Here is a 109095-nt window from a genome sequence, read left to right as displayed (position 1 = left end):
CGACCGTCACCATGCGCCGCAGCTGCGCGCGGGTGGTGCCGGTGCGGTGCAGCAGCGCGAGCTCGGACCGGCGGCCGGCGGTGGTCAGCACCAGGGCGTTCGCGGCGCCGAGCCCGACGAAGACCAGCAGCAGGAGGAGCAGGACCGAGGACAGGTGCTGCTGGGCGGCGCTCGCGCTGGTCGCGCGGTCGACGTACGCACCCGGCGTGGCCACCGTGCGGCCGTCCCCGGCGAGCGCGGCGCGGTCGCTGCCGTCGACCAGCACGGTCGTCGCCTGCGTCTGCGCGCCGACCTCGGCCGCGGTGGCCGGTGCGGTGAGGTAGTCGCCCACCCCGAGGCCACGGTCGTAGACCGCGACGACGCGCAGCTCGTGCGAGACGCCGTCCACGCGGACCTCGAGCGGGTCGCCCAGCCCGAGGCCGGTCCCGAAGGCGGCGTCCTCGCTGACCGCGACCGTGCCCTCGTCCGCGAGCGCCTGGAGCGAGCCCTGCGTGACGCCCGGGTCGAACAGCGAGCGGGGTGCGTCGGCCGGGACGGTCCGCAGCGCGCTGGACTCGTAGACCAGGGCGTCCGGCCCGTCGTCGGGGTCGGTGCGGACCTGCACCGGGGCGTCGCCGATGGCCACCGCGCCGGTCACGCCGTCGGCGGCGGCCGCCGCGGCGGCGTCCGGCCCGGTGACGACGTACTGGCTGCCGATCGCGGCCCGCAGCTGCTGGCTCGCGGCCGCCGCGACCGCCCGGTCCACGCTGGTCTGCACGGTGCCGGTGCCGAGCGCGAGGGCCAGGGGCACGACGACCGTGGTCAGCCGCCGCGAGAAGCCGCGGGCGTTGAGCAGCGCCAGCCGGGTGGCCGGGCCGGTTCCCTGCGGGGCCGCCGCGACCGCCCGGCCGAAGGCCCAGCCCACCAGCCGCGGGCCGGCCAGCGCCGCGGCGCCGATGAGCAGGAACGCCGAGGTGGCCGCCGTCGCGCCGCCGATGGTGCCGGGGACGAACAGGGGCGTCCCGGCCGCGGACAGGCCCGCGACGGCCGTGACGAGGGCGAGGACCCAGCGCACCCGCCCGACCGTCGACGCCTCGACCGTGGCCTGGCGCACCGCCTCGGTCGGCGGGGTGCGCAGCGTCTCGCGGGCCGCGAGCCGTCCGATGAGCAGGGCGCTCGGGACCAGCACGGCCAGGGCGCCCAGCGCGGGCAGTGGCGAGAGGCTCAGCCCCGCGCCGCCCGTGAGCGCGTCGGCGTCCTCGAGGAGCGGCCGGAGCCGGGTGGCGAGGAGGGTGCCGGGGACGGCGCCGAGGGGCACGGCGAGCAGGGACACGAGGAGCACCTCGCGCGAGACCTGCTCGCGGACCTGGCGGCGGGTGGCGCCGACGGTGCGCAGCAACGCGAACTCGCGGCGCCGGCCCCGCAGGGCCAGGGTCACGGTGGCCGCGACGACGAGGACGACGACGACCAGCGCGGTGCCGGCGTACGACGAGGCGAGGGCGACCAGCGTCCCGCCGTCGACGCCCGTGCCGCCGCGCAGGCCGGTCTCGAGGAGCACGCCGACGACGGAGAGGACCGCGCCGGCGGCCGCGAGGGTGATCGCGGTGCCGGCCAGTGCGCCCCGGTGGGCGCGGGCGCCGGCGGTGGCCAGGGTCCAGCTGCTGCTCACGGCGCTCACCGCCCCGTCGCCATCATGCGGGCGCCGACCTGCTCGACCGTGGGCGACGCGAGGTCGCCGACGACCACGCCGTCGGCGAGGAAGACCACGCGCTCGGCGGCGGCCGCCACCCGGCTGTCGTGCGTGACGAGGACGACGGTCTGCCCGAGCCGGCGCGCCGTGTCCCGCAGGAGGTCCAGGACCTGCGCGCCGGTGCGCGAGTCCAGCGCGCCGGTCGGCTCGTCGGCGAAGACCACCGTCGGTCGCGTCACCAGGGCGCGGGCGATGGCCACGCGCTGGGCCTGGCCGCCCGAGAGCTCGCCGGGCAGCCGGCGCTCCATGCCGTCGAGCCCGAGGGTGGCGACCAGCTCGGCGCGCCAGGCGTCGTCCGCCGCGCGCCCGTCCAGCATGAGCGGGAGCTCGATGTTGGTGCGCACGTCGAGGTGGCCGATGAGGTTGTAGGCCTGGAAGACGAAGCCGACGTGCTCGCGGCGCAACCGCGTCAGGTCGTCCGCGCCCAGCGACGAGGTGTCCTGCCCGCCGACCAGCACCTGGCCGCGGCTCGGGACGTCCAGGCCCGCGGCGACGTTCAGCAGCGTCGACTTCCCGCTGCCCGACTGGCCCATGATCGCGGTGAACGACCCCGGCGCCAGGTCGAGGGTGACGCCGCGGAGTGCGGCGACCGGCGTCGCGCCGGCGTACGTCTTGTGCACGTCGACCAGCCGTACGGCGGCCTGCGTGTGCGTCCCGAGCGGGACGGTGTCACTGAGGGTGTCCATGAGGGTGTCCATGGCTTCGACGCTAGGCAGCGCCGACCGTCGCCACGAGCGCCGCCGGAGGGGTCCTGGCGGGTTGCACCTTTGGGTGCAAGCGGCTCAGCGGCCGGGCTGCACCAAGCCGTTCTGGTAGGCCCAGACCGCCGCGTGCAGCCGCGAGCGCACGCCGAGCTTGGGCAGCATCCGGGCCAGGTGCGACTTCACCGTGGAGACTTCGACGACCAGCGTGCGCGCGATCTCCTCGTTGCTCATCCCCTCGGCGAGCAGCAGCAGGATCTCGAGCTCGCGCGGCGTGAGGAGCTCGGTCGCCCGCGCCGCCGTCACCGGCTGGGTCGCGCGGCGGCTGACCAGCTCGGCCAGCACCCGCTTGGTCAGCTCGTCGGCCAGGGTGCCGTTGCCGGCCGCCACCGACCGGACCGCCGCGACCACCTCCTCGGGCTCGGCGTCCTTGAGCAGGAACCCGGACGCGCCGGCCTCGAGGGCCCCGAAGAGGTACTCGTCCACGTCGAACGTGGTCAGGATCAGCACCGGCACCGGCTCCTCGACCCCCGGCCCGCACAGCTGCCGGGTGGCCTCGATCCCGTCCAGCACCGGCATCCGGATGTCGAGGCAGGCCACGTCCGGCCGGAGCTCGTGGGCCGCCTCGACCGCGGCCCGGCCGTCGCTCACCGCCGCCACGACCTCGAGGTCCGGCTCGGCCTGGAGCATCGTGGTCAGGCCGGTGCGCACGAGGGCCTGGTCGTCGGCCACCAGGACGCGGATCACCGGGTGAGCCTAGTCAGCCGCGGGGCAGCCGCAGCTCGACCAGCCACCCGCCCTCGGGCGTCGGTCCCGCGCTCAGCTCAGCGCCGGTCAGCTCCGCGCGCTCCCGCATCCCGACCAGCCCCAGGCCGCCGCCGGGCCCCGCGTCCTGGCCCGCGCCGTTGCGCACGCTCACCACGACCTCGCGCTCGCCGCGGTCGTCGACCACCACCTCGCACGGCGCTCCCCCGGCGTGCCGGGCCGAGTTGGCCAGCGCCTCCTGCACCGTGCGGTACGCCGACAGCTGGGCCAGCGGCCCGACGCCGGCGCCCACTGCGCCCGTCTCGTCGACGGTGTCCACCGTGAGCCGGACGTCCGCGCCCGTGCGCCGGGCCGCCTCGACCAGCGCACCGACACCCGCGAGCGTCTCCTGCCGGTCGGCGTCGTCCGCCGGACCCTCGCGCAGCAGCGTGACCAGGCCGCGCAGGTCGCGCAGCAGCTCCTTGCTGTGCGCGCGGACCTCACGGACCGCCGCCTTGGCGCCCTCGGGGTCGGTGTCGATCTGGCGGGCGAGCGCGCCGGTGACCATGGTGATGCCGGACAGGTGGTGGGCCGCGATGTCGTGGAGCTCGCGGGCCATCGCCGTACGCTCCCGCGCGACCGCCACCTCCACCAGCGCCGCCTGCTCGCGCCGCAGCGCCTCCAGCCGCTCCTCCCGGGCGGTGCTCACCTCGCGGCGGGCCCGCACGACGGCACCGACGAGGACGGCCACGCCCACGGTGCCGACGCCCTGCACCAGCCCGCCGCTCACCGCCGGCCCCACGTCGCTCCCGGCGTCCACCTGCGCGAGCACCTGACCCAGCGCCACCAGCGCGGCCGCCGCCGCCAGCCAGCCCCACAGCTCGCGCAGCGGCTCGCCCACCACGAGCAGGAAGGTCGCCACCAGCACCGCCACCGACGTGACGCCGACCGCGTCCTGCAGGCCCACCAGCGCGCCCGCCGGCGCGCCGAGCGCCACCGCGACCACCGCGCCGCGCGGGATGGCCGGCTGGCGCTGGAGCACGGTCGCCTGGAGGGTGATGACCATGAGCCCGAGCCACCAGGCCGGGCCCGCGAACTCGGGCACGGCCGCCAGGCCCTCGGGGTCGCCCTGCGCGGCGAGCGGCACCGCGGCCAGCAGTGCCACCGCGACCACCCAGCAGCCGACCGCCACCTTCAGCCGCACCTCGTCACCCTCTCACGCGGTCAAGCCGCACGCCTCGGCCAGAAGGTGCAACCGCCGGGCTTGCGTCCTCGGTCGGCATCGCGTCGTCGCGTGCGGTCGCGGCGCGTCCCCTCAGTAGCCGCCCTCGGGCGCCACCATCTCCAGGCGCACGCCGAGCAGCCGCACCGGCCGGTCCCGCTCCACCCGGTCCAGCAGGCTGACCGCCCGCTCGGCCAACACTTCGGGGTCGTTGCTCGGCTCGCCCAGGGTCAGGCTGCGACTCACGGTGAAGAACGGCTTGTAGCGCAGCTTCAGCCCGACCCGCGCCGCCGCCCGGCCCTCGCGGTCGATGTCCTCGACCACCTGCCGCGTCAGCCGCCGCACCTCCGCGGCGATCCGGTCCCAGTCCTCGAGGTCCTCCTGGAACGTCGTCTCCCGCCCGTGCGCCCGCGGCACCCACGGCGCCGCCGACACGACGCTGTCGCTGACCCCGCGCCCCAGGCGGTGGTACCACGGCCCCATCGTCGGCCCCAGCTCCGCCGCCAGCACCCGGGCGTCGCTCGCCGCGAGCTGCTCGACCGTCTCGATCCCCAGCGCACTCAACCGCTTGGCCGTCTTGCGCCCGATCCCCCACAGCGCCGTCGCCGGCCGCTCGCCCATCACCTCGAACCAGTTCTCGGCCGTCAGCACGAACGAGCCCCGCGGCTTCCCGAGGTCCGTCGCGATCTTGGCCCGCAGCTTGTTGTCCCCGATGCCCACCGAGCAGTGCAGCCGGGTAGCCGTGAGCACGCGCGAGCGGATGTGGGCGGCGAAGGCGATCGGGTCCGGGTCGTCGAAGCCGACCACCGCCGAGGCGTGTGAGACGGCGTGCGCGAGCTCGGTGCCCGCGACCAGCGTCGGCTCCTGCCCGGGCCCGCCCGCGCCCGGCGTACCGCCTGCTGTGGGGGCCTGGTCCGCGGCCGCAACCCCGGCGGGCCCGCCCCCATGGCCGGGCGAGGACCCACCCGGGGCCCCCCTCCCCGGCCCTGGGGGTGGGGCCCCCTTCCCCGGCCCCGGCCCCGGCCCCGGGGGCGGGGCCCCCGTCCGCGTCCCCAGGGGCGTGGCCCTGGCCGGTTCTCCCACGGGTGGGAGGCTCCCCTGCCCCGCCTCCACCACCGGTGTTGGTTCGTCGGCCGACGGCGCTGCGCCGTCGGCGTCGGTCATGCTGTCGGCCGCCAGCTCGTCGGCGGCGCCGGCCCAGGGGCGGCCGCGGCCGAGCTGGGCGCCGCGCTGGTCGGGCTCGTCGCCCGGCCGCGGGCCGGCGGCCAGGAACGCCTCGTCCCAGCCGAGGACCTCGAGCACGACGGGCCGGCCGCCCCACTCGAGCGCGCGCAGCGTGTCCATGACCTGCTCCGAGGCCTCGTCGTACGCCGGTCGGTCGACCGGGAGGAAGACGGCGTCCGGGCACTTGCGTGCCGCGATCCGCAGCGCCATGCCGGAGCCGACGCCGTACTGCCTCGCCTCGTAGGACGCCGTCGACACCACGCCGCGCTTGGTCGGGTCTCCGTCGCCGCCGACGATCACCGGCCGGCCGGCGAGCTCGGGGTGGCGCAGCACCTCGACCGCGGCCAGGAACTGGTCGAGGTCGACGTGCAGCACCCAGCGCTCGATCGGGACCACGCCGTCCCGACTCACCTGGGCCCGGTCAGTCATCGGTCGAGTCGGAGGACGGCTCCCACCTCGGGGGCGGGGGCAACGCCTCGGTCGACTCGATCTGGTTGAGGCCGGTGAGCAGCAGCAGGTCGACCACGACGGAGCGCAGCTGGGCCAGGATCACCTCGGCGCTCATCTCGTCGGCCCGCTCGACCAACCCGGAGGCCTCCCCCACCAGCACCAGCGCGTCGCGGGCGGAGACGGCCATCCGGTCGGCGTGGAGCTCGTCGGCCACCATGTCGGCGGCGTCGGCGAGGTCGAAGGCGAGCAGCGAGTACGACTTCGGCACGCTCCGGTGGTGGTACGCCGCCACCGCGGTCTGGCGGACCAGGACGCGAGTGCTGCGCAGGGCGCGGTCGAGCGGCTCGACCAGCTCGGCCATCCGGCGGATGTCCTTGCGGTGCCGGACCCGGAACGGCGAGGACGACACGACGGCCATGCCCTCGTCGGCGGCGTCCTGCAGCTCGCGGATCAGGTAGTCGGTGGACCGGGCGTCGGCGAGCAGCTCGAGTCCGCGCGCGGCCACGCCGTCGACCATCACCTCCCCGGCGGCGCGCAGCAGCGCGGCGACCTTGCGCACCACCTTGGCGGCGTTCTCGCGGGGTCGGCGCAGCGCGGCGGCGGGCACGACGGTGGCGGCGACCAGAGCGACGCACCCTCCGATCAGCGCGTCGCTCCACCGCACGAACGCCTGCGACGGCGGCGGCGCCAGCGCGGAGATGATGATCGACTGCACCATCGCCTGGGTCACGAACATCTGTCCGCTCGTGATCACCAGGGCGATCGACATCGACAGCGCACAGACGACCGTCAGCTGCCACCAGCCCGACCCGAGCAGGATCGCCAGCAGGTCGGCCATGAGCACGCCGAGCGCTACGCCCGTCGTCACCTCGGCCACGCGGCGCAGCCGCTGGCCGTACGACGTCCCGAGGCTCACCACCGCGGCGACCGGCGCGAAGAACGGGCGCTGGTGCCCGAGCAGGTCGGCGGCGATCAGCCAGGCCACGCCGGCGGCGATCGCGCACTGCGCGATCTGCCACCGCTTGTCGGCCACCCGCGAGAGCCGGGAGCGCACGGATTCGCGCCCCCGGTCCCACAGCTGGTCGATCGGCGCGACCTCCATGTCGGCCGATGGTGCCATGCCGCCCGCGGCGACCCGGCGGGGACGGGCGGGACGGCGGACGACGGCCCGGTCACGGGCTCGTCAGCGCGACCGGCGCCAGGGTCGTCGTACCCGCTGGTGCGGCCGCCGCCCAGAGTGCGACGGCGGCCGCGGCGCCGCAGGCGAGCAGCACGAGGGAGCGGAGCAGGTGCACGGTGTCCTCCCGAGAGGTCGAGGTGAGGACGACGCTAGGGACGACCGCGGACACGTGGAGCCCGGTGCGGGCGGCCTGTGGAGAAGTCGCGGGTGTGGGCCGGTTGTGGAGAGAACGGGGTACTGCTCGACGGGGGTTGTGGCGCCCGTCACGGCGCGGGATCATCGGACGCCGCTCGCCCGCGAGACCAGGCGAGCACGCACCAGCGCACCCGAGCGCGCACAGTGAAGGAGTCCGGTGGCCACTCCGATCGACCCCACGTCCACGGCGTTCCTCCTCGCGGAGAACCGCCAGATGCCGATGCACGTCGGCGGGCTGCAGCTGTTCGAGAAGCCCGAAGGCGCCGGCAAGAACTACACGCGCGAGATGTTCGAGCAGATGCGCGACGTCGAGGAGATCCGCCCGCTCTACCTCAAGCACCCCCACCGCTCGATCCGCACCGGCGGCCAGCTGGTCTGGAAGGACGACGACCAGTTCGACATCGAGCACCACCTGCGCCACAGCGCGCTGCCGAGCCCCGGCCGGGTCCGCGAGCTGCTCGAGCTCTGCGGTCGCCTGCACTCGACCCGCCTCGCGTGGGAGCGCCCGCTCTGGGAGACCCACGTCATCGAGGGGCTCAAGGACGGCCGGGTGGCGATGTACTCCAAGCTCCACCACGCCCTCGTCGACGGCGTCTCCGCCATGCGCCTGCTCCAGAGCGTGCTGAGCACCGACCCGGACGAGCGCGGCATGCCCGCACCGTGGGGCGCGAACGCCGGCAGCGGCCGCAGCAGGAAGCCGAAGCAGGAGTTCACCCTCTCCGAGGTCCCGATGACCGCCCTGCGCGGCGCGCTCGGCCTCACCGCCGAGGCCGCCGGCATGCCCGCGGCGTTCATCAAGACGCTGACCAAGAGCGTCCGCAACGAGACCAGCGCCCTGTCGCTGTACGCCCCGCGCACGATCTTCAACCAGAAGATCACCGGCTCCCGACGTTTCGCCGCCCAGGACTGGCCGGTCGAGCGGCTGCGCGCGATCGGCAAGGCCAGCGGTACGACGCTCAACGACGTCGTGCTCGCCATGTGCAGCGGCGCCGTGCGCACCTACCTCGAGGAGCTCGACGCCCTCCCCGACAGCCCCCTCGTGGCCATGGTCCCGGTCGGCCTCAACGCCAAGCAGTCCGACAGCGCCTCCGACAAGGGCGGCAACGCCGTCGGCGCCGTCATGTGCCAGCTGGCCACCGACCGCGACGACCCGGAGGACCGCCTCACGTCGATCCACCGCAGCATGAAGGACGGCAAGGACGCGCTCGAGTCGATGACGCCCGCGCAGATCCTCGCCATGAGCGCGCTCGGTCAGGCGCCCGCGATCCTCACGCCGATGCTGCGGATGCAGGGCATCATCCGGCCGCCGTACAACCTCATCATCAGCAACGTCCCCGGCCCGCGCACGACGCACTACTGGAACGGCGCCAAGATGGTCGGCACCTACCCGCTCTCCATCCCCATCAACGGCATGGCGCTCAACATCACCTGCACGTCGTACGACGGGAAGATGGCCTTCGGGCTCACCGGGTGCCGCCGCACCGTCCCGCACCTGCAGCGACTGCTGACCCACCTCGACGACGAGGTCGCCGCGCTCGAGAAGGCCGCCGGCGTCTAGCGCTCGTCCAGCCCGCCGCCGTACCGCTCCGCCACCGCGCGCAGCCGTGCCCGGGTGACGTCGGCGACCGTGGCCAGGCCTGCCGCGTGCGCGTTGGAGCCGACCCGCGTCGGCTCGGCGAGGTTGACGCTGAGGCACTGCCGCGTCCCGCCGTCCTCGGCGTTGACCATCGCCACCGCGTGGCCCGTCGTACCGCTGCCCGCGAACGGGTCCAGCACCACCACGTCGTCCGGCATCGTCGACAGGACCCGCCTGAGGAGGCCGGTGGGCTTGGGCGACTCGAAGACGTGGCCCACCAGCTCCTTGAGCTCGGCCACCGCGGTGTCGGTCGAGCCGATCTCCTCGGCCAGCCAGATCGTGCGCAGCTTCTTGCGGCGCCCGCCCGGCACGTCGCGGTGCAGCCAGTCCTTCTGGAACACGTCGACCCGCTCGCCCCGCCGGCCCTGGACCCGCCGGCACACCAGGTCGCCGGGCTGCGCGTCGATCTTGGGCCGGCTCCAGCGCCACACGGCCGGCGTACCGTCCCCGAACACCGGCAGCACCTCCACCCCGCCCTCGAACGGCGTGCTCCGGACCAGCCCGCTGTCCGGGTCGCCGTACACCGGGAAGTGCAGGGTCCGCGCCGTCACCGGGTTGAACTTCTTGTTGGTGTTGCGCAGCGGCAGGTGGCGGTACCGGCGCCCGTCCCCGTCCCGCAGCGGGAAGTCGCTCTCCACCACCGCCTCGCTGCTGCTGGCGTCGAGCACCGTGCGGCGCGCGTCCTTGGCGTAGGCCAGGAGGTACTCGTGGCTCGTCGCGAACCCCCGCCCCAGCTGCCGGCCCTTCGGGTTGAGGTTGACCACCACCTGGGCCAGGAAGTTGGCCTCGCCGAACACCTCGTCCATCAGCAGGCGCAGGTGCGCCGCCTCGTTGTCGTCGATGCTGACGAAGACCGCGCCGGTCTCCTTGAGCGCGTCCCGCACCACCTCCAGCCGCGGCCGCAGCCAGGCCACCCACGCCTCGTGCCGACTGCGGACCCCGTCACCGCGGATGTCGTCGGCGTACGCGAAGTCGTTGCCGGTGTTGTACGGCGGGTCCGCGTAGACCAGGTCGATCGGGCCGTACTCCGCCGCGAGCCGGGGCACCACCTCGAGGTTGTCACCCTCGACGAAGGTGTTCCACGGCCGCACGCGTCAGTTGTAGCCCACCAGCACCGGCGTCGCCGTGAGCACCTGCAGGTCGACCGCCGCGCCCGCGATCGTCACCGTGCCCGGCACGTCGCGCCACGGCCCGCCGTTGACCCGGAACTGCGCGGTGTACGTCGTGTCGACGCTCGGCGCGACGTGGCCCTTCTTGCGGTAGGCGTGGGTGACGTCGAGCGCCGGGAACGGTGCCCCTGGCTCGGTCGTCGCCGACGACTCGCCGTCACCGAACTGCCAGGTGAAATGCGCCGGCGTGATGTGGAGGTCCACGCGCTGGCCGAGGAGGGTCACGGCGGTGTCGAAGGGCTGCGTCGTCGTGAAGAAGTTGGTGTCGAAGTTGACCAGCGTGCGGCCGTTGGGCGGTTCAACGGTCAGAACGCTGGGTGGGAGCGGTACAAACTTCAATGCAGCCGCAACCAGATCCCCTGTCACTTCTGCCTGACCGGGCTCCGAGGGCTCGTCGCAGAACTTGAACGGATCTATCCCGACGGAGATTGCGGTGCTGACGCAGATGCCGTCGAGATTGGAGTCCCGCGGGCCGTTGTCGAGGTGCCCGACATCAGTCACCACGTCCGGAGGCGGACAATTCACATGACTGATAGCGATACCGCCGTTGACTTGCTCGCCGTCCGCGCTGGTAGAGCATCCAGCGGCGTTTGCCGCTGGTCCGATGACAACGAGCGAAGCAAAGAGACACGCGCAGGCGACCAGCCGGTTCACGACAGGGATCCAACAAGGGAGATCAGCCACTCGCCTGTGTCATTCACGAGCTCGAAGGCAAACAACCGATTCGCGGGTGCGTACGTAGTTGGCGCCGCTCCCGCAGACGTCACAGTCATCCCACCGGCTATGTGAATCCCGACGTTAATTCTGACCGGGTTTGCGTCGGCGTCTTGCACCCTTGCCCGAACGATGGACCACTTGCCGCCCTCGAAGTGTCCCCCGGCGCCAACTATCTGATCGATGCCATCGGGATAGTCGTCGCATCCCTGACACGCCTCTGCTGCAAGCTCCCGCAAAGCCGTCGTATCGCCTGAGGCCAAGGCATGGTTCTGAGCATCGACCCAGGCGCGAACCGTCTCCTCTGGCGATCTGGGTTGGGCGACTGGCGAGGTGGTCGCCGTCTGCGAGGGCGGGGACTCGACCGATGTAGCCGAGGGCGTGGGGTCGGCGACCTTCGGCTCGGGGTCGTCGTCCTGGCAGGCCGAGAGGAGCACCGCTGCCGCCACGGCAGCCAGCGCGAGACGCGTCCGGGTCATCAGGGTCCTTTCCCGAGAAGGAGAACCTTGACTGGACCGTACCGAAGTACGACGCGCCTGACGACCCGGAGAGATCCGGTCTGTGGACAGCGGGCCGACGGTGGGTGTGGGGCGGTGGGCGAGAATCGGGGGGTGGGGGGATCTCGGCGCGCGCGCCGCGCGGAGCGGCGGTGGCGGCGGGAGGCGATGCGGAGGCTGGAGGAGCTGGACCGCGTCGACCGCGAGCACGGGCTGGGGGCGGCGGTGCCGGTCGGGTCGGGTGAGCGGCGGCACCGGCGGGGGCGGCGGGGGCGGGACGGGCGGCGTACGACGGGGCCGGTGCTGCCGGGACTGCTGGTGAGCGGGGTGCTGGCGGGAGTGGTGATGTTGCACGACCCGGGGATGACGGGCTACCGGCTGCGGCAGCTGGCCGACCAGCTGACGGGGAAGGACGCAGGGTCGTACTCGTTCGTGGTCGAGACGGGGGCGGGCGACCCGGTGGGGTGGGACCACTGCTCGCCGATCCGGTACGTCGTCAACCCGGAGGGCGCCCCGGACGGGTGGGAGCGGATCGTGCGGGCGGGCGTGGAGACGGTGAGCGAGGCGAGCGGGTTCGACTTCCAGTACGACGGGACGTCGGTGGACCGGTCCTTCGAGGGCCGGCGCGTGGACCCGGACTCGCCGCCGCCGGTGCTGGTGGCGTGGGCGGACGACAGCGAGGTGCCGGACCTGGCGGGGTCGACGGCGGGGATCGGCGGGAGCACGCCGCAGCAGGTGGGCGGACGGGTGCGGTTCGTGACCGGGCTGGTGGTGCTGGACGCCGACGCGTACGCGCGGATGGAGGCGACCGGCGACGAGCAGTCGCAGGTGCTGATCCTGGCCCACGAGCTCGGGCACGTGCTGGGCCTGGACCACGTCGACGACGTGGACGAACTGATGAACGCCGAGTACGTCGGGCAGACCGGCTTCGGCAGCGGTGACCTCAGGGGACTCGAGAAGCTGCACGCGCTCCCCTGTTGAGGGCGCTGAGCGCCCTACCCTCAGGGCATGGGTCGGCTCGGGGTGCTCGCGGTCGGCCTCGTCCTGGCGACGACGGCCGGCCTCACGACGGCCCCGGGCTGGGCCGAGCCGCCGCAGACCTCCGACGGCGCACGCGGCGAGCGCGCGCTGCCGCTGCCCGCGGCGCTGCGGGCCGAGGACACGTGGACGACGCTGGTCACCTACCCGGTGGCACCGGGCGTGAGCTTCGAGCAGTTCACGCTGACCGGCGCCCGGGGCGTGACGCGCGGCCAGCTGGTGCGCATCGACCCGGCGACGCCGGGGCTCGGCCTGGACGTGGTGGCCGGCGCGGACGTCGCGGCGCGGCAGCCGGTCGCGGACGTGGTCGACCCGGACGCCGTGGTCGCGGTCAACGGCGACTTCTTCGACATCCGCGACACCGAGGCGCCGCTCGGGGTGGCTCGGGACCGGGACCGCGGCGTGCTGAACGGCGTCCAGAGCGGGTGGAACAGCGCGTTCTGGATCGACCCAGCCGGCGTACCGCACCTGAGCGACGTGTACGCCGACGCGGTCCTCCGCCAGCGACCCGGCCTCGACGTCACCACCGTGAACTCGCCGTCGGTGCGGCCGGGCGGGATCGGCCTGTACACGCGGGCGTGGGGCAAGCTGCGGAGCTACCGCGTGACCGACGGCCAGCGGCGCGGCGTGCGGATGGTCATCGTGAAGGGCGGGCGGGTGACCGCGAACCAGCGGACCTTCCCGCGCCGCCTCGGCGTGCGCGACCTGGTGCTGGTCGGGCGTGGTCGCGGGGCCGGCGAGCTGGCCCGGATCCGCGTCGGGCAGCGGCTGACCGCGGACGTGACGCTGTCCGAGGACGCCGCGGTGGTCCTCACCGGCAACACCTACATCCTTCGCGACGGCGTCCGGATCTCGCGCGGCGACGTCGACCTGCACCCGCGCACCGCGATCGGCCTCGACCGCGACACCGGTCAGCTGCTGCTCCTGGTCGTCGACGGCCGCCAGGACTTCAGCCGCGGGCTGACCATGAAGGAGATGGCGCAGCTGTTCGAGCGGCTCGGCGTCGAGGACGCGCTGAACCTCGACGGCGGCGGGTCCTCGATCATGCTCGTGCGCCAGGCCGACCAGTCGCTCGCCGTGGCCAACTCGCCCTCGGACGGACACCCGAGGCCGGTCGCGAACGGCCTCGAGGTCACCTACGACGCGGTGCCCGCGAGCTGAGCCTCACCCGACCGCGGAGGCCGGCACGAGGACCAGTGCGACGGTGGTCATCGGCGCGAAGCACTCCCGCTTGGGGTCGGGCACCTTCTCGGCGATCACCTGCAGCGCACCGGCGTTCTCCACGACCTGCACCTGGTCCGGGGCGTCGCAGCCCACGTTGACGACCGCGCCGTACAGCTGCATGTCGTCTGGTACGGCGGCGCCGGCCACCGCCTGCTCCACCGACGCCTGCAGGGGCTCGGTGAAGGCCGCCACGAACTGCTGGACCGCGGGGTCGTCGGGGAGCGGCACGGCCTCCGTGGAGACGTCGCCCCGGGCCGCCGTCTCGGTGAGGGTCGTGACGAGCTCGAACTCGACCGGGTCGCCCGGACCCGGCCTGTCGTCGCCGCCCGGGGAGTCCGAGGAGCTCGGGGTGGGGGTGGCCGAGCGCGGCGGGTCGTCGGCGACCGTGCCGGAGTCGTCGCCGCACGCGGTCAGGCCGGTCAGCAGGACGGCGAGCAGGACGGTGGGCAGGACGGTTCCGAGAGGGTGGCGCATGACCCTTGGGACGGTAGCGTCCCGAGCCCGGTTCCGGCAGGCTGCGCCGGTGCCCCCTCCCCGCCGCACGTTCACCCGCGCCGAGCTCGAGGCGTTCCGCGACGCCGAGGTGCCCGACCTGCTGCCCGAGCCCGGCCAGCCGTTGCGCCTGCTCTTCGTCGGCATCAACCCCGGACTGTGGACGGCCGCGGTGCAGACCCACTTCGCTCGACCGGGCAACCGGTTCTACCCGGCCCTGCTCCGCGCCGGCATCATCGAGCGCGCCATCGACCCCGCGTCCGGGATGACCGACGAGGACCGCGACTACTTCCGCGCCCGCGGCCTCGGCATCACCAACGTCGTCCCGCGGGCCACGGCCCGGGCGGACGAGCTGACGCCGGAGGAGTACCGCGCCGGCGGTCAGCGGCTCGTCGAGACCGTGGAGCGCACCCGGCCGGGCGTCGTGGCGGTCGCCGGCATCACGGCGTACCGCGCCGCCTTCTCCGCGCGTCGCGCCGTCGTCGGTCGCCAGCCCGAGCCGCTGGCCGGCGCCGAGCTGTGGGTCGTCCCGAACCCCAGCGGCCTGAACGCCCACGACACCGTGGAGTCCCTCGCCGCGGCGTACGCCGAGCCGGCGCGGGCCGCCGGGATCCTCTAGAGGTCGGGGAAGGCCTGGTCCTTGCCGAGCACGGTGAGGCCGTCCTGGACGAGGAAGCCGCGCTTCTCGTCCAGCACCGGGTCGACGCCGACCTCGGCGCCGGGCGGGACGACGACGTTCTTGTCGATGATCGCGTTGCGCACGACCGCGCCCTCGCCGACCCGGACGTTGTGCAGCAGCACCGAGCCCTCGACGCGTGCCCCGCTGGCCACCCGGACGTCGGGTGAGAGCACCGAGTGCAGGACGGTGCCGCCGCTGACCACCACGCCGGGCGAGAGCACCGCCTCGTCGGTGACCGCCTTGGTGCCGTCGCCGCCCTGGACGAGCTTCGCCGGCGGCTGCGGGCCGTAGGAGGTGAAGATCGGCCAGTCGAAGTTGTACATGTTGAAGACCGGCAGCGGGGAGACCACGTCCATGTGGGCCGCGTGGTACGACGCGAGCGTCCCCACGTCGCGCCAGTAGCCCCGGTCGCGCTCGGTCGAGCCCGGGACCACGTTGTCCTTGTAGTCGTAGACGCCGGCCTGGGCGCGCCGCACGAACGCCGGCACGATGTCGCCACCCATGTCGTGCTTGGAGCCGTCCGTGGTGGCGTCGCGGGTCACGGCCTCGACCAGGGCGTCGGCGTCGAAGACGTAGTTGCCCATCGACGCCAGCACCTCGCCCGGGCTGTCCGGCAGCCCGACCGGAGCGGTCGGCTTCTCCAGGAACTCCCGGATCCGGGTCGGCGCCTCGGGCTCGACGTCGATGACGCCGAACTGGTCGGCCAGCGAGATCGGCTGCCGGATCGCCGCCACCGTGCACGCCGCGCCGCTCTCGACGTGCTGGTCGACCATCTGGGAGAAGTCCATCCGGTAGACGTGGTCGGCGCCGACCACCACCACGATGTCGGGCTTCTCGTCGCGGATGAGGTTGAGCGACTGGAAGATCGCGTCGGCGCTGCCGAGGTACCAGTGCTTGCCCACGCGCTGCTGGGCCGGCACCGGCGCGACGTAGTTGCCGAGCATCGTCGACATCCGCCAGGTCTGGGTCACGTGCCGGTCCAGGCTGTGCGACTTGTACTGCGTCAGCACGACGATCTGCAGGTAGCCGGAGTTCACGACGTTGGAGAGCGCGAAGTCGATGAGCCGGTAGATCCCCGCGAACGGCACCGCCGGCTTGGCCCGGTCGGCCGTCAGCGGCATCAGCCGCTTGCCCTCCCCACCGGCCAGGACGATCGCGAGCACCTTCGGTCGCTTGACGGTCACGTGGTCACCGTAGCCCCGCGCCCCGCTCAGGTCAGCCCAGGTCAGCCCAGGTCAGCCCGCGGATTGCCGCGTTCTCGCCCGCCGGGACGCCGGTCGTGCCAGGGTCGGTGGCATGACCGTCCCGGCCTGGCGGATCGCCGTCATCCTCGTGCTCGGACTCGCCCTCGCCGTCTCGGCCCTGCTCAGCACCCGGGCCGCCGGCGAGGACCAGGCCAGCAGCGCGGGCGCCCGCACCGCCACCCGCTGACCACGGCCGGCCCGCGGTCGGCGCGGAGTAGCGTCACGCCCGTGCGTGTCGACGTCCTGAGCAAGGAGTACCCGCCCGAGATCTACGGCGGCGCTGGCGTGCACGTCGCCGAGCTGGTCCGCGCGCTGCGGGCCCGCGACGACCTCGAGACCCGCGTGCACGCCTTCGGCGCACCCCGCGACGAGGCCGGGACGGCGTCGTACGCCGACCTGGCCGAGCTCGCCGGCGCCAACGCGGCGCTGCGGACCCTCGGTGTCGACCTGGCCATCGCCGACGGCTGCGCGGGCACCGACCTCGTGCACTCCCACACGTGGTACGCCAACCTCGCCGGCCACCTGGCCGGCCTGCTGCACGGCGTGCCGCACGTGGTCACCGCCCACTCGCTCGAGCCCATGCGCCCGTGGAAGGCCGAGCAGCTCGGCGGTGGGTACGCCGTGTCCTCGTGGGTCGAGCGGACGGCCTACGAGGCCGCGGCCGCGGTCATCGCCGTCTCCGCGGCCATGCGCGAGGACGTGCTCCGCTCCTACCCCGCCGTCGACCCCGACCGGGTGCACGTCGTGCACAACGGCATCGACACCGAGCTCTGGCGTCCCGCCCCGAACCCCGACCGGGTCCGCGAGCTCGGCGTCGACCCCGACCGGCCGTCGGTGGTCTTCGTCGGGCGGATCACGCGGCAGAAGGGCCTGCCGCTGTTCCTGCGCGCCGTCGCCGAGCTCCCGCCCGAGGTGCAGGTCGTGCTGTGCGCCGGCGCGCCCGACACCCCCGAGATCGAGGCCGAGGTGGTCGGCCTCGTCGACGGCCTGCGCCAGACCCGCAGCGGCGTGGCGTGGATCGCCGACATGCTGCCCCGCGCCGACGTCGTCGCGCTGCTGACCGGCGCCACGGCCTTCGCCTGCCCGTCGATCTACGAGCCACTGGGCATTGTGAACCTCGAGGCGATGGCGTGCGAGACGGCGGTCGTGGCCACGGCGACCGGGGGCATCCCCGAGGTCGTCGTCGACGCGCACTCCGGGCTCGGCGCGGCCGGCGCCGAGGCCACCGGGCGCCTGGTCCCCATCGACCAGGCCACCGACGGCACGGGCACGCCGCTGGACCCGGACCGCTACGTCGCGGACTTCGCCGCCGCCCTGACCGAGGTCGTCAGCGACCCCGACCGCGCGCACGAGCTCGGACGGGCCGGACGGCGCCGGGCCATCGAGGACTTCAGCTGGGCCGCGATCGCGGACCGGACCGTCGAGGTCTACCGCTCGGTGCTCTGACGCCGCCTCCGCTCTTCAGTTGTCGGGTGACCGGCCAGCTGCACCACCTCCCCCCGGTGTCGTCGACGCGGCGCGGCGAGGGGCAGCAGGTCGTCGTCGAGCGGCGCCACCCGCACCCGCCGGCCGGCCGCCACCAGCAGGCGCGGCCCGCCCAGGCCGCCGAGCAGCACCTCCCCGTCCACCCGGTGGCCACCCGGCAGCCCGATCCGCTCGGCCCGCGCGAGCGCGTCGCGGGCCACCGGCGCCAGCACCTCGCGCACCAGGAACCGCAGCCACCCCGCCGGGTCGCCGCCGGGTCGCGCCTCGGCGACCAGGCAGCAGCCGCCCGCACACGGCAGCCACGGCGAGCGCCGGCCGGGCTGCCCGGGCCACACCCGCCGCGGGCCAGCGCCCACGCCGGCCAAGCCGGCCACCACCTCGACCTCGGACGCGGTCAGGGGTGGGGCGACGGACACGACCTGGGACTGGTCATCGGGGTGGAGCACGAGTCCTCCTCTCGCAGGGACACCACGACCCTCCCCACCGGCACCGACAGCCGCCGGACAGCGGCGAGCGCCCTGGGGACGACCGCCCCCGACAGGGACACCTGTGGACGCCAGGTGGCTAGGTTCGGGCCCGTGAAGCTGATGTACGCCGCCTGGGGCGTCGCACCCGACACCCTTCGTGACGAGCGGCTGCAGAGGCGACTGGCCGGCGCCGGCGCGACGCGCCTCCAGCTCAACCTCGACGACGAGGACGTCGCCCCCGCGATGCGCCTGAGCACCGGCGCCGACCCCGTCCGAGCCGTCGTCACCGTCTGGGCCGACACCGACGAGCCGACGCGCGTCCTGGCCGAGGAGATCGAGCGGCTCGCCGGCTGGGAGGTCGACGAGCGTCGCCCGCTCGAGCCGCCGGCGACCGTGGACGGCGTCCGCGCCGACGCCCTGGCCAACGTCGCCGTGCTCACGAAGCCCGACGACCTGGACCGCGACGTCTGGCTGCACCGCTGGCTGGTCGAGCACACGCCCGTCGCGCTCGCGACCCAGGCCAGCACCGGCTACGTGCAGAACGTCGTGACCCGAGCGCTGACGCCGAACGCCCCACGACGAGTGGACGCCCTCGTCGAGGAGCTGTTCCCCACCGCGGGCATGACCGACATCCACGCCTTCTACGGCAGCGGCGGCGACGACCGGGAGCTGCAGCGCAGGCTGGACACCCTGATGGCCAGCGTGGCCAGGATCGGCTTCGACCGCGACATCGACCTGGTGCCGTCCAGCCGGTACGTCTACCGGCTAGACGACCAGTGAGACCAGGAGCACGAAGCCCAGGCCGGAGACCGACAGCACCGTCTCCATCAGCGACCAGGTCTTGATGGTCTGACCGACGGTCAGCCCGAAGTACTGGTTGACCAGCCAGAAGCCCGCGTCGTTGACGTGGGAGAAGAACACCGACCCGGCGCCGATGGCCAGCACGACCAGCGAGACCTCCGAGGTCGACATGCCGGAGACCAGATCGATGACCAGCGAGGACGCGGTGATCGTGGCGATCGTGGCCGAGCCCGTGGCCAGCCGGATGAGCACGGCGAGCACCCAGGCCAGCAGCAGCACCGAGACGTTGGCGTCGCGCGCCCAGTCGGCCAGCAGCGTCCCCACGCCACTGTCGACCAGCACCTGCTTGAAGCCACCGCCGGCCGCGACGATGAGCAGGATGCCGGCGATCGGCGGCAGCGACGCGGTGACCGTCCCCGACAGCGTGTCGCGCGACATGCCGACGCGGATGCCGAAGGTCACCAGCGCGACCAGGACGCCGATCAGCAGGGCCACGAACGGCTCGCCGACCACGTCGAAGACCTGCTGCACGGTGTCCTCGGGGTCGTCGATGACGATGTCGGCGACCGACTTGGCCAGCATCAGCACCACCGGCAGCAGGATCGTGCCGATCGTGGTGCCGAACGACGGCCGACGCTCGGCCGGCACCGGCTCGCGGTCGCCGTCGCCGAACGTCGACGGCGCCTCCACCTGCACCCACCGTCCGGCCAGCGCACCGAACAGCGGACCGGCCACGATCACCGTCGGTACGGCGACCAGCAGGCCCAGCCCCAGCGTCACCCCGAGGTCCGCGCCGACCAGGTCGATCGCGGTGACCGGGCCGGGGTGCGGCGGCACGAACCCGTGCATCGCCGACAGGCCGGCCAGCGCCGGGATCCCGATGGTGATGACCGACATCTGGGCCCGCCGGGCCACCAGGTAGATGACCGGCATCAGCAGCACCAGGCCGATCTCGAAGAACATCGGCAGCCCGATCACCGCGCCGACCAGCGCCATCGCCCACGGGAGCGCCCGGGGCGAGGCGCGCCCGACGATGGTGTCGACGACCTGGTCGGCCCCGCCGGACTCGGCCAGCAGCTTGGCGAAGATCGCGCCGAGCGCGATCAGCACGCCCACCCCCGCGGCGGTGTCGCCGAAGCCCCCGCTGAACGAGTCGAGCACGTCGAGGAGGTTCTCCCCCGCGATCACCCCGACCACGAGCGCGCCGAGGATCAGGGCGAGGAACGGGTTGAGCTTCACCACGGTGATGAGCACGACCAGCAGCGCGATGGCCACCAGCGTGCCCGTGATCAGCTGCCATCCCGGTGCGACCGGCTCCGGCAGGTCGTCGGCCAGAGCGATGATGAACGGCGTCATGACTCCTCCTCCAGGCGACTCTGGACGACGTACTGCTCGACGATCTCGTCGATGCTGCCGGACACGTCGAGGACGTAGCCGCCCTCGTCGGGCGCGAGCGGCTCGAGGGTCTCGAACTGCGACGTCAGCAGCGACGCGGGCATGAAGTGGCCCGGGCGCGAGGCCTGCCGCTTCTCGATGACGTCACGACCGCCCTCGAGGTGCAGGAAGACCACCGAGGAGCAGTGGTGGCGCAGCTGGTCGCGGTACTTGCGCTTGAGCGCCGAGCACGCGATGACCCCGCCGCCCTCGTGGTCGGCCAGCCACTCACCGATCCGCTCGAGCCAGGGCCAGCGGTCGGAGTCGTCCAGGGCGTCGCCCCGCGACATCTTGGCGACGTTCTCGGGCGGGTGGAGGTCGTCGGCGTCCTCGAAGGGCACGCGCAGCCGTCCGGCCAGGGCCGCACCGACGGTCGACTTGCCCGAGCCGGAGACGCCCATGACCACGATCGGGTCGGTCATGGGCGGGCAGTACCCGAAAGGGTCAGTCGACGCTGATCGAGACCTGGTCGGGGTAGAACGCGACGTGGCCCGCGATCTGGTCCACGGCGTCGTACGGCGCCTCGTAGGTCCACACCGCGTTGTCGGCGCGCTCGCCGTCGACGACCAGCGAGTAGTAGCCGGCCTCGCCCTTGTAGGGGCAGTACGTCGCGTGGTCGGTCCGCTCGAGCACGGCCGGGTCGACGTCGTCGAGGGGGACGTACTGAACGGGCGGGTAGGACGCCTCCTGCAGCGTCAGCGCCCGGGTCGTGTCGGCGACGACGTGGTCGCCGCGGGTCACGACGACCCTCGAACCGGTGGGGGTGACGGAGATGGGGTGGCTCTCGTCGGGGATCAGCCGTGGCCTGTCGCTCATGACCAGCCCAACAGCGCGAGCCGTCCGGGGATTCCTACTGCGCCGCGTCCGAGTCGTAGACGATCGTGCCGTCGAGGTGCGCCACGACGTAGGTCGTCTCCGAGAAGTCGTTGCTGGCGTAGGCGCTGATGGTCGGGCCGGTCGGGTCGACGCCGCTGACGATGGCGTACCAGCTCGTCGGGTCCTCGACGCGGGCGCGGACGGTGGTGAGCAGGTCGACGATCGTCTGGGGGTCGACCAGGCTGAGGTCGACCTGCGCCTCGCTGCTGCTGCCGCGCGAGTCGTTGCGCGAGAGGGTCTCGCCGTCCCAGTACCAGGACTCGTAGCGCTCGTTGACCCCGGTCGGCACCTCGAGCACGGCGTAGCGCGGGTAGATCGCCGTCGTGAACGTGTAGCTCGCGCCGGTCTCGTCCTTGAGCGCGTCGACCATCGCGTCGTAGCCCTCGACGGTGTGCACGTTGACGCCGCCGTCGCCGGGCGCCTGGCCGGGGAGGTACGTCGTCTCGTCGGTCGGGCCGGCGCTGCCGAAGTCGGGCAGGGAGTCGCGCGCGCTGACGAACGCGATGATCGCGCCGGCCACCGGCACCACGATCGACAGCAGCACGACCAGCGCGACGATCCCGCCGATGGCCTTGCCGCCCTTGCTCGCCAGCTGGGCGATCTCGGGAGCCTCACCGGAGCCGGGACCGTAGTTGACCAGCGGCCACGGCTGCTGCGGCTGGGCCGGCGCCGGCGCGGCCGGGACCGGCGTCTGCGGCGCGCCGACGCTGACCGCCGGCGGCGCCGTGACCGGGGCGGACGCCAGCTGCAGGTCGCGGGTCTGCAGGTCGAGCTCCTGCATGGTCAGCGCCTGGCGCAGCTGGGCCACGCGCATGTCGTGGTCGGCCTGGACGATGCGGCCGGATCTGAGTGCGTCGTCGACCAGCTTGATGGCGTCGTCGCGCGCTCTGCCGCTGGCGCGCTCGTCGGGCGAGGTCACGGCAGCAACGTAGTGGACACCACCCCCAGCGGTGAGTAGCACAGAAGGGGGGTCCGGACCGGCCCCGCGGGCGGTCCCAGCGCGGGCCTGGCTCGACCTGCCCGAGAGAGGCCGAGGCGCACGTCCACACTTCCCCGATGACGAGGACCGCCGGCGCGGGTGACCGCGTCCGTTGCCCAGATCAACGACGGTGGGGCGCCGAGGTCACGCAGGCTCGACCCACGCGAACGGGACGCGCAGCAGCAGGCGCCCGACCCGCAGGTGGTACGACGTCCGCCCGCGCTTGGCGACCCGCCCGACGACGCCGTGGTGCTCACCCTCCACCGTCACCCGCGCCCGCGCGCCCACCGGCAGCAGCACGGTGCGCCGGCCCTCGCGCAGCCGGGCCAGCTCGGCCTCGTAGTTGGGGTGCAGCACCGCCGGGCGGCCACGGTGGGTCCAGGCGTAGACGTGGTCCAGGTCGAAGCGCGACGAGCACAGCCCGCACGTCAGCACCCGCTCGGGGCGCCGGTGCCGCTCGAGGGTGTGCCCGGCCGAGCACGTGCCTAGCCACGCCGCCTGCACCCGCGGCGACTCGGCGGACACGCACCGCTCCCCCGAGCAGCCGATGGCCTTCGCCCGCGCGCGCCACACCGCGTCGTGGCCGTGCCGCGGCCCGACCAGCGCGTGCGCGACCTCGTGCAGGATCGTGTCGCGCACGTCGGCCTCGTCGTGCACGGCGGTCAGCGGCGCGCTGAGCCCCAGCACCCTGTCGGAGAACCGGCAGATCCCCGCCCGCAGCTTGGCGTTGTCGTAGGCGACCTCCCAGTCGTCCAGGCCGTGCACCTCGAGGAGGTACTCCGCCATCGCGAAGGCGTCGCGCAGGTCCACGCCGACGAACCTACGACGGGGCACGGACACCCGGATCGTGTGGCACGCGGGCAGAGGCGTCCTAGCATGCGGGGGTGACCGAGCGGGCGGCCGAGCAGTTGACCTCGGGGCCGCCTCCCCGGCGCCAGCGGGTCCGCGAGTTCGTGGCCCGCCGGTCCGGCACCCAGCGGGTCGGGGTGCTGGCGGCCGTGCTGGTCCTGCTCACCGCGCCGTTCGGCGGGCTCAGCTCGGCCCAGGACGCCGACGTGGCCACGCTGGAGCTCGGTCAGAAGATCGACACCGGCCCCTACTACATCACCCTCACCCGGGTCCGGCAGCTCGAGTCGCTGCCGCCGGTCGAGGGCGGCGTGCCGGGCTCGCGGCTGCTGGTCATCCGGATGACCGTCACCAACCACACCGATCGCGCGGAGTTCGCCAAGCTCTCGTGGAACGCCATCGGCGGGGAGCACACCGGGGTCATCCCCTGGCCCGGCGACTCCGAGCCCGTCCGGCACGTCTACGACGTGAACGACGCGACCGAGGTCCCGGGCGGCGAGTTCATCAACCCGGGCCAGACCTACGACTACGCGGTCGTGCTGCGCCAGGAGACCGACACCGACCTGGACGGCGTCGTCCTCGAGGTCTCGGGCTACGACTACCTCGAGGTCGACCCGCAGACCCTGGACCCGGAGCGGTGGGTCTTCGACGACCAGGCGCTGGCGCGCGGCCACGTCCCGATCGAGGTGGGCGAGGCGTGATCGGCGGCCGGCTGACCGGGGCGGTGGTCCTCGCCGCCTCGCTCTGGGTGGGCCACCTGGTCACCTCCGAGCTGGACATCAACGAGGTCAACACCGACCCGTTCCTGCGCAGCGGCACCGTCGGCGAGCCGGTGCACCTGGACTACGCCGACGTCGAGGTCACCGACGTGGAGCCGGCGCAGTACATCGCCCCGACGGACAAGACCGAGCTGGCCCGCATCGCCGGCGGCGTCTTCGTGGTCGTGGTGACTAAGGTGACCGCGACCCGGGAGGCCGAGAGCTTCCTCGACGTGCACCTCGTCGACGACCGCGGCCGGGTGTTCCTCCGCTCCGCCAAGGCCGACTGCGCGGGCCCGACCGGGGCGAAGGCCGCGGTCCCGGACTACGCCATGTTCTGCTTCGACGTCCCGAAGACCGCCCTGGCCGGGCTCCGCCTGCGGATGGCCCGCGGCTCCGACATCTACGACACCACCCGCGGGGACGCCATGGCCGACGTGGACCTGGGCATCTCCCGGGCCGACGCGGAGGACTGGGCCGAGACGACGACGGCGTACGGCCAGGAGAAGGACAGCGACCGGCCGATCGAGCTGCAGGAGATCACCCTGACGCAGGTGGACTCGTGAGCGGCTGGTGGCGCACGAACCGCGTCTGGCTGGCGGCGCTCCCCTTCTGCGTGGCCGGAGCGGCCGCGGCGTCGTCGTACAACGTCAAGGACAACTGGTACGACGCGGGCCTGCACCACCGGATCGCCGAGGGCTCGGCGCACACCTGGGTCGAGGTCCACGACGAGTACACCGACCCGGTCGGCCCGACCAGCCGGACCTACCGGGTGCGCCTGGACGCGGTGGGCGACACGCCCCTCTACCCCTACTGGGAGGACGGGACACCCGCCCCACCGCCGGACGGGCTGCGCGCGGTCACCGTCCGCCTGGACTGGCGCGCCGAGCCCGACCAGCAGCTGCGCGGCTGCACGCTGGCGCTGGTCGACGAGGACGGCCGGCGCTTCGAGGCCGACACCACCGACGCCTGCACGCCGTTCGAGCAGGGCGGTCCGGAGGCGCCGAGCCCGGGCGCCGACGAGCGACCGACCACCGGCCCCGAGGGCGAGCCCGAGCGCCCGGCGTCGTGGACCACCAACCCGGTCGTGCTGGTTCCGGAGGACACCCAGATCAGCGAGGTGTGGGTGTACTGGGAGACACCTGACCACGTCGACCTGCGCGTGCCCTGACCAGCCAGTCGACGGCCGCGGCCAGCAGGGGCGCGGTCAGCGCGAGCGAGAGCGCGAAGCCGGCGGCGAGCTCGTAGGGCCCGAAGGCGTACCACGTCTGGAACGGCTGCGGCCCCACCACCGCGCGCACGCCTTCGTGAAGCAGCGCGGGGAGCCGGGTGATGGTGATGAACCCCAGGCTGAACAGCAGCATCGGCACCAGTCCGGCGCTGCCGAGCAGGCGGACGCCGTCGACCAGGGCCGAGAACCGCTCCTTGACGTCGGCCCACAGCGCCCGCAGCAGCCCCTGGGGGCCGGTCTCGGCCTCGTCCTGCTCGACCAGCTTGAACCCGAGCACCACCGCGGCGAGGGCGAGCCAGGCGACCGGGACCAGGACGACGGCGTCCAGCGAGCTGACGACGTCCTCGACCAGGCCGGCCACCGCCGTGAACGCCCCGGCGACCGGACCGAGCGCGTCCACCACCCAGTCGTAGGCGTCGGTCCACCACTGGTAGGCGACGCGGTCCTCGATCCAGGCGCCGCCCTCGACCCTGATGACCACGACCTGACTGGCCAGCTGGACGGTGTAGTAGAGCTCGACGAGCGCGCCGACGTAGGCCAGCGCGGTCAGCTTCCAGCGGCGCTCGGCGCGGCCCAGCGCGTAGCGCAGCAGCCAGGCGCCGGCCACGATCAGCAGCGCGACCTGGAGGGAGTAGATGCCCAGCCGGGCCGCGGTCGTGCCAGGCCCTCCGGTGGCGCCGCCGCCCAGCCCGGTGAAGAGGATGTCGGCGGCCGCGCTGTTGCGGAAGCGGAAGATGTCGGCGTCCAGCAGGCCGTACGCCGTGTAGACGGCCAGGAACGGGACCAGCGCGCTGACGGCCACGTCGACCAGCCGGACATCGCGGCCTTCGGTCGGCGCCTCCTCGACGATCTCGTCCACCGCGGCCAGGGTCGGCAGCGAGGTGCGGCAGATCCGCAGCATCGCGACCATCGGCAACAGGTAGCCCAGCGGCGCGACGAGGAGCAGGAACTGGGCCAGCTGGGTCTGCACGTCGCTGACCTGGACGGCCAGCCAGACCGCGGCCACGCGCACCGCGGCGCCGAGGAAGCTCAGCGCGAGCAGCGCCGGCCAGTGCCGGACGAGCAGCCGGCCGGCGGTGAGGAAGACCGCGGGGACGTCACGCACCGCCGTCGGTCGTGCCCTTCCCGGCGCCCTTCTCGAGCCGCTCGTGGAGGCGGGTGCGCACGTCCTCCGGGGTCAGCTGGGAGCGCTGGCGCTGGTCGCGGGCGATGACCGCACCGGTGGCCGCCACGCCGGCGAGCCCGGCCAGGCCGAGCCACTTCCAGAGCTTCACGCCAGAATCGTGCCATGGCCGACTCGCGCATCGACCTCGACGAGGCGGTCGAGCTGACCCGGACCGGCGACATCTGGCTCTTCCGTGGCGACTCGATCGCCGACCACGCGATCCGGGCGCTCACCAACGCGCCGGTCAACCACGTGGGGATGGCGGTGGTGCTCGACGACCTGCCGCCCCTGATGTGGCACGCGGAGCTCGGCAAGGGGCTGCGCGACGTGTGGACCGGCGACCACCACCGCGGGGTGCAGCTGCACGACCTGCGCGAGGCGGTGAAGCAGTGGACCGACCGCTACGGGCAGCGCGGGTGGCTGCGGCAGCTGTCGGTCGAGGTCACACCGGCCATGGAGGACGCGCTGCTCACGACGATCGCGCGGATGGACGGCCTGCCGTTCCCGTCCACCGTGGGGCTGATCGGGCGCGTGGCCCGTGGCCGGCTGCACCGGCGGGCGCCGGCCGAGCTGGCCTACTGCGCGGAGGTGGTCGCGTCGGCGTACACCTCAATGGGGCTGCTGGACGGCTCGCGGCCCTCGAACTACTACGACCCCGGCAAGTTCTGGTCCGGCGACGACCTCGAGCTGCGGCTCGGGGCGCGGCTGGGCGAGGAGATCGAGGTGTGGGACACCGGGGTGAGGTACTGGTGAGCGCTCAGTAGGCGGTCGCGCGGCCCGCGTCGGTCAGCTCCCAGACGCCCGGCTTGCCGCCGGCCATGAGCCCGGCGTCGATCATCTCCTTGCGCGCCGTCCGCGCGGACTGGTGCCAGCGGACCTCGCCGGTCGGCGTGGGCTGGCGGTCGCGCTCGCGCAGGTCGTCCTCCATGGCCATCTCGAGCTCGAGGAGCATGTCCTCGGTCTCCAGGCTGCCCTCGGCCTTGAGGATGCGCACGATGTGGGGGCGGAACGCGGCCTGGTCGGTGACCCGGCTGGGCGGACGCGAGGCCGGCGCACTCGTGCGCACGCTCGTGCTCCGTGGTGCCGACGCCGACCGGGTCCGCGGCGCCCGGGGTGAGGGCGGCGGCGGGGGCGGAGCCTTGGGCATCCCGTGGACGCAGGTGCTCAGCGGCAGGTCACAGAGGTCGCAGTACTCCTCGGCCACTCGCCCAACACTACGAGGCGCCCGAAGCGGGCGTCGAGGAGGTCAGCCCTCACCGCGGGAGGAGCGGGCGGCGGCGTGCGACGGGCCGCGGAGCCGGGGGGGCCGCGTCGTACTGCTCCAGCCTCGGCAGGGTGTGCGCCACCGGGTCGGAGCTGACGTGCTGGTCGCCGTGGTGCGAACCGAGCTCGCCGAACGCGCGGAACGGGCCGCCGTCAACGGCGCAGGTGACCTCGAGCCGGTCGGGGCCCACCTCGCGGGCGCCGAGCAGACCCTGCCGCGCGGGTGCAGCGGCTCGTCGGCCGGGCGGACCGCGCCGAGCGAGGAGGACACAGACCACGACGCGTCAGGACAACGGCGCGGCCAGGACCTTCTTCGTGAACCGCTCGGTCCCCGGCGCCCAGTCCACGGTCGCGGCGGGCTCGCCGCCGACCGACGACTTCACCGCAACGGCGAAGCCCACCGGGTCGCCCAGACAGGCCGGGAACACCCGGATCTTGGACGTCGTGCCGGCCATGGACAGCCGCACGCAGTCGAGCTCGGAGAGGTCCTTGCCGTCGGCGGTGAAGGACTTGGCCCGGCGCACGACGTACTCCGAGAAGGCGCTGCCGGACAGGTGCACGTCGGGCACCTTGTCGCCGTCGAGGTCGAACCACACGTCAACCGCGTCGCCGGCGGCGACCCGGCGGTCGTGGGTGACCTTGACGACCGCGGGGCGCTTGCTGGTCGGGGCCGAGCGCAGGCTCACGCCGACGATGTCGTAGGCGGCGGTCTTGTCGACGGGGTCCTCGATGCTGCGCGACGTGGGCGGCAGCGCGTGGGCGGGCGGGGCCGTGAGGGCGACGAGCGCGGCGGCGGCGGTGGCGGCGAGGACGGTGCGGGGGCTCACCCCGCTCAGACTAGCGAGCGCAGGCCACGCACGTCCGGGCCGCGGGACGGGCCTCCAGGCGACCCTCGGGGATCGGCGCCCCGCAGCGCTCGCACGCGCCGTACGTCCCGGCGTCGAGGCGCTCCCGGGCCGCGTCGAGCTCGGCGAGCTGGTGGGTCAGCTGGCGGGCGAGGGTCGCGACCTGGGAGCGCTCGAAGGCGATGGTCGCGCCCTCGGGGTCGTGCTCGTCGTCGGCGTTGGAGTGGAGCGAGGCCTCGACGAACCCCTCGTGGTCGCTGCGCATCCGGGCCAGCCGCACCTCGGTGCGCTCGCGCTCCTCGGCGATGCGCTCGCGGGGGGTCACGGCGTCGGGCTGCTGCTCGGCGCGGTGGGCGTCGCCGTGGGCGAGCCGGTCGGCGAGGGCGTCGGGGTGGGCGTCGGGGTCGGCTCCTCGGGCGTGCTCGGCGTCGGGGTCGGCGTGGGCTCGTCCGAGGGCTCCTCGCTGGCGGACGGCTCCTCGCTCGGCGTGGCCGAGCCGCTCGGGCCCTTCGTCGGTTGCTGCTCCGGGCTCTGGTGGTGCCGGCCGCCACCGCTGTTGCCGGTCACGCCGCCGAGGGTGGTGCCCTGGTCGCGACCGCTGCCGCCGGTGTACGACGAGACGCTGCGCCCGGCGACGGCCTCGAAGGCGGTCAGGGCGACCACCACCACCGCGAACGTGGCGCCCGCGACGAGCGCGACCCGTCGCCACGGCAGCCCGCGCAGCCGCTCGGACCACGGCCGGGGCTGCTCCCGGGCCTCGGCCTCGGGGCTGAGCCGCAGGCGCGCGGACTCGCTGGCCCGGCGTACGGCGGTCCGGCTGCGGGCCAGCCCCTGGGCGTACAACGCGCTGCCGACCGTCGCTGCGACGCTGCCGAGCGCGGCGCCGATGAGCGTGCCGACGGCGCCGAGGGTCGACAGCAGGACGGCGGTGGTGACCGCCGCCAGCGCACCGGCCAGGGTCTTGACCCAGTCGATGTCGAGTCTGGGGAAATCAGGGGTGGGGTCGGACATGACCCATCCACAGTGCCCGACGATCGCGGGCACACAAGGTGACCTGCGTCCTAGAGCTCCAGCGAGGCCGAGTCGTCGTCGGGCATCTCGGCCTCGATGAAGGGCGGGTCGAGGTAGCGCCCGGCGAACGCGTCGGCCCAGTGCGCCTGCGGCCCGAGGCCCTCACGGACGCCGGCCACGAACGACTCCAGGGACACGATGCGGCAGTGCTCGGACGGGTCGCGCAGCGCGGCGCTGACGCCGGCCAGCGCGCGGGCGGCGTCGGGGTCCTCGCCCAGGCACATGATGACCACGGACGCCGACTCCACGCCCATGACGCCACGCTGGGCGCAGGCTGCGGCCAGCAGGCTGGTGCGCCAGAGCTGGTTGGTGGCGGGGCCGACGAGCGGGCGGGCCGTGCCGGGGTGGAACCACCCGCTGTACTCGTGGACCTGCCGGTAGCCGTCGCTGTTGTAGATGGTGTGGTTGAACTGCTCGGTGTACTTCACCTCGACGCCGACCAGGTGCCGCCGCCCGTCGGCACGCCGGGTCACCACGGCCGCGTCGAAGCCGGAGCGGTCGCCGAGCACGTCGACCGCCGGGCGCCACGCGCACTCCATGACGTCGACCGCGACCGCGTGCGGGTCGAGGAAGGCGCGCACCACGTCGAGACCGCGGTCGGGCTGCGCGCGCAGCTCGCCGAAGATCGAGAAGGCCATCGGCAGGCTGGAGAGCATGTTGCGTTCCAGGCGCGCCTGGTCGACCGCTCCCCCGGCGGCCTGCACCAGCTCCGCGCGCTCCATGGCGTAGTCCGCTGCGGTCAGCGTCAGGAAGTTGACGCCGGGCCGCTCCTTGACGTCGCGCAGCGACAGCAGGCTGCCGAGCGGACGGGTGCCGCCGTTGACGCGGTACTCGCCGTAGCCGGCGCCGAGCACCTGCTCGCGGTACCAGGACTGGAGCAGGCGGTAGCGCGCCGTGCGACGGGTGTCGCTGGCCACGGACAGGCGCGGATCACTCCACGAGAGCTGCATGAGTTGGAACCCCCCAAGAACTTCGTCCGAACTCAAGCGAACTCCTACCGCTTGTGGTAGTCCCCGAAACCACCGGTCTGGACCGAGCGCCCCCGCGGCGTACCCCTCATCGGGGATATCGGTCCGCGACGACGGCCTGCTGGTCCACCGGGCGCCCGTTCTGGATGGTCCAGGCCAGCCGGACGAGCACCGCGTGCGACCAGAGCAGGGGCGTGGCCGAGCGGGTCCCCTCACCCGCCAGGTGGGTCGCGGCGTCGGTCGGCGGCCGGCCGTCCCAGACCTGCTCGGCGATCATGTCGCTCGCGCTGGCAGCGTTGGCCATGGCCTGCAGGTACGGCGCGCCGCTCTGGCCCGCCTGCACGGCGTACTCACCGCGCTCGCCGGCCAGCAGCGGCCAGCCGCGCCCGAAGGTCTCGCGGCTGCCGTCGTCGGTGATCTCCCACTCGTCGCCGTTCGCCTTCTCCCCGTAGCCGTCGAAGGAGAACCGGTGCCAGAAGCTGCCGTTGGGGGTGTCGACCTTGAGGTCGCCGTCGACCACGGCGAGCGAGTTGAGGACGTCGGGGTCCTGCGGGTCGAGGATCCCGAAGCGGACCAGGTCCAGGAAGCTCGGGTCCACCACGCGGCGCTGGTCGGCGCGCGCCGGGCCGCCGTCGCCGATGGCGTAGCGCGTGCCCTTGTCGGGCTTGCCGTCCTTGGTCACGCGCACGAAGTACGGCGCGGCGCTGAGCGGGCCGTTGGTCGTCATCGTCCAGCCCTTGACCTTGCGGGCCCAGCGGTCGGCCGTGCGCTCCCAGCGCCGGGCCAGCTTGGCGTCGCCCTTGTCGCGGGCGATCGCGGCACCGGTGACCAGGCCGTCGATCTGGGCCGCGATGGTCGCCGGGGAGTAGCCGGACTGGTTCTCCCAGCGCTCCTGCGGCGAGTACGGCGCCTTGCGGCCGGTCTCCTCGTCGCGGAAGTGGAGCAGGAAGCGGACCGCCTTCTTGATGCCGCGGTAGGTGCGCCCGTCGGTCTGGCCGACCAGGTGCGCGAGCGCGATGGGCAGCGTGACCTGGTCCATCTGGAGCTCGGTCCACTCCTCGGTGCCGTCGGTGTCGGAGTTCTGCGGGAACGAGCCGTCCTTCTTCTGCTGGGTCCGGAACAGCCACCGGACCGCGCGCTGGGCCGCCGCGGTGTCGCCCATGGCGTAGAGAGCCGTCCCGATCTGGTAGAGGTCGCGCGACCACACCTCGTGGTACGACGCGCTCGGACTGCTCAGGTCCTTGATCTCGTCGCCCCAGACCCAGGGCACGGACGGGCTGGCCACGAAGGCGCCCGGGTTGCGCTTGTCCTCGCCGGCGGCCAGGACGAGCGCGCTCGCGTCGTACTGCCGCGTGATGGCCTGCGCGCTGGCCGGGACCGGCTTGAGGCTGCCGAGGTAGTCGTGCCAGCCCTGGTCGTACGCCGCGGCCGTGGTCGCCCACGGCTGGCCGCTCGCCGCCTTGGCCGTGCGGGCGGCGTCCTGGTCGCTGCGGCCGAAGCCGAGGCTGATCGTGCTCTCGCCGCCGGTCGTCGGGAGCGTCGCGGTCTGGACGAGGTCGCCCTTCTTCTCGTCCTTCGCCTCGGTCAGGGCCGGGCTGGCCACGAGGGCGCTGGCCACCCGGGCCTTCTCGTCCTCGGCCTTGAGCACGCGCTGGGTGCTGTGCCCGCGGTCGCCGGCGCCGCCGTTGCCGAGCGCCGGGTCGTACTCCACGCCGAGCTCGTGCGCCGCACCGTCGAGGGACTCCAGCCGCACGTGGATGACCACCGCGCTGCGGGCCGGGTCGGTGACGAGCTCTTCGGTGACCCGGTAGTGGCCGTCGCGGTCCGTGCTGACCTGGGTGAACCGCAGGCTGCGCTCGTCCGGGCGGCTCACGACCGTGGTCATGTCGCTGCTCTGCTGGTCCGTCCTGCCCTGATCGGTGACGGTCAGCTCGAGGGTGCGCACGCTCGGGGTGCTGAGGTCGGGGTAGAAGACCTCGCTGACCCGGCCGCCCTGCAGGGTGAACCACACCTTGCTGTCGCGGCCGCGCGCCGTGCCGAACCCGGCCTTGTCGGCCTCGGTGAAGCCCTTGCCCGTCTTCTCGGGTCTCTCCGCGTGCGCGGCGGCGGTCGGGCTGACGAGCGCGGCGGCGAGGGCGGCGACGGCGGTGGCGGCGACGAGGGGGCGACGGTCCATCTGGTGCGAGTACCCCGTTCTCCACAGATTGCTCTCCCGCCCGCTCAGCGGCCCGGATCCGGGGCAGCGTGGTGCCCATGACGATCGAGTTCTCGCGACCGGAGTTCCACGCCTGCGTCGCCGACGTCCGGCGGGCCGGCTCGGACCTGAGCGGGGCCCGCGCCCGGGCCGCCGGCGAGGTGGACGCGCTCCTGGACTCCTGGCACGGGGCCGCCGCCTCCGCCTTCGCCGACGCGTGGGAGGACTGGCTCGACTCCTCGGCCCGGGTCGCGTCCTCGCTGACCGGGCTGGCCGAGGGGCTCTCGCTGTTCTTGTCCGACGCGGGCGCCGTGGACGGCGCGGTCTCCGCCTCACTGGGCGCGCTGCTGTGAGTGCGTCCTTCGCCTACTCGGTCGACCTCGCGCGGGCCCGCGAGGTGGTCGAGTCGCTGACGTCCGTCGAGTCGTCGGTGTCCGAGGTCGTCGGCGACCTGCGCTGGCGGGTGGCGCGCCTGCACGCGCTCTGGCAGGGCGAGGCGGCCCTCGCCCACCTCGACGCGCACCGGGCCTGGTCGGCGGCGTACGACGACATGCACGAGGCGCTCACCGCCCTGCGGCGCGCCGTGCACCTGGCCGCGGAGGCGTACGCCGAGGCCGCCGCCACCAACACCGCCAACTGGGAGTCGGTCCGGTGATCGCCGTCGAGAGCCGGTCGTACGTCGATGGCGCGGAGGCCTTCGAGCGCGCCAACCAGGACGCCGCCCGCACCCACGACACGCTCGTCGCCCGCCTCGCCCGCACCGGCGGCATGGCGGGCGACTCGTCGGCGTCCGCGCCCTTCGCGTCCGCCTACGACGCCGCGGCCGCCGCCGCCCTCGCGGCGCTCGTCGGTCTCGTCGACGGCTTCGCCGCCTGCGGCCGCCTCGCCGCCACCTCGCTGGACAACCACGGCCGGGCCGAGTCCCACGCCGTGCTCTCGGGGCGCACCGTCTGGACCGGCGCCCACTGCGTCTCCGGCCCGGTCGCCGTCCTGCCCGCCTCGCTCCCCTCCGTGCTCGGCGCGGACTCCTCGTCGTTCCCGGACTGGGCGGCCTGGATCCTCGACCACGTCGAGGGGTTCGTCTGGCCCGACGCGTCCGTGCCGACGTTGAGGTCGGCCGCCTCGGCCTGGCGCGCGGCGGCCCTGAGCGTGGACGACCACGCCCTCTACTGCGCCACCGCCGCCACCGCCCTCGACCGCCTCCGCGCCCCCGAGGTCCCCGCCGCCCTGGCCGTCACCCACGCCATGGCCCGCCGCTGCCGCACCGTGGCCGACTCCTGCCGCGACCTGGCGCAGGCCTGCGACGACTACGCCACCCACGTCGAACGCCAGCGCGAGGAGATCCTCGACCTGGTCCACGACCTCATCCGCGACACCCTCGTCATCGAGGGCGCCGGCCTCCTCCTCGGCCTGGCCACCGCCGGCCTCGCCACCGCCGGCGCCACCGCCGCCAACGCGGCCCGCATCGCCGCCGCCGCGCCCCGGTTCCTGCGGATCCTCGAGACGCTGCGCGAGCTCGCGGTCACCGCCGCTGCGCCGCTGCGAGCCGCGACCTCGACGCTCGGCGAGGTCACGCGCGAGCTGGCGGTGTTCCGCAACGCCCGGTTGACGCTGGTCTCGACGTACAAGGCGGAGCGGGTCGCGCGCGTCGAGCGGCTCCGCGCCCTCGTCCGCCAACCGGAGCTTCTCGATGCCCAAGACCTGCGCGGCTTGTCGAAGGCCGATGTGCGGGCGCTGTGCGAGGGTTGGCCGGTGGCACCCACCTCCGAGGGCGTCGGCGTGAAGTACCTCGACGAGGCGCATCGCGGCCGCCAGATCAGGGTGATGGATGGCTACCCGCCGGGCTCGCGGCCGGACCCTTTGACCACCGGCCCCTACGCGGTCATCTCCAACGGCACCAGCCGCCCCATCAAGGTGCCGCTCGCCGGGAACCCAGTCCTGTGAGCGCCGACGATGCCGACGTCGCCCAGGCGCTGGACGACATGGAGGAGGAGTTCACGGCCTTCGGTTGCTACGTCCTGGGGCACATCGGGTGGGGCCTTAACGACGGCATCCGATCTCCGGCGGAGAAGCAGCGGCTCGGGCGACAGGTCTACGAGGCGTTCGCCTCGCGGCATCGCTCGAAGCTCGTATGGAGCAGGTGGCCCCTCGACCTCGAGAACGCCTGGCCCGTGGAGCCGGGCACCCCGCTCGACTTCGACCTGGACCCAGACGGAGACGTGAACGAGCCGCTGCTCGTGGTCGTAGCAGCCTGAACTTCGACAGGGGGGGCTTCCGGCATCGCGCCTCGTGATCGGGAATCACGTCATCGTCGCCGGTGGCTGCCGCTCCGCATCTCGGAGCACGCGCAGATAGCCGGGTCGCCGAGCGCATCGCCCGGCTGTGGCGCGACCGCAGAGAGGCGACGAGCTAGGCCCGGTGCTTGCCCCGGCCGGCCGCGGCCAGCAGGGCCTTGTCGAGCGTGGCGGCGGCGGCCACGACCTCGGCGCGCTCGAGCCGGTCGCGCTTGAAGACCAGCGTGTCGGCCAGGTTGACGGTGCCGCAGACGGTGACGCCGCGGTTCCAGGAGTCCTCGGGCTCGGCGCCGGTGAGGCAGAGGACGGGGTGCACCTCGTCGCGGCGTACGCCGGCCAGGTCGGCCACGCCGTGGGCGGCGTCCAGCAGGCGCATCAGCTGCTTGGCGCGCGCCCGGTCCTTGACGTGCGGCACGCCGCACTCGATGACGAACACGCCGGGCGGGCCGACGACCACGAAGTCCGCGCGCAGCCCCTTCGCGGCGCCCCGGGTGTCGACGACCTGCCAGTCGTCGAACGGCAGATCGGCCAACGCCCGTTCGATCACCAGATCGACGTCCGTCGCTGCCAGCTCTGCCATCCGGGCCTCCTTGTCTGTGGACGCTCAGACCGTACGTGCGGGCTCCGAGCACGCGCAGAAGAAGTAGCAGATCCGTGGTCCAGTTGTGGATCGCCTCACGCGACCGGGCTAGCCCGACCCGGGACGGCGTGCCCGGGATCCTGGTGATCGAGCCCGATGAGCGGCCGACCGACGCGGGTCGTCCCTGCCGGGCGACGCCCGTCCCCGATTTGGGTGGTGCCCCACGCCGCACGTCCGCCTAGCGTTGGACGATGCGGACCGACGGCGTCGTGGTGGCATGGCGGGGTGGCGCTGCGGCGGTGCTCGTGGTCGCCCTCGGAACGGCCGGGCTCGCTCAGGCCAGCCCCTCAGCGCTCGCCGAAGGGGCGGCGCCGACGACCACCCTCGCCGACTCTGGCGGGGTGCCGTGGACGTGGGGCGCCAACTCGTTCGGCGAGCTCGGTGACGGCGGTACGACGGCGCGGCCCACGCCGGGCCCCGTCTCCCTGCTCGACGACGTGATCGACGTGCACGGCGGCCGCGAGCACGTCATCACGCTGCGCGCCGACCGCACGGTGTGGGTGTGGGGCAGCAACGGTGAGGGCCAGCTCGGGCTCGGCACCACCGCGAACCGGCCCACACCGACGCAGGTCCCGGGCCTGGCCGGCGTCCAGGCCGTGGAGACCGGCCACAACTCGTCCCTGGCTCTCATGGGCGACGGCACCGTCCGGACGTGGGGGCTCAACGCGGACGGCCAGCTCGGCGACGGCTCCACCACCCTGCGCCGGAGCCCGGTCCCGGTGGTCGGGCTCAGCGATGCGGTGTCGATCGCCGCCGGACGCGACATGAGCTACGCGATCCGTTCCGGCGGCACCGTCGTGGCCTGGGGCCGCAACGACGAGGGCCAGCTCGGCGACGGCACCACCGTGCGGCGTACGACACCGGTGCGCGTCGGCACATTGACCGGCGTCGTCGACGTGGCGGGGGGCCGAGACCACGGATTGGCGCTGAAGAGCGACGGCACCGTGTGGGCCTGGGGCTCCAACGACTACGGCCAGCTCGGCGACGGCACGACGACCGACCGCACCCAGCCGGTCCAGGTGATGAGCGGAGTCATCCAGGTCATCGCGGGCGCGCAGCACTCCTACGCGCTACGCGCCGACGGCACGGTCGCCGCGTGGGGTCGCAACTACCGCGCCAACCTCGGAGACGGGACCACCACCAACCGCACCCGGCCGGTCTCGGTCCGCAACCTCTCGTCCGTCGTCTCGATCGGCTCGGGCCGCGACACCGGTACGGCAGTGCTCGCCGACGGCCGGCTGATGGCGTGGGGCAACAACTCGACGGGGCAGGTCGGTGACGGCACGACCACCAACCGCAGCACCCCGGTCGTCGTACCCGGTGTGAGCGGGGCAGTGCTGGCCGCGGGCGGCGGAGCGGAGTACTCCGTGGTGCTCGTCTCGTCCGGCCCGCCGCCTCCGCAGGACCCTGTGGCCTCGTTCACCGCGACGTGCACCGCGATGTCGTGCGACTTCGACGCGAGCGCCTCACGCGACCCCGACGGCGACGTGGTCGCCTACGGCTGGGCGTTCGGCGACACCGCCGACGGCAGCGGGCGCGTCGTCAGCCATGACTACACCGCCCCCGGTGCGTACACCGTGACGTTGACGGTGACCGACGACTCCGGCGCCACCGCCAGCGCGACCCGGCAGGTCGTCGTCGAGGACGCACCACCGCCCCCGGTCGGGCCGCAGTGGCGGTCCACCAGCGCCGTGGACACCAACTCCGCCCGCCCCGTGGTCACGCTTCCGAGCGCGGTGCAGTCCGGTGATCAGCTGGTGCTGTTCGTCTCGGCGAACCGTGCGGCCACGCTCGCCACTCCGGCGGGCTGGACGCTGCTGAGCACCGTGTCGGACGGGACCGAGGTGCGGTCGTGGGTGTTCACTCGGGTCGCCACCGCCGGGCAGGCCGGCAGCAGTCTCCCGCTGACGTTCGACGCGACGACGAAGGCCGGGCTCGCGGTCGTCGCTTACAGCGGCGCCGGGGCGCCGTCCGCGCTGGTCAGCCGGGTCGAGACCGCCGCCGCGACCGGCACGCACGCCGCCCCGGCCGCGACCGTCGCCACGGCCGCGTCGACCGTGCTGCGCTACTACGTCGACAAGGGCGCCGCCGCCCACGTCTGGGCGCTGCCGTCCTCGCTGACCGGGCGGGCCGCCACCACGGGCAGCGGGAGCGGCTTCCTGACCGTGGCGATCGGCGAGCAGGCCGACGTGCCCGCGGGTACGGCGGCCGCTCTCAGCGCCACCTCGGGGATCTCCTCGGCCAAGGCGCTCGCCTGGACCCTGGTGCTGCCGCCTGCGTGAGCGGCTCGCTCCGCGCGACGCGCCCCCGTGACGCGCCCCCGTGACGCGGCCCGGGGTCCGCGGCGCTCGGTGGGCGGTCGTCCTCGCGCGACGTCCGACGGTGACCGGCACCGGACGCCGCTCGCGCGTCACGGTCTGTGACGACGACTCAGCACCCGCCGCTGGACGGCCCGGCCGCTCGTGGTGGTGCCCCCCTCGCGGCGTGGAGGCTTCGTCGTCGGCCCGGGAAACGCCGCCGGCCCGGCCCCACGTGGTGTGGGCCGGGCCGGTGGTCGGGCTCGCGCGCTGCGGAAGCGCACCGCTCCGTCAGTGGCGCTCGGGAGCGCCGGTCAGCCTCAGCTGCAACCCGAGGTGGAGCCGCAGCCCTCGCAGACGTAGCAGGAGCCGGCCGGGCGCATCTTGGTGCCGCAGGTCATGCACAGCGGGGAGTCGACCGCGGTGCCGGTGATCTGCTCGAGCAGCTCCGCCGACGTCTTGGCCGCCCGCTTGGTCTCGGTGGCGGGGACCTCGCGGGCCTCGCTGCCGTGGGTGTCCTTGGTCTCCACGACCTCGGCCTCGACGGCGTCGGTGATGTCGATCGAGGCGTCGTCAGCCGCGTCGGTGTCGGCGTCCGGGGCGGAGAGGTCACCGACCACCTCGGAGGCGGAGCCGAGGGCCTCGAGGGGCTCGTAGCTGCCGGTCTCGAGGTAGCGCTGGCGCTCCTCCGCGCTGAAGACGCCCAGGCCCTGACGGGTCTCGAAGTCCAGGTAGTCCAGGGCCAGGCGGCGGAAGATGTAGTCCATGATGCTCTTCGCCATCCGGACGTCGGCGTCGTCGGTGAGGCCGGCCGGCTCGAAGCTCAGGTTGCTGAACTTGGAGACGTAGGTCTCGAGCGGGACGCCGTACTGCAGGCCGATGGAGACCGCGATGGAGAAGGCGTCCATCACGCCGGCCAGGGTCGAGCCCTGCTTGCCGAGCTTGAGGAAGACCTCGCCGAGCTGGCCGTCGTCGTGGGCACCGGAGGTCATGTAGCCCTCGGCGCCACCCACCGTGAAGCTGGTGGTGCGCGAGACGCGGCTCTTGGGCAGACGCTTGCGCAGCGGCTTGTAGACGACCTTCTCGATGACCTCGGGCTCGGCCGCCGCGGCCGGGGCGGCGGTGGCCTGACCCTGGTCCTTCTTGGCCGAGTCGGACTTGCCGTCGGAGAGGGGCTGGCCGACCTTGCAGTTGTCGCGGTAGATCGCGGTGGCCTTGAGCCCGAGCTTCCAGCTCTGGAGGTAGACCTCCTCGATCTCCTCGACGGTGGCGGTCTCCGGGAGGTTGACGGTCTTGGAGATCGCGCCGGAGAGGAACGGCTGGCAGGCGGCCATCATCCGCACGTGGCCCATCGGCTTGAGGGCGCGGGCCCCCATGGCGGTGTCGAAGACCTCGTAGTGCTCCAGGCGCAGACCGGGCGCGTCGATGACGTGGCCGTGCTCGGAGATGTAGTCGACGATGGCCTCGACCTGCTCGTCGACGTACCCGAGCTTGCGCAGGGCGCGCGGGATGGTCTGGTTGACGATCTGCATGGAGCCGCCGCCGACGAGCTTCTTGAACTTGACCAGGCTGAAGTCAGGCTCGATGCCGGTGGTGTCGCAGTCCATCATGAAGCCGATGGTCCCGGTCGGGGCGAGCACCGAGGCCTGGGCGTTGCGGAAGCCGTTGGCCTTGCCGAGGTCGACGACCTTCTGCCACTCGACGGTGGCCAGCTTGTGCACCTGGCTGTCGGCGATGGCCATCGTGCGCACGGTGTCGTTGGCGGCCTGGTGCTTGCGCATGACCCGCTGGTGGGCCTCGGCGTTGCGGGCGTAGCCGGCGTACGGGCCGACCACCGAGGCGAGCTCGGCCGAACGGCGGTACGACGTGCCGGTCATCAGCGAGGTGATGGCGGCGGCCATGGCGCGGCCACCGTCGGAGTCGTAGCCCAGGCCCATGGCCATGAGCAGCGCGCCGAGGTTGGCGTAGCCGATGCCGAGCTGGCGGTAGTCGCGGGTGGTCTGGCCGATCGGCTCGGTCGGGAAGTCGGCGAAGCAGATCGAGATGTCCATCGCGGTGATGATCAGCTCGACGGCCTCGGCGAAGCGCGGGGCGTCGAAGGTGTCGTCGTCCTTGAGGAACTTGAGCAGGTTGAGCGAGGCCAGGTTGCACGAGGAGTTGTCCAGCGACATGTACTCCGAGCACGGGTTGGACGCGGTGATCCGGCCGGTCTCGGGGTTGGTGTGCCAGTCGTTGATCGTGTCGTCGTACTGCAGGCCCGGGTCGGCGCACTCCCAGGCGGCCTTGCTGATCTTGCGGAACAGCTCGCGGGCGTCGACGGTCTCGATGACCTCGCCGGTCTTGCGACCGCGCAGGCCGAACGACGTGCCGTCCTCGACCGCGCGCATGAACTCGTCGCTCACGCGCACGGAGTTGTTGGCGTTCTGGTACTGCACCGAGGTGATGTCGGCGCCGCCGAGGTCCATGTCGAAGCCGGCGTCGCGCAGGGCGCGGATTTTGTCCTCCTCGCGCGCCTTGGTCTCGACGAACTCCACGATGTCGGGGTGGTCGACGTCGAGGACGACCATCTTGGCCGCACGGCGCGTCGCGCCGCCGGACTTGATGGTGCCCGCGGAGGCGTCGGCGCCGCGCATGAAGGAGACCGGGCCGGACGCCGTGCCGCCGCTGCTCAGCAGCTCCTTGGACGAGCGGATCCGGGAGAGGTTGAGGCCGGCGCCGGAGCCGCCCTTGAAGATGAATCCCTCCTCCTTGTACCAGTTGAGGATCGAGTCCATCGAGTCGTCGACGGAGAGGATGAAGCAGGCCGAGACCTGCTGCGGCGACTGGGTGCCGACGTTGAACCACACGGGGCTGTTGAAGGAGAAGTACTGGTGCACGAGCAGCCAGGTCAGCTCGTGCTCGAAGACCTCGGCGTCGGCCGGGGTCGCGAAGTAGTCGTGGTCCTCGCCGCCCTTGCGGTAGGTCTTCACGACGCGGTCGATGAGCTGCTTGAGCCCGGTCTCGCGGGCGTCGGTGCCGAGCGCGCCGCGGAAGTACTTCGTGGTGACGATGGTCGAGGCGTTGACCGACCAGAAGTCGGGGAACTCCACGCTGCGCTGCTCGAAGACGGTCTCGCCGGTCTTCCAGTTGGTCTGGACGACGTCGCGACGCTCCCAGGTGATCTCGTCGTAGGGGTGCACACCCTCGGTGCTGAACCTGCGCGGGATCGTCAGCCCCTTGCCGGCGTTCTCCGCCTGCTGGGCTGCCCCGCTCACCGTCTCCGTCATGCCGTGTCTCCTGGTCGCACTCGTGTGGGTTTGGTCCCTGCTGATCAGTGAATCTGGTGGCACCGACACTCCAAGCAGGGACAGTGAGGGGGCGCCTTGTTGGTGGCCCGGACGCGTCGCTTCCCCACGGCGCGCCCGGGCGGTCTGGGGTCAGCCGCTGCCGGCTGAGGTGGGCTCGAGCTCGCCGCCGTCGAGCATCGAGGCCAGCTGCTCGGACCGGTGTCGGCGCAGGCTCGCGATCTCGATCTCGAAGTCCTCGGCGGACTCGTACTGCTTGTAGACGCTGGCGAAGCGCAGGAAGGCCACGTCGTCGAGCTCGCGCAGCGGCTCGAGGATGGCCATGCCGATCTGGTGGGCCGGGAACTCCGCCTGGCCCGAGGCCCGCAGCGCGTCCTCGACCTGCTGGCCCAGCCGGGCCAGGTCGTCCTCCGAGACCGGGCGGCCGCCGCACGCCTTGCGCACGCCGCGGATCGCCTTGTCCCGGTCGAACGCCTCCGTCGCGCCCGAGCGCTTGAGGACCGTGAGCTGCATGAGCTCCAGCGTGGTGAACCGCTGCTCGCACGACTGGCACGAGCGCCGGCGGCGGATGGAGCAGCCGTCCTCCGCGACCCGGGAGTCGAGGACCTTGGTGTCGGTGTGCCGGCAGAACGGGCAGTGCATCGTGGTCCCTCCTCTCGGTGCTCCGGGCGCGGTTCGTACACCCCTGCGTGGGGTGTGGATAACGGGCCTTCCGCTGTGTAGAACAACGGCTGACCTGTGCGGCTTCCACCCCTCCCTGGGGATCGGGGAGGCTCTGGCTGGGGACTAGATGTGGATAACTACACCGTTGTAAGTACTAGATGTTGTGGTGAGACTACGCGCCGAGCGGACCGGGCGCAAGGTGTTCGCCGATCCCGGGCGCGTCGGTTCGAGGTCATCACGTTTGCCCAGGTCAGGGGCGGTCTGGACAGGGCCGAACGGCGTGTCGACGGGTGGTCCGAGGGGGCGTGGGTACCCGGGCGGATGGGCGAGAAGCCTGTGGATCCTGTGCACGACGACCACGACGACGACCACCACGACGCGGCGATGAGTGGCGAGCTGGGTGGTGAGTCGAACGGCGGGCCGGGCGGCAACCCGGACGGCGCCCACGACCAGGACGCCGACCCGCCCACGCCGTTCGGCGAGGAACCCCGCCCCGAGGACTCCGACGTGGAGGACCCGGACCCCGAGCCCGGCTCGCCGGGCTGACGTCTGAGCCGAGTGCTCAGAGCCAGCCGTGGCGGCGGGCGTGCCGCGCCGCCTCGGTCTTGTTGCGGGTGCCGGTCTTGCCGATGGCGTCGGAGAGGTAGTTGCGCACCGTGCTCTCCGACAGGTGCAGCCGGCCCGCGATGTCGGCGACGGTGGCGCCGTCCTCGGCCGCGGCCAGGGCGTCGCGCTCGCGCGGGGTAAGCGGGCTGGGCGGGGTGCGCAGGGCCTGGCCGGCCAGCTCGGGATCGATGACGGTCGCGCCGGAGGCGACCTGCCGGATCGCTTCGGCGAGCCCCTCGACCGGTCCGTCCTTGACCAGGAAGCCGACCGCTCCCGCCGCCATCGCGCGCTGCAGGTAGCCCGGCCGGCCGAACGTCGTCACGATGACCACCCGGCACGACGGGAGCTCGCGGGCGAGCGCGGCGGCGGCGTCGAGCCCCGAGAGGCCGGGCAGCTCGATGTCGAGCAGCGCGACGTCGGGGCGCAGGCGCAGGGCGGTCGGCACGATCTCGGCGCCGTCGGCCAGCTGGGCGACCACCTCCAGGTCCTCCTCGAGGTCGAGGAGCACGGCCAGGGCCCCGCGCATCATCGCCTGGTCCTCGGCCAGCAGCACCCGGATCACGCGGGCGGCCCCGGCACCGTCGCCACCAGCCGGAACCCGTCGTCCTGCGGCTCCACCACGAGCTCTCCGCCCGCGGCGACCAGGCGGTCGCGGAGGCCGTCGAGCCCGCCGCTGCGCAGCGCCGGCGCCATCGGGGCACCGACGCCGTCGTCGGCGATGGACACCGCGAGCCGGTCGCCCTCGCCGGCCACGGCGATGCGGCACGACGACGCGCCGGAGTGGCGCAGCACGTTGGTGGCGCCCTCGCGCACCACCCAGGCGAGCAGCGCGTCGGCCGGACCGGCCGGGACGGTGGCCGAGCGCTCGACCGAGGTGGTGATGCCGGCGGCGTCCAGGGCCCGCTGCGCACCGTCCAGCTCCTCGGCCAGGCTCGGCTCCCGCATGGCGTCGACGGCCTGCCGGACCTCGGTCAGGGCGCGTCGTCCGATCTGCTCGATGTCGGCGGCGTGCCCGGCCGCCGCGTCCGGGTCCTGGGCGGCCAGCCGGCGCACGGCCTGGGCCTTGACCACCATCACCGACAGCGTGTGCCCCAGCAGGTCGTGCAGGTCGCGGGAGAACCGCTCGCGCTCCTCGGCCACCGCGACCCGCGCCAGCTCCTGACGGGTACGCCGCAGCTCGGCGATGGTGTCGAGCAGCGCCGCGAACGCCGCGCTCGCCGCCCCGGCGAGGAGGACCACGATCCCCTCGCTCACGACCCGGTCCGAGTCGTGCGGCCGGACCGCCCAGGCCGCCCACATCGAGGCCGCGGTGGCGACCGGTACGGCGCCCACCAGCCAGCGCCCCCGCAGCGCCGCCGGCAGCGCGTTGGCCAGCAGCACCCAGGTCGGCAGCCACTGGCTGCTGCCGTGGGTGGCGCCGGCGAAGGTCGCGCCGATGAGCGTCGCGAGGGCCCACGGGGCGAGGCGCGAGCGCCACGGCGGACCGCCGGTGAGGCCCAGGGTCACCGCGGAGACCGCGATGACCGTCAGCATCGCGACCTGGAAGGTCACCGACCCCGGCGAGCCGTGCAGGTCGAGGACCGGCGCGAGGAGCAGCGGCGGGGTCCAGACGAGGACCGCGGCGTTGCGGCGCCACGCCCCACAGCGCCAGCCCGACACGGCGCTCACGCTACGCCGCGGCGCCGGCTGCGCCAGAGCCCACCGATGACGACCGCGCCGACCGTGAGGTGGAGCAGCGCCAGGCAGACGCCGGCACCGAGCGTGGCCGCACCGAGCGGCCCGGTGAGCGAGACGACCAGGACCGACCCGGCCACGGCCACCCAGACCGCCCAGGCCCGCTCGGTGTGGCGTTCCAGCACCCGCATCAGCGCGGCGCCGACCACCGCCACGACGACGGCGGTCACCACCACCGAGGCGAGTCCCACCTCGCGCGACGGCCCGCCTGAGTCCAACCGCAACGCGATCCCGGCGACCTGGGTCGCCACGAGCCACCCAGCGGCCGCGACCCCACCCGCGGCCACCGCCACCGGCGCGTCGTCGCGCCACCGGCGCTGCGCCGCGCGCACCTCGCCCTGCTGCACCGGGGTCTGCACCTGCTGAGACATGGTCTCCTCCTCCGTCCCCGCCCGCTCTGGGCGATGAGACGACGCTAGGGAGGACGGGGCGCTCGCCAGCAGGGTCGGACGTGGTCGGTCCGCTACGACAAATGTCAGTGCGGGCGGCGCGCCTGGAGCTCGGGCGCGGCGATGGCCGCGAGCTCCTGCCACCACGCGAGCCGGTTCGGTCGGCCGTCGTAGTCCTTGCGCTGGTTGGCGCCGCTGGTGCCCGGCAGCACGAAGACCTCGGAGCGCCCGATGCCCCACGGTGCGAGCCCCAGCCCGGGCGGGCGGTGGCCGAGCGCGCGGGCGGCGTACGCCGCGGTGCCCTTGGCCGTGAAGGCGAGGAAGGCCGGATCCCAGCGCTCGACGGCGGCGACCAGGCGCTCGATCTCGACCCACCCTCGGTTCAAGTCGTGGTCCCAGTGGCCGACGAGGTCGGTGAGGCCGAGACCGAGCGCGGGGACGGTGTGGTCGTCCTGGGGCCGCAGGCGACTCGGCGTCAGCCCCGAGAGGTGCGCGCACTCCCAGAAGCTGTTGCCCGGCGAGGCGTAGTAGTGGTCGCGCTGCTTGGTGCTCTCGGCGCCGGCCATGCCGCAGAAGACGATGACCGGATCGGGGCCGACGACGTCGGGCAGGACCTCCACGGGCCGGCGGTACCCGGCGCGCGAGGCGTGGCGCGTTCACCGGCCCAACGGGGTACCACCCCCTCGTGGGCGACTTCCGCGGCCTGCTCGGGCTGGCCTTCGTGCTGCTCGTGGCCGTGGCCTTCTCCAAGCACCGGCGCGGGATCTCCTGGCGCACGGTGGGCGCCGCGCTGGCGCTGCAGATCGGGTTCGCGCTGCTGGTGCTGCGGTGGGGGCCGGGCGAGGACGCGATGGCGTGGGTGTCGCACCGCGTGGAGTCGCTGATCGGCTACACCGAGGACGGCACGACGTTCGTCTTCGGCCCGCTGACGGGGGTCGGCGGGAAGGACCAGACGATCTTCGCGCTGCAGGTGCTGCCGGTCATCGTCTTCCTCGGGGCGCTGATCGGGCTGCTGTTCTACCTGCGCGTCATCCAGTACTTCACCTTCGTGGTGGGCGGCGCGATCTCGTGGCTGCTGCGGGTCAGCCGGATCGAGGCGACGTTCGCGGCGGTGGTGATCTTCCTCGGGCAGAGCGAGGCGCCGCTGATGATCGCGCCGTGGCTGCGCAGCCTGCGCAAGGGCCAGCTCTTCACGGTCATGGTCGGCGGCTTCACGGCCGCGGCCGGGTCGACGCTGGTCGGCTACTCGCTACTCGGCGCCCCGCTGGAGTACCTCCTCGCGGCCACGGTCATGAACGCACCCGCCTCCCTGCTGATGGCCAAGATCATGTGGCCCGACAGCACGCCGACCGACCCGGACGACGAGGCGGAGGGCGTGGCCGAGGACGACGCCGACCAGGTCGACGTGCGCCAGGTCAGGGACGAGCACTCGCGCAACGCCATCGACGCCCTGGGCAACGGGGCGCTGGCGGGCGGCAAGATCGCGGTCACGGTGGGGGCGCTGCTCATCGCGTTCATCGCCTTCATCGCCCTGGCCAACGGCATCCTCGGCGGGGTCGGGGGCTGGTTCGGCGCCGACGACCTGACCTTCCAGAAGCTCCTCGGCTGGTGCCTGGCGCCACTCGCCTGGCTGCTCGGCGTCCCGTGGTCCGAGGCGGTGGACGCCGGCTCGTGGATCGGGCAGAAGACCGTGCTGAATGAGTTCGTGGCGTACGCCGACTTCGGGCCGCAGGTCGACTCGGTCTCCCCCGTGACCGTGGCGGTGGTGACCTTCGCTCTGGCCGGCTTCGCCAACCTCGGCTCGATCGCGATCATGATCGGCACCATCGGCTCGCTCGCCCCCGAGCGGCGCTCGTGGGTGGCCCAGCTCGGGCTCCGCGCGCTACTGGCCGGCACCCTGGCCAACCTGGCCAACGCCGCCATCGCCGGCGTGGTCATCAGCCTCTGAGAGGGGCTCAGCCCGTCTCGTCCAGGGAGTCCGCTCCGGCCCCCTCGTCGACGGCCAGGTCGAGGGCGAACCACACCGTCGTGCCGACGGCGTCGCGCTCGGAGCCCCAGCGGTCGGCCAGCGCCTCGACCAGCTGGAGGCCGCGGCCGTGCACGCGCAGGGGGTCGGGGTCGTCGTCGGGTGCCGCCTCCGGCGCGGGCCCGCCGCGGTCTCGCACCGACACGGTCAGCGCGGTGTCGAGGACGACGCGCAGCTCCGAGGAGCTGTCGGCGTGGAGCACGGCGTTGGTCACCAGCTCGGAGACGCACAGCTCGGCGGTGGACAGGAGGTCCTCGGACGCACCGGCCTCGACCAGCACGTCGCGCACGAACCGTCGTGCCGCGGACGGCGCGCGCGTGTCGCCGTGCAGCACCATCCGTGCGGTGACCGCACCGTTGTCGTCGGCGTCCCAGACGTCGTCGTGCCTCGTGCCCGCCAGCCGGACCCGGTCCACCGCCTCGGCCGTACGCCGCGCGGTCGCCTCGAGCAGCTGCCGCTGGGTCTCGTCGAAGCTCCACTCGCGGTCGAGGTAGAGCACGATGCCGCCCATCGGCGACCCGGTGCCCGGCAGCGGGACGACGGCCATCGCGCGGACGTCCTCGGGCTGGCGCTGGACGAACTCGGCGTAGCGCGGGTCGAGCTCGTGGCGCGCGCCCAGCACCGGCTCGCCGGTGCGGACCACCGTCGTGATCGGGACGTCGTCGTAGGCGTCGATGTGGCACCAGTCGGCCCGGCCCTCGTCGAGCTCGCGGTCACTGGCGGTGAACCGCAGCCGGCGTCCGCCGCCCTCGGTCAGCGCGAAGCCGATCCGCCGCACGCCGGGCAGGGCGCCCAGGTCGCGGAACAGGCTGGTGGCGATCTCGTCGACCCCGCCGGCGCCCAGCAGCGCGAAGCCGAGCCGCGACAGGTGCCCCAGCGGCGCCTGCGGCTCGACCGGCGCAGCCGCCTGCGAGGGCCTGGACACGCGCTCAGACTAGGGCAGCGTGGCCTCCGCCGCGGGCAGGTCCGGGCAAGTCATGATGTCGCGGTGGCAGGGCAGGAGGGTCTCCCGGGGAGCGACCCGAGCGGCGGCGCGCGGCGCGGCGCCCGGCGCGGACCCCGGCCCCGGCGAACCTTCCGGCCCGACCTCGCCCTGCTCGGCGCCGGCTCGCTGCTGACGCTGCTCGCCTGGGTGGTGCTGGTGTGGCTGGCCATCGGGGCCGGGCGCGACGCGCGTGGAGGCGAGTCCGGCCGGTGGACGGTCCTCGTCCTGTGCTCGGTGGGCGCCGTGGTCTGCCTCTTCGGCTGCCTGTGGCTGCTGACCGCCCTGCTCCGTGCGGTCGGGGTCCTCGAGCAGCCGACCCGCAAGGACGCGCGGCCGCACCGGCACTGAGGTCCGGTCCGCCGCGGCGCTCACCGGTCCCGCAGCCGGCGCACGAACTTCTGCCCGGACCAGGTCTCGTCGAGGGCCGCGACCAAGACGTCGACGAAGCCCAGCGCGAGGCCGAGTCGGCGCACCTGGTCGCCGTCGAGGTCGCTGTCGATGCCGCGAGCCTTCTGGGCGGCCTTCTTCGGCCAGCAGACCCAGACCATCCCGGCGGTCGTGGTCCGCTCGAACAGGACGGGGAGCCGGCGGCCCAGCGCCGCGCGCGAGGTGTGGAAGGTCAAGGTGACGTCCGCCCGGCGCGGGAGCCGGTGCACCACGTGTGCTCCCCCGGTGTCCCCGAGCTCCAGGTCGAGCGGGGCGCCGTCGAGGAAGACCACGTGCTCGTCGCCGATGCCGAGCTTGCGCACGAGCGGAGTGCCTGAGGATCCGGCCACGAGGGTCATGGTGCCCGGAAATGACCGCAGGGGCGGAGCCACGTGGCTCCGCCCCTGTCTTCCCCGGCCCGCCAGCCGGGGTCGAAGCGGCTGACGAAGTCTGTGTGGTGCGGCTACTCGGCCGGGACGACCAGCCGCTGACCCGCCTGGAGCGTGGGGCCGTCGAGCGCGTTGAGCTGCTCGATGCGCTGCATCATGCCCCGCACGTCGCCGTCGTCGGCTAGCCCCGAGGCGATGGCCCAGAGGGTGTCGCCGCTGCCGACCTGGACGATGCGGGTCGGCTCGGGCGTGCCGGGCTCCTGGGTCGCGACCGAGCCGGCCGCGGTGACGAAGACACCGATGGCGAACGCGACGACCAGCGCTGCGACCAGGACCACCAGTCGACCGCGGCGGGTCAGCCGCACGCTGGAGCGCGGACGCACGGCGCGGGCCGGGCGGGTGGTGAGGACGGTGTCGAAGGTCATCGCGGTCATGTCGGGACTCCTGGGGAAGTGGCCACGGTCGCGGCCTGGGGTCTGCTGCTGGTGATCGGTTGCTGTGTCCAGTTGTAGAGGCGACCACCGACAGTCCTCGGCGGCGCCGGTCCGACCAGCGGTCGATCGAACACGTGTACGAGCGTAGAACAGGTGTTCGAACGATTTCAAACACCTGTTCGAGCGGCGTGTCGCGCCCGCCCGACGTGAGAGGCGGCGCGGGGCGCCACCTCGCGCGAGGCGTGGTCCGCCACGAGCGACACGCCCGTTCGAACAGGTGTTTGAAACCGGGCAACGCCGTCGCTACGGTCAGCGCATGGCTGGACAGACTCCTGGACCGGGCGGCGGCTCCTCCGCTGCCGGCGGCGGCATCAGCGGCACCGTCACCGAGCTCCCCGACGGCCCCGCGGACGCGACGGGGCTCACCGCGCGCCAGCAGCGCATCCTCGAGCACCTGCGCGACTTCATGGAGCAGCGCGGCTACCCACCGAGCATGCGCGAGATCGGCGAGGCGGTCGGGCTGACCAGCTCCTCCTCGGTCGCCCACCAGCTCAAGGTGCTGGAGGAGAAGGGCTTCGTGCGCCGTGACCCCCACCGCCCGCGCGCGCTCGAGGTGTTCCTGCCCGAGGTCATGGCCGCCCGCAAGTCGGTCTCCTCGGCCGAGGAGACGCCGTACGACGAGACGGGGATCGGCGACGCCGTCCCGCCCGCGACCTACGTGCCGATGCTGGGTCGGATCGCGGCCGGTGGCCCGATCCTGGCCGAGCAGAACCTCGAGACCGTCTTCCCGCTGCCGCAGGAGCTGGTGGGCAGCGGCGAGCTGTTCATGCTCGAGGTGGCCGGGGAGTCGATGATCGACGCGGCGATCTGCGACGGCGACTTCGTGGTCGTGCGCCGCGAGCAGACCGCGTCGAACGGCGAGATCGTGGCCGCGCTCATCGACGGCGAGGCGACCGTCAAGACCTTCCAGCGCAAGGACGGCCGGGTCTGGCTGCTGCCGCACAACCCGGCGTACGAGCCGATCGACGGCACCCACGCCTCGATCCTGGGCAAGGTCACCGCGGTCCTGCGCCGCCTGCCCTGACCGGCCGCAGCGGCGCGTCGGCGCGCGGCGTCACGGCTCCAGGACAGCTGCAGACCAGCACCCAACCGTACGGTCTCGGTGTCCGTCTTCCGGGGTAGGGTCCACACGACCTCGTCGACCTTCCCTACAGACTCGGAGAACCCATGCCCACGACCTCACGGGCGCGCCGCAACCCGGCGCTCGTGCTCACGGCGGCGGTGGCCGCGGCGTTCGCGCTCGTCGCCACCACGCTGAGCACGCCCGCGCTGGCCGCTCCGTCCGCCGCGCGGACCGCGAGCGTCGCCAAGCCGGCCGTCAAGCACGACCGCACCTGGCGCGCCAAGGCCGCCCTGGCCCAGGCCCAGAAGGCGTTCAGCCCCAGCACGCCGGCCAACCAGCGTCCCGACGCGACGCTGGCCCTGCGCAAGCTGTGGATGCTCAAGGACGCGCTCTCCCCCGCGGACCGCGCGGCCGCCGACCGGCTGGCCCAGCGGCCCGACAAGCCGGCGACGGTGGGCGACGAGAACATCCTGCTGCACTACGACCCGGCCGAGCTCAACCCGGCGGCGTTCGACCAGAACGTCGCGCTGGCCACGGTGCAGAACGTCGCCAACACCTACGCCGCGTCGGGCTACCGCCGGCCCAAGCCCGACAAGGGCAAGGGCGGGGACAACCGCATCGACATCTACCTCGACTCGCTCGAGCCGGGCCTCTACGGCTACTGCACCACCGACCAGCGGCTGCGCGGGCGGCACCACGACGTCTGGGCCTACTGCGTCCTGGACAACGACTACGCCGGCTTCCCGAGCCACACCCCGCTGCAGAACCTGCAGGTCACCGCGGCGCACGAGTACTTCCACGCGACCCAGTTCGCCTACGACGCACTCGACGACGACTGGCTGCTCGAGGCCACCGCGACCTGGGCCGAGGACGAGCTGTACGACGACGTCAACGACAACGTCCAGTACCTCCGCCGCAGCCCGATCACCTCGCCCGGACGGTCGATGGACAAGTTCGAGGACACCGGCGTCTTCCAGTACGGCGTGTGGAACTTCTTCCGGCTGATGAGCAACACCTACCCGGAGAAGACCGGTCTGCTGCCCAACGTGATCCTCAAGATCTGGGAGGCGGCCGACAGCTCCAAGGGCCGCAAGAACCTCTACTCCACGCAGGCCATCAACAAGGTGCTCAAGAAGAACGGCACGTCGCTGGCGGACTTCTTCACCTACTACTCCGCGGCCACGCGGCTCACCCACACGCCGATCTTCGACGAGGGCGTCGAGCAGAACTACCCGATCAAGCCGGCTGCCGGCTCGGTCACGCTCGCCGGCGGCAAGGGCGCCAAGGGCAAGCTCAACCTGGACCACCTCACGAGCGCGACGCTCAACATCGCCAACGGTGGCGGCGCCTCGGCGCTGAAGGTCAAGCTGCGGATGGCCCCGAAGTCCCACGGCTCCAAGGCGATCTACGTCGCCTACGGCGCCAACGGCGCGGTGCTCTCCATCCAGGCCATCAAGGTCAACCGCAAGGGCAAGGGCAAGGCCACGGTGGCCTTCGACCCGAGCGTGACGTCGGTGGACGTGACCCTGGTCAACGCCAGCACCAAGTACCGCCAGTGCGGTCGTTACCAGCGCAACGCGGTCTCCTGCTCCGGCAAGGCCGTGTTCGACAACCAGCGCTCCCGGGTGTCCGTCAAGGCCGCCTGAGACAGCTGACCTACACACCAGCCGGCCCCGGTGACCTCACGGTCACCGGGGCCGGCTGCTGCGTGGGGCGACGTTTCAGTGGCAGCGGGCCTGGACCGGGGTCGCGGACTCGCGGGACTGGTGGGCGTGGCGGAAGGCGTCGCTCACGTGGGCGCGGTAGGCCCTGAAGGCCCACTGGCCCTCGAGGCGCAACATCAGCTCGTCGTTGTAGAGCAGCCCGCCGCAGGTGGTGTTGCTGGTCCCCGTGACCACGGCGTACTGCACCTTGCCGCCGATCTTGGCGTGGATCGCGTAGACCTTGTCGTGGGCCACGATGGTGCGCACCAGGTTGTCGGCGATGTCGACGCTCTGCCCGCCCGGGAGCCGGAACGGGCGCTGGAGCCAGTTCTCGATCAGGTCGCGGGTGGTGACGATGCGCAGCTGGCAGCCCTCGCGCCAGAGCCGCCCGATCTGCGCGCGGACGTCGTAGCGCTGGATGACCGCGACCATGATGTCGACGGTGCGCGCGCCCTTCACGCAGTGCGTCTGCTTGAGGGTGTTGAGCACGATGTCGCCCTTGCGCGGGTAGACCATCGCCGCCGGTGGGCCGGCGTAGGTCTTCTGCGCGTCGCCCCACGTCTGGCCGCCGACGGTCCAGCTCTGCGCGCGCAGGCGCTGGAAGTAGTCCAGCGCGAAGGCGTAGTAGCCGTCGTCGGTGACCCGGGCCAGGCTGTTGACCTGGGAGTACTGGCGCCCCTCGAAGTTGCTCGAGCTGGTCACCACCGAGCGCTGGCCGTCGATGTCGGCCAGCAGCAGCTTGAGGTGGTTGACGTCCTGCGACGGCGGGGCCGGGCCGCTCCCCCGCCACGGCAGACAGGCGCCCTGGCAGACCACGACGTTGCCCGGCGCGGGGTCGCCGGCCTCGATCTGGGCGATCACCGCCCGCCCGGCCGCCTTGGTGGTCATGTCGGCGTCGGCCACGATCTCCACGTGCGCGCCGCGCTGCTGCGCGGCCACCAGCGCCTTGGTCGTCGCCGGGATGTCCCAGCGGAACATCGCGATGCGCAGCGAGTCGCCGGCGCCCGCGGCGTTGAACAGCTCGACGAACCGGCGCACCACCGCCGGGTCGCTGCCGCCCTTGGTCGCCGGTGAGGAGAAGCAGACCTCCAGGGCCGCGCCGTCGGTGTTGCAGCCACTGAGGCGGGTCTTCCCGCGTGCGGCCGGGGGTACGGCGGTCGGCGTCGCGGTCGCGGCGGCGGGGCGGACCGGGGCCGCGGACGAGGACCCGGCCGTCACCGCCCGCGCAGCCGGCTCCCGGCTCTCGACCGGCGGCTCCGAGGAGCTCGACGCGCACGCGGAGCCCAGCAGCGCCAGGGTGAGGGCGGCGGTCGCGACGACGCGGTAGGCCATGCCCCAGGGTCTCATCCGCGCCGGGCACGCGGTCCCGGAGCACGTCGGCTCCGGGGACGTCTCGGTGCTCCCAAGGGCGCTCGCGGCTCTAGACCAGTGCGCACGTCGCCGTGACCCGGCTGCCAGGCGCGCGTTGTCGGGGCATGCCGCTCCACACCGTCGATCTGGGCCGGGCCGTCGCGCCCGCGGCGGGGCGGCAGCTGCGCACGGTCGGCGGCCACCTGTTCTCGCGCTGGCCGACCGGACTGGCGCCGGAGCGGCGCTCGGACCGGCGGGGCTACGTGATCAGCTTCGGGTCCGACGCCGACACCGAGCCGCTGCGCGAGCTGGTCGAGGCCTGCGAGCTGGCCGGTCGGCCCACCGCGTGCGTGGCGGCCGGAGACGCGGCCCACCAGGCGCTCGGACGGGCGACGTACCGCTGGGAGGCCGCGCCGGCGCTCCGCACCCCGTCGCTCGAGGTGGCCCGGCAGAGCGTCGCCGCCGCGACGGCCGTCGTGGACGGCGTGGACCCGCACCTGGTCGTGCTGCAGCTCGAGGACGGCTGGCGCGAGCTCAGCACGTTCGTCGACCACCTGCGCGAGACACCGCAGTGGGACCGCTCGGTGGTCGTGGCGCTGACCGACGTCGAGCGCGACCTGGGCCTGGTCGCCCGCTGGCTCGGCGTCGAGCTCTTCTAGCGCGCGTCGGAGGGTGCCGCCGCGGCCAGGCGGGCCAGGGCCTTGCGCACCACCGCGGGATCGGTCGTGGTCCACATCGGCGGCAGGCTGGCCTTGAGGAAGGGGCCGTAGCGGGCCGTGGCCAGCCGCGGGTCGAGGACCGCGACCACACCGCGGTCGGCGTGGGTGCGGATGAGGCGACCGGCGCCCTGGGCCAGCAGCAGGGCGGCGTGGGTGGCGGCGACCTGCATGAAGCCGTTGCCGCCGGCCTTGTCGGCCGCGCGCTGGCGGGCGCTCATCAGCGGGTCGTCGGGCCGCGGGAACGGGATCCGGTCGATGAGCACCAGCTGGCAGGTGTCGCCGGGCACGTCGAGGCCCTGCCAGAGCGAGAGGGTGCCGAACAGCGCGGTGTGCGGGTCCTCCTTGAACTGCCGGGCCAGCTCGGGCAGCTGGGCGTCGCCTTGGGCCAGCGTGGTCAGGTGCGGCAGCCGCACCCGGACCGCGTCGGCGGCGGCCTCGGCCGCGCGGCGGCTGGAGAACAGGCCCAGCGCGCGGCCCTCGCAGGCGTCGACGAGCTCGACGATCTCGTCGAGCTGGGCGGCGCCGAGCCCGTCGCGGCCGGGCGGCGGGAGGTGGCGGGCGACGTAGAGGATGGCCTGCTGGCCGTAGTCGAACGGGCTGCCCACGTCGAGCCCGCGCCAGGGCAGCGTGTCCTCGTCGCGCTCGAGCTCCTGCCCACCCGCGCGGTCGACGTCCTCGCTCGGCTTGAGCCCGAAGCTGCCGGCCACGGCGCCGAAGTCGCCGCCCAGCCGCAGCGTGGCGCTGGTGAAGACGGCCAGCTTGTCGGTCAGCAGCTTGTCGCGCATCGGCCCCCACACCTGCAGCGGCGCGACGGCGAGGTGGGGCGGCCTGTGCTCACCGCCCTCGGCCACCCAGAGCACGTCGGACTCCCGGTGGGCCGCCATCCGCTCGGCGGTGGCGAAGACGTCCTGGACCGCGCCCTTGGCCTGGGTCAGCCCGGCGTCGCCGTCGTCGCCGGCGCTCTTCGCGTCCTTGGGGTACGCCGAGAGGCAGGCGCGCGCCGCGTCGCGGACCGCGACCAGGGCGTCGCCGAGCGCGTCGGGCAGGGTGTCGACGCGGCCGGCGTCGAGGTCGTTGACGGCGTCGCGGAGCACGTCTCCGGCGTCGGCCAGGTCGTCGGCCTCGCTGCCCTCGACGTGGCGCTGGGAGCGGCGGGCGGCCCGGTCGACGTCGGCGGCGAACAGCTCGTCGGTGGCCGCCTGGGTCACCCGGGACACGAGCTCGTGGGCCTCGTCGACCACCACGACGTCGTACTCCGGGATCATCGGCACGCCCTCGACGGCGTCGATGGCCAGCAGCGAGTGGTTGGTGACGATGAGGTGGCTGCGCTGGGCCTTCTCGCGGGCCAGCTCGGCGAAGCACTCCTGACCGAACGGGCACTTGGCCGCACCCAGGCACTCGCGGTGGTTGACCGAGACCTGGCGCCACTCGCGGTCGGTGTGGCGCGGCGCGTGGTCGCGCTCGCCGGTGCCGCCGTCCTCGACCTCCTGCTCGGCCCAGGCCCGCAGCTCGAGCACTTTGGTGGCCAGCGGGCCCTGCGGCACGTCGACGAGCGTGCCCTGGTCGTCGGGGACCCCGGCGCGGATGCGGTGCAGGCAGGCGTAGTTGGAGCGGCCCTTGAGCACGGCGTACGACGCGTCGACGCCCGGCAGGGTGCCGACGGCCTCGACCAGCCGCGGGATGTCGCGCTCCACCAGCTGGTGCTGCAGCGCGAGGGTCGCCGTGGCCACCACCACCCGGCGGTCGTGGAGCAGGGCGGGCACGAGGTAGCCGAGCGACTTGCCGGTGCCGGTGCCGGCCTGGACGAGCAGGTGGGTGCCGCCGCCCATGGCCTCGGCGACCGCCTCGGCCATCTCGACCTGGCCGGGTCGCTCCTGGCCGCCCAGGGCCGTCACCGCCGTGGCGAGGGTGGCGGAGACCGCGCTGCCGACCGCACTGGGCTCGGTCTGGGCTGCGGCGGTCACCCGGAGACTCTACGGCGGCGGGCCGACAGCTCCGGTGCCCCGCGCCCGCGCCTGTGGACGACGTCCGAACTGCGCGAAAGCCCGGTCGGCGCCCGGCTCGCCCGATAGGTTCTGCCGCGTGGGCGGCGCGCCGTGGGGGAGCCCGACCGGACGACCTGGTCGGACTCGTCCGCGCGCGCCGTGCTGCAGCTCATGGTCGAGTCGGTCGCGGAGCTGATCGGCTTCGAGGTGGCGGCCCTCTCGGTGGTGCTCGGCGACGAGCTGGTCACGCTGGCCTACACCGGACCGGAGGAGCACCGCGAGTACATGGAGCAGCCCGACCCGGTCTCGGTCATCGAGCCGGTCCTGGCCCGTGCCACCCCGTGGGGACGCCGGCTGCGCTACATCGAGCCCACCCCGGTCGAGGAGCTCGAGGGGCACTGGATCCACTTCGACCCGGTGCCGAGCGACGCCGAGGACGCCTGGGGCCAGGGCGAGGAGCTGTTCGCCGAGCTGAGCGACGACGACGGGACCGTGGTCGGCATCCTCTCGGTCGACCGTCCCGCGTCCGGTCGGCGCCCGGGAGCGCGCGAGCTCTCGCTGCTGGAGCGGTACGCCGCGCAGGCCGAGCGCGCCGTGCTCACGCTGTTCGAGCGCGAGGCGCTGTTGGAGCAGGTCGCGCAGGCCGAGTCGGCCCGCCACCTCATCCGGTCCGCCTCGCGGCCGACCCTGGACTCGCTCGACGACGTGCTGCGCCACACCCACGACCAGCTGGTGGCCAGCTTCGACGCGCGCGGGTCGTGGGTCCACGTGTTCCAGCCCGACGGGCCGCCGATCAGCGTGGCCCGCACACGCACCGGCCAGCGCGTGGAGATCGACCCGGACGTCCTGGCCTTCACCAGCGAGCTCGCCCCGCGGCTCTGGGACCGGCAGCGGCCGCTGGTGCTGCCCGACGACACCGAGCCCGAGTCGCTGCCGGCCACCGTGCGTGCGCACCTGCTGCGCCGCGACGACTCCCGCGTCCTGGGCGTCGCGCTCGGGGTCGGCGACGAGTGCGTCGGCCTGATGGTGCTCTCCCGCGACCCCGACCAGCCGGGCTGGTCGTCGGTGGAGGTCGCCTCGGTGCAGCAGATCGGCCACGACCTCGGCGCCGTCCTCATGACCGCCCGCGCGCTCGAGCGCGAGCGCAACCTGGTCGTCGAGCTGCAGCGCATGGACGACTACCGCAGCCAGGTCATCGCCATGCTGTCGCACGAGCTGCGCACGCCGCTGACCGTGATCTCCGGCAACCTCGAGCTCCTCGGCGACACCGACCTGGACGAGGAGGCGACGCGCTACCACCAGGCCATGGGTCGCGGCACCGAGCGGATGCGCCAGGTCGTGGACGACCTGCTGCTCCTGGCCCGGGTCAGCAACCCCTCGCACCCGCTGGTCCGCCTGCCCGTCGACCTGCGCGCGGTGACGCGCGAGGTGGTCAGCCTGGTCGAGTCCACCGCCCGCACCAAGGGCGTCTCGCTCACCGTCCGCCTCGGCCCCGACCCGCTCACGGTCTGCGGCGACGCGGTCGAGCTGGACCGGCTCGTCGGCAACCTGGTCAGCAACGCCGTGAAGTACACCGGCGCCGGCGGCAGCGTCGTCATCGCCGCCCAGCACCAGGACGACGACGTGGTCCTCGCGGTCACCGACACCGGGCTCGGCATCTCCGAGGAGGACCAGCGCGGCCTGTTCCAGGCGTTCTTCCGGACCACCAACCCCCAGGCGCTGCGCGAGCCCGGCACCGGTCTCGGCCTGGCCACCGTGGCCACCATCGTCGAGCGCCACCAGGGCCGCGTCGACGTGGCCTCCCGCCTCGGTGAGGGCAGCACGTTCACCCTCACCCTGCCGGCGGGCTGACCCCTCGCGCCTAGGCTCACGCCTGTGGCGGACTTCCAGCAGGTCGAGACCCCCGACGGCCGGACCCTCGAGGTGCTCTCCGGCGGCGACCCGGACGGCTTCGCGCTGCTCCACCACGGCGGCTCGCCGTCGGCGGCCGTGCCCTACGAGCCGTTCGACGACGCGGCCCGCGCCGCCGGGCTGCGCTTCATCACCTACTCCCGACCAGGGTACGGCGCCTCGACCGCGCTCCCGCGCGACGAGCCGCGCATGGTCGACGACGTGGCCGACGCGGCCGCGGTCCTCGACGCCCTCGGCGTGGACCGGTTCGTGACGTCGGGCTGGTCCGGCGGCGGCCCGCGAGCGCTCGGCTGCGCCGCGCTCCTCGGTGGCCGCTGCCTGGCCGCCGCCTCGATCGCGGGCGTCGGCCCGCACGACGGCGCCGGGCTGGACTGGAAGGCCGGCATGGCCGAGGAGAACGTCGCGGAGTACACCGCCGCCGAGACCTCCCGCGCGGCGTACGCGGCGTACCTCGAGGAGGACTTCCTCCCCGTCCTGCTCGCCGACGTCGACGACATGGAGGAGGCCATGGGCGGCCTGCTGCCCCCCGCCGACCGCGCGGCCATGGACCGCGGCTTCACCGCCTGGATGACCGAGACCTTCCACCGCGCCGGCGCCCAGCGCATCGCCGGCGTCCTCGACGACGGCCAGGCCGCGGTCCGGCCCTGGGGCTTCGACGTGCGCGCGATCGCCGTGCCGGTGCTGGTCTACCAGGGCCGCCAGGACGCGATGGTGCCGTTCGCCCACGGCGCCTGGCTGGCCGAGCACGTGCCCGGGGCCGAGGCCCACCTGAGCGACGACGACGGCCACCTGACGCTGATGATCACCGGGTTCCCGGGGATCCTGGCCGACCTCAAGCGGGTGGCGGGGATCTAGCCGGGCCTAGCCCTGCGTGGCCAGCGCGATGCGCGCCGCGACGGCGTCGCCGAAGAGCCGGTGGCCGGTCGGGGTCAGGTGCAGCCGGTCGTCGCGGTAGGGCAGGTCGAGGTCGACGGTGGAGACGTAGGGGACGCCGTACTTCGCGCACAGCTCGCGCAGCAGCTGGTCCACGCGCGGCACGTACCTCGCTCGCGACGGCGCGCTGGCCGGGCCGACGACGACGGTGGGGTACGCCGCGGTGTCGCGCATGACGCGGGCGAAGCCGGCCGTGATCTCGGCGCGGCTGCGGTCGTAGTCGTTGAGGCCGCCCTCGACCACGACCAGGTCGGCGCCGTACTTGAGCGCGGCCGGCGCGCGGTCGGCGAAGCTGACGCGCCCGCACGGCGAGGCGTCCTCGCTGAACCCGGAGCCGGAGAAGCCCGCCACGTGCACCCGGCCCGGCAGCCGCGACGGCCACGACTGCACCGGGCGGTCCAGCCCGAGCCCGGCCGACCAGGAGTCGCCGATGACCACGACGCGCTCGCCCTGGCCGGTGACGTGCTGGGCCCGGGCCACCGAGGCGGCGGCGAACCGCTCGCAGCGCGAGAGGTTCGCGCTGGCGCGCGCGGCGAACACGCCGGTGGCCACCAGCGCGACGACCAGCGCCAGCGCCAAGGTGAGCGCGGTGCGACGGCGCACCAGCAGGACCCGAGAGAGCACGGAGCAAGTGTGCGGTCGCGGCGACGATTTCCGAATGGCTAGACCGGGCCATTCAGGGGTGACCCGGGAGACACCCCAAGCGGCCCCTAGACGGCGTACGCCGCCAGCTCGCCGGCGAGGTCCTCGTTGGCCCGGCCGGCCAGCAGGGTGCCGTCGGCGGTGTGCTCGAGCAGGTCGATCTCGCCGTGCTGGTGGAGCTTGTTGAGCAGGTCGCCGCGCTCGTAGGGCAGCAGCGCCTTGAACTCCACGCCCGGTCGCGGCAGCTCGCCCTCGACGTAGGCCAGCGCCTCGCGGACGCCGGCGCCGGTCCTGGCGCTGACCACCACCGAGTGCGGCTCCTCGCGCTGCAGGCGCGCGACGACGAGCGGGTCGGCGGCGTCGACCTTGTTGATGACCACGATCTCGGGGACGTCGCCCGCACCGATCTCGGCGAAGACCTCGCGCACCGCGGAGAGCTGGCCCTCGGGGTCGGGGTGCGAGCCGTCGACGACGTGCAGGATCAGGTCGGCGTCGGCCACCTCCTCCAGCGTCGAGCGGAAGGCCTCGACGAGCTGGTGCGGCAGGTGCCGGACGAAGCCGACGGTGTCGCTCATGGTGTAGACGCGGCCGTCGGCGGTCGTGGTCCGACGCGTGGTCGGGTCCAGGGTCGCGAACAGCGCGTCCTCGACCAGCACGCCGGCGTCGGTGAGCCGGTTGAGCAGGCTGGACTTGCCGGCGTTGGTGTAGCCGGCGATGGCCACCGCGGGGATGTGCCGGGCCTGGCGCAGCGAGCGCTTGGCGTCGCGGGTCTTCTTCATCTCGCGCAGGTCGCGGTTGAGCTTGGCGATCTTGGTGTTGATCCGGCGGCGGTCGGTCTCGATCTTGGTCTCACCGGGACCACGGCCACCGATGCCGGCGCCCGCGGCGACCCGGCCACCGGCCTGGCGAGACAGGTTGCCGCCCCAGCCGCGCAGCCGCTGCTTCATGTACTGCAGCTGGGCGAGCTCGGTCTGCGCCTGCGCCTCGCCGGACTTCGCGTGCTGGGCGAAGATGTCGAGGATCAGCGCGGTCCGGTCGACGACCTTGACCTTGAGCCGGTCCTCCAGGTTGCGCAGCTGGCTCGGGGCGAGCTCGCCGTCGCAGACCACGGTGTCGGCGCCGGTGGCCTGGACGATCTCGCGGATCGCGTCGACCTTGCCGCGCCCGACGTACGTCGCGGGGTCGGGCGACTGCCGGCGCTGGTAGATCGCCTCGAGGACCTCCGAGCCGGCGGTCTCGGCCAGCAGCTTGAGCTCGGCCAGGGAGTTCTCGGCGTCCTCGACCGAGCCGTCGGTCCACACCCCGACGAGCACCACGCGCTCGAGGCGCAGCTGGCGGTACTCGACCTCGCTGATGTCCTCGAGCTCGGTGGACAGACCGGCCACGCGGCGCAGGGCGTGGCGCTCGGCCAGCTCCATCGCGCCCACGGTGGGCTCGTCCGCCGCCTCTTCGGGGTCGTCGCCGCCGGCGTCGACCAGCTCGACGGCGTCCCAGTCGTCAGTCTCCTCGAGCTCAGCGTCGAGGGTGAAGTCTTCTCGTGCGTTCGTCATGTGCCTTCAAGACTACGTCGCGTCTCAGCGCGGAGACGAGTCGTTTCTGCGCTGTCGGCGAACCCTGGTAGGCATGTCCCAGCGTCCAAGACCTGTCTCGGGGGGAACCCATGCGCCACCGCGTCGTCGCCGCCGTCTCCAGCCTGCTGCTGCTGGTGGGCGGGCTCGCCCTGCTCGGGGTGGCCACCGCCGCGCCCGCGAGCGCGGCCACCCAGGTCTTCCCGGTCCCGACCAGCAGTGCCGGCCTCGGGCGGATCGCCACGGCGCCCAACGGCAACCTGTGGTTCATCGAGACCGAGGCCAACAAGCTCGCCCGGATGACCCCGACCGGCCAGGTCACGGAGTTCAACCTCTACGCAGAGTTCGACTCCACCGTCGCCAAAGACGTCGACGTGGCCGCGGACGGCACGGTGTGGGTGCTCTACAACTCTGGCCAGTACGTCGCCGGCGTCAACGACGCCGGACAGGCTGTGCGCGGGCCCTACGACATCGGCGTCTACGGCCGCGAGATCCGGGTCGCCGCTGACGGCACCCCATGGATCACCGCCTCCGACGCCGGCGACGACTTCATCGTCCGGATCGTCGGCAACTCGCTGCTGTCCAGCGCCAACTCACCCGCCTGCGGGGACGGGCTCGGACGGGCCGCCGACGGCAGCTTCTGGTGTCGCACCGACTCCGGGCTCACGCACCTCAACGCCGACGCCTCCGGTGGGGTCGCCTACCCGGCCAACGACTACGCGGCCTACCCCTACGCCATCGCCGCCGGACCGGTCGGCTCGATCTGGTTCGGTCGTTACTTCGGCGGGACGTTCGCGACCTCTCCGGATGACGGGTCGGTCGGCTACGTCGACGCAGGCAGCGGCCAGGTGACGGCGTTCGACACAGGGTCGCGCACCGCTCCCGCGGACATCGTCCAGGGACCCGACGGGAACATGTGGTTCACCAGCATCGGCGCGGCCAAGGGCATCGGGCACATCAGCCCGAGCGGGAGGGGCGGCACGCTGACCGCCATCGGCGGCTACGCCCCGGTGTCGCTCACCTTCGGCAAGGACGGCGCGATCTACGCCACCGACTCGGCCAACAACGTCGTCATCCGCACGACGACCGACCAACTGCAGACCACCAACGTCGACCCGGGCGACGGCTCGGTCCTGCTCGGCGCGGCTCCCGGCACGGTCAAGGGCGCCAAGAAGCCGCTGGTGCTGAGCGAGAACGCCGTCGGCCTCAAGCTCGCCTGTCCGGCCGACGCGGCCCAGGCCTGCGCGGGCCAGGCCCGGCTGACCACCAACGCCAAGAAGAAGGCGAAGGTCATCTCCCAGAAGAAGACCTACAAGGTGGCGGCCGGCAAGAAGGGCACGCTCAAGCTGAAGCTGACGCCCCAGGGCCTCAAGGCCCTCAAGAAGGGCAAGGTCACCAAGGTCCGCCTCCAGCTGCTGCGCGACGGCACCCCGGTCTCGGTGACGGTCCTCAAGATCCGCCGCAGGTGACATCCTCGTGACCGTGCAGGAGCCGGTGCTGGTCTCCCCCGACGGTCACGAGGTCGCCGACCTGGCCGACGCGCTGCCCTCGGGCCGCTTCGTGCTCGGGATCAGCGGCGCGCCCGGCGCCGGCAAGTCCACGCTCGCGCGGGCCCTCGCCACGGCGTACGGCGCGCCGGTGGTGCCCATGGACGGCTTCCACCGCACCACCGCCGACCTCGTCGCCCGGGGGCGGCTCGACGCGAAGGGCGCGCCCGACACCTTCGACGCCGAGGCGTACGCCGCGCTGCTGCGTCGCCTGCACTGTGGTGGCGACGTCCTGGCGCCGTCGTTCGAGCACGGGCAGCCCGACCCGCGGGCCGACACGATCCCCGTGCCGGGCTCGGCCGGGCTGGTGCTGACCGAGGGCAACTACCTGCTGCTCGACCGTCCGGAGTGGCGTCCGGTGCGCCTCGAGCTCGACGCGGTCTGGCACGTGGTCACCGACGACGCCGTCCGCCTCCAGCGGCTGGTCGCCCGGCACGTCGCGGCCGGCCGTGCGCCGTCCCACGCCGAGGCCTGGGTCGAGCGGGTCGACCAACCCAACGCCACCCTCGTCGAGGCGGCCGCGACCCGCGCCGACGTGGTGCTCGACCTCAGCGCTTGGTCGGGCCGGCTCGAGCGTGGTGGACCACGGCGCCGTTCCTGACGCCACGGGCAGGAGCCGGCCCGATCGCCTCGTCTCCGCACTGAGTGCGGGGTCGCATTTGTTGCGTATCCGCAGTTTGTGCGGCACGCTGGTCGACATGACCCCGGACCCGAAGCAGCTCGACGCCGTGCGCGAGGCCCTCGACGCCGCCGTGGACCAGGACGCCGGCACGGCGCTCCCCCACCTGCGCGAGGCCGCCGACCGGTTGACCGCGCTCATCGACGAGTCGATGGCCGAGGCGCTGCTCGACGGGAAGGTGTCCCTGCGCTCCGCCGGGGCCGCGGCCGGGCTCACCGAGAACGCCGTGCCGCCCCGCCTGGCCCGCACCCGGAAGCTCGGCGCCTACGCCAACGACGAGGGCCGGGTCACCGCCGCGGCCATCGAGCGCGCGAAGTACGACCACGAGTCCGGGACCCCGCGACCCGCCCCCGCTGCACCACCCGCACCGATGCGCTTCAAGCCGCGTCGGAAGTCCTGAGGAGGACAGCATGACCCGTCCCGACCTGACCCACGTGTACTTCCTGCTGGACCGCTCGGGCTCGATGCAGTCGATCAAGACCGACACCGAGGGCGGCTTCGCGGCCTTCGTCGAGGAGCAGCGCCGGGCGCCCGGGGAGTGCCGGGTGACGCTGGCGCAGTTCGACGACCAGTACGACGTGGTCTACGCCGACCGCCCGCTGGCCGACGTGCCTCCCCTGGTGCTGGCACCGCGCGGCAGCACCGCGCTGCTGGACGCGATGGGCCGCACCATCACCGACGCCGGCGCCCGGCTGGCCGCGCTGCCCGAGGACGAGCGGCCCGGCACCGTGATCGTGGCCGTGATGACCGACGGCCTGGAGAACGCCAGCCGCGAGTGGACGCACCCCGCCATCAAGGCGCTGGTGACCCAGCAGAGCGAGGCGTACGGCTGGCAGTTCCTCTACATGGGCGCCGACCAGGACGCCATCGAGGTCGGCGCCTCCCTCGGCGTCGCCCGCGAGGCGTCGGTGACCTACGGCCGGTCCAAGGCCGGCGCCGCCATGGGCGCGGCCAGCGCCAAGATCGGCAAGCTGCGCCAGGACCGGCTCACCGCACCCGCCGCCCCGATGGCGGCCTTCACCGCCGAGGAGCGCGAGGCGCTGGCCGACTGAGCTACTTCGGGGGCATCCGGATGCCGCCGTCGACCCGGATGACCTCGGCGTTCATGTAGGAGTTGGTCAGGCACTCGACGACCATGCTGGCCAGCTCCTCGGGGACGCCGAGGCGCTTGGGGAACAGCACGCTCTCACCGAGCTTGGCCTTGAACGCCTCGGAGTCCGGGCCCTCGCCGTAGATCGGGGTGTCGATGAGGCCCGGGGCGATGGTGTTGAGCCGGATGCCGGAGGCGGACAGGTCGCGGGCGACCGGGAGGGTCATGCCGACCACGCCGCCCTTGGAGGCGCTGTACGACGCCTGGCCGATCTGGCCGTCGAAGGCCGCGACGCTGGCCATGTTGACGATCGCGCCGCGCTGGCCGTCGGCGTCGGGCTCGTTGCGGCTCATCACGGTGGCGGCCTGGCGGACCATGTCGAAGGTGCCGATCAGGTTGATCGCGATGACCCGGCGAAACGCGTCGAGGTCGTGCGCGGACTCGATCTGGCCGTCGCGGCCGATGGTGCGCTGGGCCCAGCCGATGCCGGCGGAGTTGACCACGGCGCGCAGCGGCGCGATCTCGGCGGCGGCGTTGACCGCGGCGGTGATCTGCTCGGTGCTGGTCACGTCGACCTGGGCGAACACCCCGCCGATCTCCTGCGCCAGCGCCTCGCCCTTGTCGGCCTGGAGGTCGGCGACGACGACCGTCGCGCCCTTCGCGGCGAGCTGACGGGCGCAGGCCGCGCCGATGCCGGAGGCGGCGCCGGTGACGATGGCGGTCGATCCAGAGATGTCCATGGCTCCGGAGCATAGGGGTGGCCCGGGCTGAGTACGCGGGCGGATGTCGGCGGTACGCCGCGCGGCGCAGCCTGGGCTGGTGCGTCCCTCCCGCCCCTGCCGTCGTCCTGCTCCTGCTCGCTCTGGTCTGCGCCTGGGCCGGGGCCCTGGGTCGCCTCGCGCAGGGCCCGGACGGCGCCTGGGCGTCGGCCGGGGTGCTGGCCCTCGGCCTGGTCGCGCTGGCCGTGCTGCGGGCGCCGTGGTGGCTGCACGTGCTCGGCGTCGGCGCGGTGAGCCACCTGGTCGTGCTGGCCGCGAGCGCGGGCGACGACGGCCGCAGCGTGTCGCCCGCGCTGCTGCCCAGCTCGTGGCCGCTGCTGGCCGTGGTCGTCGCGGCGGTGGCGGCACCGCTGCGCGAGGAGGGACCCCGTCGGCCGCTGCCGCCCGTCGGGCACGCCGTGGTCGGGGCGTGCGTGCTCGCGGTGGGGGTCGCCGGACCGGTCGGCTGGTTCTTCGCGACGCTCGCGTTCTTCGGCGAGGAGCCCTCGCCCGGCGACTACCGCGACGCGGTCGGGATCGCGGTGGGCAGCGCCGTCCTGCTGGCGGCGGGGGCGGTCCTGGTCCGGGTGCGGTGGCGGACCTGGTCGGCGGCCGTCCCGGCTGCGGTCGGCCTGGTCGTCCAGGCGGGCGTGGTCGCGACCTGCCTGCCCTCGGCCCACCGCTGGCCGGCCCTCCACGCGGCGTACGTCGAGGGAGCGGCGCTGGTGCCCACCTCGTGGCCGCTGGCCGCGCTCCTCGTCGTCGCGGTGGTGACCGGCGCGCCGGGCCGCCGTCCTGGCAGGGTGGGGCCGTGGAGTCCCGACGCGGTGCGCTCGCCGTCGTCGGCCTGAGCGTCGCGGTCCTCGCCTGCTGGGTCAACGGCATCCTGGTGCGCACCGTCACCGTGCACGTGCAGTTCCTGGGCGCCGAGGCCGACCGGAGCGACTACCGGGTGGCGGCGGGTGCCGGGGTGATGACCGCGGTGCTCCTGCTGCTCGGCGTGTTCGCGCTGGTCGTGCTGGGGAGCCCGGCGTGGCTGGTCTACGCGAGCGCCGGTGCGATGGCCACGCAGCTCGCCTTGGGCGTCACCGCTTGGTGGAGCTCGCGGGCGGTCGACGACACGGTGGTGCTGACCAGGTCGGTCTGGGACGGCGTGCGCGACGTGCTGGTGCTGCCGGGGTCGTGGCCGCTGCTGGCCGTGCTCGTCGTCGCGGTCGTGGTCAGAGTGCGGTCGTCCCGCGCGCCACGATGACCGCGGGCCCGGTGAGCAGCACCCGGTCGTCCGCGGTCCAGGTGACGTGGAGCGTGCCGCCGGGGACGTCGACGCGGTAGGTCAGGTCGACGCCGGGCTCGCGCTCGTCCGCGGCCGCGGCCACCATGACCGCGCAGGCGCCGGTGCCGCACGAGCGGGTCTCGCCCGAGCCGCGCTCGTGCACCCGCATCGCGACGTGCCGGTCTCCCCGGCGCACGACGAACTCGACGTTGACGCCCCCGGGGTAGACCCCGGCGTCGTACGACGGCTCGTCGTGCAGCGGGCCGGCGTCGTCGAGGGAGTCCACGAACGCCACGGCGTGCGGGTTGCCCATGTCGACGTGCCGGGCCTCCCAGGACCGCTCGCCGACGGCGACGGTGGAGGTGCCGAGCAGCTTCGGGGCGCCCATGTCGGCGGTGATGAGCTCACCGTCGACGGTGAGCGTCTTGACGCCGTCGCGGGTGTCCACCTCGATCGGGCTCTGCGCGAGACCGGCGTCGACGAGGTAGCGCGCGAAGAGCCGGATGCCGTTGCCGCACATCTCCGAGACCGAGCCGTCGCTGTTGCGGTAGTCCATGAACCAGCGCTCGTCGCGCCGGGCCACGCGCAGCACGCCGTCGCCGCCGATCCCCGCGCGCCGGTCGCACAGGGCGCGCACGCGCTCGGGGGTCAGCAGCGCCTCGTCGAGCTCGGGCAGGAGGACGAAGTCGTTCTCGGTGCCGTGCCCCTTGAGGAAGGCGTAGTCAGTAGAGGCCACGTTCGTAGTTCGACTCGTCGTAGTAGTCGTCGAGCTGGGCGATCGACATGCCCGCCGGCTCGACCTGGCTGGCGATGACCGCGCGCCGCGGGACGTGCGCCTCCGGGTCCCAGGTCTCGGGCTTCCACAGCCCGGAGCGCAGGAACGCCTTCGCGCAGTGGAAGAACAGGTCCTCGATCTCCACGACCAGCGCGAGCAGGGGACGGTGGCCCTTGACCACCATGGCGTCGAAGAACGGCGCGTCGCCGACCAGGCGCGCCCGGCCGTTGATGCGCAGGGTGTCGCCGCGACCCGGGATGAAGAAGTTCAGCCCGACGTGCGGGTTCTCCAGCACGTTGCGGTAGCCGTCCACCCGGCGGTTGCCGGGCCGCTCGGCCAGCGCGATGGTGTGGTCGTCGAGGACGTGGACCAGGCTCCCGGCCGGGTCCCCCTTGGGCGAGGCGTCGCAGCGACCCTCGGCGTCGGCGGTCGCCACGACGCAGAACGGCGAGGCCGCGAGCCACGCGCGGTCGACGTCGAGCAGGGCCGGCCGGCCCTTGGTCGCGGCCCGCTCGTTGGGCTCGCCGACCAGGGCGACCAGCTCGTCGACGGAGTCGATCGTCGCCCAGGCGGACGGGAGGGCAGCGGCGGTCACCCCTCCAGCGTAGGGGTGACCGCCGTCGGCCTCCGAACTACTTCTTGACCACCGTGGCGGCGCCACCGCCGCGGCGCACCGGCTCGGCGGCCACGGTCAGCTGCTGGCCGGGACCGAACTCGATCCCGGTGGCCGCGCCGATCTCCGCCGCCGACGTGCCGGCCGCCCCCACCACCGTGAGCTGGTGGCCGAGCGCCGCCAGCGCGGCGCCGTACGCGTCGAGGTAGGCCTGCTCGGCCGGGACCGGCGTCTTGTTCGACGGCGCCACGCGGGGCGCGGCGATGGCCTGGGGCAGGGTCAGCCCGAGGTCGATCCGGTTGACCAGGATGCCGAGCACCGTGGTGATGATCGTCGAGCCGCCGGGCGAGCCGACCGCGAGGAACGGCTTGCCGTCCTTGAGCACGATGGTCGGCGAGATCGAGCTGCGGGGCCGTTTGCCGGGCTCGATCCGGTTGGGGTCGGCCGGGTCGTAGACCGTGCTGAAGTCGGTCAGCTCGTTGTTGAGCAGGAAGCCGCGCCCGGGCACGACGATGCCGGAGCCGCCGGTCTGCTCGATGGTGAGGGTGTACTCGACGACGTTGCCCTGCTTGTCGGCCACCGTGAGGTTCGTGGTGTTGACGTTCTCGGTGTCGGGCGCGTCCTCACCGCGGGTGTTGGGCGTGGCGCAGACGCCGTCCGCGTTGGCCACGTTGCCGGCCGGGACCGGCACGGCGAAGGCCTTGGTCGGGTCGATGAGGCAGGCCCGCTCCTGGGCGTACAGGTCGGAGAGCAGGGTGCTCACCGGGACGCCGTCCTGGTCGCCGAGGTACTTCGCACGGTCGGCGAAGGACAGGTGGGCGGCCTCGATGACGAGGTGCTGCACCTGGGCCGGGCTGAGCGACTTCAGGTCGTAGCGCTCGAGGATGTTGAGCGCCTCGCCGACGGTGGTGCCACCGCTGGAGGACAGCGGCATGCCGTAGACGTCGTACCCGCGGTAGTCGACCTGGGTCGGCTCGTGCTGGACGACGTCGTACTTCCGCAGGTCCTTGGGCGTCATCGAGCCGCGCGGCACCGGCAGGTCGGTCTTGCGGACCGGCGGCTTGCGCGTGGTCTTGGCGATCTGGTTGGCCAGCGGGCCCTTGTAGAACGCGCCCATCCCCTTGCGGGACAGCAGGTCGTACGTCGCGGCGAGGTCGGGGTTGCGCAGCACGCTGCCGGCCTTGGGGGCCTGGCCGTGGCGCAGGAACAGCTTGCGGGTCGAGCTGAACGCGTTGAAGCGCTCGCGGTTGTCCGCGGTCTGCTGGGCGAAGGTCTGGTCGACGACGAACCCGTTCCTGGCCAGCTTCGCGGCCGGGGCCAGCACGTCGGCCAGGTCCATCGAGCCCCAGCGGTCCAGCGCGGCCTGCCAGGTCTTCGGGGTGCCGGGCACGCCGACCGAGACGCCGCTGGTGACCAGGTCCGGCGTGAACGTGTAGGGCTTGCCCGTGGCCGGGTCGATGAAGGCGTCCGGCTTGATCCGGCGCGGCGCGGTCTCGCGGCCGTCGAGCGTGGAGACCTTGCCCCTCTTCGCGTCGTAGTAGACGAAGTAGCCGCCCCCGCCGAGCCCAGAGCTGTACGGCTCGGTCACGCCCAGCGCGGCCGCGGTGGCGACCGCGGCGTCGACCGCGTTGCCGCCCTCCTTGAGGACCTTGAGGCCGATGCGGGAGGCGTAGGGGTCGACCGAGGTGACCGCACCGCCCTTGCCGACGACGGTGGCCCGGCGCTTGGGCTCCTTGGCCTTCTTGGCGGCCGTCTTCGCGGTGGTGGTGACGGCCTGGGCCGTCTTCGCGCTGGTCTGGTCGGCCTGCGCAGGCGGGCCCTGGAGAGCCGCGGCCGCGAGGGCGGCCGTGCTGAGGGCGACGAGGGATGCCTTGAACATGTCGCGCGACGTACCCGAAAGGGTGCTACTTCAAGCCTGGGTGGCTCCGCAGCACGGGGAGCAGCAAGGTGCGCGGCGTGACCTGGGCCAGGCGGGCGGCGACCCGGTTGACCACGCCCGGGATGACCACCATCCGGCCGCGGTCCAGCCCGTCGACGGCCTGGCGGGCGACCTCGGCCGCCTCGACCCACATCGCCCTCGGGAGCGCCGCCTCGGCCTCCTCCTGCGTGAACCCGGCGCGCTCACCGAAGCCGGTGTGCACCGGGCCCGGGCACAGGCAGCTGGCGGTCACGCCCGTGCCCTTCAGCTCGCCGACCAGCGACTGGGTGTAGGAGAGGACGAACGCCTTCGCACCGCCGTACGCCGCCTGGGCGGGCAACGGCTGGAACGCGGCGGTCGAGGCGACGTTGAGCACCGCGCCGCGGCGGCGCTCGACCATCCCGGGCACGAAGCGCGCGCAGAGGTCGACCACCGCACCGACGTCGAGGTCGACCAGCGCCAGCTCGGCCTCGGGGTCGGCGCGGGAGACCGGGCCCATGGTGGAGAAGCCGGCGTTGTTGACGAGGACGTCGACCGTCCCCTCGACCCGGCCGGGGAGGGTCGCGCGCGCGGTCCGGTCGGCCAGGTCCAGGGCGATGACCTGGTGGCCACCGAGCTCGTCGGCGAGGGCGCGGAGCCGGTCCTCGCTGCGGGCCACCAGCACCAGCCGGTGACCGCGCCGGGCGAGCTCCCGGGCGATCTCGGCGCCGATGCCGCTCGAGGCGCCCGTGACCAGGGCGACGCGGTCGGGGCCGGGCTCGGGAAGGCTCACGCGGGCAGCGTAGGTCCGAGCACGTCGTAGCGCGCCGCGATGAAGTCACGGTTGCGGTGCACTTCGACCAGCGCGAGGTGCCAGCGGCGCGGGAAGAGCGGGCGGCCGGCGCCGAGGGTGACGGGGGCGATGTGGCAGACCAGCTGGTCCAGGTGCCCGGCCTCGGCGAACTGCGCGGCGAGGTCCCCGCCACCGACGATCCACACGTCCTGGCCGCCGGCGGCCGCGACCAGCTCGTCGTGGAGCGGCCCGACGTCGCCCCGGGCGAAGCGCACGTCGGCGCCCTCGACCGGCGCGAGGTCACGGTGCGTGACCACCCAGGTCGGGAGGGCGTAGGGCCACGGCTCGCCTGACGAGGCCAGGTGGTCGGCGACCCACTCGTAGGTCGTCGCGCCCATCGCCAGCGCACCGACGCCGGCGATGAACTCGCCGTAGGCGAGCGGACCGGACTCGTCCTGGTCCTGCACGAACAGCCAGTCCAGCGAGTCGTGCTCGTCGGCCAGGAAGCCGTCCAGCGTCATCGCGGTGTAGTAGACGGTCCTCACGCCTCGGTCCTCCCCCGCAGCCACGTGATGGGGTCGCCGGTGTCCACCTCGACGCCACAGCCGCGCAGCAGCTGCCGGGCCAGCTGGCGGCGGTGGATGGAGAAGGTCAGCACGTGCGCGACCACGCTGCTCAGCACGAAGCTCTCCGGCGGCTCGCACAGCGCGTCGACGATCCGGTCGTCCCAGGCGCCGCGGCGGGTCGACGTCGCGGACCACCGCCAGCCAGCGCGGCGCGACGTCGTCGTGCCGCTCGAGCAGCGTGGCCGCTTCGTCACCGCGCGCCGGCGGGTGGTCGGTGCCCTCGACGGCGGCGAGCCAGACCTCCTTCGTGGCGACCAGGTGGCGCAGCGCGTCGGCCAGCGACTCGTCGGGGCCGTCGAAGCCGAGGACGTCGTTCCCGGGCAGCTGGACCCGCCGGTACGCCGTGTCGTCGAGCCCCTTGGCCAGCTCCAGCAGGGCGCGGGTGTCGTCGAGGTCGTGGGCCACGAGCTGCTCGGTCAGCGGGTCCATGCGCCGCTCCTCGGTGTGCACCCACAGCGAGGTGGGCGGGTGGAAGTGGATGCCGTTCGGCGCGGGCAGCCAGTGGTGGGCGTCGGTGGGGGTGCTCGGCGTGCGGCCGTACGCGCGGACGAAGGCGCGACTGAAGCCCTCGACCGACTCGTAGCCGGCCGCGAACGCCGCGTCGGTCACGCTCGTGCCCCGCCGCAGCTGCCAGGCCGCGCGCTCGAGCATGACCCGGCGGCGCATGGCCACCGGCGGCTCGCCGGCGTCGCGGCGCAGCAGCCGGCTGAAGTGGTAGGGCGAGGCGTAGGCGCCTCCGGCCATGTCCCCCAGCGTGCGGTGGTCCTCGTCGAGCACGGCGTCGAGCAGCTCCCGGAGCCGGTCCCGGCCGGTCGGCTGCTCGCTCATGGGGTCAGTCTGGCGTGGTCGCGCCCGGCTCGACCCGACCGATCTTGCCCACCGCCTCGACGGCGCGCTCGACGCGGTCGGGGTCGTCGTACCGCACCCAGACGATGCGGGGGTCCTTGCGGAACCACGAGTCCTGGCGGCGGGCGAACCGGCGGGTGGCCCGGGCGGTCCGCTCCCGGGCCTCGGTCTCGTCGAGCTCGCCGCGCAGCAGCGCGATGACCTCGCGGTAGCCGATGGCGCGCGAGGCGGTGCGGCCCTGCTCCAGGCCGTGGTCGAGCAGGTGGCGGACCTCGTCGACGAAGCCGCTGGCGAACATGGCGTCCACGCGCTCGGCGATCCGGCGGTCGAGGGTCTCGCGGTCGATGTCGACGCCGATCTGGACGGTGGCCGGGTCGGCGTACTCCAGCACCGGGAGGCTGGCGCTGAACCGCTCGCCGGTCAGCTCGATGACCTCGAGGGCGCGCACGGTGCGGCGACCGTTCTCCGGGAGGATGCCCGCCGCGGCCTCGGGGTCGCGCTCGGCCAGCAGCGCGTGCAGGGCGTGCGGACCGCGCGCGGCGAGCTCGGCCTCCCACCGGGCGCGGACCTCCTGATCGGTGCCGGGAAACTCGAAGCGGTCCAGCACGCTGCGGGTGTAGAGCGCCGAGCCGCCGACAAGGACCGGCGTGACCTCGCGGGCGCGCAGCCGGTCGATGACCTCGCGGGCCCAGCGCTGGAACTCCGCGACCGTGGCCGGCTCGGTCACCGTGAGGGTGTCGAGCAGGTGGTGCGGGATGCCGCGGCGCTCGTGGGCGGGCAGCTTGGCCGTGCCGACGTCCATGCCGCGGTAGACCTGCATCGCGTCGGTGTTGACCACCTCGCCCCGCAGCCGCTCGGCCAGGTCGAGCGAGAGCGTCGTCTTGCCCGAAGCGGTCGCTCCGACCACGGCGACGATCGGGACCATGGGGATAGTGTCGCGCCATGGGCTTCCTGGACAACGCCAAGGACAAGCTGAAGAAGGCCGTGGACGACCACGGCGACAAGATCTCGGACGGGATCGACAAGGCCGCGGACGTGGCCAGCAAGAAGACCGGCGGGAAGTACGACGACAAGATCGTCACCGGCACCGACAAGCTCAAGGACGGGCTGGACAAGCTCGACGGCAAGGACGACGACCTCCGGTGACGACCAGCGACGCGCCGCAGCCGCCCGGCGGGCCGCAGCGGCAGGACGCCGCCGACGGGCCGGTGCAGCCGAGCAGCAACGAGCAGGGCGCGCTGCCGGACACCGACGACGACGCCACGGACCACGAGCTGCCGCCGGTGACCGGCGAGCCCGAGCAGTCCGAGGCGGCGGCCGAGGTCCAGGAGGAGAACGCCGAGACCTCGCTGGACCAGCCCTCGCAGTGAGCCCGCTGGACCGCTTCGTCGTCGTGCCGGCGGCCTACGTGTTCCTGCTGCGCGACGGGGTGACCGGTCCCGAGGTGCTGCTCCAGCTGCGCCAGGGCACGGGCTTCATGGACGGCCACTGGGCCGCCGCGGCAGCGGGGCACGTCGAGAGGGGCGAGACGGCCGTCGACGCCGCCCGGCGCGAGGCGCGCGAGGAGATCGGCGTCGACGACCTGGTGCTGGAGTTCCTGACCTCGATGCAGCGCACCCGCGGCGGCGAGCCGATCGACGAGCGCATCGACTTCTTCTTCAGCGCCCGGTCGTGGTCCGGCACGCCCCGGATCGTGGAGCAGGCCAAGGCGGCCGACCTGGGGTGGTTCCCGCTCTCGGCGCTGCCGGACCCGGTGGTGCCGCACGAGCGGCGGGTGCTCCAGGGCCTCATCGAGGGCGGACTGCCGCCGTACACCACCAACGGATTCGGAGACGACGATGACTGACGAGCAACCGACGCAGACCGGCGACCTGGGCGAGCAGCCCGAGCCGGTCACCGAGCCGGGCGAGCCCAACCCCGGCGGCGTGGACGCGCTGCCCGAGGACGACGAGAACGTCCCCGCCGACCTCGACCCCGACCACAACCCGGCCACCGACGAGGCGCCCGAGCCGCTCCAGGAGGAGCTCGAGCAGGGCGAGGACACCGGCACCGAGGCCACCGAGAGCGACGGCGGCGAGCACGAGGGCTCCTCGGGCGACGAGGAGTCCCCGGCCTGACCGGCCCGGCCGCGGGTACCGCTCACCCATGAGCGGACACGAGCAGGACACCGACATCCGCGACTCCACGCCCAACTCCGGCGGCCCGGACCGCGCCGAGGGCGGCATGGGCGTCAGCAGCGAGCGCGTCGGCCAGGCCGGACCGGGTCAGCAGACCACCGACGGCGTCCGCGACACCTCGCCGCCCGAGGCCGGTGCCACCGAGCCGGACTCCGCGGACGGTGAGGCCGAGCCGGTCGAGGGGCTGGCGCCCAAGGCCGGCTACCCGAGCCTGGACCCGCGCTCGGCGGACAAGCCCTACGAGGCGTCCCCGGACATCAAGAGCCTCTAGCCGCAGGCGTTCGCGGCGGGCAGTGGCGCCGGTACGCCGACGCTCGGCATGCCCAGGCCGATGGTGGGCTCCGTCGGCTCGCTCGTGCGAGCCGCCCAGGCGTCGCCGCTGCGCGTGCGGCGTACGCCGAGCACGCGGTCCGCTACCAGGTGGTGCGGCGCGGCGTAGGTGACCTCGACGGTGGCCACGTCGCCGGGGCGGACCTCGGCCTCGGGCGCCTGGAAGTGCACGAGCCGGTTGTCCGGCGCGCGGCCCGAGAGGCGGTGGGTGGCGGCGTCCTTGCGGCCCTCGCCCTCGGCCACCATGACGTCGAGGGTGCGGCCGACCTGGCGCGTGTTCTCGGCCCAGGCGACGTCGTTGACCAGTGCGGCCAGGCGCTCGTACCGGTCCTTGACCACCTCCGGCGCCACCTGGTCCTCGAGGACGGCGGCGGGGGTGCCGGGGCGCTTGGAGTACTGGAAGGTGAAGGCGCCGCTGAACCGCGCCTGCTCCACCACGTGCAGCGTCTGCCGGAAGTCCTCCTCGGTCTCGCCGGGGAAGCCCACGATGATGTCGGTGGTGATCGCGGCGTCCGGGATCGCCGCGCGGACCCGGTCGATGATCCCGAGGAACCTGGCCTGCCGGTAGGACCGGCGCATGTCCCGCAGCACCTTGTCGGAGCCGGACTGCAGCGGCATGTGCAGGCTCGGCATCACGTTCGGCGTCTCGGCCATCGCCGCGATGACGTCGTCGGTGAACTCCGCAGGGTGGGGGCTGGTGAAGCGCACCCGCTCGAGCCCGTCGACGTCCCCGCACGCCCGCAGCAGCTTGCTGAAGGCCTGCCGGTCGCCGAACTCCACGCCGTAGGCGTTGACGTTCTGGCCCAGCAGCGTCACCTCGCTGACGCCCTCGGCCACCAGCGCCTCGACCTCGGCCAGGATCTCGCCCGGTCGCCGGTCCTTCTCCTTGCCACGCAGGCTCGGCACGATGCAGAACGTGCACGTGTTGTTGCACCCCACGCTCACCGACACCCACGCCGCGTACGCCGACTCGCGGCGCGTCGGCAGCGTGGACGGGAAGACCTCGAGCGACTCGAGGATCTCGACCTGCGCCTCCTCCTGCACCCGCGCCCGCTCCAGCAGTGCCGGCAGTGACCCGATGTTGTGGGTCCCGAAGACCACGTCGACCCACGGCGCCCTCTGCGTGATCGTGGCCCGGTCCTTCTGGGCCAGGCAGCCGCCGACCGCGATCTGCATCCCCGGACGCGCGGCCTTCTTCGGCGCCAGGTGGCCGAGGTTGCCGTAGAGCTTGTTGTCGGCGTTCTCCCGCACCGCGCAGGTGTTGAAGACCACGACGTCGGCGTCCTCGCCCTCGCCCGCGCGCGCGTAGCCCGCGTCCTCGAGCAGCCCGCTCAGCCGCTCGGAGTCGTGGACGTTCATCTGGCACCCGTAGGTGCGGACCTCGTAGGTGCGCATGACCGGTCCAGGGTACGAGCGACCCGCGCCGATGGCCGACTCGTCGGGCCACGGCAGGACGGCGCCGCCTAGGCTCGTCGGCGTGACGTCGCGCTGGTCGGTCGGCTCCCACGACTCCGTGCTGTCCCTGTGGTCGGACCGCTCGGTGCTGTCCATCGGGTCGGTGGGCTCGTGCCTGTCGCTGGGCAGCGTGGGGAGCTTCGCGTCGGCGTTCTCGGTGGGCTCGTCGCAGAGCCTGGGCTCCTGGCTGTCGCACCAGAGCACCGGCGGCACGCTGGCCCACCAGCGCGACGGGTCGGGCGGGCGTGCGGCGGCGCTGGGTGCCGCGGCGGCGGTGGCCGCGGGCGCGCACCTGTGGTTCTGGGGGCGGCGCCGCAGCCGGTGACGGCTAACGGCCGTCGCGCAGGGCGCTGAGCAGCGCGGCGCGGACGGGCGGGTGCACGGGCGGCGGCAGGGCGTCCAGGGCGACCCAGGCCAGGTCGTCGTGCTCCTCGGGCGCGGTGTTGGTCGGCGTACCGACCCACTCGCGCACCAGCCAGGCGCTGAGCGTCACGGGCTCGCCGGCCGGGGCCGCCACGAGGCTCACGAGGTGGGAGCCGGTCGCGATGCGCACGCCGAGCTCCTCGCGCAGCTCGCGGGCCAGGGCGTCCGGCTCGGACTCGCCGGCCTCGACCACGCCGCCGGGGAGGTCCCAGACGCCGGGGTAGGCGGCCTTGTCCGCCCGGCGCAGCGCGAGCAGGAGCCGGTCGTCGCGGACCAGGGCGCCGAGCACGACCGTCTGCACCGGCCCATCCCAGCACGCGCCTACGCTCGAGGGGTGGTGAGCCACGACCTGGACGACGAGACGCTGCGGCGGCTGGCGCGGTCGTTCTACGTCGTCAAGATGGCGCGGTACGCCGGGCTGCTGGTGGCGCTGCTGGCCATCGGCGCCCTGGCCACGGCGCGCTCCGCGCCGACGTGGGTGCCGGTCGTGCTGGGCGGGTTGGCGGTGGCCTTCGTGGCGGCGATGGTGGTGACGCGGGCGCGCTACGTCAGCGCGCAGCGCCGGCCGCGGCCGCCGACTCCGCCGGGCGCGCCTTCTTCTCGGTGACCCAGAGGTTGATCACGCCCTCGATCACGACCTGGCCGTCGCGGTCCACGCCGCGGACGCGGACGGGGAGGTCGGGGTCGTCGCCGGCCCACTGCGCGGGCTCGGTCTCGGCGATGCAGGTGATGTCGCCCTGGGCCTTGGCCGTGTAGCTGACCGTCATCCCCTTGGGGATCCAGCGCTTGCTGGGCGGGATGGTCGCCTCGGCCAGCGCGCCCATGGCCGCCTCGAGGCCGTTGCACAGCGCGATGGCGTGGACGGTCCCGAGGTGGTTGTGCACCCGGCGGCGGTCGGGGATGACCAGCTCGGCGCGATCGGGCTCGATGACGGTGAAGCGGGGCCGGATCGAGGCGAAGTACGGCGCCTTCTGGGCGAAGGCCAGCGAGAACACCCGCACGCCGACGACCGGGACCGACGCGCACCGGCGCCACAGCGAGAGGACCTGGCTCATGCCCGAATGTTACTCGTCGGTAGGAAGTAGCGTCCAGGGCCGTGACCCAGATGTCCGAGTTGGCCTGCTACGGCCTGGCCGGGCACACCGACCAGCCGGCCGACCTGCTGGCCGAGGTGCGGCGGGCCGAAGAGCTGGGCCTGGGCTCGGTGTTCTTGTCCGAGCGCTTCAACGTCAAGGACGCGGGCGTGCTGGCCGGCGCGGCCGCCGCGGCCACGACCCGGTTGGGCATCGCCACAGCGGCGACCAACCACAACACCCGCCACCCGCTGGTCACCGCCACGCTGGCCACCACGATGCACCGGCTGAGCGGCGGGCGGTACGCACTCGGCCTCGGTCGCGGCTTCGACCTGCTCTTCGACCTCATGGGCCTGCCGCGGGTGACCGGCGCGCAGCTCGAGGACGCGATCGGGATCTACCGGCGCCTGTGGCGCGGCGAGGCGTTCGGCCACGACGGTCCGGCCGGCCGCTACCCCTACCTGAGTCAGGACGCGTCCTTGAACGAGGACGTCCCGGTGCTGCTGATGGCCATCGGCGACCGCAGCCTGGAGCTGGCGGGCCGGGTGGCCGACGGCGTCGTGCTGCACACGTTCCTCACCGACGAGACCTTGGCCCGCGCCGTGCGCACGGTCCGCGCCAGCGCCGAGCGCGCGGGCCGTGACCCGGCGAGCGTCCGGGTCTGGTCGGTGCTGGCCACGGTGAGCGACGAGGTGGCCGAGGAGCAGCGGCTGCGCAAGCTGGTCGGCCGGCTCGCGACGTACCTGCAGGGGTACGGCGCGGTGCTGGTCCGCGCCAACGGCTGGGACCCGGCGGCCCTCGAGCGGTTCCGCGCCGACCCGCTCGTCCAGGGCTACTCCGGCGCGTTCGACGCCGTCGGCACGGTCGAGCAGCTGACCCACCTGCGCGACGTGCTGCCTGCGGAGTGGCTGGCGGCCAGCGCGACCGGGAGCCCCGAGCAGTGCGCGGCCCGCATCCAGGACCAGCTGGACGCCGGCGCGGACAGCGTCGTGCTGCACGGCGCGACCCCGACCGAGCTCGCGCCGGTGCTGAGCGCATGGCGCACGAGGAGGCCGGCGGGGCTCGACGCCCTGCCGGCCAACCCGGGCAAGCTCTGAGCTGTCAGGCGAGCGAGAGGAAGAACCGCTCCAGCTGGTCCAGGTCCTCGTCGCTCACCGCCCCTTGTCGCGCAGACTCGCGCAGCTCGGCGGCGATGATGGCGAACCCGGCGCGGTCCAGTGCGCGCGAGACCGCCTTGAGCTGGTTGACGATCTCCTGGAGGTCCCGACCCTCTTCGAGCATCCGGAGCACGCCGGACAACTGTCCTTGGGCGCGCTTGATCCGGTTCACGACCTGGGTGGACCCCGTGGACGTCGATGGCGCTTGAGTCACGCCAGCATCACTCCCCCCGAGTTGACGTCTGCTGGGACGGTCTCGCCCGGACCAACGCTTTGTCAACCGGACGGTTACGGTTCCGGGCGACGTCCTGGCAGGTCAGCGAGGATTTCCACCCGGTTGCCGACCCCGTCCCCCGTGTGCACTCTGCAGTACCCCGGGAAGCTCGCCCACTCACCACGGTCCACCGGGTGGCCCAGGCCGGTCAGCCGGGCGGCCACCTCCTCGAGGTCCGCGACCGAGTCGAGGACGAACGCCGGGTGCGCCTTGCGGGCCGGCGCGAACGGCTCCTCGACGCCCACGTGCACCTCCGCGACGACCGCGCCGGTGTCGTCGAACCCGCGGAACCACACCCCGCCCCGCCCGGCCAGCTCGGGCGGCTTGGCCACCTCGACCAGCCCGAGGCCCGCGCCGTAGAAGCGCCGGGCGGCGTCCTCGCCACCCGGCGGGCAGCTCACCTGGACGTGGTGCAGCCGGATCACCGGTGCGCGACCGCGAACACCCGGCGGAACGGCAGCAGCACCGTGCCGTCGGCCCGCGGGGGTACGCCGCCGCGAGGCGCCGCTTGAACTCCGCCTCGAACGCCGGGCGCAGGTCGTCCGGCAGCGCCTGCAGCGTCGGGCGCGCGCCGGTGGCCGCCACCCAGGTGAAGACCGGGTCCGGGCCGCTCAGCACGTGCGTGTAGGTCGTCTCCCACACGTCGACCGCGGCGCCCGTCGCGGCCAGCACGTCGTAGTAGGCCGCCGGGTCGTGGCTGGCCGGGTGGTCCACACCGGCCACGTGCTCGGCGTACGGCGCCTCCGCGGCCAGCTCGGCGCGCAGCGTGTGGCTCGGCTCGTCGAAGTTGCCGGGGACCTGGAAGGCGAACCAGCCGTCCTCGGCGACCCCACCCATCAGCGCGGTCAGCACCTCGAGGTGGCCGGGCACCCACTGCAGGGTCGCGTTGGAGACCAGGACGTCGACCGGGCGATCCGGGCGCCAGTCGCGGAGGTCGGCGATCTCGTAGTCCACGCGCTGGCCGCGCTCGCGGGCCTGCGCGACCATCTCGGGGCTGGCGTCCAGCCCGAGCACGTGGGCGTCCGGCCAGCGCTCGGCCAGGAGGCCGGTGAGGTTCCCCGGCCCGCAGCCGAGGTCGACCACCTCGTGCGGGTCGTCGGCGGCGACCCGAGTCACCAGGTCCAGGAACGGCCGGCCGCGCTCGTCGGCGTAGGTCAGGTAGCTGCGCGGATCCCAGGTGTGCACCATGCCTCCAAGTGTCTTGACATCAAGATAGTTGAGGTCGAGAGAGTTTGTCGAGGCCTACGCTGCGCTCGTGACTGCTGCGTTCCCGGTGGCCGCCGACGGCGACGGGCCTCCGCTCCTCTGCCTGCACGGAGGCCCGGGACTCTCGGACTACCTGGCCGACCTGGGCGAGGAGACGGCCGGGTGGCGGCGCATCAGCTACACCCAGCGCGGCCTCGCGCCGTCACCGACCGACGGGCCGTTCACCCTCGCCCAGCACGTGGCCGACGCGATCACCGTGCTCGACGACCTCGGCCTCGACGAGGCGGTCGTCCTGGGCCACAGCTGGGGCGGCTTCCTCGCGGCGCTGCTGGCCGCGGAACACCCCGACCGGGTCCGTGGGCTGCTGCTGGTCGACCCGCTCGGGGTGGTCGGCGACGGCGGCTTCGGCCGCTTCGCCGAGCAGATGCTGGCCCGCACGCCCGACGAGGACCGCCGGCGCGCCGACGAGCTCGACCGGCGGGCGATGGCCGGCCAGGGCACCGAGGCGGACGCCGTCGAGTCGCTGCGCCTCGTGTGGCCGGCCTACTTCGCCGACCCGCCGACCGCCCCGCCGATGCCGGACCTCCGGCTCGGCCTCGCGGCGTACAGCGCGACGCTCGAGGAGGTCCTGGCCCTGCTGGCCTCGGGCGAGCTGCCGGCGCGCGCCGCGGCCTGTGACCAGCCGGTCGAGGTCCTCTACGGCCTCGGCAGCCCGTTCCCGGTCGAGAGCGCGCTCGACACCGCGGCGGCGTTCGCCCAGGGCCGCGCGACCGGCGTGCCCGACGCCGGGCACTTCCCGTGGCTCGAGCAGCCGGGCTGTGTGGCCGAGGCGCTGCACCGCCTCGCCCAGCGACTCTGAGTCTCTCGACGTCAAGAATCTCGACGGGCCGTACCCTGGTGGCGTGCGGGACGAGGTCGACGAGCTGTCCGAGGCGTGGGCGCGGGAGCGCCCCGACCTCGACCTGCGGCCGGTCGCCGTCTTCAGCCGGATCTCCCGCCTGGCCCGCCACCTCGACCTGGCCCGGCGCGAGGCGTTCACGGCGCACGCGATCGAGCCGTGGGAGTTCGACGTGCTGGCCGCGCTGCGACGGGCCGGGGAGCCGTACGAGCTGTCGCCCGGCCGGCTGCTCCGCGCCACCCTGGTGACCAGCGGGACCATGACCAACCGCATCGACCGGCTGGCCGAGCGCGGGCTGGTCGAGCGGCACCCCGACCCCGACGACCGCCGCGGCGTGATCGTCCGGCTGACCCGCGAGGGCAAGGCCGCGGTCGACGGGGCGTTCACGGCACTGGTCGAGGCCGAGGCGGTGTTCCTGGGCGAGCTGCCGCCGACCCAGCAGAGGGAGCTGGCCGGGCTGCTGCGCCAGCTGCTGGTCCCCTTCGGCAGCTAGCCGGAGGTGGGGGGCTACTCCAGGACCTCGGCCGCGTCGAGCCACTCGAGCTCGAGCGTGTCCCGCTCGGCGGCGACCTCCTGGAGCTGGGCGCCGAGGACCGTGAGCCGCTCGTAGTCCTGGCCGGCGGCCACCACCGCGGCGTTCAGCTCCGCCTCGCGGGCCGCGACCCGCTCGAGCTGGCGGTCGATGCGGGCCAGCGCCTTGCGGGCCTCGCGCTCCTCCGCCGAGCCGCGGGAGGCCTTGGCCGCCTCGGGGGCCGCCTCCGCGGCCAGCGCCCGGTCCTCGACGGCGAGCGCGGCACGGCGGCGCTCGAGGTACTCCTCGACGCCGCGCGGCAGCATCGAGACCTTGCCGTCGTCGAGCAGCGCCCAGACCGAGTCGACGGTGCGCTCGAGGAAGTACCGGTCGTGGCTGACCACGACGAGCGTCCCCGGCCAGCCGTCGAGGAAGTCCTCGAGCACCGTGAGCGTCTCGATGTCGAGGTCGTTGGTGGGCTCGTCGAGGAGCAGCACGTTGGGTTCGGTGAGCAGCAGGCGGAGCAGCTGGAAGCGGCGACGCTCGCCACCGGAGAGGTCGCCGATGCGCGCGGTGAGCCGGTCGCCGGTGAACCCGAACCGCTCCAGCATCGAGGTCGCGGTGATCTCGCCGTCCGCGGTGCGCGTGACCCGCCGGATCGACTCGACCGTCTCGAGCACCCGGCCGGTGGGGTCGAGGTCGTCGAGCTGCTGGGTCAGGTGCGCCAGTGCGACCGTGCGCCCCTGGCGGACCCGACCGGCCGACGGGGTGAGCTCGCCGGCGACCAGGTTGAGCACCGACGTCTTGCCCGCGCCGTTCACGCCGACCAGACCGACCCGGTCGCCGGGACCGAGCCGCCAGGTCGCGTGCGACAGCAGCACCCGCTCCCCGCGGCGCAGGTCCACGTCCTCCAGGTCGATGACGTCCTTGCCCAGCCGCTGCGTGGCGAAGCGCTGGAGCTCGAAGCGGTTGCGCGGCTCGGGCACGTCCTCGATGAGCTGGTTGGCCGCGTCGATGCGGAACTTCGGCTTCGAGGTCCGCGCCGGCGGCCCGCGGCGCAGCCAGGCCAACTCCTTGCGGACCAGGTTGCGCCGGCGCACCTCGGTGGCCGCGGCCTGGCGCTGGCGCTCGGCCTGGGCCAGGACGTACGACGCGTAGCCGCCCTCGTAGACGTCGACGGCGCCGTCGTGGACCTCCCAGGTCCACTGGCTCACCTCGTCGAGGAACCACCGGTCGTGGGTGACGACGACGAGCGCCGACGTGCGCCGGGTGAGGTGGTCGGCCAGCCAGGCGACGGCCTCGACGTCGAGGTGGTTGGTGGGCTCGTCCAGCACCACGAGGTCGTGGTCGTCGAGCAGCAGGGCGGCCAGGGAGCAGCGCCGCCGCTCGCCGCCGGAGAGCCCGGCGATCGCGCGGTCCAGCGATACCCCGGCCAGCAGCACCTCGACCACCTCGCGGGTCCGCGCGTCGGCCGCCCACTCGTGGTCCTCGCGGCCGCCGAGCACGGCCTCGCGCACGGTGTGGGTGTCCACCAGGTCGTCGCCCTGGCGCAGGTAGCCGACCAGCAGCCCGCGCTGGCGCGACACCCGGCCCTCGTCGGGCTCCTCGAGTCCGGTCATCACGTTGAGCAGCGTGGTCTTGCCGTCGCCGTTGCGCCCGACGACGCCGATCCGCTCGCCCGCGCCGACGCCGAGCGAGACGTCGGCGAGGAGCGGGCGGACGCCGAAGGCCTTGGAGACCCGCTCCAGGTTGAGCAGGTTGGTGCGGCCGTCAGCCATAGGTCACCACGTGTGCGCCGGCCACCGGGCCGTGGGTGACCAGGACGACCTCGTGCCGCGCGGCGAGCGCCCCCGCCACCTCGCGGGCGGCGTCCGCGCTCTCGGCCAGGAACAGGCAGGTCGGACCCGAGCCGGAGAGCATCCCGCGCAGCGCGCCGGCCTCCTCGCCCTCCTCGAGCACGTCCGCGAGGTCGGGACGCAGGTCGAGGGCCGGGCCCTCGAGGTCGTTGTGGAGCGCCCCGGCGAGCACCTCCGGGTCGCCGGACTCCAGCGCCTGCAGCAGCGTGCCGGCCCCTGCCGGCTCGTCGGGGGCATCCGGGGCCAGCTCGTCGAAGCGGCGGTAGACCGCCGGCGTGGACAGCCCCTCGGTCGACGGCACGACCACCCACCACCAGGTCGCGGGGTCGGGCACCGGCTCCACGAGCTCGCCGCGTCCGGTGCCGAGGGCTGTGCCGCCGAGGAGCGCGAACGGCACGTCACTGCCCAGCTCGGCCGCCAGCCGCAGCAGGTCGTCGTCGGGGGTCTGCAGCTCCCACAGCCGGTCCAGCGCCACCAGGGCGGCCGCGGCGTCGGCCGAGCCGCCGGCCATGCCGCCAGCGACCGGGATGGCCTTGGCCACCGAGACGCCGGCGTGCGCCTCGACCCCGTGGTGGGCGGCCAGCAGGCGCGCGGCGCGGTCCACGATGTTGGCGCCGGTGACGGGTACGGCGTCCGCGTCGATCCACTCCGGGACGCTCACGCCCAGCGTCCAGCCGGGCGAGGGCTCGACAGTGACGTCGTCGTAGAGGCCGACGGCCTGGTAGACGGTGACCAGCGGGTGGAAGCCGTCCGGCCGCGGAGCCCCCACGCCGAGGTGGAGGTTGATCTTGGCCGGCGCGCGCACGGTGAGGCTCACGCGAACGTCTCCCGGGGCAGCGACTCCGCGATCCGGGCGAACGCCGTCACGTCGAGCACCTCGCCGCGCGCGGTGGGGTCGACGCCGGCCGCCCGCAGCGCGGTCTCGGCCGCCGCGCCGGAGCCGGCCAGTCCGCTCAGGGCCGAGCGCAGCTGCTTGCGGCGCTGCGCGAAGGCGGCGTCCACGACCGCGAAGACCTGCTCGCGCGTCGCGGTGGTGGCCGGTGGCTCGCGCCGGGCCCAGGCCACGAGCCCGGAGTCGACGTTGGGCGCCGGCCAGAACACGTTGCGCCCGACCGCGCCGGCCCGGCGCACGTCGGCGTACCAGGCGGCCTTGACCGACGGCACGCCGTAGGTCCGCGAGCCGGGCGGGGCGGCCAGCCGGTCGGCCACTTCGGCCTGGACCATGACCAGCCCGCGCTCCAGCGACGGCAGGACGCTCAGCAGGTGCAGCAGCACCGGCACCGAGACGTTGTAGGGCAGGTTGGCGACCAGGGCGGTCGGCGGCGGCCCCGGTACGCCGGGCACGCGGAGCGCGTCGGCGTGCACGACCTCGAGCGCGTCGGCCCGGGAGGGCGCCAGCTCGGCGACGGTCTGGGCCAGGCGCGGTGCGAGCAGGTCGTCGACCTCGATCGCCACCACGCGGGCGGCCACCTCGAGCAGGGCGAGGGTCAGCGAACCGAGTCCGGGGCCGACCTCGACGACGACGTCGTCGGGGCCGACCCCGGACTCACGGACGATGCGACGCACGGTGTTGGCGTCGATGACGAAGTTCTGGCCCCGCTGCTTGGTCGGGCGGAGGTCGAGCTCGGCGGCGAGCCGACGGACGTCGGCGGCCCCGAGCAGACGCACCTCCGCCTCGACCACAGCGGTCAGGCTAGTTGCGACTACCTGGGCCTCAGCGCGGGAGGCCGAGACGGGCGGCGCAGGCCGGCCACGCGCCGTACCCACCCGAGGCGTTGCGCAGGCGGGTGGCGACGGCGATCTGGGTCTCGCGGCTGTGGTCGCTGGGCAGCCCGGTGCCGCCGTAGGAGTGCCACGTGCCGAGGTTGAACTGCAGGCCGCCGTAGTAGCCGTTGCCGGTGTTGATGTGCCAGTTGCCGCCGGACTCGCACTGCGCGAGCCGGTCCCACACGCCGAACGGCTCGTTGGTGCCGACCTTGACGATCTTGGGGCGCGGCTTGCGCAGGACGTCCTTGGCCACGACGGTCTTCCTGACCACGTGGCCGTTCTCCAGGCGGAAGCGGTAGGTCACGTCCCGGACGCCCGGACGACCCGGGCGGACCACCTCGGTCTGACCCACGTTCATCGCGTCGGTCTCGCGCTCGACGACCGGCGCGGCGTACTTCTCGCGCTCGACGGTCTTGGTCACGACCCTCACGTTGACGTAGCCCGTCTTCTCGACCGCACCCGGCTGGTCGGCCCGGGCCGGGGTCGCGTCGGCCGTGCCGGCGGAGGCGGTCAGGAGGCCCGCCGCGAGCGCGCCCGTGGCGGCTGCGACGGCCGCCGCGCGACGGCGTCCGGAGGTCGTGCTGTGCGTTCCATGGCTGTGCATGGGGCACGAATACACCAGCGGTTCGGTACGGAATGCAAACCGCCGACCCCTGTTGTGATGAGGCTCATGCGGGTGGCACGGGGTCTCACCAGGGCCCGCCGAAGGCCGCCTCGGTGGTGGCGTCGATGGCCGCGCAGAGCGGCTCCAGCTCCTGTCCGCGCAGGTCAGCCAGGGTGCGGACGGTGAGCGGGACGAGGTAGGAGGCGTTGGTCCGGCCGCGGTACGGCGTGGGCGTGAGGTAGGGCGCGTCGGTCTCCACCAGGATCCGGTCGAGCGGTGCGATCCGGGCCGCCTCCCGGACCCCGGCGGCGTTCTTGAAGGTGACGGTCCCGGCGAAGCTGAGGTGGGCGCCGCGGTCCAGGCAGGCGCGCGCGAAGGCCGCGTCGCCGGAGAAGCAGTGCATCACCCACCGCTCGGGCGCGCCCTCCTCGTCGATGATCCGCAGCACGTCGTCGTGGGCGTCGCGGTCGTGGATGACCAGCGTCTTGTCCAGCCGCTTGGCCAGGTCGACGTGCCAGCGGAACGCGCGCTCCTGGACCGCCCGGCCGTCCTCGCCGGTGCGGAAGGTGTCGAGCCCCGTCTCCCCCACCGCCCGCACCCGGTCGTGGGCCTGCGCGAGCGCCTCGATCTCGGCCAGTGCGGCGTCCAGGCCGCCCTCCTCGGCCAGCCGCGGCACCTCGTTGGGGTGCAGGGCGACGCCGGCCACGAGCGCGTCGTGGGTGGCGGCCGCCTCCACCGCCCAGCGTGCGCCGGGCAGGTCGCAGCCGATCTGCACGATGCGGGGCACGCCGACCGCGGCCGCCGCGGCCAGGGCCTCCTCGACCGGCAGCGCCGGCTCGTCACCGCGGGCGACGTCGAGGTGGCAGTGGTTGTCGACGACCGGGTGCGGCAGCGGCTCCGGGGCCGGGGGCCGGTCGCTCACGACGCGATCCGCTCGAGGACGGCCGTGGCCAGGGCCTCGGGCGCCTGGGTCGGGATCCAGTGGCTCACACCCGCGAGCTCGACGAGCCGGTAGTCCGCCGCGACGTACGCCGGCGTCAGCTCGACCCCGCGCCGGCCGACGAACCGGTCCCGGTCGCTCCACACCATCGTGGTCGGCACGCGCACCTTGTCCCCGCCGGTGGCGTGGCGGGCCGCGAAGGGCAGGGCGCGGTACCAGCCGATCCCGCCGCGCAGCGCGCCGCCCTCGACCATCCCGACCCGGAACCGCTCGGCGTCCTCGGCACTCATCCCGGCGCTGCGCTGGAGCCGGGCCGGGACGTCGGGCCGCGCCAGCACCCGCTCGGGCAGGTACGGGAGCTGGAAGGCGAGCATGTACCACGAGTCCAGGACCTGCCGCGAGGTCGCCACCGCGCGCACGAAGGCGCCCGGGTGGGGCACCGAGACCGCCGTCCAGGTGCGGACCAGCGCGGGGTGGCGCTGCGCCACCGACCAGCCCACCGCCGAGCCCCAGTCGTGCCCCACCAGGTGCACCGGACGGCCGAGGCGCTCGATGAGCGCCACGACATCGCCCACCAGCCGGTCCACGGTGTAGTCGTGGCGCCGCGGCGGACGCGCGCCCGGTGAGTAGCCCCGCTGGTCCGGCGCGAGGGTGCGCAGCCCGGCCTCGTGCAGCAGCGGCTCGACCTTGCGCCAGGCCTCGGCCCGCTCCGGGAAGCCGTGCAGCAGCACCACCGGGTCGCCGTCCGCCGGGCCGCGGTCGCGGACGTCGAAGGTCAGCCCGTCGTGGTCGTACGTCGGCACGCGGGTCATGCGGTGTGCACCAGGGCGTAGACGTGCCGCTTGGGCACCCCGGCCTGCTTGGCCACCTGCACGATCGCCTCCTTGCGGCTGGTCCCCGCGGCCTCCAGGTCGGCCACGGCCGTCCGGAGGCTCTCGTCGTCCGTCGCGATCCCGGCACCCGGTGCGGCACCCGACACCACGATCGTCACCTCGCCACGCACCCCCTCGGCCGCCCAGGCCACCAGCTCACCCAGCGGTCCGCGGCGGACCTCCTCGTGGGTCTTGGTCAGCTCGCGGCACACCGCGGCCGCCCGGTCCTCGCCCCAGGCCTGTGCCATCGCGGCCAGCGCGGCCTCGGTGCGGTGCGGGGCCTCGAAGAAGACCAGGGTCCGCTCCTCGGCCGCGAGGGCGTCGAGCCGCCGGGAGCGCTCGCCGGCCTTGCGGGGCAGGAACCCCTCGAAGCAGAACCGGTCCACCGGCAGCCCGGAGACCGCCAGCGCGGTGAGCACCGCGCTCGGCCCCGGGACGCTGGTCACCTCGACGCCCGCGGCCACCGCCGCGGCCACCAGCCGGTAGCCGGGGTCGGAGACGCTCGGCATCCCCGCGTCGGTCACCAGCAGGACCCGCCGGCCGGCCTCGAGCTCCTCGAGCAGGGCCGGCGTCCGCTGGGCCTCGTTGCCCTCGAAGTACGACACCACCCGCCCGCTGAGCGTCACGCCCAGCTCGGAGGTCAGCCGCTTCAGCCGCCGGGTGTCCTCCGCGGCGACCACGTCGGCCTCGGCCAGCTCGCGCGCGAGCCGGGGCGAGGCGTCCTCGACCCGCCCGATCGGCGTACCCGCGAGGACCAGCATGTGGCCCAGCATCCCAGGCGGCCTGCCCACGTAGCATTCCCGCTCGTGACCACCACGCCGACGCGCCCCGTGGCGGGGCTGTCGGAGGACGCGCACGGCGACCGCGTCCCCACGGCGTGGGAGCGGGCCCGGCGGCGGGTGGACCTCGAGGACCCGGTGGTCAGCTGGGCCGCCAGCCTGGGCGTCACGCTCATCGCACTGTTCCTGCGGCTGTGGAAGCTCGGCACGCCCAAGGTCTTCGAGTTCGACGAGACCTACTACGCCAAGGACGCGTGGTCGCTGCTGCACCACGGGTACGCGCAGGGCTACGTCGACGGCGCGAACGACAAGATCCTGGACGGTACGACGACCGGGCTGTGGACCGGCGACCCGTCGATGGTCGTGCACCCCGAGGTCGGCAAGTGGCTGATCGCGCTGGGCGAGTGGGCCTTCGGCATGGACCCGTTCGGCTGGCGCATCGCGTCGGCCGTGGTCGGCTCACTCATGGTCCTGGTCATGTGCCGGCTGGTCCGGCGGATGACCGGCTCGACCGCGCTGGGGCTCATCGGCGGCGCGCTGCTGAGCCTGGACGGGCTGCAGTTCGTGCTGTCGCGACTGGCGCTGCTCGACATCTTCCTGGCCTTCTTCATCCTGCTGGCCGTGCACTGCCTGGTCGCCGACCGCGACTGGTACCGCGCCAAGATGGCGCGGCTCGTGCCCGAGCAGATCGTCGACGGCGGCGCCTACGGCCCGGTCCGCGGCCTGCTGTTCCGGCCGTGGCTGCTGGCCAGCGGCGTGTGCTGGGGCCTCGCGATCGGCACCAAGTGGACCGCGGTCTACCCGCTCGCGGCGTTCGGCGTCATGGTCTGGCTGTGGAGCGCCGGCTCCCGGCGCTCCTTCGGCGTGCGGTGGGCCACGCTGCGCTCGGTGGTCGTGGACGGCGTACCGGCGTTCGTGCACCTGGTCCTGGTCGGCGTGGTCGTCTACACGGCGACGTGGACCGGCTGGCTGGTGCACGCGCACGACTACGAGCGGACGCTCTCCTCGACGCAGTACACCCAGTTCATCAAGGAGCAGCCCTGCAAGGTCGTCACCCAGGACGACGGCACCACCGAGACGCAGGAGGCCAACCTCGACAACAGCGGGGCGCGCTGGCCGACGGCGACCGAGAAGGACGCGCACGGCGTCGGCGAGCTGTGGCAGTCGCTGCGCTCGCTCTGGTACTACCACCAGGACGTCTACACCTTCCACACGCACTTCCTGAACTGCAGCTCGCACCCCTACCAGTCCAAGCCGTCGGGGTGGCTGTTCCTCGACCGTCCGGTGGGCGTGGCGGCCGAGAACGGCATCAAGCCCGGCACCCAGGGGTGCCAGGCGCCCGCGGACAGCACCTGCCTGCGCCAGGTCCTGCTCATCGGCACGCCGACGATCTGGTGGGGCGGCATCCTCGCGCTCGTCTACGCGGTGCTCATGTGGGTCGGCGGGCGCGACTGGCGCTTCGGGGTGGCGGTGGTCGGCACGGCGTCGACCTGGCTGCCGTGGCTGCAGTACGACACCCGGCCGATCTTCTTGTTCTACGCCGTCGCGATCCTGCCGTTCGTGGTCCTCGCGCTGACCCTGACCGCCGGCAAGCTGCTCGGGCGCTCGCGCGCGCCCTCGCCCCGGCGTACGGCGGGCACGGTGGCGGTCGGGGTGTTCCTGGTCTTCACGGTGCTGAACTTCGCGTGGTTCTGGCCGATCTTCACCAACGAGCTGCTGACCCGGTCGGAGTGGCTCGACCGGATCTGGTTCCACCGGTGGATCTGATGGGCCTCCCCGACCTCTCCGCCGCGCTGGCGGCCTTCTGGACCGAGCGACACCTGTGCACGTTGACCACGCTGCGCCGCGACGGCTCTCCGCACGTCGTGCCGGTCGGGGTCGCGCTCGATCCCGACGAGGGCTGCGCCTGGGTCATCACCGGCGGCGGCTCGGTCAAGGTGCGCCACCTGGCCACGCCCGGCCCGGTCGCCGCCTGCCAGGTCGACGGCGCCCGCTGGTCCACGATCGAGGGCACCGCCGAGGTGCGCCGCGACGAGGCGTCGGTGGCCCGCGCCGTCGAGCGGTACGCCGCGCGCTACCGCCAGCCCCGGGTCAACCCGGAGCGCGTCGCGCTGCGCATCGAGGTCACGCGGTTCCTGGCCTCGCGCTCGCTGCTCTAGGAGCGGCTACTCCGCGGCGTTGGCGTTGGCGGTGTCGCCGCCGGTGGCCTCGCCCGGCTCGTCCTCGCACGAGGCGGCGAAGGAGAGCAGGTCGTCGACGTCGAAGTGCGACGGGTCGTCGTGGGTGCCGTGGACGGTGAGGATGCTGACGTCGGCGCCGCGGGCCTGGAGGCCGGCGGCGAGCTTGCCGGTGTTCTCCGACTCGCGCACCCAGGTGTCCTCCGGCGAGGTCACCATCCGGTAGCGAGTGGAGGTGGGCAGCTCGCCGATGGTGTTGACCGGGTTGCGGTCGGGAGGCACCTCGCCGCCGAACGCCTCGCTGATGATCCGCGGGCCGCCGGGGACGTTCTGCATCTTGGTCAGGTCGACGGCCGGCTTCACGCCGTACCAGCACGGCGGGACCAGGTCGGCGTGGGTCATGGCGTTGAGCGAGACGGTGCCGCCCATCGAGCCGGAGACGTAGAGCCGGATCGGGACGCCGTCGGTCTGCTCCTCGGCCCAGGCGATGAGGTTGGTGGTGTCGTCGGTCGACGCCTCGTTGCCCCAGGAGTCGGTGTGGAAGTCGGAGGAGGCCACGATCCAGCCGTCGCGGACCAGCGCCTGGAGCCAGGGCTCGTCCATCCGGTTGTCCACACCGCCGTTCTGGCCGTGGAAGTAGATCGCGATGCCCTTGGGGTCGTTGGTCGGCGGCATCGAGAGCCGCACGTCCTGCGCCTTGAGCCGGCCGTAGACGACCGAGCCGGTCGGCGGCTCCGCGGTCGCCGTGGCCGTGGCCAGCACGAACAGCACGGCGAGCACCAGCGCGAGTGGTCGGAACCTGACCAGCCGTCCCAGCACCGGGTGCGAGCGCACGCGGTCCAGCACCTCGGCCACCGGCCCTCCTCCGTCGGTCGCGGTCGCGGACGTCGTCCGCCCTGATGCTCACACAACGAGGGACCGGCGGTCCAAGTCACGCTCCAGATACCCGTTGAGGAGGTGGCTCAGACCACGTCCGACCGCGGTCCTAGACCACGCCTTCCAGCGCGATCTCCAGACCGGGACGCGGGTCGAGCAGCTGGCGCAGCTGGGCCAGGATCCCCGACAGCGACGAGCCCTTGCGGATGACGCCCAACGCGCCGGCGTCGAGAGCGGCGTCCAGCTGCGCGCTGCTGGTGACGCCGGTGAGCATCACCACCTGGGCGGCGGGCTGGTGGGCGCGGATCAGGCCGAGGGCCTCGAGACCGCCCATGCCGGGCATGTCGAGGTCGAGCAGCACCACGTCGGGGGCGTGGTCCATGACCAGCTCCACGCCGCTCTGCCCGTCGCCGGCCTCGCCGAGGACCACGAAGTCCCCGGTGCGCTCCAGCGCGCGGCGCACCAGCCAGCGGATGTCGGGGGCGTCGTCGATCAGCACGGCGGACGTCGTCGAGCGGTTCCAGAACGCCGGCACGTCGTCGGGCAGCGAGTGGGGCAGCACGGGGATCACGCGACGACCTCCTGCTCGTCCACCAGGGGTACGGCGGCCACGGGCGGCCCGGCGGGGCCGGCGCCCGCGAGGGGCTCCCGGGGCCCCTCGAGCGCGGGCAGCACGGTCGTGAGGTCGAGGCCGAGGCGCGCCAGGATGGCGTCCAGGCGCCCGGCCACCTCGTCGGCGGAGCCGGCGGCCAGCTGGGCGATCTCGTCGACCGACCACCCGTGGAAGACGCGCAGGTCGACCAGCAGCCGGTCGGCCGGGGGGACGTCGCCCAGCGCGGCGCGCACGGCGAGCCGGGCCTCGGCGGCCGCGGCGGCCTCCGGGCTGCCGGGGGCGGCCGCGGTGAGCAGCAGCCCGGCCAGGGAGACGGCGTGGCGCGGGGCGGCGGCAGGGGGCGCCGCCACGGCGTGCAGGACGGGGGGGCCGGGGTGGGGCGATCGACCACGAGGCACGCGTCACGCGGCCGCGGACGCTGAAGCGGGAGGTGGGGCGGGAGGGAGGGGGCACGTCGAGCACCGCTTCCTGGGACACCGACCCGGGGCACCGGGCGGCTACGGAAGCCTGTCGACTCTTACGCCAGACCTTCGAGATCGAGGGCCGACGCTGTCTGGGCCGGCTCCCTCACGGTGGAGCGTACCCCTGAAGAGCGCTCTTGTCGCCCGTGGTGCCCGGTCGGCCGGCTCAGAGCCCGGACGGACGCCCGCCCTGGACCAGCTCGATGGCCAGGTCGTAGACCTTGCGCCCGGACTCCTGGGAGACCCGCCGCAGCACCTCGAAGGCCTGGTGGGGATCGACCTGGTAGCGCTCCATGAGGATGCCGGTGGCCTGGCCGATCATGGTGCGGCGCACCAGGCCGAACTGGACGGCCTCGTGGTTGCTGATCGCGCCGAGCGCGACCGCGGCGTGGGCGGCGATGCCGATGACCTCGTCGGCGTCGTCGGCGACGAAGGCGTGCGGCTGGGTCGCGAAGAGCTGCAGGACGCCGAGCTCGTGGTCCTCGTGGGTGTAGAGCTGCACGCACAGCACGCTGCGCACGCCCAGCTGGTCGACGACCGCGCTGCCCCAGGAGGGCCAGCTGCCGTCGTGGGGCAGGTCGCGGGCCCAGACGACCGAGGAGTTCCAGGCGCTGTCCACGCACGGGCCCTCGCCGAACTGGGTCTGCAGCTGGTCGGCCTGCTCGGCCAGCCCTGCCCCGAGCGACGCGCGGGTCTCCACGGTCCCGTCCTGGTGGGCCAGGCTGATGGCGACGTCGTCGCAGCTCTTGACCATCTCGGCGGTGGCCTGGACGACGTACTGCAGGGTGAGCATCGAGGTGCGCTGCGAGCGGAGGTTGCGGGCCAGGTCGGCCATCCGGTCGCCGTAGTCGGCGGCCACACCGCGCTGGTCCTCCATGCGCCTGTGCCCCGTCTCTTCAGCCATCCCGAAACCCTTCGACCGCCTGGTGCGGGTCCAGGATATCGAGACGGCGGCGCCGAGACGAGGTCCTCTCGTAGATCGGCGCAGGTCAGCCGGGTTGCACGACACCCACGGAGGTCGGGGAGAAGCCCGGGAACACGGCGGCCGACGACGCCCCGAAGCGCTGGGTCACGACCTCCGCGAGCACGCTGCGGTAGTCGGTGGTCACCAGCAGGTCCGCGTCGACGGTGTTCTGCAGGCCGGGCCAGGTGCCGTAGTAGCGACCGCCCCTGACGCCCGCGCCGAGCAGGAACATGACGTTGCCGTAGCCGTGGTCGAGGCCCTGGCTGGCGTTCTCCTTGACCCGGCGCCCGAACTCGCTGACGGTCACGATCGTCACCTTGCTGGCCAGCGTGCCGAGGTCGGTGAGGAACGCCGCGAGGCAGGCCGCGAACTCGTCGGCCATGGTGCGCAGGTTGCCGCTGTCCGGGCTGCCGATCCAGGTGTGGTGGTCCCACGAGCCGTGGTCGACGGTGATGATCTCGGCGCCCACGTCGGCGCGGATGGTGCGGGCCGCGGCGGCGAGCGCGGCGCCGAGGTCGGAGTAGCGCGGGTAGGTCGCGCCGCCGGCCGGGGTCGGCGACGAGCCGCGGACGGGCGCGAAGTCGTCCACGACGGCGAAGGCGTTGCGCGCGCCGGCGCCGAGCGGGCCGGGGACACCGGTCCAGAGCCGGTTGAGCGAGGAGCGGCGCTTGGCCTCGGACCCGGCGTCCCAGTAGCCCGACAGGCTCACCGAGTCGACGTCATCGGCGACCAGGACCGGCTCCGGGCCGGCCAGTGCGGTGACCGGCACACCGCCGCCGAACTGGATGGCCTCGATCGGCGACCCCGTGCCGTTGCGGCCCACCAGCCGGTTGAGCCAGCCCACCCGCGCCGAGGAGCCGGGGTCGGCGTCCTCGAGCTCCTCCATGGCCGAGAAGTGCGAGCGGTTGGGCGCGGGCAGCCCGGTGGCGTGCACGGCGGCCATCTGCCCGGCGGTCCACCACGGCATGAGCGGCGCGAGGGCGGGGTGCAGGCCGAAGAACGAGTCCGCCCCGAGCAGCCGGTCCTTGGGCACCGCGATGCCCGGCCGGGCCAGGTAGTACGTCGGGTCGCCGTGCGGCACGACGAGGCTGAGGCCGTCGCAGGCCCCGCGCATGGACAGCACGACCAGCACCCGGTCGACCGGCGCTGCGGCGTACGCCGTCTCGGTGAAGGCCGTGCCGTGGACCGCGGTGACGGCGGCGGCGCCGCCGAGCGCGCCGACGCCGCGCAGGAAGCCGCGCCGGGTGGCGCCGGAGGCGCGGGCGAACTCCTCGCAGCAGCTGTGCCCCTCGGTCGGGGTCGGGATCTCCATGGGCACTCTCACCGGGTCATGTGCTCGGGGTTGTCGAGCACCGTGGTCAACAGGGTGGGCATGTTCCACTTCACGAGGTCGCTCTTCAGCGAGATCTTGGTGCTCGCGCTCAACCCTGTGGCCAGGCCGCAGGCCTCCTGCAGGCGGGCCGAGGCGGACCGGGACAGCAGCTGGCGCGACAGGTGCTCGACCAGGGCGTCGAAGCGCATGGTGTCGGTGCCGCTGAGCGGCACCCACGAGGCCAGCGGGCGGTAGGTCAGGCTGCCCTTGGGCCACCAGCCGCCGCACATCGAGTAGTGGCTGTCGAAGGACGCCAGCACCCGGGACACCGACGACCACGCGGCGCCGTCCTGCGGCTGGCCGTCGGGGCGGGCCCAGTCGAACGGCGCCTGGCCCAGGGCCACGGTCTGCCAGAGGATCGCGTTGGCGGCGGCGTCGTCGGTGCCCGGAGCGCTCGGCTGGACGGCCAGCGCGCGCCAGGTCGCGACGATGTCGTCGCTCGGGGTGCGGACCTTGAGCCCGGCGGAGCCGCGGAACTCCTCGCTCTCCAGCAGCGCGCGCAGCACCGGGACGATCGCGGTCTGTGCCTGCTGGTAGACGTCGGCCAGGTGCTGCACCAGGGCCGGCGACGGGTCGTCGGAGACGAAGCGGACGGCGAGCTTGCGGGCCAGCCGCTCCGCCGTACCGCGGTGGTGGGCGAGGTAGCGCAGGTAGGCCTCGGTGACCGGGCGACCGTCGGCCGCGGCGTTCTGGTCGCTGAACCCCATGACCGTCACCGGACCCGTCCAGTGCGAGGCCGGGTCGTAGTAGACCCGCCACGTGCTCCACGTCGTCACGCGGTAGCCGGTGAGGATCCGGGCGGACGCCTTGACGTCGTCCTCGGTGTAGTGGCCGCGGCCCACGGTGTGCAGCTCGAGGAGCTCGCGGCCGAGGTTCTCGTTGGGCGCCTTCTTGGTCGAGGTGGCGTTGTCGAGGCTGATGCCCATGGCCGGGTGGGTGGTGGTCGCCACGAGCATGTCGTCGAAGCGGCCCAGCGCGTGCGCTCGGATGGTGCGGCCGTAGTCGACGCGGAAGCCGAAGACGCCGTCGTCGTGCACCGGCACGTGCAGGTGGTCCTCGAAGAGCTCGGTGACCGCCTCGAAGAGCTGGCGTCGGGAGGTGATCCGGCGCAGCAGGCACCAGCGCTGGTAGTCCGACATGGCCTCCCACGCCGCACCGTTGCGCGCCTGCTCCTCGGCCCACATCCGGGGCGCGTCCCACGACAGCGCCGGCCACCAGCCCTCGAGGGCGTCGCCGGCGGGGTCCGGCAGGGCGGCCGGCTGGAGCTGGGCGTCGATCCAGGCCTGCAGCGAGGGGTACGCCGCCATCTCGGCCACCAGGGCCGGCGTGACGCCGTAGGTGAACCGGCTGCCGACGTGCAGCGCGAGCGCGGTCGGCAGGCCGTCGACGACCGCCGGCCCGTCGTAGGAGCCGGGGACCTGGGGCGGGGGCGGCGTGCCCGGGTCGTCCGGGCCCTTGGGGTCCTTGCCGCCGTCGTCCTTGGGCGGCTTGTGCTTGCGGTGCTTGCAGGTGGTCGCGTGCCAGCAGGTGTGCTTCTTGTGCACCTTGCAGCGGTGCCACTTGCGCGGCGCCTTCTTGGCCTCGGCAGCCTGGGCCACGCCGCCGGCGAGCGCGGGCGCGACGGCCAGCGCGGCGAGGCCGCCGGCCAGGGCGCGGCCGACGGCGCGGCGACTCTGCTGCTCCTGCGTGGGGGCAGGCGGCAGCGTCGAGAGAGGTGTCATGGGGGTTCACGCTCTGTCGGGTGGTGGTGCGGGCGGGGGTGGGTGCGCACGCCCGGACGGTCAGGGGTGCCGCGCCCCCGGCCGGAGGGGGGTCGGCCGGGGTCGTCGGCATCGCCGAGCGCTTGCCGGACCAGGTTGGCAGCAGCAGTGCGGCGCGCGGGGCGGAACGAGCGATCCGGTCCCGCACGGCCCCGAACTGGGCCGATCGGAGGAGTGCTGGTCTGAACCGGCGAGCGGATCGGAGAGAGCAGAAGGGCCGCGCGGTGCGCGGCCCTCAGGTCGAGATGGGTGGAGCTGAGGGGACTCGAACCCCTGACCCCCTCGTTGCGAACGAGATGCGCTACCAGCTGCGCCACAGCCCCAGGTGCGTCCCGTGAGACGCGAGGAGAAACGGTATCAGCCGGTCCCGGTGCCGCCCGAATCGCTGCCGGGGGCACCGAGGATCTCCTCGACCGAGGCCAGGGCGGCGCGGGCGTAGCCGTTCCACATCCGGGCCACGACGAGGACCGCGGGGACGGTCAGGGGCGAGCGGGCGTGCAGGACCCAGGACCAGGTGATGCGGGTGCCCGCACCGTCGGGCTCGAAGCCCCAGCGGCCGTCGAGGTGGCCGACGAGCAGCCGCATCGGGCCGCCGACGACGTCGATGCGGTAGCCGAAGGCGTGCGGCCGGTCGAGCTCGGTGAGCGTCTCGCGCAGCCGGCCGCCGTCCCCGGTGACGATGGTGCGGGACTGGCCGAGGTGGCTGCCCCACGGGCCCTCCTGGCCCTCGACGGCGGTGACCGGCGGGAGCGCGAGGTGGCGGCGCGCGAAGACCACCGGGAGCGGGGCCGCCACGGTCTCGTCGTAGGTCGCCTCGAGGGCGTGCGGGACGGTGCGCGACTGCGCGACGCGGGTGCTCACCGGACCACCGAGCCGCTGATCGCGGGCTCGCCGCGGCCGAGGAAGAAGATGCCGGGGTAGTTCTCGAAGGCCAGGCTCGGGTTGTCGGTGAGCGTGGAGTCGCGGATCTCGAGGGTCCCGGTGCGGTCGTTGCTGACGAAGAACACCGCGCCGCCGCCCTCGCGGGCGGTGTTGCCCTCGACGGTGGTGCGCACCAACCGGAGCGTCATCGCGTTGCCGTCGTTGTAGATCGCCCCGCCGCTGCCACCACCGGGGGTGCCGGACTGCGCGGGGTTGGCGCCGTTCCCGATCGCCTTGTTGCCGCGGAACGTGGAGTCGGTGACGGTCCAGGAGACGCCGATGCTGGAGAGCGCGCCGCCGTTGGCGCACCGGCCGCGGGTGAAGGTGGAGCGGGTGACGCGCACCGGCCGGTCGGCGTACTGGTCGAGCACGCGGATCGCGCCGCCGCCGAGGTCCGGGCCGGTGCGGTCGCAGTGGTTGCGGTCGAAGGTGGAGTCGGTGACCGTGAGCCGGCCGCCGCGCACGAAGACCGCGCCGCCTCCGCCGCCCTCCTCGCGCTGGCCGGTGGAGTCGCCGTGGGTGAAGGTCAGACGGCGCAGCACCAGCTTGGGCGTGGCCTGGTCCTGGCAGTGCGAGGTGGTCCAGGTGAGGCGCTGGTCGCAGGTGTTCATGTAGAGGATGCGGGTGGTGCCGCCCCCGTTGAGCGTGACCAGGCCGCCGCCGTCGATGACCACCTTGGCGCTGGTGTTGTGCACCTCGGCCTGCCGGTCGAGGGTGATGGTGACCGGGTCGGGTCCGCAGGCGAAGGAGATCCGGCCGCCGCGGGCCACGGCCTTGCGGAACGCCGCCGCGGTGCAGGAGGCCGGCGTCCCGCGGCCGACGACGGTGCCGGCGCGGCCGGCGTGACCCGCCGGCGGCGCGGCGTACGACGGGCTCGCGGGCGCGAGCGCCCCGAGCAGCAGGACCAGGGCGAGCGCGCGGAGCACGCGTGTGAGGCTACGCGCCCGACGCCCTGCGCTCCGACTTGGACGTGGGACGCTCGGCCGCCTCGGCGGCCTCGGCCTCGCGGGCCAGCCTGCTGTCCGAGGCGTTGCGGCCCGAGCTCCACACGCCCGTGGAGTCCAGGTCGATGGTGCTGACGGTGCGGCGGGCGACCGGCGCGGAGACGTACGTCGGGAGCGGGGCGTAGACCGGGTCCCAGGCGTCCGGGTCGCGGGGGGCCTCCTCGGCCACCGGCGCCTCGACCACGGCGACCTCTTCGGTGGGGTCGCGCTGCTCGCTCGGGCGCTCGACCGGCTCGGCCGTGATCCGGCGGCGGGGGCGGGCGGCGGCGCGCTCGCGCTTGACCATGAGGCGGCACGCGACCAGCCAGACCGCGAGCACACCCACGGGCGCGGCGCACCAGACCCAGGCCACGACGTGGAACGCGGCGAGGGCGACGACCGCGGCGTTCGCGATCAGGATCAGGGTGACCACGCGCAGCCGGCGCCTGGCGGCACGGGCCGCGGCCGAGGGCTGCACGCGCTCGGGGGCGGCGACCGCCGGGGCCGGGCGGGTGGCGGTCCGCAGCTCGGGGTCGGCGGCGTCGGCCTTGGTGACCAGGCGTGCCTTGCGGCGGTTGATCGGCTCGCGCCGCGCCAGCACGCGCATGGTCTTGGAGAAACGGTCGACGGTGCGGGTGCGGACGCTCTCCTCGTGGTGCTCGAGCGCCTTGGGGATCAGGTAGACCGCCCAGGCCACGGCCAGGGCCACGAAGATCAGTGCGCTGGGATCCACACGGGTGAGGCTAGGAGTCATGACACGCCCTGGGGCGCATGTCAATGGGTGTGTCGCAAAGAGTCTGGTGTGACTACTGGGATTCGAGGTGGCCGGAGGCCTTGAGCCGGGCCAGCACGCCGTGCGGCACCTCTTCGCGGGTCAGGGCGTACAAGCGGTGGTCGCGCCAGGCGCCGTCGATGTGCAGGTAGCGCGGGGCGTAGCCGACCTCGCCGATCTCGAGCTTCTCGACGACGCGCAGCGAGTTGGAGTTCTCGGGGCGGATGGCGATCTCGATGCGGTGCAGGCCGGCGGCGGTGAAGCAGTGGTCGATGACCATCGCCACCGCGCGCGGCATCACGCCGCGACCGGCGTGGTCCTGGTCGAGCCAGTAGCCGACCGAGGCGAACTGCGCCGAGCCGCGCACGATGTTGTTGACCGTGACCTGGCCGGCGAAGCGGCCGCCGACCTCGATGGCGAAGGGGTAGGTCTGGCCGCGGCGGGCCTGGCGGGCCAGGCGGCGGACCAGCTGCTTGAAGCTGGTCGGTCGGGCCTCGCCGCCGGGCGGCACGGTGGCGTCCCACGGCACGAGCCAGGCGGCGTTGCGCTGCCTCGCGCGGCGCCACGCATCGTGGTCGGAGTTGGCCAGCGGGCGCACGGTGAGGTCGCCGTCGACCAGGCGGACCGGCCAGTCAGTGGTCACTGCCGACCACCTGCTCGGCGGCGTGCACCAGCACCGGCTCGAGGACGGCGATGGCGTCCTTGACCCCGCCGCGCGAGCCGGGGAGGTTCACCACGACGGTGGTGCCGATGCGGCCCGCCAACCCGCGCGAGAGCACGGCGGTGGGGACGCCCTGGCGCACGCCGTAGGACCGGATGGCCTCGGCCAGCCCGGGGATCTCGGCGTCGAGCAGCGGCCGGGTGACCTCGGGGGTGCGGTCGGTCGGCGTGAGGCCGGTGCCGCCGGTGGTGAGCACGACGCGCGCGCCCGCGGCGACGGCGGCCTGGATGGCGTCGGCGACCGGCTGGCCGTCCGGTACGACGGCGGGCGGGTCGGTCTCGAAGCCGAGACCGGTGAGGAACTCGACGAGCAGCGGGCCGGTCGCGTCGTCGTACACCCCGGCCGCGGCGCGGTTGGAGGCGACGACCACGGCGGCCCTCATCGGGTCCAGTCCCCCGATTTCCCGCCGGTCTTGGTCTCGACCCGGACGTCGGTGATGACCGCGGCCTTGTCGACGGCCTTGACCATGTCGACCACGGTGAGCGCGGCGACGCTCACGGCCGTCAGCGCCTCCATCTCCACGCCGGTGCGGTCGGTGGTCTTGACGGTCGCGCTGATCTCGACGGCGTCGTCGGCCACGGAGAGGTCGACGCTCACGCCGGAGACGGCGAGCGGGTGGCACAGCGGGATGAGGCTCGGGGTCTGCTTGGCGCCCATCATCCCGGCGATGCGCGCGACCGCGAGCGCGTCGCCCTTGGGCACGCCCTCGCCGCGCAGCAGGGCCACGACCTGCTCGGAGACCAGCACGCGCCCGCTGGCGGTGGCGGTGCGGGCGGTGACGTCCTTGCCGCTCACGTCGACCATCCGGGCGGCGCCGGTGTCGTCGACGTGGGTCAGCCGGTCGGACATCAGAAGTCGGTGTCCAGCACGAGGACCTGGACCCGGTCGCCCTGGCCGAGGTGGGTGACCTCCTCCGGTACGACGATCAGCGCGTTGGCGTCGGACAGCGCGCCGATGAGGTGCGAGCCCGGGCCGCCGACGGGGACGACGTAGCGGCCCTGCGCGTCGTACCCGACCTCGCCGCGCATGAACTGGCGCCGGCCCTGAGGCGACGTCATGCCCTTGGTCAGGCGCGCGTCGAGCAGCGGGCGCGCCACGGGGTCCTTGCCCAGCAGCGTGCGGATCGCGGGGAGGACGAAGACCTCGAAGGAGATGTAGGAGCTGACCGAGTTGCCGGGCAGGGTGACGACCGGGACGCCGTCGAGGACGCCGAAGCCCTGGGGCTTGCCGGGCTGCATGGCCACCGGGCCGAACCAGACGCCCTCGTGGCGCAGCGCCTCCTTGACCACGTCGAAGTCGCCCTGGGAGACGCCACCGGAGGTGACCACGAGGTCGACTTCGGGGAGGTGCTCGCGCAGCGTCGTGAGGAACGCCCCGGGCTCGTCCGGCACGATGCCGACCCGCACGGGCGTGGCGCCGGCGCGCTGGACGGCGGCGGCCAGGAGGTAGGAGTTGCCGTCGTAGATCGAGTCCTCGCCGAGCTCGGCGCCCGGCTCGCGGAGCTCGGAGCCGGTGGACACGATGGCCACGCGCGGACGGGGGCGGGCGCGCACCGTGGCCCGGCCGACCGAGGCGAGCAGCCCGACCTGGCGCGGACCGAGGACGGTGCCGGCCTCCAGGATCTTGTCGCCGGCCCGGACGTCGTCGCCGGCCGGGCGGACGTGCTGGGCCGGCTCGGGGGTCTGCTCGATGCGCACCTCGGCGGCGCCACGGTCGGTCCACTCGTAGGGCACCACCGTGTCGGCGCCGGCCGGGATCGGCGCGCCGGTCATGATCTTGGCCGCCTCGCCCGGCGCGATCTCACGGACCGTCGCCTGGCCGGCGCCGATCTCGCCGACCACCGGCAGGGTGACGGGGGTCTGCTCCACGTCGGCCCCCCGCACGGCGTACCCGTCCATGGCGGAGTTGTCGAAGCCCGGCAGCGAGACCCCGGCCACGACGTCCTCGGTGAGGGCAAGGCCGAGGGCGTCGAGGAGGGCTACGTCGACGGCGTCCAGCGGGCGCACGCCGGCGAGCACGCGCGCGCGGTGCTCCTCGACGGTGCAGGGAGCCTGGCTCACTCCCTGCTCACTCCTCGCCGCTCAGCACGGTGTCCGCGGGGATCCGCTCGGCCGCGCCCGTCGAGAGCTCGACGTCACCGACGACCTGGACGCGGGCGCCGAAGGTGTAGTCGCCCTCGACGGTGAGGCTGGAGGCCTTCTTCATCGACGGGGCGCCCTCGGGGAAGCGCTTGTCGAACTCCGCGACGACCTTGTAGTGCTCGCCGTCGAGGTCGACGAAGGGCAGGTCCACGGCGACCTGGTCGAGGACGAAGTCCCGGCCGATGTCGTAGACGTCCGAGCGCAGCACCAGCAGGTCGTTGGTCGTCTTGACCGGCACGAACCGGTCCCGGCCGACCTCGATCAGCTGCGAGTCGGGGAACACCTCGACGGCCGCGCCCATCGCGGTCTCGACCTGGATCACCTTCGGGCTGGCCTGGTCCGAGGGGTCGACGGTCTTCTCGTTGCGGATCAGCGGGAGGCCGAGGATGCCGTCGCGGACGTCGAGCGCCTCCTGCATCTTGCGCAGGTCGAACCACAGGTTGTTGGTCGAGCAGAAGCGGTGCCGCTCGAGGTCCTGCAGCGCCTCCTGGTCCTCGGGCAGGGTCTGCGCGGTCTCGCGCAGCACGATCCGACCGTCGGAGCGGCGGCGCGCGAAGTGGCCGCCCTTGCGGTCGCTCGGCGTGCGGCGCACGGCCTCGATGGCGAACGGCGCGCCGGTGCCGGCGAACCAGCCCGCGACCCGGGCGTCGGGCACCGCGCCGAGGTTGTCGGAGTTGGAGACGAAGACCCGCTGGTAGCCGGCCTCGAGGAGCTGCTCGAGCAGGCCGGTGCCGCGCAGCGCGGTGTAGAGGTCACCGTGGCCGGGCGGGCACCACTCGAGGTCGGGGTCCTTGGGCCAGCTGACCGGGTTGAGGTCCTTGGCCAGGAGCTTGGGCTCCTTGTTCTGCAGGAACTCCAGCGGAAGCCCCTGGACCGGCAGCTCGTCGTAGCGCGCCAGGGCCGCCATGGTGTCGGCGCTGGTGCGGAAGCTGTTCATGAACAGCAGCGGCAGCGGGGCGTCGTACTGCTGGCGCAGGTGGAGGACCTGCCGGGCGATGATGTCGAGGAAGTTGAGCCCCTTGCGCACGCAGAGCAGGGACTTGGCGCGGTCCATGCCCATCGACGTGCCGAGGCCGCCGTTGAGCTTGATGACGGCGGTGGTCCGGATGGCGTCCTGGGCCTGCTCGTCGGAGACCTCGACGTCCCTGAGGGACGGCATGTCGACGGGCTCGATGGCCGCCTCGGGGATCATGCCGGTCTCGCCGTGCTCGAGCAGGCGGTAGTAGTGCGCGAACGTCTCTATGGCCACCTCGTCGACGCCGGCGGCGGCCATCTTCTCGCGGGCCTTGTGCAGCCCAGGACTTCCCATGCTTCGATCGTAGGCTGGTGCCGTGGTCGTGGCGAAGACGGCGGTGCGGGACCAGCTGCTGACCACGCGCAACCGGCTCTCGCTGCTCGAGCGGTCCGACGCGGCCCGCGCCGTCTCGCGGCACCTCACCGCCGCCCCCGAGGTGCGCCGGGCCGCCACCGTCGCGGCGTACGTCGCGGTCGGCTCGGAGCCCGGCACCGCGCCCCTGCTCTCCGCCCTGCTGGCCGCCGGCAAGCGCGTCATCCTGCCGGTGCTGCAGCCGTCGATGGACCTGGACTGGGCGGTGTACGCCGGCGACCAGGACCTCGCGCCCGCACCACGGGGACTGCTCGAGCCGGTCACCCCGCTGCTCGGGCCCACCGCGGTGGCGACCGCGGACGTGGTGATCGTGCCCGGTCTGGCCTGCTCGTCGGTCGGTGAGCGGCTGGGGCGGGGCGGGGGGTCCTACGACCGGGCGCTCGGGCGGGTGCCGGTCGGGACGTTCACCTGCGTGCTGCTCTACGCCTCCGAGGTCGGGGTGCCGGTGCCCGTCGAGCCGCACGACCGGCCGGTGACCGCCGCCTGCTCGCCGGCGGGAATCGTCCGGTTCGCCCCGACGTTCTGACCACGTACTATTTGGCAGTCACTCACCTCGAGTGCCAGCCCCGTGGAGGAACCTCGTGCCGACCTACCAGTACGCCTGCACCGAGTGCGGCCACGCCTTCGAGCAGGTCCAGAGCTTCAGCGACGACGCGCTGACCACGTGCCCGGAGTGCCAGGGCCGGCTGCGCAAGGTCTTCAACGCCGTGGGCGTGGTCTTCAAGGGCTCGGGCTTCTACCGCACCGACAGCCGCAAGACTGCCGACGCGGCGTCGTCGTCCGGTTCCTCGTCCTCGGACTCGTCCTCGTCGTCCTCGGGCGCGTCGTCGGAGAAGTCGTCGTCCTCGTCGGAGAAGTCGTCCTCGTCCTCCTCCTCGGAGAAGTCGTCCTCGACGTCCACCAAGTCCACACAGCCCGCGGCCAGCTGACCCTTCTCCACAGCCTGCTCCGCGTGCGCTGTTCGGCGTCGGCCCGCGCGCCTAGCGTCGGCTGCGTGCCCACCCGTCTCCCCCGCCTCCGCGGCTCCGCCCGTCGGCTGCGCCGGCTCGTCCTGCGCCGCCGGCGGCTGCTCGCCGCGCTCTGCGCCCTGCTCGCCGTCTGGGCCGGGCTCCGCGCCACCGCCGCGCCCGCGCCGCCGTCGGTGGCGGTGACGGTCGCCGCCCACGACCTGGGCGCCGGCACCCGCCTGCGCCCGGGTGACCTCACCACCGTGCGCCTCGCGCCCGGCACCGCGCCCGACGGCCGCGTCCGCGACCCCACCGGCCACACCCTGGCCGGGCCGCTGCGCCGCGGTCAGCCCGTCACCGACACCGCGCTGCTCGGCCCGGCCCTCCTGCGCGACCGCCCCGACCTCGTCGCGCTGCCCGTGCGCCTGCCCGACACCGCCATGGCCGACCTGCTGCGCCGCGGGGACTCCGTCGACCTGGTCGCCGCCGACCCCCAGGGCGGCCCGGCCACCACCGTCGCGCGCGAGGCCCTGGTCCTCGCCCTGCCACCGCCACCCGCCGACGCCGCCGCCGACGGGCTGCCCGGCCGCCTCGTCCTCCTCGGCGTCCGGCCGGTCGACGTCGGACCGGTGTCCTCCGCCTCGGTCACCCGCTTCCTCACCGTGGCGTGGTCCGGCTAGCGTCTCAGGCGTTCCGCTGCGCACGCAGCTCGTCCACGTCTCGGAGGGGACCCCCATGACCGGCTTCAAGAACTTCATCCTGCGCGGCAACCTGATCGAGCTGGCCGTCGCCTTCGTGATGGCGGCGGCGTTCGCCGCGGTGGTCACCGCGACCGTCAACCTGCTCATGGACATCGTTGGCAAGGTCGGGGGCTCGCCCGACTTCTCCGACTACTCGCCGGGTGGGGTCAGCGTGGGCGCGTGGATCACCTCCGCGCTCTCGTTCCTGATCCTGGCCGCCGTCGTCTACTTCGTGATCGTCAAGCCCTACACGATCGCCAAGGAGCGCTACTTCCCGAGCCCCGAGCCCGGCACGCCCGAGGACATCAAGCTCCTGCAGGAGATCCGCGACCTGCTCGCGAGCCAGCAGGGCGGCGCCGGCGCCTCGACGATCCCGCCGACCACGCCTCCGACCGTCTGACCGTCTGACCGGCCGAGCCCGGCCGCGGGCAGGTGTCAGCCGCCGTGGTGCGGCGGCACCTGCTCTCGCAGCCAGTCGTCGCTGGTCCGCGCGGGCTCGGCGTCGTCCCGCTCGTCCGCGGTCGTCTCGGGCAGCGCGTCGCCGAACACCTCGGCCAGCCGCCGCTTGCGCTCCCAGTCCGCCTCGGCGGAGCCGGGCGAGCTCACGTGCAGAGCCCGGCGAACTCGAGGTCGTCCTTGCTCGCGTCGATGCTGTCGGACGGGTCGTCGCTCGGCGAGCTGGTGGACGACGGGGAGTCGGTGGTCGACTCCGAGTCCGAGGGCGACGAGGAGTCCGTCGGCGAGTCACTGGGCGAGCCGGACGCGGAGCCCGAGGGCGTCGGCGTCGTGGAGCCCGAGCCCGGGACCTGGTCGGCGCCGAGCGAGCCGACGCGGAGCTTGCCGAGCGGCTGGTCGTTGGCGATGCGCTTCCACAGCGTGTCGGCGTCGGAGGTCCACTCGACGCGACCGGGCTGGGAGGTGGAGTAGACGAACGGCACGGTGATGAACCGGATCCGCTTGAGCCCGATGTTCTTGAACTGCAGACCGACGAGCCCCATCTCCTTGATGTTCGGGATGTCGGTGGTCAGCGACTTGGTCGCGGCGTTGAGGAAGCGCACCAGCCGGTCGAAGCGGGTGAGCGTGCCGCTCGAGATGACCTTGGCCACCAGCGCGCCGATGAAGGCCTGCTGACGCTTGATCCGGCCGATGTCGCTGCCGTCACCGACGCCGTGGCGCACGCGGACGTAGGCCAGGGCCTCCTTGCCGTCGAGCGTGCGGGTGCCGGCCGGGATGGTGATGCCGTACTCCGAGCTGTCGATGTCCTGCGGCACGCAGACCTCGACCCCGTCGACGGCGTCCACCATCTCCTTGAACGATCCGAAGTCCACGACCACGTAGTTGTCCACGCGCACGCCGGTGGTCTGCTCGAACTGCTGGATGGTGCAGGCCGGCCCGCCGTAGGTGTACGCGGCGTTCCACATCGCGTCGCTGCCACCCGGGATCGTCTTGCCGTCCTCGTCCTCGCAGTCGGGACGGTCGACCAGGGAGTCGCGCGGGATCGAGACGCCGTACGCCGACTGCCGGTCCGCGGACAAGTGGAACAGGATCGTGGTGTCCGACCCGCCGCCCGCCTCGTCGTCCAGGCCGCACCCGGCGCAGTCGCGGGAGTCCGAGCCCATGACCAGGATGTTGATCGGCTGCTTGGGCGCACTGATGTGCACCTTCTCCGGCCGGTTGGTCAGCTGGTCGTCGACGCTGACCACGTTGAGGTTGCCGTTGAGGTGGCGGTAGAGGAACGCGACCGACAGCCCGCTCACCATCGCCAGCGTCAGCAGCGTCGCCCCGAGCACCTTGGCCACGGTGTGCGTACGCCGCGCGCGCGCCCGCCGCTTCGGCCTCCGGTAGGGAGGCGGCAGCTCGGGCTGGGCAGGCGGCTGCGCAGCGTCGGGCATCGTCACTCTCACAAGGGCCGGCGTCGGTTCGGACGAGGTAGGCGCATCGGCACGGGGTGCTCGCGCGTCCGCGCCAGATTACGGGAATCGCTCAAATGATGGCGGCGACCGGCGAGTAACGCCAAACATCGGCCGAAGTCGCCCCCACCCGCCATGACAAGATGTGCGCCGGTCACGCCCCAGTAGCTCAGCGGATAGAGCAGCCGCCTCCTAAGCGAAAGGTCGCAGGTTCGACTCCTGCCTGGGGCACCCCAACGGCTGCCAGCAGCCGACTCCCCCGAAGGCGAAAGGCCGCAGGTTCGACTCCTGCCTGGGGCACCCCAACGGCTGCCAGCAGCCGACTCCCCCGAAGGCGAGAGGCCGCAGGTTCGACTCCTGCCTGGGGCACCCCAACGGCTGCCAGCAGCCGACTCCCCCGAAGGCGAAAGGCCGCAGGTTCGACTCCTGCCTGGGGCACCCCAACGGCTGCCAGCAGCCGACTCCCCCGAAGGCGAAAGGCCGCAGGTTTGACTCCTGCCTGGGGCACCCCAACGGCTGCCAGCAGCCGACTCCCCCGAAGGCGAAAGGTCGCAGGTTCGACTCCTGCCTGGGGCACCCCAACGGCTGCCAGCTGCGACCACAGGGGTCACTTCGACTTGAGGCGGCTCCGGTATGCACGCATGGTGAGCTGCGATCCGCACTGGGTGCTGCAGAACCGTCCGGCGGAGTTCTTGGTCTTGTCGACGAAACCGGTGTGGCAGGGCGGGTTCTTGCACATCTTCAGTCGAGTCCACTGCCCGGTGGCGGTTGTCGTCGCGACAGCAGCCAGCACGGCGGCGAAGGCTCCGTCCACGCCCGTCTGCGCCGGGTGCAGCCGGGACGTCTCGCTGTCGATGAGCACCACGAGGGGGAGGGACTCCGCGTTCGTGCGAAGGTGGAGCTCGGCTGCGGCGAGCTCGGCCTGATCGACGTCAGCCGCGTGGGCCTGCAGGAGCGTGGCCAACGCGTCGCGCAGCCCACGCGCCCGGGCCGCATCGCTGTCGGTGACCTCACCAGGGTCGACGGGAAGGTCGTGCTCGTCGAACCACCGTGTCAGCGCGATCCCGTCGGAGAACAGCTCCGGGCGTCCGCCGCCGCTGACGTGGGTGTTGACGAACGCCAGCACGAGTTGAGCCGCATCAGGCACGTCCGAGGCAGGCCGCACGAGAGGCGGATCATCCATCACGCTTCCTCCTGTGAGTTGCACACTGCCGAGCCCGGGGCGCTCTCGCCTCTGCACCGGCACGGCTCGAGGTCGGTCCCCGAGCCGTGCCTCAGGCCTCGTCGATCAGGTCAACGAGTATCGCGGAGCCGGGACCGCGGCCCCGAAGTTCGCCTTGAGGGTCTCGCGTGCGGACTCGTAGGAGCTCCACTGCGCGTCATCGTGCAGCGGCGGGATGCTGACGAGCTCGTCGCGGTCGAGGTCGATGAGGGCAGCGTCGACAAGGGCTTCGGCCGACATCACCTCGGCCGGGTTGCCCAGCGGGCTCCCGGCCGCAGCCCAGAAGCCGGTGGCGGTGGCGTTGGGCAGGACGGCCTGGACCTGCACGCCGGTGCCGCTGAGCTCACTGTGCAGCGACTGCGTGAAGGCCAGGACGTAGGCCTTGGTGGCGCCGTAGACACCGTTGAGGAACTCCGGGGCCACTCCGACGACCGACCCGATGTTGATCACCGTCCCGGCACCGCGCCGCACGGCAGCGGGAACGAAGGCGTAGCTCAGACGCGTCAGCGCGGTCACGTTGACCGCGATCATCTGCTCCATCGCGTCCGCGTCCGAGTCGACCAGTGCCGACGTCGAACCGACGCCCGCGTTGTTGACGAGCATGACGATGTCGTCGCGCCAAGCGAGGATCTGCTCGACGCGCTGGACACCGTCTCGCGCACCCAGATCAGCCACCAGCACCTCGACGCTCTGACCGGTCTCCTCTCGCACTCGCTCCGCGACCGCCTCCAGGCGGCGCTCGTCGCGCGCGACGAGGACCAGGTCGAACCCGCGGTGGGCGAGCCGGTCGGCGTAGACCGCGCCGATGCCTGACGACGCCCCGGTGATGACTGCAGTGCCCACGATGGAACCTCTTCCCCTTGACGGTGTCGGCCGACCAGAGCGGTTGGCGCCGTTATGACCATAGCGGGTTTGAACATAACGCGCCACCTGCAGAGGAGGCTCACTGCACGACCGAGTCCGACCTGGCTGTCAGGCGTCCTGCCACCGACCACCACCGGCCTGCCGAGACACCGGGACGGCGAACTCGTGCCATCAGCGGTTCGCCGTCCAGGAGCGCGCAGCTCGAGGCCGATCGCCCTCAGCTGGCACCGTTCGGTGATGCAGCCGATGCTCTGCCGCCGGCGCCTTCACCGTCGCACCGGCGGCGCAGCGGGTCACCCACTCTGCCTCCAGCTCGTCCGCATGACTGCGCCGGTCAGCTCGAGTGCTGACGGTCTGCGTCGTGGCCGCTCCGCCTCGGAAGCGGCCGTCAACTGGGGCGGTTCAGAGTTCGAGAGGTGGGAG

123 protein-coding genes, 6 tRNA genes and 1 pseudogene (1 of these 130 only partly in view) are annotated in these 109095 nt (G+C 73.5%); 51 read left to right on the top strand and 79 right to left on the bottom strand.

The window, feature by feature from the left end:
- From G5V58_RS01220 to G5V58_RS01190, 7 genes are all read right to left on the bottom strand, one after another.
- Nucleotides 1–1648, bottom strand: the 5' portion of a protein-coding gene (locus G5V58_RS01220) for an FtsX-like permease family protein (protein ID WP_165228035.1). 215 nt of this gene lie to the left of the window's left edge; the window shows 1648 of its 1863 coding nt (coding positions 1–1648); the start codon lies at nucleotides 1646–1648; its stop codon lies beyond the left edge, outside the window.
- Nucleotides 1649–1653: 5 nt separating this feature from the next.
- Nucleotides 1654–2427 carry an ABC transporter ATP-binding protein gene (locus G5V58_RS01215; RefSeq protein ID WP_230486986.1) on the bottom strand — a complete coding sequence of 258 codons (774 nt, stop codon included), beginning with the start codon at nucleotides 2425–2427 and terminating at the stop codon, nucleotides 1654–1656.
- Between the two features lie 84 nt (nucleotides 2428–2511).
- Nucleotides 2512–3177, bottom strand: a complete 666-nt coding sequence (locus tag G5V58_RS01210) for a response regulator (RefSeq protein ID WP_165228033.1) — start codon at nucleotides 3175–3177, stop codon at nucleotides 2512–2514.
- Nucleotides 3178–3190: 13 nt separating this feature from the next.
- Complete coding sequence (locus G5V58_RS01205; RefSeq protein WP_165228031.1) at nucleotides 3191–4378, bottom strand: sensor histidine kinase; 1188 nt, start codon at nucleotides 4376–4378, stop codon at nucleotides 3191–3193.
- Between the two features lie 111 nt (nucleotides 4379–4489).
- Complete coding sequence (locus G5V58_RS01200; protein WP_165228029.1) at nucleotides 4490–6049, bottom strand: Y-family DNA polymerase; 1560 nt, start codon at nucleotides 6047–6049, stop codon at nucleotides 4490–4492.
- On the bottom strand, nucleotides 6042–7172 hold the full coding sequence (locus tag G5V58_RS01195) for an FUSC family protein (RefSeq protein ID WP_165228027.1): 1131 nt from the start codon (nucleotides 7170–7172) through the stop codon (nucleotides 6042–6044). The genes G5V58_RS01200 and G5V58_RS01195 overlap by 8 nt, the downstream gene beginning before the upstream one ends.
- A 70-nt stretch (nucleotides 7173–7242) precedes the next feature.
- On the bottom strand, nucleotides 7243–7419 hold the full coding sequence (locus G5V58_RS01190) for a hypothetical protein (protein ID WP_165228025.1): 177 nt from the start codon (nucleotides 7417–7419) through the stop codon (nucleotides 7243–7245).
- Nucleotides 7420–7602: 183 nt separating this feature from the next.
- Between G5V58_RS01190 and G5V58_RS01185 the strand changes: the two genes are divergently transcribed.
- Complete coding sequence (locus tag G5V58_RS01185) at nucleotides 7603–9003, top strand: WS/DGAT/MGAT family O-acyltransferase (RefSeq protein ID WP_165228023.1); 1401 nt, start codon at nucleotides 7603–7605, stop codon at nucleotides 9001–9003.
- On the opposite strand, the gene G5V58_RS01180 is transcribed toward G5V58_RS01185, so the two are convergent.
- The 3 genes from G5V58_RS01180 to G5V58_RS01170 are packed head-to-tail and all read right to left on the bottom strand — an operon-like array spanning nucleotide 9000 to nucleotide 11443.
- Nucleotides 9000–10172, bottom strand: a complete 1173-nt coding sequence (locus G5V58_RS01180; RefSeq protein WP_165228021.1) for a site-specific DNA-methyltransferase — start codon at nucleotides 10170–10172, stop codon at nucleotides 9000–9002. The genes G5V58_RS01185 and G5V58_RS01180 overlap by 4 nt on opposite strands.
- Nucleotides 10173–10175: 3 nt before the next feature.
- Nucleotides 10176–10904, bottom strand: a complete 729-nt coding sequence (locus G5V58_RS01175; RefSeq protein WP_165228019.1) for a hypothetical protein — start codon at nucleotides 10902–10904, stop codon at nucleotides 10176–10178.
- Nucleotides 10901–11443: a DUF6318 family protein gene (locus tag G5V58_RS01170; RefSeq protein WP_165228018.1), complete on the bottom strand. Its 543-nt coding sequence runs from the start codon at nucleotides 11441–11443 to the stop codon at nucleotides 10901–10903. Before G5V58_RS01170 ends, G5V58_RS01175 begins: the two co-directional genes overlap by 4 nt.
- Nucleotides 11444–11629: 186 nt before the next feature.
- On the opposite strand from G5V58_RS01170, the gene G5V58_RS01165 reads away from it, so the two are divergent.
- Complete coding sequence (locus tag G5V58_RS01165) at nucleotides 11630–12442, top strand: matrixin family metalloprotease (RefSeq protein ID WP_165228017.1); 813 nt, start codon at nucleotides 11630–11632, stop codon at nucleotides 12440–12442.
- A gap of 27 nt (nucleotides 12443–12469) precedes the next feature.
- Nucleotides 12470–13660: a phosphodiester glycosidase family protein gene (locus tag G5V58_RS01160; RefSeq protein ID WP_165228016.1), complete on the top strand. Its 1191-nt coding sequence runs from the start codon at nucleotides 12470–12472 to the stop codon at nucleotides 13658–13660.
- Nucleotides 13661–13663: 3 nt separating this feature from the next.
- Here G5V58_RS01160 and G5V58_RS01155 read toward each other — a convergent pair whose 3' ends face one another.
- Nucleotides 13664–14197, bottom strand: a complete 534-nt coding sequence (locus G5V58_RS01155; RefSeq protein WP_165228015.1) for a hypothetical protein — start codon at nucleotides 14195–14197, stop codon at nucleotides 13664–13666.
- Between the two features lie 49 nt (nucleotides 14198–14246).
- Between G5V58_RS01155 and G5V58_RS01150 the strand changes: the two genes are divergently transcribed.
- The gene (locus tag G5V58_RS01150; RefSeq protein ID WP_230486985.1) at nucleotides 14247–14834 is read left to right on the top strand and encodes a mismatch-specific DNA-glycosylase; all 588 of its coding nucleotides are present in this window, start codon (nucleotides 14247–14249) and stop codon (nucleotides 14832–14834) included.
- Here the strand turns inward: G5V58_RS01150 and G5V58_RS01145 are convergent.
- Nucleotides 14831–16015, bottom strand: a complete 1185-nt coding sequence (locus G5V58_RS01145; protein ID WP_407939768.1) for a glucose-1-phosphate adenylyltransferase — start codon at nucleotides 16013–16015, stop codon at nucleotides 14831–14833. The genes G5V58_RS01150 and G5V58_RS01145 overlap by 4 nt on opposite strands.
- Nucleotides 16016–16190: 175 nt before the next feature.
- Between G5V58_RS01145 and G5V58_RS26310 the strand changes: the two genes are divergently transcribed.
- Both G5V58_RS26310 and glgA read left to right on the top strand, forming a co-directional pair.
- Nucleotides 16191–16325, top strand: coding sequence for a hypothetical protein (locus G5V58_RS26310; protein ID WP_268991254.1), 135 nt, complete (start codon nucleotides 16191–16193; stop codon nucleotides 16323–16325).
- Between the two features lie 41 nt (nucleotides 16326–16366).
- Nucleotides 16367–17584, top strand: coding sequence for a glycogen synthase (gene glgA / locus G5V58_RS01140; protein WP_165228012.1), 1218 nt, complete (start codon nucleotides 16367–16369; stop codon nucleotides 17582–17584).
- On the opposite strand, the gene G5V58_RS01135 is transcribed toward glgA, so the two are convergent.
- Nucleotides 17566–18069: a hypothetical protein gene (locus tag G5V58_RS01135; protein ID WP_165228011.1), complete on the bottom strand. Its 504-nt coding sequence runs from the start codon at nucleotides 18067–18069 to the stop codon at nucleotides 17566–17568. The two genes, glgA and G5V58_RS01135, sit on opposite strands and share 19 nt — an antisense overlap.
- A gap of 141 nt (nucleotides 18070–18210) precedes the next feature.
- Between G5V58_RS01135 and G5V58_RS01130 the strand changes: the two genes are divergently transcribed.
- Entirely contained in the window at nucleotides 18211–18870 is a 660-nt protein-coding gene (locus G5V58_RS01130) for a hypothetical protein (protein ID WP_165238487.1), read from the top strand.
- Here G5V58_RS01130 and G5V58_RS01125 read toward each other — a convergent pair.
- The 5 genes from G5V58_RS01125 to G5V58_RS01105 form a co-directional block, all read right to left on the bottom strand.
- Nucleotides 18856–20247 carry a GntP family permease gene (locus tag G5V58_RS01125; protein ID WP_165228010.1) on the bottom strand — a complete coding sequence of 464 codons (1392 nt, stop codon included), beginning with the start codon at nucleotides 20245–20247 and terminating at the stop codon, nucleotides 18856–18858. The two genes, G5V58_RS01130 and G5V58_RS01125, sit on opposite strands and share 15 nt — an antisense overlap.
- Nucleotides 20244–20747 (bottom strand): gluconokinase, encoded by a 504-nt coding sequence (locus tag G5V58_RS01120; RefSeq protein ID WP_165228009.1) that lies wholly within the window; start codon nucleotides 20745–20747, stop codon nucleotides 20244–20246. The genes G5V58_RS01125 and G5V58_RS01120 overlap by 4 nt, the downstream gene beginning before the upstream one ends.
- Nucleotides 20748–20769: 22 nt before the next feature.
- A complete protein-coding gene (locus tag G5V58_RS01115) occupies nucleotides 20770–21141 on the bottom strand; it encodes a DUF427 domain-containing protein (RefSeq protein ID WP_165228007.1) in 372 nt (123 codons plus the stop codon).
- Nucleotides 21142–21175: 34 nt separating this feature from the next.
- Nucleotides 21176–22120 carry a DUF1707 domain-containing protein gene (locus G5V58_RS01110; RefSeq protein ID WP_165228005.1) on the bottom strand — a complete coding sequence of 315 codons (945 nt, stop codon included), beginning with the start codon at nucleotides 22118–22120 and terminating at the stop codon, nucleotides 21176–21178.
- Nucleotides 22121–22324: 204 nt separating this feature from the next.
- Nucleotides 22325–22990: a SprT-like domain-containing protein gene (locus G5V58_RS01105; RefSeq protein ID WP_165228003.1), complete on the bottom strand. Its 666-nt coding sequence runs from the start codon at nucleotides 22988–22990 to the stop codon at nucleotides 22325–22327.
- Nucleotides 22991–23064: 74 nt separating this feature from the next.
- Here G5V58_RS01105 and G5V58_RS01100 point away from each other — a divergent pair, with 74 nt between their 5' ends.
- The 3 genes from G5V58_RS01100 to G5V58_RS01090 are packed head-to-tail and all read left to right on the top strand — an operon-like array spanning nucleotide 23065 to nucleotide 24955.
- Nucleotides 23065–23727: a hypothetical protein gene (locus G5V58_RS01100; RefSeq protein WP_165228001.1), complete on the top strand. Its 663-nt coding sequence runs from the start codon at nucleotides 23065–23067 to the stop codon at nucleotides 23725–23727.
- The gene (locus G5V58_RS01095) at nucleotides 23724–24350 is read left to right on the top strand and encodes a hypothetical protein (RefSeq protein WP_165227999.1); all 627 of its coding nucleotides are present in this window, start codon (nucleotides 23724–23726) and stop codon (nucleotides 24348–24350) included. The genes G5V58_RS01100 and G5V58_RS01095 overlap by 4 nt, the downstream gene beginning before the upstream one ends.
- Nucleotides 24347–24955 (top strand): hypothetical protein, encoded by a 609-nt coding sequence (locus tag G5V58_RS01090; RefSeq protein ID WP_165227997.1) that lies wholly within the window; start codon nucleotides 24347–24349, stop codon nucleotides 24953–24955. Before G5V58_RS01095 ends, G5V58_RS01090 begins: the two co-directional genes overlap by 4 nt.
- On the opposite strand, the gene G5V58_RS01085 is transcribed toward G5V58_RS01090, so the two are convergent.
- Both G5V58_RS01085 and G5V58_RS01080 read right to left on the bottom strand, forming a co-directional pair.
- The gene (locus tag G5V58_RS01085) at nucleotides 24897–26120 is read right to left on the bottom strand and encodes a hypothetical protein (protein WP_165227995.1); all 1224 of its coding nucleotides are present in this window, start codon (nucleotides 26118–26120) and stop codon (nucleotides 24897–24899) included. The genes G5V58_RS01090 and G5V58_RS01085 overlap by 59 nt on opposite strands.
- Nucleotides 26113–26289, bottom strand: a complete 177-nt coding sequence (locus G5V58_RS01080; RefSeq protein ID WP_165227993.1) for a hypothetical protein — start codon at nucleotides 26287–26289, stop codon at nucleotides 26113–26115. Before G5V58_RS01080 ends, G5V58_RS01085 begins: the two co-directional genes overlap by 8 nt.
- A gap of 14 nt (nucleotides 26290–26303) precedes the next feature.
- Between G5V58_RS01080 and G5V58_RS01075 the strand changes: the two genes are divergently transcribed.
- Nucleotides 26304–26933, top strand: a complete 630-nt coding sequence (locus tag G5V58_RS01075; protein ID WP_165227991.1) for a hypothetical protein — start codon at nucleotides 26304–26306, stop codon at nucleotides 26931–26933.
- Nucleotides 26934–26937: 4 nt separating this feature from the next.
- Here G5V58_RS01075 and G5V58_RS01070 read toward each other — a convergent pair whose 3' ends face one another.
- The 6 genes from G5V58_RS01070 to G5V58_RS01045 all read right to left on the bottom strand — a co-directional run bounded on the left by G5V58_RS01070 (nucleotide 26938) and on the right by G5V58_RS01045 (nucleotide 32503).
- Nucleotides 26938–27246 carry a winged helix-turn-helix domain-containing protein gene (locus G5V58_RS01070; RefSeq protein ID WP_165227989.1) on the bottom strand — a complete coding sequence of 103 codons (309 nt, stop codon included), beginning with the start codon at nucleotides 27244–27246 and terminating at the stop codon, nucleotides 26938–26940.
- Nucleotides 27247–27727: 481 nt separating this feature from the next.
- Complete coding sequence (locus tag G5V58_RS01065) at nucleotides 27728–28270, bottom strand: hypothetical protein (RefSeq protein ID WP_165227987.1); 543 nt, start codon at nucleotides 28268–28270, stop codon at nucleotides 27728–27730.
- A 10-nt stretch (nucleotides 28271–28280) separates the two neighbouring features.
- Nucleotides 28281–28613 (bottom strand): TraR/DksA family transcriptional regulator, encoded by a 333-nt coding sequence (locus G5V58_RS01060; RefSeq protein WP_230486984.1) that lies wholly within the window; start codon nucleotides 28611–28613, stop codon nucleotides 28281–28283.
- A complete protein-coding gene (locus G5V58_RS25560) occupies nucleotides 28610–29299 on the bottom strand; it encodes a hypothetical protein (protein WP_196240545.1) in 690 nt (229 codons plus the stop codon). Before G5V58_RS25560 ends, G5V58_RS01060 begins: the two co-directional genes overlap by 4 nt.
- A gap of 50 nt (nucleotides 29300–29349) precedes the next feature.
- Nucleotides 29350–30309, bottom strand: a complete 960-nt coding sequence (locus tag G5V58_RS01050; protein WP_165227985.1) for a PGN_0703 family putative restriction endonuclease — start codon at nucleotides 30307–30309, stop codon at nucleotides 29350–29352.
- Nucleotides 30310–30415: 106 nt separating this feature from the next.
- Nucleotides 30416–32503, bottom strand: a complete 2088-nt coding sequence (locus G5V58_RS01045) for a glycoside hydrolase family 15 protein (protein WP_165227983.1) — start codon at nucleotides 32501–32503, stop codon at nucleotides 30416–30418.
- A gap of 77 nt (nucleotides 32504–32580) precedes the next feature.
- Here G5V58_RS01045 and G5V58_RS01040 point away from each other — a divergent pair, with 77 nt between their 5' ends.
- Genes G5V58_RS01040 through G5V58_RS01025 form a run of 4 tightly spaced genes read left to right on the top strand, consistent with a single transcriptional unit; the run spans nucleotide 32581 to nucleotide 34776 of the window.
- Nucleotides 32581–32874, top strand: a complete 294-nt coding sequence (locus G5V58_RS01040; protein ID WP_165227981.1) for a WXG100 family type VII secretion target — start codon at nucleotides 32581–32583, stop codon at nucleotides 32872–32874.
- Complete coding sequence (locus tag G5V58_RS01035; RefSeq protein ID WP_165227979.1) at nucleotides 32871–33176, top strand: WXG100 family type VII secretion target; 306 nt, start codon at nucleotides 32871–32873, stop codon at nucleotides 33174–33176. Before G5V58_RS01040 ends, G5V58_RS01035 begins: the two co-directional genes overlap by 4 nt.
- On the top strand, nucleotides 33173–34465 hold the full coding sequence (locus G5V58_RS01030) for a WXG100-like domain-containing protein (RefSeq protein WP_165227977.1): 1293 nt from the start codon (nucleotides 33173–33175) through the stop codon (nucleotides 34463–34465). The genes G5V58_RS01035 and G5V58_RS01030 overlap by 4 nt, the downstream gene beginning before the upstream one ends.
- Nucleotides 34462–34776: a hypothetical protein gene (locus G5V58_RS01025; RefSeq protein WP_165227975.1), complete on the top strand. Its 315-nt coding sequence runs from the start codon at nucleotides 34462–34464 to the stop codon at nucleotides 34774–34776. The genes G5V58_RS01030 and G5V58_RS01025 overlap by 4 nt, the downstream gene beginning before the upstream one ends.
- A gap of 154 nt (nucleotides 34777–34930) precedes the next feature.
- Here the strand turns inward: G5V58_RS01025 and G5V58_RS01020 are convergent, their stop codons facing one another.
- A complete protein-coding gene (locus G5V58_RS01020; RefSeq protein WP_165227973.1) occupies nucleotides 34931–35395 on the bottom strand; it encodes a hypothetical protein in 465 nt (154 codons plus the stop codon).
- A 401-nt stretch (nucleotides 35396–35796) separates the two neighbouring features.
- Between G5V58_RS01020 and G5V58_RS01015 the strand changes: the two genes are divergently transcribed.
- Entirely contained in the window at nucleotides 35797–37737 is a 1941-nt protein-coding gene (locus G5V58_RS01015; protein ID WP_165227971.1) for an RCC1 domain-containing protein, read from the top strand.
- Between the two features lie 335 nt (nucleotides 37738–38072).
- Here the strand turns inward: G5V58_RS01015 and G5V58_RS01010 are convergent, their stop codons facing one another.
- Together G5V58_RS01010 and nrdR are read right to left on the bottom strand one after the other, a co-directional pair.
- A complete protein-coding gene (locus tag G5V58_RS01010) occupies nucleotides 38073–41018 on the bottom strand; it encodes a vitamin B12-dependent ribonucleotide reductase (protein WP_165227969.1) in 2946 nt (981 codons plus the stop codon).
- Nucleotides 41019–41168: 150 nt separating this feature from the next.
- Nucleotides 41169–41678, bottom strand: coding sequence for a transcriptional regulator NrdR (nrdR, locus tag G5V58_RS01005; RefSeq protein WP_165227967.1), 510 nt, complete (start codon nucleotides 41676–41678; stop codon nucleotides 41169–41171).
- Nucleotides 41679–42035: 357 nt separating this feature from the next.
- Here nrdR and G5V58_RS01000 point away from each other — a divergent pair, with 357 nt between their 5' ends.
- On the top strand, nucleotides 42036–42245 hold the full coding sequence (locus G5V58_RS01000) for a hypothetical protein (protein ID WP_165227965.1): 210 nt from the start codon (nucleotides 42036–42038) through the stop codon (nucleotides 42243–42245).
- A 16-nt stretch (nucleotides 42246–42261) separates the two neighbouring features.
- Here G5V58_RS01000 and G5V58_RS00995 read toward each other — a convergent pair whose 3' ends face one another.
- The 4 genes from G5V58_RS00995 to G5V58_RS00980 form a co-directional block, all read right to left on the bottom strand.
- Nucleotides 42262–42834 (bottom strand): response regulator transcription factor, encoded by a 573-nt coding sequence (locus tag G5V58_RS00995; protein WP_230487420.1) that lies wholly within the window; start codon nucleotides 42832–42834, stop codon nucleotides 42262–42264.
- 29 nt (nucleotides 42835–42863) lie between these two features.
- Nucleotides 42864–43964 carry a sensor histidine kinase gene (locus G5V58_RS00990; RefSeq protein ID WP_165227961.1) on the bottom strand — a complete coding sequence of 367 codons (1101 nt, stop codon included), beginning with the start codon at nucleotides 43962–43964 and terminating at the stop codon, nucleotides 42864–42866.
- A 5-nt stretch (nucleotides 43965–43969) separates the two neighbouring features.
- Entirely contained in the window at nucleotides 43970–44410 is a 441-nt protein-coding gene (locus G5V58_RS25700; RefSeq protein ID WP_230486983.1) for a DUF6069 family protein, read from the bottom strand.
- 104 nt (nucleotides 44411–44514) lie between these two features.
- Nucleotides 44515–45048, bottom strand: coding sequence for a mismatch-specific DNA-glycosylase (locus G5V58_RS00980; protein WP_165227959.1), 534 nt, complete (start codon nucleotides 45046–45048; stop codon nucleotides 44515–44517).
- Between the two features lie 65 nt (nucleotides 45049–45113).
- Here G5V58_RS00980 and G5V58_RS00975 point away from each other — a divergent pair, with 65 nt between their 5' ends.
- Nucleotides 45114–46376: a NupC/NupG family nucleoside CNT transporter gene (locus G5V58_RS00975; RefSeq protein WP_165227957.1), complete on the top strand. Its 1263-nt coding sequence runs from the start codon at nucleotides 45114–45116 to the stop codon at nucleotides 46374–46376.
- Nucleotides 46377–46383: 7 nt separating this feature from the next.
- Here G5V58_RS00975 and G5V58_RS00970 read toward each other — a convergent pair whose 3' ends face one another.
- On the bottom strand, nucleotides 46384–47379 hold the full coding sequence (locus tag G5V58_RS00970; protein ID WP_165227956.1) for an ATP-binding protein: 996 nt from the start codon (nucleotides 47377–47379) through the stop codon (nucleotides 46384–46386).
- A gap of 63 nt (nucleotides 47380–47442) precedes the next feature.
- Between G5V58_RS00970 and G5V58_RS00965 the strand changes: the two genes are divergently transcribed.
- On the top strand, nucleotides 47443–47787 hold the full coding sequence (locus tag G5V58_RS00965; protein WP_165227954.1) for a hypothetical protein: 345 nt from the start codon (nucleotides 47443–47445) through the stop codon (nucleotides 47785–47787).
- A gap of 20 nt (nucleotides 47788–47807) precedes the next feature.
- Here the strand turns inward: G5V58_RS00965 and G5V58_RS00960 are convergent, their stop codons facing one another.
- Both G5V58_RS00960 and G5V58_RS00955 read right to left on the bottom strand, forming a co-directional pair.
- Nucleotides 47808–48224, bottom strand: coding sequence for a DUF3052 domain-containing protein (locus tag G5V58_RS00960; RefSeq protein ID WP_165227952.1), 417 nt, complete (start codon nucleotides 48222–48224; stop codon nucleotides 47808–47810).
- Nucleotides 48225–48328: 104 nt separating this feature from the next.
- Entirely contained in the window at nucleotides 48329–48688 is a 360-nt protein-coding gene (locus G5V58_RS00955) for a LysM peptidoglycan-binding domain-containing protein (RefSeq protein ID WP_165227950.1), read from the bottom strand.
- A 316-nt stretch (nucleotides 48689–49004) separates the two neighbouring features.
- Between G5V58_RS00955 and lexA the strand changes: the two genes are divergently transcribed.
- Nucleotides 49005–49772 carry a transcriptional repressor LexA gene (gene lexA / locus G5V58_RS00950; RefSeq protein ID WP_165227948.1) on the top strand — a complete coding sequence of 256 codons (768 nt, stop codon included), beginning with the start codon at nucleotides 49005–49007 and terminating at the stop codon, nucleotides 49770–49772.
- A 143-nt stretch (nucleotides 49773–49915) separates the two neighbouring features.
- Nucleotides 49916–51457: an MXAN_6640 family putative metalloprotease gene (locus G5V58_RS00945; protein WP_165227946.1), complete on the top strand. Its 1542-nt coding sequence runs from the start codon at nucleotides 49916–49918 to the stop codon at nucleotides 51455–51457.
- A gap of 75 nt (nucleotides 51458–51532) precedes the next feature.
- Here G5V58_RS00945 and G5V58_RS00940 read toward each other — a convergent pair whose 3' ends face one another.
- The gene (locus G5V58_RS00940) at nucleotides 51533–52846 is read right to left on the bottom strand and encodes a phospholipase D-like domain-containing protein (RefSeq protein WP_165227944.1); all 1314 of its coding nucleotides are present in this window, start codon (nucleotides 52844–52846) and stop codon (nucleotides 51533–51535) included.
- A gap of 143 nt (nucleotides 52847–52989) precedes the next feature.
- Here G5V58_RS00940 and G5V58_RS00935 point away from each other — a divergent pair, with 143 nt between their 5' ends.
- A complete protein-coding gene (locus G5V58_RS00935; RefSeq protein WP_165227942.1) occupies nucleotides 52990–53523 on the top strand; it encodes a hypothetical protein in 534 nt (177 codons plus the stop codon).
- On the opposite strand, the gene G5V58_RS00930 is transcribed toward G5V58_RS00935, so the two are convergent.
- Nucleotides 53520–55436 carry an ATP-dependent DNA helicase gene (locus G5V58_RS00930; RefSeq protein ID WP_165238481.1) on the bottom strand — a complete coding sequence of 639 codons (1917 nt, stop codon included), beginning with the start codon at nucleotides 55434–55436 and terminating at the stop codon, nucleotides 53520–53522. The two genes, G5V58_RS00935 and G5V58_RS00930, sit on opposite strands and share 4 nt — an antisense overlap.
- 243 nt (nucleotides 55437–55679) lie before the next feature.
- Between G5V58_RS00930 and G5V58_RS00925 the strand changes: the two genes are divergently transcribed.
- On the top strand, nucleotides 55680–57419 hold the full coding sequence (locus tag G5V58_RS00925; RefSeq protein WP_165227940.1) for a sensor histidine kinase: 1740 nt from the start codon (nucleotides 55680–55682) through the stop codon (nucleotides 57417–57419).
- Nucleotides 57420–57443: 24 nt separating this feature from the next.
- The gene (locus tag G5V58_RS00920) at nucleotides 57444–58334 is read left to right on the top strand and encodes an alpha/beta fold hydrolase (RefSeq protein WP_165227938.1); all 891 of its coding nucleotides are present in this window, start codon (nucleotides 57444–57446) and stop codon (nucleotides 58332–58334) included.
- 6 nt (nucleotides 58335–58340) lie between these two features.
- Here the strand turns inward: G5V58_RS00920 and G5V58_RS00915 are convergent, their stop codons facing one another.
- Nucleotides 58341–59036, bottom strand: a complete 696-nt coding sequence (locus G5V58_RS00915; RefSeq protein ID WP_165227937.1) for an SGNH/GDSL hydrolase family protein — start codon at nucleotides 59034–59036, stop codon at nucleotides 58341–58343.
- Between the two features lie 86 nt (nucleotides 59037–59122).
- A complete protein-coding gene (hflX, locus tag G5V58_RS00910) occupies nucleotides 59123–60604 on the bottom strand; it encodes a GTPase HflX (RefSeq protein WP_165227935.1) in 1482 nt (493 codons plus the stop codon).
- A 110-nt stretch (nucleotides 60605–60714) separates the two neighbouring features.
- Here hflX and G5V58_RS00905 point away from each other — a divergent pair, with 110 nt between their 5' ends.
- The 4 genes from G5V58_RS00905 to G5V58_RS00890 all read left to right on the top strand — a co-directional run bounded on the left by G5V58_RS00905 (nucleotide 60715) and on the right by G5V58_RS00890 (nucleotide 63900).
- The gene (locus tag G5V58_RS00905; protein WP_165227933.1) at nucleotides 60715–62091 is read left to right on the top strand and encodes a Vgb family protein; all 1377 of its coding nucleotides are present in this window, start codon (nucleotides 60715–60717) and stop codon (nucleotides 62089–62091) included.
- A gap of 7 nt (nucleotides 62092–62098) precedes the next feature.
- Complete coding sequence (locus G5V58_RS00900) at nucleotides 62099–62770, top strand: nucleoside/nucleotide kinase family protein (protein WP_230486982.1); 672 nt, start codon at nucleotides 62099–62101, stop codon at nucleotides 62768–62770.
- 97 nt (nucleotides 62771–62867) lie between these two features.
- A complete protein-coding gene (locus G5V58_RS00895; protein WP_165227931.1) occupies nucleotides 62868–63248 on the top strand; it encodes a hypothetical protein in 381 nt (126 codons plus the stop codon).
- Nucleotides 63249–63258: 10 nt separating this feature from the next.
- Nucleotides 63259–63900, top strand: coding sequence for a vWA domain-containing protein (locus tag G5V58_RS00890; protein ID WP_165227929.1), 642 nt, complete (start codon nucleotides 63259–63261; stop codon nucleotides 63898–63900).
- Between the two features lies 1 nt (nucleotide 63901).
- Here the strand turns inward: G5V58_RS00890 and G5V58_RS00885 are convergent, their stop codons facing one another.
- Nucleotides 63902–64678, bottom strand: a complete 777-nt coding sequence (locus G5V58_RS00885) for an SDR family NAD(P)-dependent oxidoreductase (RefSeq protein ID WP_165227927.1) — start codon at nucleotides 64676–64678, stop codon at nucleotides 63902–63904.
- 194 nt (nucleotides 64679–64872) lie between these two features.
- Here G5V58_RS00885 and G5V58_RS00880 point away from each other — a divergent pair, with 194 nt between their 5' ends.
- A complete protein-coding gene (locus tag G5V58_RS00880; protein ID WP_165227925.1) occupies nucleotides 64873–65547 on the top strand; it encodes a hypothetical protein in 675 nt (224 codons plus the stop codon).
- The gene (locus G5V58_RS00875) at nucleotides 65508–65948 is read left to right on the top strand and encodes a hypothetical protein (RefSeq protein WP_165227923.1); all 441 of its coding nucleotides are present in this window, start codon (nucleotides 65508–65510) and stop codon (nucleotides 65946–65948) included. The genes G5V58_RS00880 and G5V58_RS00875 overlap by 40 nt, the downstream gene beginning before the upstream one ends.
- Here the strand turns inward: G5V58_RS00875 and dapF are convergent.
- Genes dapF through miaA form a run of 6 tightly spaced genes read right to left on the bottom strand, consistent with a single transcriptional unit; the run spans nucleotide 65917 to nucleotide 72444 of the window.
- Nucleotides 65917–66705, bottom strand: a complete 789-nt coding sequence (gene dapF, locus G5V58_RS00870) for a diaminopimelate epimerase (RefSeq protein WP_165227921.1) — start codon at nucleotides 66703–66705, stop codon at nucleotides 65917–65919. The genes G5V58_RS00875 and dapF overlap by 32 nt on opposite strands.
- A complete protein-coding gene (locus G5V58_RS00865; RefSeq protein ID WP_230486981.1) occupies nucleotides 66692–67339 on the bottom strand; it encodes a pyridoxamine 5'-phosphate oxidase family protein in 648 nt (215 codons plus the stop codon). The genes dapF and G5V58_RS00865 overlap by 14 nt, the downstream gene beginning before the upstream one ends.
- A 37-nt stretch (nucleotides 67340–67376) precedes the next feature.
- A complete protein-coding gene (gene ggt / locus G5V58_RS00860; protein ID WP_165227919.1) occupies nucleotides 67377–69236 on the bottom strand; it encodes a gamma-glutamyltransferase in 1860 nt (619 codons plus the stop codon).
- 25 nt (nucleotides 69237–69261) lie between these two features.
- Nucleotides 69262–70047 (bottom strand): SDR family NAD(P)-dependent oxidoreductase, encoded by a 786-nt coding sequence (locus tag G5V58_RS00855; RefSeq protein WP_165227917.1) that lies wholly within the window; start codon nucleotides 70045–70047, stop codon nucleotides 69262–69264.
- Complete coding sequence (locus G5V58_RS25695) at nucleotides 70044–71501, bottom strand: helix-turn-helix domain-containing protein (RefSeq protein ID WP_230486980.1); 1458 nt, start codon at nucleotides 71499–71501, stop codon at nucleotides 70044–70046. Before G5V58_RS25695 ends, G5V58_RS00855 begins: the two co-directional genes overlap by 4 nt.
- A 4-nt stretch (nucleotides 71502–71505) precedes the next feature.
- On the bottom strand, nucleotides 71506–72444 hold the full coding sequence (gene miaA / locus G5V58_RS00840) for a tRNA (adenosine(37)-N6)-dimethylallyltransferase MiaA (protein ID WP_165227915.1): 939 nt from the start codon (nucleotides 72442–72444) through the stop codon (nucleotides 71506–71508).
- Nucleotides 72445–72461: 17 nt separating this feature from the next.
- Here miaA and G5V58_RS00835 point away from each other — a divergent pair, with 17 nt between their 5' ends.
- The 5 genes from G5V58_RS00835 to G5V58_RS00815 are packed head-to-tail and all read left to right on the top strand — an operon-like array spanning nucleotide 72462 to nucleotide 73967.
- Nucleotides 72462–72665 carry an antitoxin gene (locus tag G5V58_RS00835; protein WP_165227913.1) on the top strand — a complete coding sequence of 68 codons (204 nt, stop codon included), beginning with the start codon at nucleotides 72462–72464 and terminating at the stop codon, nucleotides 72663–72665.
- Nucleotides 72662–72889: a hypothetical protein gene (locus G5V58_RS00830; RefSeq protein WP_165227911.1), complete on the top strand. Its 228-nt coding sequence runs from the start codon at nucleotides 72662–72664 to the stop codon at nucleotides 72887–72889. Before G5V58_RS00835 ends, G5V58_RS00830 begins: the two co-directional genes overlap by 4 nt.
- Nucleotides 72886–73365: an NUDIX domain-containing protein gene (locus tag G5V58_RS00825; RefSeq protein WP_165227909.1), complete on the top strand. Its 480-nt coding sequence runs from the start codon at nucleotides 72886–72888 to the stop codon at nucleotides 73363–73365. Before G5V58_RS00830 ends, G5V58_RS00825 begins: the two co-directional genes overlap by 4 nt.
- Nucleotides 73358–73636 (top strand): hypothetical protein, encoded by a 279-nt coding sequence (locus G5V58_RS00820; protein WP_165227908.1) that lies wholly within the window; start codon nucleotides 73358–73360, stop codon nucleotides 73634–73636. The genes G5V58_RS00825 and G5V58_RS00820 overlap by 8 nt, the downstream gene beginning before the upstream one ends.
- Nucleotides 73637–73664: 28 nt before the next feature.
- Nucleotides 73665–73967, top strand: a complete 303-nt coding sequence (locus G5V58_RS00815) for a hypothetical protein (protein WP_165227906.1) — start codon at nucleotides 73665–73667, stop codon at nucleotides 73965–73967.
- On the opposite strand, the gene miaB is transcribed toward G5V58_RS00815, so the two are convergent.
- Entirely contained in the window at nucleotides 73964–75421 is a 1458-nt protein-coding gene (gene miaB, locus G5V58_RS00810) for a tRNA (N6-isopentenyl adenosine(37)-C2)-methylthiotransferase MiaB (RefSeq protein ID WP_165227904.1), read from the bottom strand. The two genes, G5V58_RS00815 and miaB, sit on opposite strands and share 4 nt — an antisense overlap.
- 82 nt (nucleotides 75422–75503) lie before the next feature.
- On the opposite strand from miaB, the gene G5V58_RS00805 reads away from it, so the two are divergent.
- Nucleotides 75504–75806: a hypothetical protein gene (locus G5V58_RS00805; RefSeq protein WP_165227902.1), complete on the top strand. Its 303-nt coding sequence runs from the start codon at nucleotides 75504–75506 to the stop codon at nucleotides 75804–75806.
- 3 nt (nucleotides 75807–75809) lie between these two features.
- On the opposite strand, the gene G5V58_RS00800 is transcribed toward G5V58_RS00805, so the two are convergent.
- Complete coding sequence (locus G5V58_RS00800; RefSeq protein WP_165227900.1) at nucleotides 75810–76205, bottom strand: NUDIX domain-containing protein; 396 nt, start codon at nucleotides 76203–76205, stop codon at nucleotides 75810–75812.
- Nucleotides 76206–76238: 33 nt separating this feature from the next.
- Between G5V58_RS00800 and G5V58_RS00795 the strand changes: the two genes are divergently transcribed.
- Nucleotides 76239–76511, top strand: coding sequence for a hypothetical protein (locus tag G5V58_RS00795; protein WP_165227898.1), 273 nt, complete (start codon nucleotides 76239–76241; stop codon nucleotides 76509–76511).
- Here G5V58_RS00795 and G5V58_RS00790 read toward each other — a convergent pair.
- Nucleotides 76453–76959, bottom strand: coding sequence for a hotdog fold domain-containing protein (locus G5V58_RS00790; RefSeq protein ID WP_165227896.1), 507 nt, complete (start codon nucleotides 76957–76959; stop codon nucleotides 76453–76455). The two genes, G5V58_RS00795 and G5V58_RS00790, sit on opposite strands and share 59 nt — an antisense overlap.
- A gap of 50 nt (nucleotides 76960–77009) precedes the next feature.
- Between G5V58_RS00790 and G5V58_RS00785 the strand changes: the two genes are divergently transcribed.
- The gene (locus G5V58_RS00785) at nucleotides 77010–78074 is read left to right on the top strand and encodes a TIGR03857 family LLM class F420-dependent oxidoreductase (protein ID WP_165238473.1); all 1065 of its coding nucleotides are present in this window, start codon (nucleotides 77010–77012) and stop codon (nucleotides 78072–78074) included.
- Between the two features lie 4 nt (nucleotides 78075–78078).
- Here the strand turns inward: G5V58_RS00785 and G5V58_RS00780 are convergent, their stop codons facing one another.
- The 3 genes and pseudogenes from G5V58_RS00780 to G5V58_RS26535 form a co-directional block, all read right to left on the bottom strand.
- On the bottom strand, nucleotides 78079–78258 hold the full coding sequence (locus tag G5V58_RS00780; RefSeq protein WP_268991282.1) for a metal-sensing transcriptional repressor: 180 nt from the start codon (nucleotides 78256–78258) through the stop codon (nucleotides 78079–78081).
- A 164-nt stretch (nucleotides 78259–78422) separates the two neighbouring features.
- Nucleotides 78423–78740, bottom strand: a complete 318-nt coding sequence (locus G5V58_RS00775) for a VOC family protein (RefSeq protein ID WP_329957550.1) — start codon at nucleotides 78738–78740, stop codon at nucleotides 78423–78425.
- Nucleotides 78741–79122: 382 nt separating this feature from the next.
- Nucleotides 79123–79596 (bottom strand): annotated as a pseudogene (locus G5V58_RS26535) (methyltransferase domain-containing protein); the annotation flags it as partial.
- A gap of 67 nt (nucleotides 79597–79663) precedes the next feature.
- Here G5V58_RS26535 and G5V58_RS00765 point away from each other — a divergent pair.
- Both G5V58_RS00765 and G5V58_RS00760 read left to right on the top strand, forming a co-directional pair.
- Nucleotides 79664–80473 carry an alpha/beta fold hydrolase gene (locus tag G5V58_RS00765; protein ID WP_165227890.1) on the top strand — a complete coding sequence of 270 codons (810 nt, stop codon included), beginning with the start codon at nucleotides 79664–79666 and terminating at the stop codon, nucleotides 80471–80473.
- A 43-nt stretch (nucleotides 80474–80516) separates the two neighbouring features.
- A complete protein-coding gene (locus tag G5V58_RS00760) occupies nucleotides 80517–81005 on the top strand; it encodes a MarR family winged helix-turn-helix transcriptional regulator (protein WP_165227888.1) in 489 nt (162 codons plus the stop codon).
- Between the two features lie 14 nt (nucleotides 81006–81019).
- Here the strand turns inward: G5V58_RS00760 and G5V58_RS00755 are convergent, their stop codons facing one another.
- The 7 genes from G5V58_RS00755 to rsmI all read right to left on the bottom strand — a co-directional run bounded on the left by G5V58_RS00755 (nucleotide 81020) and on the right by rsmI (nucleotide 87823).
- A complete protein-coding gene (locus tag G5V58_RS00755) occupies nucleotides 81020–82801 on the bottom strand; it encodes an ABC-F family ATP-binding cassette domain-containing protein (RefSeq protein ID WP_165227886.1) in 1782 nt (593 codons plus the stop codon).
- Nucleotides 82794–83696, bottom strand: coding sequence for a 4-(cytidine 5'-diphospho)-2-C-methyl-D-erythritol kinase (locus G5V58_RS00750; RefSeq protein WP_230486979.1), 903 nt, complete (start codon nucleotides 83694–83696; stop codon nucleotides 82794–82796). Before G5V58_RS00750 ends, G5V58_RS00755 begins: the two co-directional genes overlap by 8 nt.
- Complete coding sequence (gene rsmA, locus G5V58_RS00745; protein WP_196240544.1) at nucleotides 83693–84562, bottom strand: 16S rRNA (adenine(1518)-N(6)/adenine(1519)-N(6))-dimethyltransferase RsmA; 870 nt, start codon at nucleotides 84560–84562, stop codon at nucleotides 83693–83695. Before rsmA ends, G5V58_RS00750 begins: the two co-directional genes overlap by 4 nt.
- Nucleotides 84563–84593: 31 nt before the next feature.
- Complete coding sequence (locus G5V58_RS26530) at nucleotides 84594–85250, bottom strand: resuscitation-promoting factor (RefSeq protein ID WP_165227884.1); 657 nt, start codon at nucleotides 85248–85250, stop codon at nucleotides 84594–84596.
- Between the two features lie 85 nt (nucleotides 85251–85335).
- A complete protein-coding gene (locus tag G5V58_RS00735; RefSeq protein ID WP_165227882.1) occupies nucleotides 85336–86172 on the bottom strand; it encodes a TatD family hydrolase in 837 nt (278 codons plus the stop codon).
- Complete coding sequence (locus G5V58_RS00730) at nucleotides 86169–87002, bottom strand: alpha/beta fold hydrolase (protein ID WP_165227880.1); 834 nt, start codon at nucleotides 87000–87002, stop codon at nucleotides 86169–86171. Before G5V58_RS00730 ends, G5V58_RS00735 begins: the two co-directional genes overlap by 4 nt.
- Nucleotides 86999–87823, bottom strand: a complete 825-nt coding sequence (gene rsmI / locus G5V58_RS00725; RefSeq protein WP_165227878.1) for a 16S rRNA (cytidine(1402)-2'-O)-methyltransferase — start codon at nucleotides 87821–87823, stop codon at nucleotides 86999–87001. The genes G5V58_RS00730 and rsmI overlap by 4 nt, the downstream gene beginning before the upstream one ends.
- 45 nt (nucleotides 87824–87868) lie before the next feature.
- Between rsmI and G5V58_RS00720 the strand changes: the two genes are divergently transcribed.
- Both G5V58_RS00720 and G5V58_RS00715 read left to right on the top strand, forming a co-directional pair.
- Nucleotides 87869–89608, top strand: coding sequence for a dolichyl-phosphate-mannose--protein mannosyltransferase (locus tag G5V58_RS00720; protein WP_165227876.1), 1740 nt, complete (start codon nucleotides 87869–87871; stop codon nucleotides 89606–89608).
- Nucleotides 89608–90000 (top strand): pyridoxamine 5'-phosphate oxidase family protein, encoded by a 393-nt coding sequence (locus tag G5V58_RS00715; protein ID WP_165238466.1) that lies wholly within the window; start codon nucleotides 89608–89610, stop codon nucleotides 89998–90000. Before G5V58_RS00720 ends, G5V58_RS00715 begins: the two co-directional genes overlap by 1 nt.
- A gap of 6 nt (nucleotides 90001–90006) precedes the next feature.
- Here G5V58_RS00715 and G5V58_RS00710 read toward each other — a convergent pair whose 3' ends face one another.
- The 15 genes from G5V58_RS00710 to G5V58_RS00640 form a co-directional block, all read right to left on the bottom strand.
- Nucleotides 90007–90873, bottom strand: coding sequence for an alpha/beta hydrolase family protein (locus tag G5V58_RS00710; RefSeq protein WP_165227874.1), 867 nt, complete (start codon nucleotides 90871–90873; stop codon nucleotides 90007–90009).
- A gap of 130 nt (nucleotides 90874–91003) precedes the next feature.
- Complete coding sequence (locus G5V58_RS00705) at nucleotides 91004–91465, bottom strand: response regulator (protein ID WP_165227872.1); 462 nt, start codon at nucleotides 91463–91465, stop codon at nucleotides 91004–91006.
- Nucleotides 91462–91857 (bottom strand): hypothetical protein, encoded by a 396-nt coding sequence (locus G5V58_RS00700; RefSeq protein WP_165227870.1) that lies wholly within the window; start codon nucleotides 91855–91857, stop codon nucleotides 91462–91464. Before G5V58_RS00700 ends, G5V58_RS00705 begins: the two co-directional genes overlap by 4 nt.
- Before the next feature lie 277 nt (nucleotides 91858–92134).
- A complete protein-coding gene (locus G5V58_RS00695) occupies nucleotides 92135–92872 on the bottom strand; it encodes a GAF and ANTAR domain-containing protein (protein WP_165227868.1) in 738 nt (245 codons plus the stop codon).
- An 85-nt stretch (nucleotides 92873–92957) separates the two neighbouring features.
- Nucleotides 92958–94244, bottom strand: a complete 1287-nt coding sequence (locus G5V58_RS00690; protein WP_165227866.1) for a DUF1501 domain-containing protein — start codon at nucleotides 94242–94244, stop codon at nucleotides 92958–92960.
- Between the two features lie 8 nt (nucleotides 94245–94252).
- On the bottom strand, nucleotides 94253–96025 hold the full coding sequence (locus G5V58_RS00685; RefSeq protein WP_165227864.1) for a DUF1800 domain-containing protein: 1773 nt from the start codon (nucleotides 96023–96025) through the stop codon (nucleotides 94253–94255).
- A 289-nt stretch (nucleotides 96026–96314) separates the two neighbouring features.
- Nucleotides 96315–96387 (bottom strand) — tRNA-Ala (locus G5V58_RS00680).
- Between the two features lie 34 nt (nucleotides 96388–96421).
- On the bottom strand, nucleotides 96422–96925 hold the full coding sequence (locus G5V58_RS00675; RefSeq protein ID WP_165227862.1) for an SRPBCC family protein: 504 nt from the start codon (nucleotides 96923–96925) through the stop codon (nucleotides 96422–96424).
- On the bottom strand, nucleotides 96922–97911 hold the full coding sequence (locus tag G5V58_RS00670) for a hypothetical protein (protein WP_165227860.1): 990 nt from the start codon (nucleotides 97909–97911) through the stop codon (nucleotides 96922–96924). Before G5V58_RS00670 ends, G5V58_RS00675 begins: the two co-directional genes overlap by 4 nt.
- 10 nt (nucleotides 97912–97921) lie before the next feature.
- Nucleotides 97922–98701, bottom strand: a complete 780-nt coding sequence (gene sepX, locus G5V58_RS25680) for a divisome protein SepX/GlpR (RefSeq protein WP_165227859.1) — start codon at nucleotides 98699–98701, stop codon at nucleotides 97922–97924.
- A gap of 73 nt (nucleotides 98702–98774) precedes the next feature.
- A complete protein-coding gene (locus G5V58_RS00660) occupies nucleotides 98775–99383 on the bottom strand; it encodes a GNAT family N-acetyltransferase (protein ID WP_165227857.1) in 609 nt (202 codons plus the stop codon).
- Nucleotides 99373–99843: a MogA/MoaB family molybdenum cofactor biosynthesis protein gene (locus tag G5V58_RS00655; protein WP_165227855.1), complete on the bottom strand. Its 471-nt coding sequence runs from the start codon at nucleotides 99841–99843 to the stop codon at nucleotides 99373–99375. Before G5V58_RS00655 ends, G5V58_RS00660 begins: the two co-directional genes overlap by 11 nt.
- A complete protein-coding gene (gene moaC / locus G5V58_RS00650) occupies nucleotides 99840–100310 on the bottom strand; it encodes a cyclic pyranopterin monophosphate synthase MoaC (RefSeq protein ID WP_165227853.1) in 471 nt (156 codons plus the stop codon). The genes G5V58_RS00655 and moaC overlap by 4 nt, the downstream gene beginning before the upstream one ends.
- Nucleotides 100310–101521 carry a molybdotransferase-like divisome protein Glp gene (gene glp / locus G5V58_RS00645; RefSeq protein WP_165227851.1) on the bottom strand — a complete coding sequence of 404 codons (1212 nt, stop codon included), beginning with the start codon at nucleotides 101519–101521 and terminating at the stop codon, nucleotides 100310–100312. The genes moaC and glp overlap by 1 nt, the downstream gene beginning before the upstream one ends.
- Before the next feature lie 7 nt (nucleotides 101522–101528).
- A complete protein-coding gene (locus G5V58_RS00640) occupies nucleotides 101529–102911 on the bottom strand; it encodes a UTP--glucose-1-phosphate uridylyltransferase (RefSeq protein ID WP_165227849.1) in 1383 nt (460 codons plus the stop codon).
- A gap of 22 nt (nucleotides 102912–102933) precedes the next feature.
- Here G5V58_RS00640 and G5V58_RS00635 point away from each other — a divergent pair, with 22 nt between their 5' ends.
- The 4 genes from G5V58_RS00635 to G5V58_RS00620 all read left to right on the top strand — a co-directional run bounded on the left by G5V58_RS00635 (nucleotide 102934) and on the right by G5V58_RS00620 (nucleotide 105076).
- Nucleotides 102934–103515 carry a 5-formyltetrahydrofolate cyclo-ligase gene (locus G5V58_RS00635; protein WP_165227847.1) on the top strand — a complete coding sequence of 194 codons (582 nt, stop codon included), beginning with the start codon at nucleotides 102934–102936 and terminating at the stop codon, nucleotides 103513–103515.
- 55 nt (nucleotides 103516–103570) lie between these two features.
- On the top strand, nucleotides 103571–103918 hold the full coding sequence (locus G5V58_RS00630; protein ID WP_165227845.1) for an FmdB family zinc ribbon protein: 348 nt from the start codon (nucleotides 103571–103573) through the stop codon (nucleotides 103916–103918).
- A 65-nt stretch (nucleotides 103919–103983) separates the two neighbouring features.
- Nucleotides 103984–104616, top strand: a complete 633-nt coding sequence (locus G5V58_RS00625; RefSeq protein WP_165227843.1) for an SAF domain-containing protein — start codon at nucleotides 103984–103986, stop codon at nucleotides 104614–104616.
- A gap of 55 nt (nucleotides 104617–104671) precedes the next feature.
- Entirely contained in the window at nucleotides 104672–105076 is a 405-nt protein-coding gene (locus G5V58_RS00620; protein ID WP_165227841.1) for an MscL family protein, read from the top strand.
- 35 nt (nucleotides 105077–105111) lie between these two features.
- On the opposite strand, the gene G5V58_RS00615 is transcribed toward G5V58_RS00620, so the two are convergent.
- Nucleotides 105112–105282: a hypothetical protein gene (locus G5V58_RS00615; RefSeq protein ID WP_165227839.1), complete on the bottom strand. Its 171-nt coding sequence runs from the start codon at nucleotides 105280–105282 to the stop codon at nucleotides 105112–105114.
- Nucleotides 105279–106475, bottom strand: coding sequence for an LCP family protein (locus tag G5V58_RS00610; protein ID WP_230486978.1), 1197 nt, complete (start codon nucleotides 106473–106475; stop codon nucleotides 105279–105281). The genes G5V58_RS00615 and G5V58_RS00610 overlap by 4 nt, the downstream gene beginning before the upstream one ends.
- Nucleotides 106476–106744: 269 nt before the next feature.
- Here G5V58_RS00610 and G5V58_RS00605 point away from each other — a divergent pair.
- The 5 genes from G5V58_RS00605 (at nucleotide 106745) to G5V58_RS00585 (ending at nucleotide 107162) form a co-directional block, all read left to right on the top strand.
- Nucleotides 106745–106817, top strand: a tRNA-Arg gene (locus G5V58_RS00605).
- Nucleotides 106818–106886: transfer RNA gene (locus tag G5V58_RS00600), tRNA-Ser, on the top strand.
- Nucleotides 106887–106955 (top strand) — tRNA-Ser (locus G5V58_RS00595).
- Nucleotides 106956–107024, top strand: a tRNA-Ser gene (locus G5V58_RS00590).
- A 69-nt stretch (nucleotides 107025–107093) separates the two neighbouring features.
- A tRNA-Ser gene (locus G5V58_RS00585) sits at nucleotides 107094–107162 on the top strand.
- A gap of 31 nt (nucleotides 107163–107193) precedes the next feature.
- Here the strand turns inward: G5V58_RS00585 and G5V58_RS00580 are convergent.
- Both G5V58_RS00580 and G5V58_RS00575 read right to left on the bottom strand, forming a co-directional pair.
- Nucleotides 107194–107712: a CGNR zinc finger domain-containing protein gene (locus G5V58_RS00580; protein ID WP_165227835.1), complete on the bottom strand. Its 519-nt coding sequence runs from the start codon at nucleotides 107710–107712 to the stop codon at nucleotides 107194–107196.
- 162 nt (nucleotides 107713–107874) lie between these two features.
- The gene (locus G5V58_RS00575) at nucleotides 107875–108651 is read right to left on the bottom strand and encodes an SDR family NAD(P)-dependent oxidoreductase (protein ID WP_230486977.1); all 777 of its coding nucleotides are present in this window, start codon (nucleotides 108649–108651) and stop codon (nucleotides 107875–107877) included.
- Nucleotides 108652–109095 lie beyond the last annotated feature (444 nt).

This window comes from Nocardioides anomalus (assembly GCF_011046535.1).
Taxonomy (GTDB): Bacteria; Actinomycetota; Actinomycetes; order Propionibacteriales; family Nocardioidaceae; genus Nocardioides; species Nocardioides anomalus.
This window is presented reverse-complemented; position numbering and strand designations above follow the sequence as displayed.

What these genes read in the sequence shown, in the direction of transcription:
- G5V58_RS00790 (WP_165227896.1), bottom strand. Translation starts at nt 76,959, where the DNA reads ATGAGCCAGGTCCTCTCGCTGTGGCGCCGGTGCGCGTCGGTCCCGGTC.
- hflX (WP_165227935.1), bottom strand. Translation starts at nt 60,604, where the DNA reads ATGACGAACGCACGAGAAGACTTCACCCTCGACGCTGAGCTCGAGGAG.
- lexA (WP_165227948.1), top strand. Translation starts at nt 49,005, where the DNA reads ATGGCTGGACAGACTCCTGGACCGGGCGGCGGCTCCTCCGCTGCCGGC.
- G5V58_RS01020 (WP_165227973.1), bottom strand. Translation starts at nt 35,395, where the DNA reads ATGGCAGAGCTGGCAGCGACGGACGTCGATCTGGTGATCGAACGGGCG.
- G5V58_RS00960 (WP_165227952.1), bottom strand. Translation starts at nt 48,224, where the DNA reads ATGACCCTCGTGGCCGGATCCTCAGGCACTCCGCTCGTGCGCAAGCTC.
- G5V58_RS00685 (WP_165227864.1), bottom strand. Translation starts at nt 96,025, where the DNA reads ATGACACCTCTCTCGACGCTGCCGCCTGCCCCCACGCAGGAGCAGCAG.
- G5V58_RS00640 (WP_165227849.1), bottom strand. Translation starts at nt 102,911, where the DNA reads ATGGGAAGTCCTGGGCTGCACAAGGCCCGCGAGAAGATGGCCGCCGCC.
- G5V58_RS00905 (WP_165227933.1), top strand. Translation starts at nt 60,715, where the DNA reads ATGCGCCACCGCGTCGTCGCCGCCGTCTCCAGCCTGCTGCTGCTGGTG.
- G5V58_RS00815 (WP_165227906.1), top strand. Translation starts at nt 73,665, where the DNA reads ATGAGCGGACACGAGCAGGACACCGACATCCGCGACTCCACGCCCAAC.
- G5V58_RS26530 (WP_165227884.1), bottom strand. Translation starts at nt 85,250, where the DNA reads ATGCACAGCCATGGAACGCACAGCACGACCTCCGGACGCCGTCGCGCG.
- G5V58_RS26310 (WP_268991254.1), top strand. Translation starts at nt 16,191, where the DNA reads ATGACCGTCCCGGCCTGGCGGATCGCCGTCATCCTCGTGCTCGGACTC.
- G5V58_RS00935 (WP_165227942.1), top strand. Translation starts at nt 52,990, where the DNA reads ATGCCGCTCCACACCGTCGATCTGGGCCGGGCCGTCGCGCCCGCGGCG.
- G5V58_RS01215 (WP_230486986.1), bottom strand. Translation starts at nt 2,427, where the DNA reads ATGGACACCCTCATGGACACCCTCAGTGACACCGTCCCGCTCGGGACG.
- G5V58_RS00755 (WP_165227886.1), bottom strand. Translation starts at nt 82,801, where the DNA reads ATGGCTGACGGCCGCACCAACCTGCTCAACCTGGAGCGGGTCTCCAAG.
- G5V58_RS00620 (WP_165227841.1), top strand. Translation starts at nt 104,672, where the DNA reads ATGACCGGCTTCAAGAACTTCATCCTGCGCGGCAACCTGATCGAGCTG.
- G5V58_RS00835 (WP_165227913.1), top strand. Translation starts at nt 72,462, where the DNA reads ATGGGCTTCCTGGACAACGCCAAGGACAAGCTGAAGAAGGCCGTGGAC.
- G5V58_RS01120 (WP_165228009.1), bottom strand. Translation starts at nt 20,747, where the DNA reads ATGACCGACCCGATCGTGGTCATGGGCGTCTCCGGCTCGGGCAAGTCG.
- rsmI (WP_165227878.1), bottom strand. Translation starts at nt 87,823, where the DNA reads ATGCTGGTCCTCGCGGGTACGCCGATCGGGCGGGTCGAGGACGCCTCG.
- G5V58_RS00890 (WP_165227929.1), top strand. Translation starts at nt 63,259, where the DNA reads ATGACCCGTCCCGACCTGACCCACGTGTACTTCCTGCTGGACCGCTCG.
- G5V58_RS01050 (WP_165227985.1), bottom strand. Translation starts at nt 30,309, where the DNA reads ATGCAGCTCTCGTGGAGTGATCCGCGCCTGTCCGTGGCCAGCGACACC.
- G5V58_RS01125 (WP_165228010.1), bottom strand. Translation starts at nt 20,247, where the DNA reads ATGACGCCGTTCATCATCGCTCTGGCCGACGACCTGCCGGAGCCGGTC.
- miaA (WP_165227915.1), bottom strand. Translation starts at nt 72,444, where the DNA reads ATGGTCCCGATCGTCGCCGTGGTCGGAGCGACCGCTTCGGGCAAGACG.
- G5V58_RS00895 (WP_165227931.1), top strand. Translation starts at nt 62,868, where the DNA reads ATGACCCCGGACCCGAAGCAGCTCGACGCCGTGCGCGAGGCCCTCGAC.
- G5V58_RS01040 (WP_165227981.1), top strand. Translation starts at nt 32,581, where the DNA reads ATGACGATCGAGTTCTCGCGACCGGAGTTCCACGCCTGCGTCGCCGAC.
- G5V58_RS00655 (WP_165227855.1), bottom strand. Translation starts at nt 99,843, where the DNA reads ATGAGGGCCGCCGTGGTCGTCGCCTCCAACCGCGCCGCGGCCGGGGTG.
- G5V58_RS01200 (WP_165228029.1), bottom strand. Translation starts at nt 6,049, where the DNA reads ATGACTGACCGGGCCCAGGTGAGTCGGGACGGCGTGGTCCCGATCGAG.
- G5V58_RS01145 (WP_407939768.1), bottom strand. Translation starts at nt 16,015, where the DNA reads ATGCCGCTGACGGCCGACCGGGCCAAGCCGGCGGTGCCGTTCGCGGGG.
- nrdR (WP_165227967.1), bottom strand. Translation starts at nt 41,678, where the DNA reads ATGCACTGCCCGTTCTGCCGGCACACCGACACCAAGGTCCTCGACTCC.
- moaC (WP_165227853.1), bottom strand. Translation starts at nt 100,310, where the DNA reads ATGTCCGACCGGCTGACCCACGTCGACGACACCGGCGCCGCCCGGATG.
- G5V58_RS25700 (WP_230486983.1), bottom strand. Translation starts at nt 44,410, where the DNA reads ATGTCTCAGCAGGTGCAGACCCCGGTGCAGCAGGGCGAGGTGCGCGCG.
- G5V58_RS01195 (WP_165228027.1), bottom strand. Translation starts at nt 7,172, where the DNA reads ATGGAGGTCGCGCCGATCGACCAGCTGTGGGACCGGGGGCGCGAATCC.
- G5V58_RS00930 (WP_165238481.1), bottom strand. Translation starts at nt 55,436, where the DNA reads ATGGCCGAGGCGGTCGCCGAGGCCATGGGCGGCGGCACCCACCTGCTC.
- G5V58_RS00780 (WP_268991282.1), bottom strand. Translation starts at nt 78,258, where the DNA reads ATGCTCGAAGAGGGTCGGGACCTCCAGGAGATCGTCAACCAGCTCAAG.
- G5V58_RS01160 (WP_165228016.1), top strand. Translation starts at nt 12,470, where the DNA reads ATGGGTCGGCTCGGGGTGCTCGCGGTCGGCCTCGTCCTGGCGACGACG.
- G5V58_RS25560 (WP_196240545.1), bottom strand. Translation starts at nt 29,299, where the DNA reads ATGTCCGACCCCACCCCTGATTTCCCCAGACTCGACATCGACTGGGTC.
- G5V58_RS00715 (WP_165238466.1), top strand. Translation starts at nt 89,608, where the DNA reads ATGGGCCTCCCCGACCTCTCCGCCGCGCTGGCGGCCTTCTGGACCGAG.
- ggt (WP_165227919.1), bottom strand. Translation starts at nt 69,236, where the DNA reads ATGTTCAAGGCATCCCTCGTCGCCCTCAGCACGGCCGCCCTCGCGGCC.
- G5V58_RS01115 (WP_165228007.1), bottom strand. Translation starts at nt 21,141, where the DNA reads ATGAGCGACAGGCCACGGCTGATCCCCGACGAGAGCCACCCCATCTCC.
- G5V58_RS01170 (WP_165228018.1), bottom strand. Translation starts at nt 11,443, where the DNA reads ATGACCCGGACGCGTCTCGCGCTGGCTGCCGTGGCGGCAGCGGTGCTC.
- G5V58_RS25695 (WP_230486980.1), bottom strand. Translation starts at nt 71,501, where the DNA reads ATGAGCGAGCAGCCGACCGGCCGGGACCGGCTCCGGGAGCTGCTCGAC.
- G5V58_RS00730 (WP_165227880.1), bottom strand. Translation starts at nt 87,002, where the DNA reads ATGACCCGCGTGCCGACGTACGACCACGACGGGCTGACCTTCGACGTC.
- G5V58_RS01010 (WP_165227969.1), bottom strand. Translation starts at nt 41,018, where the DNA reads ATGACGGAGACGGTGAGCGGGGCAGCCCAGCAGGCGGAGAACGCCGGC.
- G5V58_RS01165 (WP_165228017.1), top strand. Translation starts at nt 11,630, where the DNA reads ATGCGGAGGCTGGAGGAGCTGGACCGCGTCGACCGCGAGCACGGGCTG.
- G5V58_RS00940 (WP_165227944.1), bottom strand. Translation starts at nt 52,846, where the DNA reads ATGGCCTACCGCGTCGTCGCGACCGCCGCCCTCACCCTGGCGCTGCTG.
- G5V58_RS00695 (WP_165227868.1), bottom strand. Translation starts at nt 92,872, where the DNA reads ATGGCTGAAGAGACGGGGCACAGGCGCATGGAGGACCAGCGCGGTGTG.
- G5V58_RS01045 (WP_165227983.1), bottom strand. Translation starts at nt 32,503, where the DNA reads ATGGACCGTCGCCCCCTCGTCGCCGCCACCGCCGTCGCCGCCCTCGCC.
- G5V58_RS00955 (WP_165227950.1), bottom strand. Translation starts at nt 48,688, where the DNA reads ATGACCGCGATGACCTTCGACACCGTCCTCACCACCCGCCCGGCCCGC.
- miaB (WP_165227904.1), bottom strand. Translation starts at nt 75,421, where the DNA reads ATGCGCACCTACGAGGTCCGCACCTACGGGTGCCAGATGAACGTCCAC.
- G5V58_RS01155 (WP_165228015.1), bottom strand. Translation starts at nt 14,197, where the DNA reads ATGCGCCACCCTCTCGGAACCGTCCTGCCCACCGTCCTGCTCGCCGTC.
- G5V58_RS00820 (WP_165227908.1), top strand. Translation starts at nt 73,358, where the DNA reads ATGACTGACGAGCAACCGACGCAGACCGGCGACCTGGGCGAGCAGCCC.
- G5V58_RS00785 (WP_165238473.1), top strand. Translation starts at nt 77,010, where the DNA reads ATGTCCGAGTTGGCCTGCTACGGCCTGGCCGGGCACACCGACCAGCCG.
- G5V58_RS00690 (WP_165227866.1), bottom strand. Translation starts at nt 94,244, where the DNA reads ATGGAGATCCCGACCCCGACCGAGGGGCACAGCTGCTGCGAGGAGTTC.
- G5V58_RS01075 (WP_165227991.1), top strand. Translation starts at nt 26,304, where the DNA reads ATGGCCGACTCGCGCATCGACCTCGACGAGGCGGTCGAGCTGACCCGG.
- G5V58_RS01130 (WP_165238487.1), top strand. Translation starts at nt 18,211, where the DNA reads ATGTACGCCGCCTGGGGCGTCGCACCCGACACCCTTCGTGACGAGCGG.
- G5V58_RS00885 (WP_165227927.1), bottom strand. Translation starts at nt 64,678, where the DNA reads ATGGACATCTCTGGATCGACCGCCATCGTCACCGGCGCCGCCTCCGGC.
- G5V58_RS00945 (WP_165227946.1), top strand. Translation starts at nt 49,916, where the DNA reads ATGCCCACGACCTCACGGGCGCGCCGCAACCCGGCGCTCGTGCTCACG.
- G5V58_RS00995 (WP_230487420.1), bottom strand. Translation starts at nt 42,834, where the DNA reads ATGATGCGCGGGGCCCTGGCCGTGCTCCTCGACCTCGAGGAGGACCTG.